Source organism: Nonomuraea sp. NPDC049655 (assembly GCF_044465465.1).
GTDB lineage: Bacteria > Actinomycetota > Actinomycetes > Streptosporangiales > Streptosporangiaceae > Nonomuraea.
Map to the genome: position 1 here is coordinate 20,048 of NZ_JBITLS010000016.1, position 111,872 is coordinate 131,919.

The window sequence follows — 111,872 nt, forward strand, 5'->3', positions numbered from 1 at the left end:
GGGCTCCGGGCTCCGGGCTCCGGGCTCCGGGCTCCGGGCTCCGGGCTCCGGGCTCCGGGCTCCGGGCTCCGGGCTCCGGGCTCCGGGCTCCGGGCTCCGGGCTTCGGGCTTCGGCAGGAGGGTACGGCTCTGCGGTAGGCCGTTTGTGATCTGACGTTCAGGTCCGTTCGTGCAGCCTTCGTCGCCACCAGGCATCCAGGTGCCGCTCTGTGGGTTCGAGGTCCGGATCGGGCAGGGTGCGACGGCGTAACTGTCGATCAAGCCTGCTCACGATGCGGCGCAGTTCGGTACGCGCGAGTGCCGGCAGACGGTCGATCTCCGACTGCAGGAGGTCGCGGGAGTAGACCAGATCACAACACGGACAGTCCGGCCGAGGAAGCAGCAACCTCCTACCCGGCTTGCGCAGGAACTCTTCATAACGCTCAAGCGCCCGGGCGATTGACGGAGACCATCGCTTCCGGGCGTCTCCGGTGCCGGACCGGATGGCGTCAAGGTGGCCGCTGGGCTTTGGGGCCTGAGCCCCTGATCGGTGCATGGCGCGTACGACGCCTGGCGGCCTACGCGGCATCGTCCCTTCGGATCGCGATCATGTCGCCATCGTGCCATGGGCCTTTCATCAGCGCGAAAGTGCTCCGGTATGGGCACCAACCGGCGATCGAGCTTGGGCGTCAGGGACAGGCGAAGGCTGGGGTGGCCGTTCGTCCAGGCCGGACTGGTCTCTGTGAGGGCCGGGCAAGGGGTTGCTGGGGTGGCGGATCGCCTTGAGACGCCGTGCCTGGACGCTTGGGCGTTGGTGAGCTTGCCCGCATCCGCGGCACACCCGTCGTATCGGTCGCAGGCCGAGCCTCGAAGGGGGTTGTCCGAGGTCGCAGTGGTGACGCTTGAGGGTTGCGCACGGCAAGGTCGTCCCCGGGCCGGCGGGGGAGGGGGTGACGTTCCTGATCACCGATCAGGAGGGGCGGCCCCAAGGACGTGTTAGGTGTGATGGTGCTGACTGCGAACCAGGGATGACTCTCGTGGATGCTGGTGAGGGCACGCCCCCAAAGCACATTCAGGGTGATGGAACCGAGCGCGGACCAGGGATGACGTTCCTGATCGCCGGTCAAGGGGGCAAGCCCAAGGGCGTGTCAGGAGTGATGGTGCTGACTGCCGACCAGGGGATGACGTTCCTGGACGCGGGTCAGAGGACGCCCTCAAAGGACACGTCCAGGGTGATGGTGCCCGGGGGTGGGTCAGGGGTGGCGTTCCTGGATGCGGATCAGGTTGCCGGAAGGGTCGCGGACGGCGCAGTCGCGGACGCCGTACGGCTGGTCCATCGGCTCCTGGACGATTTCGGCGCCGCTGGCCTTCAGGCGTTCGAAGGTGGCGTCGAGGTCGGTGGTGGCCAGGTTCACGCCGGCGTAGGTGCCCTTGGCCATCATCTCGGTGATGGTGCGGCGTTCGTCGTCGGTGATGCCGTAGCCGTTCGCGACCGGCGGTTGCAGGACGATGGAGGTGTCCGGCTGGCCGGCGGGGCCCACCGTGAGCCAGCGCATCCCCTTGTAGCCGACGTCGTTGCGTACCTCGAAGCCGAGGGCGTCACGGTAGAAGGCCAGGGAGGCTTCCGGGTCGGTGTGCGGGAGGAAGCTGGAGTGGATGGTGATGTCCATGGAAGTCACGCTAATTGGGGTCAGGTAAGCGCGGTCTCTCGGTTCCTGATGGGTCTGGTCACCTGTTTCGCCACGCACGACGGCATCCCCGCGGTCGCGCTCGCCGCGCGGCGACGGTAGACGCTGGGTGGCACGCCGACCAACTCGGTGAAGCGGGTGCTGAAGCTGCCGAGCGAGGAACAGCCGACCGCGAAGCAGACCTCGGTGACGCTCATGTCGCCGCGGCGCAGGAGCGCCATCGCGCGTTCGATGCGGCGGGTCATCAGGTAGCCGTACGGGGCCTCGCCGTACGCGCGGCGGAACTCGCGGCTGAGGTGGCCGGCTGACATGTTCACGCCGCGGGCCAGGGCTTCGACGTCGAGCGGCTGGGCGTAGTCGCGGTCGATGCGGTCGCGGACGCGGCGCAGCAGGGCGAGGTCACGCAGGTGCTGCGCTTCGGCGGGTCTGCTGGTCACATGCGCCATCGTACGTCGGCCCGAGGTCAGCCGGGACCGCCGGCCACCCAGCTCACAGCGCACTCTCCGCCCTACGAACGCCCCCGACACGAGTCCGACATGCCGGAAAGAACCAGGCATCGAAGACAAATAGCTGGAAGGCCGGGTTCCCAGCAGCGCAAGAAGATCACCCGAGGGCCGGATCGCGAATCACGGAAGGAGACAGACGGGCCAAGGCCCTCGACCGCAGGCAGCACCGTGCTCCCCGGCGACCGGACCACAGCTCATCCGACCGAACGCAGAGGGCCCGTCCCCCAGCACTCCCGACCGAGCGCAGACGTCCCGCAGCTCACCCGGCAGAACGCAGGCGTCCGGGCATGGAAAGAGCCGGGCGCTGGGTGCGCCCGGCTCTTCAGAGGCAGGTGGGGATCAGGAGATCCTGCGCCGGCGGCAGGACCTCCTTGATCACACCTGCTGGCTCAGCGCCTTCCGCAAGCGGTCGTTGGCCCGCTTGACCTCGCGTCGCGCCCGCTGTACGCGGCTTACGCGCAGGATGAGACGCTGCTCCTCCGCTTCGCGGTGGAGAGTTTGTATTCGGTCGTTGACCAAGTCATGAAACAGATACGGCACGGCCAGGCTCCTGGTGGAAGAAGTGCTCATCGGTGTTCTTGTTCTCTCTCGCTCGTTGGGCTGGTGGGTGGTCAGGCAGCGACCGGGTGCTTGCGGGGACGCCCGCGCGGACGCTTGCGGGGAACGACTGTTCCCCTGAGGATCAGTTCGCCGCCCCAGACGCCCCAGGGCTCCTCGCGCTCCAGCGCGCGGGCCAGGCAGGCCTGCTGGATCGGGCAGCCGCCGCAGAGAGCCTTGGCGAACTCGACGTCCTCGGGTGACTCTGCGAACCACAGGTCAGGGTCGGTACGACAGGGGATCTTGGCTTCGTCGATCAGGTCCATGATCGTCTTGGCCCCCATCTGCTTCTCCTTTTGATCGAGCTTTTTGATCTTGGTCGGGCACCTCGGAGGTGGTCGGGGATCGCGGAAAAACAAAGAGGCCGCGGATCCTGTGTGCGGATCCGCGGCCTGGGGGCTGCTATGTGCCGGTCAGGTTATGACCGGAGCATCCCTCCAGGGTTGCGGACCGCACAGTCCACCCTTGGTGAGCTGGTTGATCGGGGCAGCGATACCTGCGCCATAGACAGGAACGCCTTGCGGAGCGGCGACACCCGCGTGAGCCCTCGCACGAACGGCGGGGGCCTGGCTACGGGCAGACTTCTCCTGCCGCAGCTTGGCCGGCCCATCGGCGAGCCTCACCGAGTCACGGCACGCGGAAGCGAGCCACTGCGTGGCCGACATCTGGATGCTCATCACCGGGGCTCACCTCCACTCATCAGATCGTCGGAAACAGGAGTGTCCGACTCGCTTGTCCATGACCCTAAACCGGGAAGCCGGGAAGGGGCAACATATTTTCTACCTGCGATTTTGTGACACAACCACGGTGTCACAACGTGCTGCGAACCGACTACTTCGCCACGCGGATCATCGCCTCCTGGACGACGGAGACCACGAGCTCGCCCGACGCGGTGAACATCTCGCCGCGTGCGAGCCCCCGAGCCCCCGCCGACCAGGGGGCCTCCTGGGCGTACAGGAGCCAGTCGTCGGCGCGGAACGGGCGGTGGAACCACATCGCGTGGTCCAGGGACGCGCCGATCACGTTCGAGGCTCCCCAGGCCATGCCGTGGGCCAGCAGGATCGTGTCCACGAGCGTGAAGTCCGAGGCGTACGCGGCCAGCACGACGTGCAGCAGCGGGTCGTCGGGCAGGTCGGCGTCGTAGCGGAACCACACGTTGGTCTGGGCGCTGCGCAGCTCGGGGTTGAGGTGCGCCTCCCACGTCAGGGGCGAGACGTAGCGGGCGTCCACGGGGCGCGGGCGCGAGAGCCACTCCCGCAGCTCGGGGTGGTCGCCCAGCACCTCCGACATCCTGTCCTGGAACGTCGGCAGCGTCTCGGGGGCGGGCACGACGGGCGCCACCGACGCCTGGTGCTCCACGCCCTCCTCGAAGATGTGGAACGAGGCCGACATCGTGAAGATCGCCTTGCCGTGCTGCACGGCGACGATCCGGCGGGTGGTGAACGACCGGCCGTCGCGCAGGCGCTCGACGTTGTAGACGATGGGGATGGACGGGTCGCCCGGCCTGATGAAGTAGGCGTGCAGCGAGTGGACGTGCCGGTCCTTGGGGACGGTGCGGCCGGCCGCCACGAGGGCCTGCGCGGCCACCTGGCCGCCGAAGACGCGCTGGATGCGCTCCTCCGGGCTTCTGCCCCGGAAGATGTCAAGCTCGATCTGCTCAAGGTCGAGCAGGTCGAGCAGCTCCTTCAGCGCCTCGTTCACAGGGCCCCCTCACAGACGAACCTTCCATGGACAAGTCTGACGTGCCACGCCTGTTCCCCCAAACCCGCCCTGCCTTGCCGGAATGCTCCCGTCTCACCGTTTCGCCCGGTGGGGAAGGGGCTCACGCGCGAGGGGGCCGGCCGTACGTGAGGGATCTCACCCGCGGCACAGGCCGAGGACGGCCTCGCCGTAGCGGTCGACCTTGACCCGGCCGATGCCGGCGATCGACAGCAGTTCCTGCTCGGTGGCCGGCGCGCGTTCGGCGATGGCCTGGAGGGTGACGTCGGTGAAGACGACGTACGGCGGGATCTTGGCCTCCTTGGCGGTGGCCGTGCGCCAGACCTTGAGGCGTTCGAGCAGGGCCTCGTCGTAGTCGGCGGGACAGGTCGCGCAGCGGCCGAGCTTCTGCTCGGCCGCTGCCACCAGCGTCTTGGCGCACACCCGGCAGCTCACCGGCGCGGCGACCGTGCGGCGTTCGCTCGCCGGGGTGGTCATGCGGGGCGGTGTGGAGGCGCGACCGGTGAGCCCGTCGAGGAAGCGCGAGGGACGGCGGCTCTTGCGCCCGCCGGGCGCGCGGGCCAGCGCCCAGGAGAGCGACAGGTGCTTGCGGGCGCGGGTGACGCCGACGTAGAGCAGCCGCCGCTCCTCCTCGATCTGCTCGGGGGTCTCGGCGTAGATGATCGGCAGCATGCCGTCGGTGACGCCGACCAGGAAGACCGCGTCCCACTCCAGGCCCTTGGCGGCGTGCAGCGAGGCGAGCGTGACGCCCTCCACCGGCGGCGCGTGCTGCTCGGAGGCGCGGCGTTCCAGCTCGGCGACGTACGCGGGCAGGTCGGCGCCCTCGGCGGCCATGTCCTCGGCCAGGTCGGCCAGCGCCTTCAGCGACTCCCACTTCTCCCTGGCCTTGCCGCCGCCGGGCGGGGACGGGGTCAGTCCGACCCCGGCCAGGATGTGGTGCACCTCCGAGGCCAGCGGCTCGCCCGCGGCCGACCGCGCGGCGCCGCGCAGCAGCACGACCGCCTGCCGCACCTCGGGACGCTCGAAGAAGCGCTCGGCGCCGCGCAGCACGTACGGGATCTCGGCCTTGGACAGGGCCTCCTCGTAGGACTCCGACTGGGAGTTGACCCGGAACAGCACGGCGATCTCGCGCGAGGGCACCCCCTTGTCCAGCAGCTTCCTGATGGCCCGCGCGACGCCGGCGGCCTCGGCGGGCTCGTCGTCGTAGTCGGAGAAGACCGGTTTGGGGCCGTCGGGGCGCTGGGCGATGAGTTCGAGGCGGTTGGGGGTCTTGGACTTGGCGATGACCAGGTTGGCCAGGTTCACGACCTGCGGGGTGGAACGGTAGTCCCGGACCAGCCTGATGACGGCGGCCTTCGGGTGCTCGACGGCGAAGTTGGTCAGGTAGCGGGGGCTGGCGCCGGTGAACGAATAGATGGTCTGGTTGGGGTCGCCGACCACGCAGATGTCGTCCCGGCCGCCGAGCCAGGTGTCGAGCAGGAGTTTCTGGAGCGGGTTGACGTCCTGGAACTCGTCCACGACGAAGTAGCGGTACTGCTGGCGGATCTGGGCCGCGACCTCCTGGTGCTCGGTCATCACGGCCGCGGTCAGTTCGAGGATGGTCTCGAAGTCGACCAGGTGGCGTTCGCGGCGGATGCGCTCGTACGACTCGTAGAGCCGGGCCACCTCCTCCGGCGAGCCGGGCGGCGTGCGGTGGTGCTTGGCGGCGGCGGCCACGTAGTCTTCGGGGCCGATCTGGGAGACCTTGGCCCATTCGACCTCGGCCGCGATGTCCCGCAGTTCGGACCGGTCGGGATTTTTCCGGATCTGGCGGCAGGCTTCGACCAGCACCGGCAACTTCGACTCGATGACCGAAGGGGCCTCGCCGCCGATCACCCGCGGCCAGAAGTAGGTGAGCTGGCGCAGGGCGGCCGCGTGGAACGTACGGGCCTGGACGCCCGGCGCCCCCAGCGCCCGCAGCCGCTGCCGCAACTCCCCCGCCGCCCGGGTGGTGAACGTCACCGCGAGCACGCTGGGCGCGTCGACCACCCCGCTGCGCACGGCGTGGGCGATGCGATGAGTGATCGCCCTGGTCTTGCCCGTGCCGGCGCCGGCGAGCACGCACACCGGGCCGCGCACCGCCTCGGCGACCTCCCGCTGTTCCGGGTCGAGGCCGCTGAGGACGTCATCCACGCTGTTCACCCGATCTTCCTCCCCGCAAGTGGCGCCGAAGCACTTTATTCTGGCAACATGCGGCCCGACGTATGTTCATAGTCACCGAGATGCAAAGGAATGGTTGCTTCCCCCACAATGGGGCCGACCATGCCGCATGGGGGAAAGGAAGGCCGTGCGAACAGCGGTTTTCGCGGGCGCGCTGGTGCTCGCTGCCGTGGCGCTCACACCTGCCGTCGCGTTCGCGGCCGAGCCGCCGGTCCCCGTGGTGACCAATCCCACAGACCCCGACGGCCTGGGCGGGCTGGCCACGGAGACCCTTTCCTACGGCCGCCAGCGCAACCAGGACATGGACGTGTGGTGGACGCCCGACGGCCAGAAGCGTCCCGGCGTCTTCCTGATCCACGGCGGCTGGTGGTCCGGCGGCGACAAGAAGTACATGAAGGAGATCACCCGTAGCTACGCCGACCTCGGGTACACGGTCTTCAACCTGAACTACCGCCTCTCCGGCGAGGCCGCCTGGCCGGCGCAGCGCACCGACGCGCTGGCCGCCATCGCCCTGGCGCGCAAGCACGCCGACCGCTGGGCCTTCGATGCGAGCAAGTACGTCGTCGTCGGCTTCTCGGCGGGCGGGCACATCGCCGCCTCGGTCGGCACGTACGGCAACGGCATCGCCGGGCTGAAGGGCGTGGTCGGGCTGTCGCCGATCATCTCGCCGCTGCGCGCGTACGCCGACGGCGAGAAGACCGCCGACCACGACAAGCGCAAGCTGCGCGAGGCCGCGATCCGGCTGGCCGGCGGCTGCGAGCCCAAGGGCAAGTGCTCGCGCGTCTGGGCGAGCATGGAGGTGGCCTGGCACGCCAGCGCCAAGGACGCCCCGGTGCTCACGGTGCACTCCGAGGACGAGTTCGTGCCGCCGACGCAGAGCCAGCTGCTCAAGCAGATGCTCGGCCAGGTGGGCGTGCCGATGACGATCATGACGGCGCCGGGCACCAACCACAGCGCTCCCCTGTACCGGGAGCCGGGCGTGGCCGAGCGGGTGCAGGCCTGGATCGCCGAGCGCATCGGCTAGAGGGCCCCGGGTAGGGATTAAGCGGGCGCCTCCGCGTTGTTGCACCGAGCGCCTGATTTTCCTGACCTTGGAGGGACAACCCGACATGGCGCTCACGGTCTACAGCACTACCTGGTGCGGCCCCTGCAAGCGGCTGAAGTCTCAGCTCGCCCGCGAAGGCATCGCGTTCAAGGAGGTCGACATCGAGCGCGACCCGGCCGCCGCCGAATTCGTCATGAGCGTCAACAACGGCAACCAGACCGTTCCGACGGTCGTGGCGGTTTCCCGTTCAGGGGTGGAGCACGTCAGGACCAACCCCAGCGTCATCGAGGTCAAGCGCCTGCTCGACTCCTAGGCCAGGACGCGGAAGGGGGAGCCCTGCTTCGGACTCCCCGGCTCCGCTCGGCAGGTCACCAGTCGCCGACGAGCTCGCCGCCGTACCACGTCTCGATCAGGCGGCGGGCTATCGACACCGGGGGCGGCAGGCGCACCTCGCCCGACCGGAGCGACGCCACCAGCTCGTCGCGGGTGAACCAGCGCGCCTCGGCGATCTCGTCGGCGTCGGGGGTCAGCGCGGTCGTGGTGGCGTCGGCGAAGAAGCCGAGCATGAGGCTGCGCGGGAACGGCCAGGGCTGGCTGCCCAGGTAGCGTGGGTTGACGACGTGGATGCCGACCTCTTCGGCGACCTCGCGGACCACCGCGTACTCCAGGGACTCGCCCGGCTCCACGAAGCCCGCCAGGATCGACAGGCGCCCCTCGGGCCACTGGGGGCCGCGGGCCAGCAGGCAGCGGTCGTCCTCGTCCCTGATCAGCATGATGACCGCCGGGTCGACGCGCGGGAAGTGCTGGCTGGCGTCCTTCGGGCACACCCGGACGTGGCCGCCGGCCTGCACCGACGTACGGGCGCCGCAGCGCGGGCAGAACTGGTGGGTGGCGTGCCAGGCCTCCAGCGCCACCGCGTGGACCAGCAGGCCCGCGTCGCGGTCGCCGAGCAGCCCGCCCACCTGGCGCAGACCCGCCGGAACCGGATGGCCTTCAGGCGTGTCGTTCAGGCTCATCGGCATCGTCACCCGGCCGTTGAGGTCGCCGGCCGGCGTGCCGGGCAGCGGCGCGGCCACCGCGAAGTAGGCGGTGCCGCCCTCGACGCCGAGCAGGTAACGCTCGCCCTGCGGCGCCTGCGCGGAGGTGTAGAGCACCGCGTGCACCTCGTCGCCGGCCCGCCGCACGAGAGTGTGGCCGTTGTCGATCACCAGCACCCTGGTCTCGGGGTCGGCCCACGCCTTCTCCAGCCATCTGTCGTCGGCACGCAGCGCCGACGATCTGTCGATGGTCCCCCGTGCCAGGAGCAGTGGGCCGATGAGTTGTTCTTCCGCGGTCTTTTCCACTGGCCGCCCCTCCCCAAGTCGCTTGTCATCCTATGACCTCGCAGTTAGCCGCCGATTAGGGTGTGCGGGCCCCGGAGCGATCATTCTCAGGCTAAGATCATCGAGTTAGGTTAGCCTTACCTGATTCCTGCGGGGGTGCCTTCGCGTTGCGGCTCTACCTGACCGCGCTCAAGCCGACGGACTCGGTGACGTACGGCTTCCTGCCCGCGGCGCGGGCCCTCGGGTGCGAGGTGACCGTCCTAACCGACCGGCCGGAGCGGCACCCCGGCTCGGTGCGGTGCGACGTACGCGACCCGCGCGCCCTGATCGACGCGGTCGAGCACCTGGGCAGGCCCGACGCGATCTTCTCCAACTCCGACCACCTTCAGGCGGAGACCGCCCTCGCGGCGTCGTACTTCGGACTTCCGGGCAAGGACTGGCGGGCCTGTCTGGCCGCCAAGAACAAGCTCCTGATGCGACGCGGGCTCGCGGCGGCCGGCATCGAGACGGTGCGTTCGCTGCGGCTGACACCCGCCGATCCGGTGCCCGAGCGCCTGCCCCGGCCCGTGGTGCTGAAACCCCGCGAGGGGGTGGCCAGCGAGGACGTCGTGCTGGTCGAGGACGACCTCCCGCGCGCCGTGGCCGCGGCCAGGCGGCGGCGTCCGGGCGAGACGCTGGTCGTGGAGGAGTACCTCGAAGGACCGCTGCGGACCCTGGAGACCCTCGGGGACGGCTCCGCGACGCGGGTGCTGGGCGGCTTCGCGACCACGCTGGGCCCGCTGCCGCACTTCGTGGAGGAGCGGCTCGACTGGGCGCCCGCCGCCGACGCCCACGTCCTGGCCGCGCTGCGGGCCCTCGGGGTGGGCTTCGGCGCCTGCCACACCGAGTACGTCCTGACGGCCGCCGGGCCGCGGATCGTCGAGGTGAACTACCGGGCGATCGGCGACCACTGCGACTTCCTGCTGGCCGACGTGCTGGGCGTGCCGCTGTTCGAGTGGATCCTGCGCACCCACCTCGGGGAGCCGGCGCCCGAGCCGCCGCCCGCGTCCCGGCACGGCTGCGCGGTCAGCGTGGTCGCCGACCGGCCGGGCGTCGTCAAGGAGGGGCCGCCGGAGGAGGACGTCGAGGACGGCGGCGTACGGCTGTGGCACCGGCCGCTGCGGGCCGTCGGGGACGTCATAGAGCTGACCCACACGAACCGGGACTACCTGGGCGTCATCCGGGCCGTGGGACCGGACCGGGCCCGCGTGGACGCCGCCGTCGAGCGGTACCGGGCGGCCCGGCCGTGGGTGGTCGGGTGAGGTCGCGGGAGGCGTACCTGGCCGCCCGGGTGCTGGACGCGCTGGTCCGCGAGGACTATGGCGGGCTGGCCGCCCGGCTCGACCGGACCAGGTCCGGGGCCGGGCTGCTGCTGGCCGACGGGCGGTGGGTCCGGATGGTCCCCGGGTCGCCGTTCCAGGACTTCGTGGTGGCGCCGGACGAGCGGCTGGGGCTGGAGCAGGTGCTGGAGACGCTCGTGGAGGTGTCCGACGCGGCCGACGCCGAAGGGGTGGCGGCCTTCTTCGACGAGTGCCTGACCGCCCTGTCCGCGCTGGAGCTGCACGACGCGCACGCCGAGGAGGTGCTGCGGCGCGGGCCGTCGTACGAGTCGCTGGCGGCCTTCGCCGACCATCCCGTCTACCCGACCTCGCGGGCCAGGATCGGCGCCTCGGACCGCGACCTGCTGGCGTACGCGCCGGAGTTCGCCCCCTCGTTCGCGCTGCGGTGGGCGGTCGTCCCCCACGCGGCGATCGTCCCCCACAGGGTGACGGAGCTTCCCGCGGACGTGCCCCGGCCGGCGGGCCGCGGTGTGCTGTTCCCGGTGCACCCGATGGCCGTCGGCGAGGTGCGGAAGATCGACGGGGTCCGGGTGCTGGACGAGGAGGCGGTCACCGTACGGCCCACCCTGTCCATGCGGACCGTCGAGGTGGGGCCGCGTACGCACCTCAAGCTGCCGCTGCCGGTGAGCACGCTCGGCGTGCGCAACCGGCGCTCGATCAGGGCGGGCACCCTGGACGACGGCGCGCGGGCCGAGCTGCTGCTGCGCCGGCTCGCCGATCCCGGCGTGCTGCTGGCCGACGAGCAGACCTACGCGCACGCGGGCCACGAGTACCTGGCGTGGATGGTCCGGCGGCTGCCGGAGGGACGGATCGTCCCGGTCGCGGCGCTGGCGGTGCCCGGCGTGCTGGACGAACTCGGCCCGGACGTCCTGCCCCGCTACCTGCGCCTGCTGCTGCGCTGGAACGTGCGGCTGTTCGTCCGGTACGGCGTCGCCCTGGAGGCCCACCAGCAGAACCTGGCCCTCGTCCTGCGGGACGGCGACCTGCGGCTGCTGGTCAAGGACAACGACGGCCTGCTGGCCTCGCCGTCGAGGCTGGCGGCGGCCGGGATCGACGTGCCGGCCTTCTCCGACGGGCGCATGCTCACCGACGACCCGCACGCGCTCGCCGACGTGTTCGTCACGATCACGCTGCACCTGGCCGCCGCGGCGGTGGCGTTCGCGGTGCTGCCGCCGGCGCGGGCGGCGGCCCTGGTGCGCGGCACGCTCGCCGAGGCGCTCGACGAGCACGGCGACCACCCCATGGCCCGGCTGCTGCGCGCCAGGACGCTCGACGCGGCCAGGCTCACCGGCAAGTCGATGGTCACCGCCGGGACGCTCGTGGCCAAGGAACGGTCCGGGGCGCGGGACGTGAACAAGTTCTACGGCATCAGCGGGCCCAACTACCTGAGGAGAGCGTGAATGGACGTCCTGGCCATCGGGGCGCCGGCCGAGGAGGCGACGCTGGCGGCCCTGCTGCGGTGCTGCGTGCGCGAGGTGGCCGGGCCCAGGGGGCTGGTCTGGCCGGCGCCGCCGTACGTGCTGCTGCGGGTGGCGGGGACGCTGCTGCGGGCCCGTACGCACGGCGGCGCCGCGCTGCGCCTCGACGGACCTCCGGAACGCCTGGAGAGCGGCTCCTGGCAGCCGCTGACGGTCGCCGAGCTGGTCCGGCTGACCGAGACCGACCTGGCCGGCCTGCCCGACCTGCCCGACGTGGCCGGCCTGCCCGGCCTGTCCGACCTGTCCGGCCTGGCGGGCCGGCAGGACGAGCAGGCGCGCCGAGGCCGGGGAGCCGGTGCGGAGCGCCTCCTCGCCGAACCCAACGGCGAGTTCGCCGGTCAGGTGGCCGCCAGCAGGGACGCCATCGCGGCGATCCTGGCGGCCAGGGCGCGGGCCGAGCCGCCCGCCGATCCCTGGCTGGCCTCGGAGCAGGCGCTCGTGTACGGGCACCCGTTCCACCCCACCCCCAAGGCCCGCGACGGCGCGGACTGGCTGCGCTACGCCCCCGAGGCCCACGCCGCCTTCCCGCTGCGGCTGCTCGCGGTACGCGACGACGCGCTGGCCGAGGAGGGTGACCTGACGGCGCTGGACGCGCTCGGCCCGGCGCCCGCCGGACACCGGCTGCTGCCCGCCCATCCGTGGCAGCTCGCCCTGCTGCGTCCCGCTCTCGGCTCCGAGCTGGTCGATCTCGGGCCGGGGCCGCTCGCCGTGCCGACCTCGTCGGTGCGGACCGTGTACGTGCCGGACGCCGAGGTGTGCCTGAAGTTCTCCCTGGACGTGCGGATCACGAACTGCGTGCGCAAGAACGCCTGGTACGAGCTGGCCGGGGCCGTCGAGCTCACCTCCCGGCTGGCCCCGCTGATCGGCGAGGTCGCGGCGCGGCACCCGGCCGTCCGCTGGCTTCCCGAGCCCGGCTACCGCACGGCACTCGGGCAGCGCGAGGGCCTGGGCGTGATCGTCCGGGCGAGCCCGTGGACGGCCTGCGACCCCGGCGTCACCCCGGTCCTCGCCGCCGCCCTCGCCGTGGACGCCGCACCGGCCGACCCCCTGGCCTGGTGGACGGCGTACGTGTCGGCGGTCGCGCTGCCGGTCGTGGACCTGTACGTCAGCCACGGCGTCGTCCTGGAGGCCCACCTGCAGAACGTGCTCGTCGGCCTGGACGCCGCCGGCCGGCCCGTCCAGGCGATCTTCCGCGACCTGGAGGGCGTCAAGCTCGTCGCGGGCCGCCACGACCTGGACGGGCTGCATCCGGCCGTGGCCGCCGCGCTCACCCACGACCCGGCGCGGGGCTGGGCCCGCGTCGTCTACTGCCTGTTCGTCAACCACCTCACCGAGATCGCCGCCACCCTGGCGGGCCCCGACGACGAGCTGCTGCGCGCGTTGTGGCGGGCCGCCCGCGACCTGCTCGCCCGCCAGGCCGCCGAGCTCGGGCAGCCGCTCCCGCTGCGCGACCTGCTGGCCGGGGCGCCGCTGCCCGCCAAGGCGAACCTGCGCGTGCGGTGGGCCAGAGCGGCCGACCGCAGCGCCGGCTACGTCCCGATCGCGAACCCGCTCGCATGAGCGGCGTGCTGGAGGCCGCCGCCCGGCTGCCCGCGTTGCCCGCCTACCTCTACGACCTGCCCGCGCTCGACGAGCACGCCGCGTCGGTGCGCGCGGCGCTGTGCGAGGTCGAGCTGTACTACGCGGTCAAGGCCAACCCCGACGCCGAGCTGCTGCGGGTGCTGGCCCGGCACGTGGACGGGTTCGAGGTGTCGTCGGCGGGCGAGCACGCGCACGTCTCCGCGCTGCTCCCTGGCGCGCGGCTGGCGCTCGGCGGGCCCGGCAAGACCGACGCCGAGCTGCGGCTGCCGCACCACCGCCTGCACGTCGAGTCGCCGTACGAGCTGCGCCGCCTGCTCGCGACCGGGCTGGAGGCCGACGTGCTGCTGCGGGTCAACCCGGACCTGCCGGTCGAGGGGGCCGCGCTCACGATGGACGGCCCCTTCGGCATGGACGAGGCCGGGCTGGCCGAGTGCCTGCCGCTGTTCACCGGCCGCGTACGGCTGCGCGGCCTGCACGCCCACCTGGCCAGCGGCCTGAACGCCGCCCAGCTCCTCCGCCTGGCCGGGGCCCTGCTGGAGACCGGGCATCGGGAGGTCAACCTGGGCGGGGGCATGGCGGTGTCGTACACGTCGGGCGAACGCTTCGACTGGGCGGCCTACGGCGAGGGCCTGGCCGCGCTGCGGGCCGGGCGGCGGCTGCGGGTCGAGCCGGGCAGGTCGCTCACCGCCTACTGCGGCCACTACGTCACCGAGGTCGTGGAGGTGAAGCGGGGGCGCGGCCAGGCGTACGCGATCGTCCTGGGCGGGACGCACCACCTGCGCACGCCGGTGACCAAGGGCCACGACCAGCCGTTCACGGTCCTGCCCACAGGCGGCGGGCCCGGGGTCGCCGGGGAGCCCGTGACGTTCACGGGCCAGCTGTGCACCCCCAAGGACGTCCTCGCCCGGAACGTGGTGACCTCGGTGCGGGCAGGGGACCGGGTGGTGTTCGGCATGGCCGGGGCATACGCCTGGAACATCTCCCACCACGACTTCCTCATGCACCCCCGCCCCGCCTTCCATTACCTACGACTCTGACGCCGGGACCGCCTCGACGAGCGCGACCAGCCCGTCGGCGTCGAGCAGGTTGACCGGCCGCACGGTTCTGTTGGCCCGGACGTAGTGGAAGGCCGCGCTCACCTTCTCCAGCGGCACCCCGGCCAGGTGCGACCACGCCAGCCGGTACGCGGCCAGCTGCACCGAGGCCGTGCGGGCCGCCTTCCCCCTGGGCGGGACGCCGGTCTTCCAGTCGACCACCTCGTAGCCGCCGTCGGGCAGCTCGAAGACGGCGTCCATCCGCCCGCGCACCAGCCGGTCGGCGATCATGGTCTCGAACGGCACCTCCAGGTCGACCGGCCGCCGGTCGGCCCACTCGCTCTCCTCGAACCGCTCCTGCAGCTCGGCCAGCCGCACGTCGGCCTCCTCCAGCTCCTCCAGCGGGTCGAGGTCGAAGTCGTCGATCAGCCGCTGCTGGTCCCACCGGCTCTCCAGCCACTTGTGGAACGACGTGCCCCGGCGGGCCAGCGGCGCGGGCTTGCGCGGCACCGGACGGCGGATCCTGCGGGCCAGCTCGGCCGGGTCGGTGGCCAGCGTGACCAGCGACGACACGGTCAGCTTGGCCGGCAGCTCGACGACGGTCGCCGGCCTGCGCCGGTTGAGCTCGCGCTCGCGCAGCAGCAGGTCGGTGTCGCGCTCCCAGGCGCGCAGGCGTTCCTCCTCGAACGGGCGCAGCGGCTCGTCGTCCTCGTCGGCCAGGTTGCCGGCCAGGGCGTCCTCGACCAGCCGGGCGCCGTCGAGCACCGACTCGTAGCGCAGGCCCTCCGGGGTGACCGGCCAGACGGCCTCGGCCGGCTCGGCGAGCAGCGGGTTCGTCGCGCCCTCGGCGAGGTCGCCGGCCCAGTAGGACACCCGGTCGGCCGTGTCGCGGATCTCCAGCAGGAACTCCGACGGCTCCAGCGGCTTGGTGGCGCTGCCCCAGCGGTAGCCGGAGGCGATGAGGTGGTAGTGGGCCCGGGTGACGGCGACGTAGGCCAGCCGCCGCTCCTCCATCAGGTCGCGCTCCCGGCACTGCTCGTCGAACGCGGCCAGCTCCTCCTTGCTCAGCCCGCCCAGCCGGGGCAGGTCGGCGGCGTCGCCGCGCAGCGGGTAGGGCAGCTTGCGCGGGTTGTCGGTCCAGCGGCTGTTCATCACCGGCGTGGCCGGGAACACGCTGCCCGTCGCGATCGTGCCCTTCGAGCTGAGGAGCCGCGACAGGCCGGGCACGACCACGACCGGCCACTCCAGCCCCTTGGACGCGTGGACGGTCATCAGCTTGACGCTGTTGCTCTCGCCGACCCGGCCCGCCTCCAGCCCGAACTCCTCGCTCTCGGCCGCCTGGAGGTAGGCCAGGAACGCGCCCAGCGTCGGGTCCTCGGCGTCGCCGGCGAACCTGGCGGCCGCGTCGATGAAGGCGTCGAGGTCGGCCCGCGCGGCGAACGCCCCGGCCGTGCCGCTGCGGGCGGCCACCTCGATGTCCAGGCCGAGCCGGCGTTCGATCTCGGTGACCAGGTCGGGCAGCGGCTGGGCGGTGTGGCCGCGCAGGCTGCGCAGCTCCTGGGCGAGCGCGACCAGCCGGGTTCGGGCCAGCGGCGAGAGCGACTCCAGCCACTCGGGCCGGTCGGGCAGCTCGTCGAGCGCGTCGACCAGGCTGCCGCGCTCCTCGGCCAGGTCGGCGACCACCTGGTCGAGCGGGTCGTCGGCGCGGTGGCTCTCGCTCAGCTCGCGGGCCAGCTCCCTGGCGTGCTCCCCCAGCACCCGCAGGTCGGCCGGCCCGACCCGCCAGCGCGGCCCGGCCAGCAGCCTGGCCAGCGCGTCGCCGGCGGTGGCGTCGTAGAGCACGCGCAGGGTCGCCACGATGTCGCTGACCTCGGGCACGGTCAGCAGGCCGCCCAGCCCGACCACCTCGACCGGGATGTCGCGGTCCTCCAGCGCCTTGCGCAGCGCGGGGAACTGCGAACGCTTGCGGGCCAGGATCGCGACGTCCTGGGGCTGGAGGGCGAGGGTCTTCTTGCGTTCCTTCTCGCCCCAGGGCAGGCCGTCGGGGGCGGTCTCCTGGCCGAGGATCCGGGCCACGCCGTCGGCGATCCACTTCGCCTCGTCCTCGGCGGTCTCGTGGAAGGCGCAGGTGACGCGGCCCCGGTCGACCCGGTTGGGCCCCGGCACCAGCACGGGCACCTCGCGGGCCTCCATGCGCAGCGGGAGCTGGACGCGGGCGGCGACGTCGAGCACCCGGTCGCCGTTGCGGAAGCTGACGCTGAGCTGGCGGACCGGCGCCTCCTCCCCGGCGCCGGTGCGGAAGTCGCGGGGGAAGCGGCGCAGGTTGCCCGCCGAGGCGCCGCGCCAGCCGTAGATGGACTGGCAGGGGTCGCCGACGGCGGTGACCGGATGGCCGCCGCCGTAGAGCGAGCGCAGCAGGACGAGCTGGGCGTGGCTGGTGTCCTGGTATTCGTCGAGCAGGACCACGGAGTAGCGGGACCGTTCGATCTCGCCCACTTCCTTGTGGTTGGCGGCGATCCGGGCGGCCAGCGACATCTGGTCGCCGTAGTCGATGACCTCGCGGCGGCGCTTGAGCCGTTCGTACGCCTCCACCAGCGGCAGCAGCTGCTCCCTGGCCGCGTGCACGCCGACCGGCTTGCGCTGCGCCACGGTCGTGCGGCCGGGCAGCGCGGCCAGCCGGGCCTCCAGCCACTCCCCCACCCGCCGCACGTCGGCGGGCCCGCGCAGGTGCTCCGACAGCTCGCCGGCGAGTTCGAGCAGGGCGGCGGTGACCGAGGGCGGGCCCAGCTCGATCTTGTCCATCGGCCCGTCGTACAGGGCCACCACGCGCGAGGCGAGCTGCCACGACACCGCCGGGGTGACCAGGCGCATGGTGGGTTCGAGCGCCTCGCGCAGGGCGTGGTCGGTGACCAGGCGGGCGGCGTAGGCGTGGTAGGTGGAGACGGTCGGCTCGTTGTCGAGCGCGCCGGGCGCGACCAGGCCCGCCTCGGCGAGCCCGGTCAGGCGCTCCCTGACCCGGACGGCCAGCTCGGCCGCGGCTTTGCGGGTGAACGTCAGCCCCAGCACGTTCTCCGGTTTGACCAGGCCGTTGGCCACCAGCCAGACCACCCGCCCGGCCATCGTCTCGCTCTTGCCCGAGCCCGCGCCCGCCATGACGACCATCGGTTCGAGCGGCGCCTCGATGACCGCGGCCTGCTCGCTCGTCGGCGGCAGGATGCCGAGCTTGTCGGCCAGTTCGACCGGGTTCAGCACACCTGGCCCCCGTTGTCGTTGACCGGGCAGCTCGCCCGCGCCGCGCACGTGCGGCAGCCGTCGTTCACCTTGGCCTGGAAGAACGGGCCCGACATGCCCGTGGCGACGGTGTCGACCAGGTCGCCGGCCCAGCCGGGGTTCTTGTCGTCGGCCAGCGCGCCCTGCCGCTGCTCGGTGGCGGCGTTCTTGCCGGCCGCCTTGCCGAGCTGGACCAGCGCGGCGCCGCCGGGCTCGGTCATGCCGTGCCGGGCGAACGCGCCGAGCAGCGCGGCGAGCTGGTAGACGCCGAGCTGCGGATGCCGGTCGAGCTCGCCCGCCTTGGGCTTGGAGCCGCCGGTCTTCAGGTCGATGATCACCGCGCGGCCGTCGTCGTCGCGCTCGACCCGGTCGACCCGGCCCTTGATCTGCACGCCCTCGGAGACCGTGGCGACGAACGACTCCTCGATGGCGACCAGCTCACGCGGGTTGTCCTTCTGCCAGCGCAGGAACTTGCCGATCATCTGCTCGGCGACCTGGCGTTGCTTGCGGTTGTACCAGACGCCGCCGAAGTCGAGCTCGTTCCAGACCTGGTCGAGCCGCTCGCCCAGGGCGTCCTCGCCGGGCAGGTCGGTGGCGGCCAGCATGGCCAGCGCGTGGATGACGTTGCCGAGGCCCTGGGCGGTGCTGGTGCCCGCGGCGCCGACCGCCGTCTCCAGGAGCCAGCGCAGGCCGCACTTGGTGAAGCTCTCGACCGCGGACGGGGAGATGTTGACGATGCCGTCCGGCCAGCTCAGCGGGCGGTCGTCGGTGATGGGGGTGAGGGCGTACCAGTCGTTGGGGTGGGCGCCCTGGACCCCGGCGGCGGCCAGGCGGGCGAGCTGCCGCGCGGCGCGCTGCCGGACTTTGGCCGGTTTGGTGGGGTCGGTCACCGCGCTGCGGAGGTCGGCCACCAGCGCCGACATGGTCAGCCAGCGCGCCCGGTCGTCGACCGTGGCCGACTCGACCGCGCCCGGCATCAGCTCCGACAGGAAGCGGGAGGGCCGCTCGTCGGTGTCCTCGCCGCCGACCGCCGTGACCACCAGCCGCCGCCTGGCCCGCGTGGCCGCGACGTAGAACAGCCGCCGCTCCTCGGCCAGCAGCTTGGAGGCCAGCGACGCGGCGCTCGGCTCGGCGCCCTCGACCACCTCCACCAGGTCGTCGGCGCCCAGCAACGACCCGCGCAGCCGCAGGTCGGGCCAGACCCCCTCCTGGACGCCCGCCACGACCACGATGTCCCATTCCAGGCCCTTGGAGCGGTGGGCCGTCAGCACCCGCACGGCGTCGCCGTCGGGGGCGCGGTCGGCCAGCGTGTCGCCCGGGATCTCCTGGGCCGCCAGGTTGTCGAGGAACACCTCGGGGCCCGCCTTGGGCATGCGGTCGACGAACTTGGCGGCGTGGTCGAACAGCGCCACCACCGCGTCGAGGTCGCGGTCGGCCTGCGCGCCGCGGGAGCCGCCGGACAGGCTCTGCTCGGTCCAGCGCGGGCCCAGGCCGCTGGCGTGCCACACGGCCCACAGGAGGTCTTCGGCGGTGCCCTCCTGCGCGGCGGCCTCGCGGGCGGCGGCGAGCAGCTTGGCGACGCGTTCGGCGGGGAGGGCGACGTGCGGCTCGACGCGGGTGAGCTCGCGGGCGTCCTGGATCGCCGCCACCAGCAGCTCGCCTGACGACCGCGCCCCGGCCTTCCCGGCGACCGGCTCCTCCTCGGCGGCCGGCTCCTCCTCCGCGACCGGGTCCTCCTCAGGGGCCGGCTCCTCCTCCGCGACCGGGTCCTCCTCGGGGGCTGGTTTCTCCTCGGCCGGTCCCTCCGCGGTCGGCGGCTCCTCGGCGGCCAGGGCCTCGTTCTCGGCTATCTTGAGCGCCCGGCGCAGGCGGCGTACGCCGATCATGTCCGTGCCGCCGAGCGGGCCGGTCAGCAGCTCCTCGGCCACCCCCTCGTCGAGCTGCGCCGGGTCGAGCGCCACCCGCAGCATCGTGAGCAGCGGCCGGACCCCCGGCTCCTGGGCGATCGGCGCCTCGTCGCCGGCGATCATCGTCGGCACCCCGGCGTTGACCAGCGCCCGCCGCAGCAGCGGCACCTGGCGCTTGGCCGAGCGCACCAGCACCGCCATGCGGTGCCAGGGCACCCCCTCGATCAGGTGCGCCCGCCGCAGCGTGTCGGCGACGATCGCGGCCTCCTGGCTGGTGCTGTCGGCCAGCAGGACGCGCGCGTCGCCGGGCTCGACGCCGGCCGCCGGGACCAGGTCGCGGTGGCCGTGCCGCTGGTCGTGGTCGGGGGCCGGGGCGATCGGCAGGCGGGCGGCGACCCGGCGCGATGCCTCCAGCAGGTCGGCCCCGCTCCTGCGGCACACGCGCAGCGCCACCACCGGCGCCTCGCGCCCGTCGAGCGTCCTGAACCGCTCGGGGAACTTCATGATCCCCTGGACGTCGGCGCCCCGGAACCCGTAGATCGACTGGTCGGGGTCGCCCACCGCGACGAGGTCGCGCCCGTCGCCGGCGAGCTGGTCGAGCAGGTACTCCTGGGCCGGGTCGGTGTCCTGGTACTCGTCGACGAACACCATGTCGTGGGCGGCCCGCTCGCGCGCGCGCACCTCGGGCCTGGTCAGCAGCGCCGAGGCGGCCCCGATCAGCTCGGCGTAGTCGTAGGTGTCCTCGGGGTCGAGGTCGAACCGGTCCTGGTAGCGCTCGTAGAACCGGCCGGTGGCGATCCAGTCGCTCCGGCCGTGCAGCCGGCCGAGCGCGACCAGCCGCTCGCCGTCGAGGCCGCGCTCGGCGGCCCTGGACAGGAAGTCGCGCACCTCCTCGGCGAAGCCGCGGGTCTTGAGCGCCTCGCGCAGGGACGGCGGCCAGTCGAGCGCGCCGTTCTCCAGCTCGCCGTGGAGCAGCCGGCGGATCTCCAGAAGCTGTTCGGGGCCGGTCAGCAGGCGCGGCGGCGCCTTGCCCTCCAGCACGGACTCGCGGCGCAGGAGCGCGTAGGCGTAGGAGTGGAAGGTCAGCGCCAGAGGTGAGCGGGTGGTGCGCCGCAGCCGCCCGGTGACGCGCTGCCGCAGTTCCTCGGCGGCCTTGCGGCTGAAGGTGAGGATGAGCACCCGTTCGGGGTCGGCCCCGCGCCGTTCGATACGCTCGACCACGCTCTCGACGATCGTCGTCGTCTTGCCCGTGCCGGGCCCCGCGAGGACGAGCAGCGGGCCGCTCCGGTGCTCGACCACGGCACGCTGATGTTCATCCAGCGCAGGAGGCTCAACAGGGCCTCCGCTGCCACGCCGCACCAACCGCCAGGTCTGACCACTCACAGCACTAGATTCCACCAGACCACACGGACAGATCGTGCCGACTTACCCGGTCTCCCGCCGCGATCCGCCTACCGTATCGAGGCAAATATCCGAATATCGTGCGACACGCCGAGGCCGCCGTTTCGCCGTGGGCGTGGCGCTGCCTGGGGCGATGCGACGATCCGCACGATTGCCCCACACACGCAGCGTTGTCTCTTGTAACGTTGGGTTGATACCCGCGCCTCTGCTAGGGGGTTGGTCACATGCGCTGGCAGGTCCACTCCGAAACGTCGCTCTACGCCGACCAGTGGCTGGACATCCGGATCGCGGATGTGGAGCTGCCCGACGGGCGGCACCTCGATCACCGGCTGGTCCGCACCGCGCCGGCCGCGGGCGCGGTCGTCACCGACGACAAGGACCGGGTGTTGCTGATCTGGCGCCACCGCTTCATCACCGACAGCTGGGGCTGGGAGGTCCCGCTCGGCCAGGTCGACGAGGGCGAGATGCCGATGGCCGCGGCCGCCCGTGAGGTCGAGGAGGAGACCGGGTGGCGTCCGGGGCCGCTGCGTCCGCTGATGTCGGTCCAGCCCACCAACGGCTTCACCGACAGCCTCAACCACATCTACCGGGCCGACACGGCCACCCACATCGGCCCGCCCAGCGACCCCTGGGAGGCCGAGCGCATCGAGTGGGTGCACCTGTCGAGCGTCCGGCGGCTGGTCGAGGCCGGCGAGATCGTGTGCGCCACGACCCTGTCGGCGCTGCTCTACCTGCTCGTCGAGCGCCTTCCGGCCGCGCCGCGTCCCCTCGGGTACGAGCCCGGCAAGCCCTTCATGCTCTCGGACCTGCCGATCGACCTCTGAGGCCGCGCCCTCAGGAGAACAGGTGGTCGACCACGCGGGCCGTCGCCTTGCCGTCGTCCTTGGGCGCGTACGTGGCCCGGAAGGCCTCGTAGCGGTCGGCGTGCGCGGCGGCCACCTCGTCGATGGAGCGCAGCGCGTCGATCACCTCGGCCGACGTCGGCAGCACCGGACCGGGCGCCTGCTCGGCCAGGTCGAGGTAGAGCCCCCGCTTGGCGGAGTACTTCGCCAGGTCGTAGCCGTAGAAGACGATGGGCCGGCCGGTGGCGGCGAAGTCGAACATGACCGAGGAGTAGTCGGTCACGAGGACGTCGGTGACCAGCAGCAGATCCGCCATGTCCGGATAAGTCGTGACGTCGTGGGCGATGTCGGGGACGGCGGGCATGGCCTGCATCGGATGGGCGCGTACCAGGATCTCGTGGTCGGCGCCCAGGGCCTCGCGGGCCTTGGCCAGGTCGAGCTTGACCATGGCGTTCTTGCGGTCGTAGTCGCGCCAGGTCGGCGCGTAGAGCACCACCCGCTTGCCCTCGGCCAGCCCGAGCCGCTCGCGGACGGCGGCGGCCCTGACCTCGCGCTCGGGCGAGTTGAGCACGTCGTTCCTGGGCAGACCGCTCTCCAGGATCTCGCCCTTGTAGCCGAAGGCCCGGCGCAGCACCGTGGTGGCCCACGGCGACTGCGACAGCAGCAGGTCCCAGCCGCGCACCTCGGCCGCCTGCCGGTACCAGATCGGCGGACGGGGGTCGCGGGCCATGTGCGGCTGGTCGTTGCCGATGCGCTTGGCCGGGGTGCCGTGCCAGGTCTGGAGCACGACCTGGTCCTCGCGGGCGCGGAACCAGGCGGGCAGGAACGAGTTGGTGACGATGTGGCCGGCGCGGGCCAGCGCGGCGTGGTGCTCGCGGCTGCCCGCCCGCACCGCCCGCGCGCCGCCCGGCGGCACGAACGCGGCGTCCTTGACGATCCAGATGTGCTCGCGGTCGTCGCCCCTGCGCAGCCGCTCCTCGTAGATGGCGCGCACGCTGTCGGCGTAGAGACGGCCGTCGTTGACGACGTAGACGGTCGCGTCGTGCAGCGGCTCGGTGCGCTGGGCCGGGTAGAAGACGCGGCGCAGCACGTGGGTGCCGGCCACGCCCCGCTCGTCGTTGGGACGCCCCTCCTCGACCGTGATCACCGGCACGTCGAACCGGGTGGAGATCATCCGGTACGCACGGCTGTCGACCGTACGCGGCTCCTCGTCGAGCCCCGGCAGGGCGGCGTGGTCCATCCGGAACGGCACGATCTCGCCCGACGGGTGCCGGAAGGACATGTTCCAGGTGCCGGAGGCCAGCGGCACGGACTCGCCGAAGCGGTCCATGGACGAGGGCGTCACCCGGACGGAGAAGTCGTCGCCCGACCGCTCCATGGGCAGCGAGTACGACAGCCCCGACCGGTGGCGCAACGTCAGCACCCGGGGGCCGGGCGCGTCGGGGTAGTCGCCGCGCAGGACCAGCGTGGAGCCCTCCCAGACGGCGGAGGTGATCACCGGGCGGATGCGGTGGGCGGAGACCACGACGCGGTCGCGCCGGTCGCCGAGCACGGTGATCTCCCGGTCGCCCACCGGAGTGCGCGTCTCGACCAGGTCGCCGAGCATGACGGAGGCCGCCGGGTCGCCCTTGGGCTCGACCCACAGCCGCCGGCCGTCCTTCTCCTGGAGCAGCGCGGGCACGGCGAGCCCGATCAGCACCTCGGTGCCGCCGCCGGACGGCGTGAAGTCGGCGGCGATGCGGTGGCCGCCCAGCCTGGCGTGGCCCTTGGTCACGCTGCGGCCGGGCAGGAAGATCTTGAGTTCGAGGCGTTCGTCCTGGACGGACACGCCGGTCAGCTCGGCCCTGTTGGGCTGGAGCACGACCTGCAGCGCGCGGTCGGACGTCCAGACCGGACGCACCCACCAGCCGGGCTTCAGCTTGAGACCGGCCGGACGCTCGGGCCTGCCGATGGCCGAGCCGCGCAGCAGGCCGGTCGCCCGCGCGCCACGGCTCCAGAAGACGATCTCGGCCCGCCAGGTCGTCGCGTCGGGCACCCCCGGACGGTGGCGCAACCGCCGCCGCACGGCGTGCACCATGCCGCGCACGGCCCCGCGCCAGCGCAGCGGCCACGGGCTCAGCTCGGCGGTGAAGCCGGACCAGTCGTAGTTGCAGCCGGGCTCGCGCGCGCCGTGGGTGGCCTCGGGGGCGAGCACCCGCTTGGTGCGCATGCGGATCGGCGGCAGCCAGCGCGGCCCGCGCAGCACCACGGTCGCCCAGTTGAACCTGCGGCTGCGGACCGACAACCCGGCCAGGTACGCGAAACCGGTGACGCGCAGCCTGCCGTCGACCCACACGATGTCGTCGATGTGGGTCACCGGCACCATGTCGGCGCGGCGCAGCCGGTAGAGGTCGGGCGGCAGCTCGTCGCGGAAGGGCAGATCGGCGTACCAGCTCAGGCCCTTGCGGATGCGCTTGGACGGCTCGGCCGCCGCGGTGACGACCTTGACCAGCGTCTCGCCGTCGACCAGCTCGTCGTCGGGACGGTGCTCGATCAGGTGACAGATCACCCGGCGGGCGACGGGCAGGTCGCGCTTGACCTCCGCGGCCACGCCGGCCAGGTAGGGGCGGATCAGGGTGAGCAGCTCGCGGCGCCGGGCCGGGCCGCGCTTGACCGCGAGGTCGATGCGCGACCCCAGAGGCCCGCTGAGCACCTCGGTGTCGAACGCCGCGTCGCGGCCGCCGGGCCCGACGGCACGCATGACCGCCTCAAGAGGCTCGCCACGATCGCAGAGATCCTGGACAGCCTTGAGGCGGTCGGCGAGCGTGTCGCCGCTGTGGCGCTGGGCTGTGACGCCGGTGGCCATCGTGGAGGCACCGCCTTTCGGGCCTGTCAGTGTTCAGCCCATGGTAATGGGAGTCACATGTCACAGAATCGCCTCAACGGCGAAACCGCAGGTCAGGACCCTTACTGAAAATCGGCTGAACGCCCGTCCCAGCGCGCCTTCCTCATGTCCACCCGTTCGCCGCGCAGCGGGGTGCCCTCCTCGCGCCAGTGGGCCAGGCATCGTCGCAGGTGGTCGGGGGCGGCGCCGCTGCCGTCGGCGTGCACGACCCGCCACCACGGGACGCCGCCGCCCAAGGTGGACATCACCTTGCCCACCTGGCGGGGGCCGCCCTCGCCGAGGTATTCGGCGATGTCGCCGTAGGCCATGACCTTGCCGGGCGGGATGCGTTCGACCAGGTCGAGCACCCGCTCGGCGAAGGGGTTCAGGGGGTCCATGCGGCCGGGCCCGCGTCGATGATCTCGTCGAACTTGCCGATCTCCATCACCGTCCCGCCGGACAGGACCTCGATCACGCCGTCGCGCAGCGCGTAGATCTCGCCGTCCTCGCCCACCAGGCGGGCGCCGAGTGCGGCCGACAGCCGCAGGAGCTGGGCCACCTGCCAGTCGGAGCCGGGCTCGCCCACGACCTGGCCCTGCCAGCGCGCCACCGCGTGCCGGCCGCCGTCGTGGCCGGCCACGATCTCCTCAGATCCGCGCAGCTCGAAACCGGCCGGCGCGATGGCCTTCGCGAGCTCCGCGAAGGCGAGTGGCGACTCGCGCACCACCCGCAGCTCGTATCCCATGACGCGCGACCATAGCGGATCTTTACCGTCCACGCGGGCGAAGTACGACCGGTTCATCACTCCTTGCGCTGATTGAGCACGATGATCGCCCCGCAGAACGTCACCAGCGCGACCAGCACACCCCCTCCGTACAGCCACAACCGCCACGGATCAGCCCCCGGACGGGTCGGCACCGGGGAGTCCTCGCCCCGGCCGAAGTGGTCCTTTCCGGGCACGGTCACGCTGCGCCGCTGACCGGTCAGGCGCTCAGCGGCGTTGAGCGCGGCCCCGGCGTCCACCACGCCGAACCCGGTGTTGTCGTCGTAGCCCGCGGCTGGACGGCCCCGCGCGCTGGAGGCCAGCGCCTGGGCCACCTGCTCGGGCGGCAGACCGGGAAAGCGCGACTTGACCAGCGCGGCCACGCCGGCCACGAGCGCGGCGGCCGAGCTCGTGCCGTCGGACAGCTCGTACCCGCTGGGCCGCTTGACCACGGGCACCTGCACGCCGGGCGCGCCGACGAGGACCGACAGGTTGTCGCTGCTGAACGTGGCCTTCCTGCCCTGCTTGTCGGTCGCGCCGACGCCGATCACGCCCGAGTAGCCGGCCGGGAAACTCCAGAACGAGGTGCCCTTCTCCTTGGCGTAGGGCGTCTGGCCGTCGTTGCCGACGGCGGCCACCAGCACCACGCCCTTGCTCAGCGCGTACGACACCGCCTCCCGCTCGGACCTGATCGGCCCGTAGGAGCCGATCGACATGCTGACGACCTGGGCGCCGTGGTTGGCGGCGTAGCGCAGGGCGCGGGCCAGCGAGCTCTCGGGCGACTGGAGGTCCGTGGGCGGCAGCAGGTCGAACGCCGGCTCGTCGTCGGTGGCCAGGGGCAGCGACAGGATGCGCGCGCCGGGCGCGACGCCGATCAGCCCGTCGCCTGCGCCGGAACCGGCGATCAGCGCGGCCATGGCGGTGCCGTGCCTCCCTGGCTGCACCTCGCGGGCCACCGTGCCCGAGCTCATGTCGGGCCCGGTCGTGACGCGGCCCTTCAGCTCCTTGATCCCGGCGTCCACCGCGCTGTCCACGACGGCGACCGTGACGCCCTCGCCCTTGGTCACGTTCCACGCCTGCTCGACGTTGAGCGCGTCCAGCACCCATTGCTGCTGCTCCCTGATCGGGGCGGCCGTGGGCCCGAGGAGGACGAGCAGCGTGGCGGCGAGCGCCCGTACGGCGGTCAGCACACGTTCCCCTGGGTGCACGGCGGAACCTTGGGAGGATCCGCCAGGAAGTAGGCGATCTGGTTGCCGACCGACTTGGCCGCCGGCCAGAGCTCGCTGTGCAGGATCTCCTCCGGGGGGATGGCGGCCCTGGTGCGCCCGTCGGCGTACCCGGCGGTGGAGAAGACGATGTACGGCCCGGCGCCCACCCAGCCGGTGCGCTGGCGCTGCTCGGTGCCGAAACGTTCGGTCACGGTGCCGGGGAAGGCCACGGGCAGCACGCCCACCCGGTCGTCCTGGCCCAGTTGCTCGCCCGCCGACACCCTGGACTCCTCGTCCTTCAGCACGGCCACGCCGACGGTGATGACGAAGGTGGAGGTCTGGTCGACGTACGTGGCGCGCAGCAGCGTGACGCACCCGTGGCTGTCGAGGACCCCGGCGACGGAGGCGTCCACGCCCTTGCCGCAGTCGGTCTCGGGGGCGATGCCGACCCGCCTGGCGTACTGCTGGGCGCGGTCGAGGCCGAGGTACCTGACCTCCTCGGGGAAGACGCCCGTGGCCGGCCACGCCTGCCAGCGCCGGGCGATCTCCTCCTGCTTGTACTGGTTCTGCTCGGACGGGGTCAGCGGGCGCGAGCGCGTCTCGTTGAGCAGCCCGATCGTGCCCAGCAGCACCACGAGGGCCGACACGGCCACGACCGCGCCGACCAGCACGACGAAGATGCGCCGAAAGCGCACGCCCTGCTGGAGGGCCGCCAGCTCGGCGCGTTCCCTGGCCGCGGTGCGCGTACGGGAGTTGGCCGCCGGCCAGGCGCGCACGCGGGCCCGGCGGCCGGTCGACGCCCCGAGCGGGTTGCTGCGTCCCGATGTGGCCTCGCCGGCGCGCGGTAGCCCTGAGGTCGACCTACGTGCCTTCACCACCCTGGCCTCGTTCCCGCGGTTGGTCGGTGTCTATTTCGTCCCCGTTAGCAGGCGGATCATGCGTCGTGTGCGCCGTGGTCGCGTCGTACGCGTCTGACCAGGAAGAAGATGACCGCCAGCGACGCGAGCGCGCCGCCCGCGGCGCCCGCGGCGACGGCCGCGTAGATCGTCACGCGCCGGTGGTCCCTCGCGGTGACCAGGATGGGCCCGGCCGGGCCGCCTGCCAGGGGCCGGGCGGGGTCCTGGGCCTGCGGGCCGGTCGCGGTCTCGGTGTGCGTGGCCAGGCGGGCGGCCTCGGCCAGGGCCCTGCGGGCGTTGACGACGCCGAAGCCGGTGCCGGTGTCGTAGCCGCCGGGCGGCCGGTCGTCGGCGCTGTCGGCGAGCGCCTGGACGACCAGCGGCGGCGACATCTGCGGATATTTTGCCTTGATGAGCGCGGCGACCCCCGAGACGAGCGCGGTCGCCTGCGAGGTGCCCCGGCCGACCCAGTACTCGTCGCCGGGCCCCGCGCCCATGATGTCCACGCCCGGCGCGGCCACCAGCACCGAGGAGTTCCAGTTGGAGAACGTGGCCCGGCGCAGCCGCCGGTCGGTCGCCCCCACCGACACCACGCCGGGGAAGGACGCCGGGTAGGAGTAGGGCGCGAAGTCGCCGGCGGTCTTCCTGTCGCCGTCGTTGCCGGCCGCGGCCACCAGCACGACGCCCCTGGAGATGGCGTACCGGATGGCCGCCCGTTCCTCCCGGGTCGCGAGCTCCTTGGAGATCGACATGTTGACGACGTCCGCGCCCTGGTCGACCGCGTAGCGGATGCCCCTGGCCACGACGTCCTCGAAGCGCTCGGCCGAGTTGAACTCCCTGAACCCCGGCTCCTCGTCCTCCAGGATGACCCGTACCGACAGGACGCCCGCCTCGGGCGCGACGCCGATGACGCCCTTCCTTCCGCCCGGCCCGTGGCCGTGCCCGGCGATCAGGGAGGCCATGTACGTGCCGTGCAGCCGCGGCGGCGCGACGCCCGGCGGGTTCGCGCCCGCGGTGAAGTCCCGGCCCACGGTCACCGAGCCGGCCAGGTCGCGGTGGGCCGGATCGACCCCGGAGTCGAGCACGGCCACCGTGACCCCCGAGCCCTTGGTGACGCGCCAGGCCGCGGGCAGGTCGAGCGTCTCGATCACGGCCCGCTGGCCGCCGCGCACGTCGTCGTCGGCGTGGGCGCGGGCGGGCAGGGCGGCGGGAAGAACCGCGAGAAGGACCGCGGGAGCGGCGGACAGCGCCTTCGCGGCGCGCCGGCTCAGCACCGCCATCCCTCGGCCGCGCAGTCGGGCATGCGGGGCGTGCTGAGGTCGAGCAGCACGCGTTCGGACAGCTCGGCGGCGAAGGCGAAGATCGCCGGACGTGACTCGCCGGACGTGGTCGCGGGCCGCCCGTCCACCTGGCCCGCCGTGGTCAGGACGACGTACGGCCCCGCCTGGCGCACCGACCCGGCCTGCCGCATCGAGGGGGTGAACCGTTCGGCGACCGTGCCCGTGAAGCTGAGCGGCCGCAGCCCCGGCACGGGCTTGCCGTTGTCGGCGAACGCGCTCCTGGCCCGGACCGCGCGTGACTCGTCGGGCAGCGCCACCACGCCCACGGTGACGAGCACCCCGCGCAGCGCGTCGATGTAGGTGGCCCGCAGGACGCCCCGGCAGCCCGCCTCGCGCAACGTCCTGACCGCCTTCGCGTCGACGGACTCGGCGCCGCAGCCGGTGTGCGGCGAGATGCCGATGCGCTCGGCCCGCTCCTGCCCGCCCTGCTCGGCCGCGTACGGCAGAGCAGCGGGGAAGACGCGCCCGGCGGGCCAGGCACGCCAGCGTTCGGCGACCTCGCGCGTGGCGGCGGCACGCAGTTCGGACGCGCTCGGGCCGCGGGTCAGCTCGGTGCCCGCCGCGCTCCCGGCCACCCCGGCGGCCACCGCGCAGACCAGGGTCAGCGCGGAGGACACCACCAGGGTGGGCCAGGGGCGGGCGTGGTTCACGACACCGACCTTAAGCGCCTCGGCGGGAGGTTCCCCGGAAAACGCCTCAGTAGCTGGGCAGGCTGGGGTCGACCGTCTTGACCCAGCTCAGCACCCCGCCACCGACGTGCACCGCGTCGGCGAAGCCCGCGTTCTTGACGATCGCCAGGGCCTCGGCCGAGCGCGCGCCCGACTTGCAGTGGAGCACGATGCGCTTGTCCTGGGGCAGCTTCTCCAGGGCCGAGCCGTTGAGGAACTCGCCCTTGGGGATCAGCGTGGCGCCCGGGATGGAGACGATCTCGTACTCGTTGATCTCGCGGACGTCGACCACGTAGATGTTGTCGCCCTTGTCCATCATGGACTTGAGCTCCTGCGCGGTGATCGTGGAGCCGCTGGCGGCCTGCGCGGCCTCGTCGGAGATCGCGCCGCAGAACGCCTCGTAGTCCTCCAGCAGCTCGGTGACCGTCGGGTTCTTGCCGCACAGCACGCACTCGGGGTCCTTGCGGACCTTGACGTCCCGGTACTTCATCTCCAGGGCGTCGTAGATCATCAGCCGGCCGACGAGCGGGTCGCCGATGCCCGTCAGCAGCTTGATGGCCTCGTTGACCTGGATCGAGCCGATCGACGCGCACAGCACGCCGAGCACGCCGCCCTCGGCGCACGACGGCACCATGCCGGGAGGCGGGGGCTCGGGGTAGAGGCAGCGGTAGCAGGGCCCGTGCTCGGCCCAGAACACGCTGGCCTGGCCGTCGAAGCGGTAGATCGAGCCCCAGACGTACGGCTTGCCGAGCAGCACGGCGGCGTCGTTCACCATGTAGCGGGTGGCGAAGTTGTCCGTGCCGTCGACGATGAGGTCGTAGCCGGAGAAGATCTCCATGACGTTCTCGGTGGTCAGGGTCGCGTTGTGGACGACGACCTCGACCAGCGGGTTGATCTCGCGGACAGACGCCGCGGCGCTCTCCGCCTTCAGCCTGCCCACGTCGGACTGGCCGTGGATGATCTGGCGCTGCAGGTTGGACTCATCGACGACGTCGAAGTCGATGATGCCGAGGGTGCCGACGCCCGCCGCGGCCAGGTACATCAGGGCGGGCGAGCCCAGGCCGCCGGCGCCCACGCACAGCACCTTGGCGTTCTTCAGCCGCTTCTGCCCGGCCATCCCGACATCGGGGATGATCAGGTGGCGCGAGTAGCGGCGCACTTCGTCTACGGTCAGCTCTGTGGCCGGCTCGACCAGCGGTGGCAACGACACGTTCTACGCTCCCGTTTCAGGGGGTCACATCTCTAGCTGAAACCTACTCGGCGAGTGGGGCATTCCCCAATCTCGTCTCACCGATCAGACGGCGTGCCTCCGCCGCCACCACGCGGGGCATCTCCATCATCGCCACGTGCCCCGCCGTCGGCAGCAGCACGAGCCTGACCTGCCGGAACGTACGGGCCGCCTTCGCCGCCATGGCCGGGCGCACCAGGCGGTCGTGCCGGCCGTGGACGATGAGCGTCGGGGCCTTCACCTTGGCCGCCTGGCGCCACAGGTTGTCCTCACCCCGCCGGAAGTACTCGGCCACGATGCCCCGCGCCGAGCCGATCATGGCCTCCCCCGCGTACGGGACGTCGTCGCGCCGGCGCATCTCCTCCACGGCGTCGGCCAGGCGCACCGGGTGGACGGCGTTCACGTCCGCCCAAACCATGGCGAAGGAGGCGTTGATGCGCTGCTCGGCGGGGAGCAGGCGCAGCTTGCCGGCGAACCACTCGCCCACCCTTGGCACGGCGGCGGCGGCCACGCGGACCGGGCCGTACCTGGGGAGCAGGTCGGGCAGGGCGGGCGAGACGAGCGTGAGCGAGCGGACCAGGTCGGGCCTGGCCGCGGCGACCCGCACCGCGACCGCGCCGCCCAGCGAGTTGCCGAACAGGTGGGCCGGGCCCGTGTGCTCCATCAGCCCGATCACCGCCGCGGCGTGGCCGGCCACCGTGTAGTCGCCGTCCCGCGGCGCCGGGGAGAAGCCCGCGCCGGGCAGGTCGAGGGCGTGGCCGGTGACGGTGTCCTTGAGCTCGTCCATGAGGTCGGTCCAGTTGGTGGCCGAGCCCGCCAGCCCGTGGACGAACACGGCCTGCTCGGCCGGGCCGCCGTCGGGGGTGGATCGCACGTGCACCGGGCCGATCATGCGTCCCGGCCAGTGAGGGACCGGCTCCACCGCTGTCATACGTCCTCCTTGTCGCTCTTCCACGATAACCAGCGCGCTCAGGCGGGGTCTGCATTCCGTACAGACGCCGCTTTCGCTGACCTATCAGAGCAGCACTGGACATACGGGACGCGCAGGGGGTCGCGCCCGCGAGCGGACATGGGGCAGGCCCGAAATTTCCGCTCATAGATGTCTAATGGATCTCTTGGCGGCTTAAGTGTGCGGCAAAAGCTGTCTGTCCCCGTTTACCAGGTTCGAGACGGGTAAGCATCAGGAACGGATACAGTGCGCGACCTACCGGACACTCCTGGTTAGCGATCGGGAAGTCGTGGTCACCGGAAATCCATCGGGGAAGCGTAACGGCATTTCCCGAACGATCCCGACGACAGCATCGTCCAGCATTTCTCATGCCTGGCGCACAGGTGTGCCGGCGAGCATTTTTCTGCACGCCGTAAATACACGCGCGGCCGCCGCCTTCCGGCGTTTACGGCCGTGCCGTCATTTCACGAGAAAAGCGCGGCCGACGCTGTCGGAACCCGATGTGATGGGCACTCCGTCATATGCGCATAATCGGACATATCATGGCATTTCATTCGATAGAGCTGTAATGCAAGCAATAAGATTGCTAATGCATAGCAAAATAGGGCCACTCCTGTTTGCTGTAGCTCTGTCTCGGAAATGACATTTCACGGATGGCTCATCAGCTAGTCGTTCAAGACCTGGTTCCCGGCCTCTCGGGAACGTCGAGAACGGGGCAACCAATCCTTTAGGGGGAAAACGCAATGCCCAAGCTCAAAAGTGTTATCGCAGGTCTGGCCGTCAGCACCGCGCTGACCGGCGGCGTGGTCAGCCTGGGCGCGACGACCACCGCCAACGCCAGCACCGCCAACAACGTCACCAGCCCGACGACCCTCAGCTGGGGCGATGGGGACGGTCACGGCTGGTGGCACCGTCGCCACCACCGCTGCAACAGGAACCGCCACGGCTGGGGCGGCGGCTGGGGCGGCGGCGGCTGGGGCTGGGGCGGCGGCTGGGGTGGCGGCTGGCGCCGGCACCACCGCGGCGGCGGCGTCTGCGTCAAGATCTTCAACGAGAACACGAACGACAACACCGAGACGAGGACCAACAACGAGCTGCGCGAGGACCGTCGCGCGCGCGGCGACCGCGACGACTGATCGCGCGGGAATGGTGCCCGTAATCCATGGATGGTCGCTCTTCACGGCGAAGTGAATCCGACCGGCGAGTACTGGGCTCTCAGGAAGTGACCGCACCCGGACCTTGCTGTCCTGCCTGAGAATCCATTCTCCTCTGTCACCGCGGCAATTCCCGGTGAGGGCTCCACTGGCATTCTGCCGGTGGGGCCCTCACTTGCGTTCTCCCTTGAATGCGGGCCCGTCTCCCCTGATGCCGGACCCCGCGGCCCTGATAGTCCGAAATGTCCGATTATGCACCATGATGCTCCATAGTGTCGGACAAGAGAGGACAATGTCCGTTTGTGGGGCATTCGGTCGGATATATCCCTGGCATGGATGTTCGCTAGCGGGCATCCACGCCGCTCCACAGAAATCCGGAAGGCTCGGATTACGCGGAGCGGCGAGTACGGGGCAATCAATCCTTTTAGGGGGAAACACAATGCCCAAGCTCAAAAGTGTTATCGCAGGGCTCGCCATGGGCACCGCGCTGACCGGCGGTGTGGTCAGCGCGGGCGCGGCGACCACCGTCACCGGCGCGAGCGCTGCCAGCGTCACCGGCTCGGCCACCGCGGCCACCCTCGCCGGCTGCTTCCGGGAGGTCCGGTGCGGCTGGGGCGGCTGGGGCCGCAGCTGGGGCAACCGCTGGGGCGGCGGCTGCCACCGCCGCTGCGGCGGCGGCTGGGGCTGGGGCCGCGGGGGCGGCTGGGGCTGGGGTCGCGGCGGCGGCTGGGGCTGGCGGCGTAACAACGCCCCCCGGGTCCGCGTCGTCATCCACAACTCCAACCACAACAGCAACCACAACAACACCAACGTGCAGCGGCACGACGAGCGCGAGCACCACGACGACTAGGCGGCGGTCTCACCCGGGGACGGCCCGCCCAGCGAGAGCCCACCTGAGAACTGAGACCACGCCGACGTAGAGGAGTGCCCGCATCCGGCCGACCCGCTCTCTCGACGGAGAGCGAGGCTCGCCTCCCGGATGCGGGCACTCGACGTGTCCCGCGTCCTTCCCGAGCCGGCCCGCCCCTCGGCGCCGCACAGGGATCGTCATCCGGTGCCAAGACCGTACGGACAAGAAGGTGAAACGAGTGAGTGCCCGCATTCCCTGCCAGGAGCTCGTTCTCGACGAGAACGAAAGTCCGGTGGGATGCGGGCACTCGGTCGCGCGATCACGGTTCGCGCTCCGGGTTCAGAACCTGCGGTCAGCTCCAGTCACGATCGGCGTCGTCAGCGCGGACCCGCTGGCGGACGTCATGCGCGATCGCGTCGCGGTTCCGGTTCCGGTTGACGATGATGATTTTGATCCTGGGGAGCCGGTGGCGACGCCAGTTGTTGCGCCAGCCCCAGCCGCCGCCGCACCACGAGCGGCGGAAGCAGCCGGACAGAGTGGTGGTGGTCGCCCCGGTGGTGACGTTGGTGGCGGCTTCGGCGCTGGTGGTCGTGGTCGCCGCGCCGAGGGCGATCACTCCGCCGCTCAGGGCCGTGCTCATGGCGAGCCCTGCGACAATACTCTTGAGCTTGGGCATTGCGTTTCCTCCTAAAGGTTTGGATGCCCCGTTTCTCGACGCTTCCGGATTCCCAGGAAACGACGTGGACGGTATGGCTTGCCATGCCTGCCATCCATGACCTTGATATATCCCCATGAATAGCCAGCAAACCGCAATTGTCCTCTTTTGCCGGTAGGCACAGATTTGCATGGCGACTCGCGCACAAACGCAAGTGAGGGCTCCCCGGCCGATGCCGGTGAAGCCCTCACCAGAATTTCCGAAGGCGCGGAGAGAATGAACCCTCCGGCGCGCCGGGCCGTAATTCAGGCCATTGTCCGAGCCCGGTACCCGGTGGTCGAATTCAGCGCGGCGCCGCCTTCATGAGGATGACGGTTCCGTCCGCCGTCAGCGCCAGTCGCGGTCGCGGTCGTGGTCACGGTCGTGGTCGCGGACCATCGGGCGCGTGGTTTCGTTGTCCGTCACCCGGTTGCGGTTGAAGTTGCGGTTGTGGATGGTGACCTTCACCTTGCCCACGCGGTTGCCGTGACGGCGCCAGCCCCAGCCGCCGCCCCAGCCGCCCCAGTTGTTGCCCCATCCCCAGCCACCGCACCGGGACCTGCGGAAGCAGCCGGCCTGGAAGCTGGTGGACGTGACGACACCGGCGCTGGTGGCGGCGTCGGCGCTGGTCGCGGTGGTCGCCGCACCGAGCGCTACGACACCGCCGCCCATGGCCGTGCTGACGGCGAGGCCTGCGAGAATACTCTTGAGCTTGGGCATTGCGTTTCCCCCTAAAGGATTGGTTGCCCCGTTCTCAACGCTCCCCGGTTGCCAGGGAACTGCCCTTGGACGACCTGTGATGAGCCATCCGTGAAATGTCATTTCCTGGACGCGGGCATGGCAACACAGAACCGCCGCCTTTTTGCTATGCATTAACAGCCTTATTGCTTGCATTAAACATTTATTGACTGATATGCCATGATATGTCCGAATCTATCATGATCGCTGGGCGGGGCGTCCGACACGGATGGGCGGGCCCGGAAACCCCGAGCATCACCCCTCGGCCGGCATCAAGTGTCGGTGATCGACCGATTTACCCTGGGCAATTGGTGCGGCTTAGTGCGATTTGAAGATAATGTCCGCTTTATGGCTAATGGCCGTTATGTGAGCCGGAACGCGGACGGCCGCTCCGGCACACCGCGAGGGCCACATCTTCTGTGCCGCCCTCGGGCCGCACAGGCAGCGCCCCCCCCTGCCACGCGACGCTGAGCCCGTCCGGCGGCCCGCGCACGTAGGCGCCTACGTCCAGCCACCGAGGCACGTCGCCCCCAGGAAAGGGCATCCACCGCCATGAACACGACCTGCCCGGCCCCCGCCCGCCCGGACGCGGCCACCCGGCCACCACTCGCCCAACCCCTGCTCCGCCCGGTCGGACGCGCGGCCACCACTCGCCCAGTCCCCCCGCTCCGCCCGGTTGTCCTGCGCGGACCTGACGTTGGACGTCTCACCCGACCAACCGGCTCGCCAGCTCCCGCGCGGTGATCGCCGCACGCCAGTGCGCCTGGTTGGTCCGCCAGGTGTCGTATGCGGCCTGGTCGGTCTCCTGGATCGGGAAGCGGCCAAGCCTCGCAAAGGGATCATTCGGACCGGGATCGGTGGCTTGTCGCCCTTTCCGCCACCGCAACGGTCGCCCTCGCCGCCCCCCGTGCGCACCTCAGTGCCGCCCCCACCCCTTCCGGCCATGCTGTTCGTCACAGGAGCCGTGGTGGTGCGCTACTTCCCCATGGGGATCCATATCGCCTCAGAAAGCTCGCGAGCAGAAGGGCGTCCGCCCGGGGCCTGAGCGCGGGGATGATCGTCGGAGCCCCGCTGGACGGCCTCACCGGCCCGCACACGATTTTCTCCGACTCCTGGCGCCGCAAAAGCGGTCCGGCCCTCGCCGGCGGTTCGCGATCGCGCTACAGGGCGTACTGTCGCCGGACCAGCGGAGAGACAGGCACGCGGGTCGGCGGGCACCAGGTCTTCGGTGTCCGGTCCGCACGTCCTGGGGACGTCGTCGTACGGACCTCCGTGGCGGAAGGGGCTCAGGCGGACTTGCGGGCCTTGCGCTTCGGCGGGGCCTTCTCCTCCTTGGCCTCCTCTTCGGCCTCCTCCGCCCCCTTGGACGCCTTGGCGGACTTGCCGCCGCCCGCCGCCTTCTTCGGTTTGGCCGGTTCCCCGGTCCGCTCCCGTTTCGCGGCCTCGACGCTGGCGCGCAGGGCGGCCATGAGGTCCACCGCCGGCCCCGCCTCTTCCTCCTCCGGCGCCGCGACGACTTCCTTGCCCGCCACCTTCGCCTCGATCACCTGCTGCAACGCCTCGCGGTACGTGTCGTGGTACTCGCTCGGGTCGAAGTCCGACTCCATGGTGGTGATCAGCGACTCGGCCATCTTGAGCTCCTGGGCCCGGACCTCGATGTCCTCCTCCAGGAACTCGAAGTCGGGGACGCGGATCTCGTCCGGCCACAACATGGTCTCCAGGACGAACACCCCGTCCCGTACGCGCAGGGTGGCCAGCGACTCCCGCTGCCGCAGCGCCACCTTGACCACGGCCACCTGTCCCGAGCTCTCCAGGGCGTCACGCAACAGCACGTACGGCTTCGCGCCCTGCGCGTCGGGCTCCAGGTAGTACGACTTGGCGAAGTAGATGGGGTCGATCTGCGCGGCCGGGGTGAACTGCAGGACGTCGATCCTGCGCGACGTGCTCAGCGGCAGGTCCTCGAAGTCCTCGTCGGTGAGCACCACCATCTCGCCCGTGGCCAGTTCGTACCCTTTGGCGATGTCCGCGTACGGGACCTCCTCGCCGTCGACCGTGCACACGCGCTTGTAGCGGATCCTGCCGCCGTCGTCCCGGTGGACCTGGTGGAAGCTGACGTCTTTCTGCTCGGTCGCCGAGTAGAGCTTCACGGGGATGGTGACCAGCCCGAAGGAGATCGCACCTTTCCAGATGCTGCGCATGGGCACTCCTCAGCAGTAGCGGGCTCACCATATGGGCACATACCCGTCATGGGGCAACCAATGCCATACCCGATTGAACCAATGCTGGCCGTACCTGGGGAACTACCCTCCGATCGCGACCGGTACGGCCTGGAGGTCAAGTGGGACGGCATCCGCGCGCTCGTGCACCTCGACGGCGTCCTGAGGGTGACGGGACGGCACGGCGTGGAGTACACCCGGCGATACCCCGAAATCTCGGGGTTCGGGGTCAAGAACGCCGTGCTCGACGGCGAGGTCGTGGCACTGGACCGGCGCGGCAGGCCCAGTTTCGTCCGGCTCCAGCACCGCATGCACCTGACCGACCCGGAACCGGCCGTGCTGGAGCTCTACCCCGTCACGTACATGCCCTTCGACCTGCTCTGCCTGGACGGACGGCCGCTGTTCGACCTGGCCTACCGCGACCGCCGCGCGCTCCTCGACGAGCTGGACGTCGGCGCGCCCCCGTACTTCCCCGGGGACTCCGACCTGCTCGCCGCCACGCGGGAGCAGGGCCTGGAAGGCGTGGTGGCCAAGCGCCTCGACTCCCCCTACCGGCCGGGCGTGCGCTCGCCGTGGTGGATCAAGGTCAAGCACCTCAGCACGCGGGACGTCGTGATCGGCGGCTGGAAACCCGGCAAGGGCCGCAGAGCCGGCGGGATCGGCTCGCTCGTCATGGGCGTCTTCACCGGTGAAGGGCTGACGTACGTCGGCCACGTCGGAACCGGGTTCACCGACGCCATCCTGGACGACCTCCACCAGGCGCTCCGACCTCTGGAGATCCCGCGCAGCCCGTTCACGAACGCGGTCCCGTGGAGAAATCGGTGGGTTAGGCCCGATCTCGTCGGGGAGGTGGGCTACACCATGTGGACCGACGAGCTGCGGCTGAGACATCCGGTGTGGCGCGGACTGCGCGCCGACAAGCTCCCCGCGGAGGTGACGCTGTGAAGAAGGTGCCGGTCAGGGTCGACGGGCGCGAGCTGACGCTGAGCAACCTGGACAAGGTGCTCTACCCGGAGATCGGCTTCACCAAGGCCGAGGTCATCGACTACTACAGCCGCGTGGCCCCCGTCCTGCTGCCGCACCTCGCCGGCCGGCCCCTGACCGTCAAGCGGTACCCCAACGGCGTCACCGGCCAGTTCTTCTTCGAGAAGAACGCGCCCGAGCACACGCCCGACTGGGTCAGGAAGGTCAACCTGCCCGCCCCCGGCAGCACCAAGGGCCGGGAGAGCATCGACTTCGCCGTCATCGAGGACCTGCCGACGCTCGCCTATTACGCCAACCTGGCCGCGCTGGAGCTGCACGTGCCCCAGTGGCGGGTGGACGACGACGGCGCGGCGCTGCCGCCCGACACACTCGTGTTCGACCTGGACCCGGGCGCGCCGGCGACCATCGTGGAGTGCTGCCGGGTGGCGCTCACGCTGCGCGAGGTGCTGAAGGGCGAGGGGCTCGACGCCAGGCCCAAGACCAGCGGCAACAAGGGCATGCAGCTGTACGCCGACTGGGACTGTCGCGAGGAGCCCTCCGCGTACGCCAAGAGGCTGGCCCAGGCCCTGGAGAAGGAGCACCCGAAGGAGATCGTCAGCGTCATGGCCAAGAAGGCCAGGCCGGGCAAGGTGTTCATCGACTGGAGTCAGAACAATCCGGCCAAGACCACCGTGGCGCCGTACTCGCTGCGGGCCAGGGAGCGGCCGACGGTATCGACGCCGCTGCTGTGGAAGGAGGTCGAGGACTGTGAACACGCCGATGACCTGGTGTTCACCGCCCCTGACGTACTCGCCAGAGTGGAGAAGCACGGCGACCTTTTCGGCCGGGCGTAGTCTGGACCCGTCCGCACCAAGAGGGGGGCCGAAGATGTCGGAGATGGACACCCGCGGGGACGAGAACGTCTACGACGAGGAGGAGGAAGAGGAGTTGTCGCCGGAGACGCCCGAGGCCGACGCCGCCGAACAGCATCGCGAGATCCGCCAGGAGACCGCCCAGGAGCGCCGCGAGCTTCCGCTCGACGCCGACCCCGCCGACGCGGCCGACCAGGACCGCGTCGTCGACTACGACGACGACGACTACCGCTGAGCACGGGCCGCCCGCCAGATCGAGCGTGTATGACGATGACCGCCGAGGTGACGGCTACCCGCACGTAGGATGTCGGCACAGTTCGCTGAGAGACCAATGGAGACCCGCGTGACCGCAACCCCGGACGCGAAGCCCCGGGGCACCCGGCTGCCCCGACTGGCCCGACGCCGGCAACTGCTGAGCGCCGCGCAGGAAGTGTTCGTGGAGAACGGCTACCACGCGGCCGCCATGGACGAGATCGCCGATCGGGCCGGGGTCAGCAAGCCGGTGCTCTACCAGCACTTCCCCGGCAAGCTGGAGCTCTACCTCGCGCTGCTCGACCTGCACGTCGACGACATGGTCAACCGCTGCCGCGAGGCCCTGGCCTCCACCCACGAGAACAAGCTGCGGGTGCAGGCCACGTTCAGCGCGTTCTTCGACTTCGTCTCCACGCAGGGGGAGGCGTTCCGGCTGGTCTTCGAGTCCGACCTGCGCAACGTCGCGCCGGTGCGCCAGCGGGTGGAGCGGTCCCTGCAGGAGTGCGCCGAGATGGTCAGCGCGGTCATCCAGGAGGACACCGGCTGCACCAGCGACGAGGCCCACCTGCTCGGCGTCGGCCTGGTCGGCATGGCCGAGGTGAGCGCCCGCTACTGGGTCACCGCGCAGGGCTCGATCCCCAAGGACGCGGCCGAGCAGCTCATGGCGCGGCTCGCCTGGCGCGGGATCAGCGGTTTTCCGCGTACGGCATAACCCGTTCGCTGGGCGCGATCATTCACCGCCTGCGGGCCTCCGAGCGGCGACGATGGAACCGAGCGCTAACCCAGTCGACTAGGGAGCCACGATGGAAGTCAAGATCGGCGTACGCTCGGTACACCGCGAACTCGTTGTCGAGACCGACCTCTCCGCCGAGCAGGTCGAAGAGGAGATCAGGAACGCGCTGTCGGTAGATCGCGGCGTCTTCGCCATCACCGACGTCAAGGGCCGGCGCGTGGTCGTGCCGGTGGCCTCGCTCGGTTTCGTCGAGATCGGTGAGGACGAGGCCAGGCCGGTCGGCTTCGGCGGCACCCTCTAACCACCCCAAAGGCCCACAACGAGGGTACGGCCACACTCAGCCGTACCCTCACCGGCCGCGCACGCCGCCCGACGCCTCCACCACGTCACGCCGGGAACGCGCCAGAGGTCGCACCCGCCTCACGGGCCACAGCCCTCGCGTTCGCCCGGTTGTCCGAGGCGGCAGCCCCGGACGTGGCGACGGCGCCGCTCGGCGTGCTCCCGTCTCCGGTCGGCGTGGTGGCGGCTCTGGTCGGCGAGATCCGGTGTGTGATCGGCGTGATCCCGTGTGTGATCGGCGTGATCCCGTGTGTGGTCGGCGTGATCCCGTGGCTGGTCGTTCATCGGGCATCCCGCGCTTCCCCTCCGCAGCACGACGCGCGAAGTCCAGCGATTCGGCCCACATCTCGTCAAGGAACTGCCGTAGCGGCGCCAGGCCCTCATGTCTGGGACGGTACATCCGTTTCGTCCCCTCGCACCGCCCCACGACCAGACCGGTCTCCTTCGGCACCCGGCAAGACCGAGCTCCCGGGCCCAGCCACCCACGGCCGTCCGTCCACCGGCCGGGCTAGATGCCGAGGGTGGCCATTCGCTTGTTGTGCGCCTCTGTCAGCGTCGCGAAGAGGCGTGAGATGTCAGCAGTCTCGCCCCCCGCCGCCCTGGCCGACTCCACCAGCAGCAACGCCAGCTCCGGCCGCGCCGTCGCCACCTGCTGCCCCTGGCTGAGCGCCTCGCCGACGAGCCGCCGGGCCCACAGCGCCAGCCGCCCGCCCGCTGTCGGGTCGGCCTCGATCCCGGCCCTGACCCGCTCGACGGCGAACTGCGAGCGCGCCTCGTCCACCAGCACCTCGTCCACCAGCTCGACGATCGACGGCTCCAGGTGCCTGGCGGCCTCCCGGTAGAAGTCGAGCGCGATCCCGTCGCCCACGTACGTCTTGACCAGGGCCTGCAGCCAGTCGGCCGGCCGCGTCTGGGCGTGCCAGGCGTCGAGGGCCGCCACGAACGGCGCCATCGCCTCCTCCGGATCGGCCCTCAGCTCGGCCAGGCGGTCGCGCAGCAGGCGGAAGTGGGCGTACTCGGCCACGGCCAGCTCGCTGAGCGCGGCGCGGTCGGCGAGCGAGGGCGCCAGGGTGGCGGCGTCCTCGGTCATCCGGGCGTAGGCGCTGAGCTCGGCGTAAGCTAGAACCCCGAGCAGGTCGACGACTCCAGGAGACTCGTTCATGGAGGCAGCGTACTTCCCGAAATATGCGGGAACATAAGCGAGCTCGGCCAGCGTTGTGGTATCGAGTACACTGCTCTGTGAAAGTGCGACCGCACTGTGTTAGTTCGGGGGATTCCCCCGATAACCCCCGATTCCCCGGGTGCGCGGTCGCTGATGACGCGAGAGGGCTGGCTCTACCGCGAGGACCCACGTAACGGGGGCTGTTTTCCGCCCGTCGGTCCCGGCAGGCCCGCCTTCATTTGAGACTGAGGCAGGCCACGCTGACGACTTTCCGAGACCTCGGAGTCACACCAGAGATCGCCGATGCCCTCGAGACCGAGGGTATCGTCACACCGTTCCCCATCCAGGAGATGGCGCTCCCGCTCGCCCTGAGCGGCCAGGACCTCATCGGCCAGGCGCGCACGGGCACGGGCAAGACCTACGCGTTCGGCATCGCGATGCTCCAGAGCATCGGCAAGCCGCGCAAGAACCGCAAGAAGCCCCGCGGGCTGGTCGTCGTGCCGACCCGCGAGCTGGCCGTCCAGGTCAGTGAAGACCTGGTCACCGCGGCCGGCAAGCTCGGCTCCCGAGTCCTGACCGTCTACGGCGGCCGGGCCTACGAGCCGCAGATCGAGGCGCTCAAGGCCGGGGTCGACGTCATCGTCGGCACCCCGGGCCGTCTGCTCGACCTGGTCAAGCAGAAGCACCTCGACCTGAGCCAGGTCACCTCCCTCGTGCTCGACGAGGCCGACCGGATGATGGACCTGGGCTTCCTGCCCGACATCGAGCGGATCTTCAAGCTGATCCCCGCGGAGCGGCAGACGATGTTGTTCTCGGCCACCATGCCGGGCGAGATCGTCTCGCTGTCCCGCAAATACCTCAACCGTCCCACCCACGTACGCGCGGAGATGGAGAGCGGCGAGGGCGAGACCACCCCGCAGGTGCGTCAGATCGTCTGGCGCGCCCACCGGATGGACAAGATCGAGATCGTCGCCCGGCTGCTCCAGGCCGAGGGCCGCGGGCTAACCATGGTCTTCTGCGAGACCAAGCGGGCCTGCGACATGGTCGCCGAACAGCTCGACACGCGTGGTTTCGCGGTCGCGGCCGTCCACGGCGACCTCGGTCAGGGCCAGCGCGAGCAGGCTCTGCGGGCCTTCCGGGCGGGCAAGATCGACGTGCTGGTCGCCACCGACGTGGCGGCCCGCGGCATCGACATCGACGACGTCACCCACGTGGTCAACTACGACTGCCCCTCGGACGACAAGACGTACGTGCACCGCATCGGCCGTACCGGCCGGGCCGGGCGCACGGGCATCTCGGTCACCTTCGTGGAGTGGGAGGAGCTGACCCGCTGGAAGATGATCAACCAGATGCTCGGGCTCGACTTCGCCGAGCCGGAGGAGACCTACTCCACCTCGCCGCACGTCTACACCGAGCTGAACATCCCCGCCGGCACCAAGGGCGTCCTGCCGCACGCGAGCCGTTCGCGCGCCGGGCTGGCCGCGGAGCGCATCGAGGACCTCGGTGAGACCGGCCGGAGCCGCACCCGCGGCGGCGGCAAGGGCCGGCGCGAGGAGCGCGAAGAGCGGGAGCGCCCGGCCCGCGCCCAGCGCCAGCGTCGCCGCACCCGCGGCGGCAGGGAACTGGCCGAAACCGCACCCGCCGAGACGCCGGAGGTCGAGATCGTGGCCGCCAAGACGGAGGAGACTCCCGCCATCTTCACGCCCGACGAGGTCCAGACGGCGGCCGCCGAGCCGAAGCGCACGCGCGTCCGCAGCAGGGGGGCCGCGTCGTCGGCCATCGAGCAGGCGCTGGCCGAGACACCGGAGAAGACCCCGGTGAAGCGGACCCGCTCCCGCAAGGCCGACCAGCCCCAGGCCGCCGACCCGCGGCCGCGCGAGGAGGCCGCCGAGGCGCCCGCGAGGAACCGTGCTGCCGAGACCGCTCCGGTGGAGCCGGTCCGGAGCCGGGCGGCCGAGGCCGCTCCTGTGGAGCCGGTCCGGAGCCGGGCGGCCGAGGCCGCGCCCGAGCCGGTCGTGGAGTCCGTGCCGCAGCCGAGCTTCCTGGCCACGCCTCCGCCGCCGGTCCACAAGGAGCCGGAGCGGATCATCCCGCCGAGCCCGTTCGCGGTGATCTTCCAGTCACCCGACCTGGCCACGGACGACGATGACATCGCACCGTCGGCGGCGACCGAGCGCAAGCAGCAGCGCCGCCAGGCCCGTGGCGGTGGCGGTGGCGGCAACCGCCGCCGCGCAGGCTAGCGACGACGAGAAGGAGGCGCGCATCCCGTTCGCGGGGTGCGCGCCTTTTTCGTCCGTACGGCACCGGTGCCCGGGAGGGAGCCCTACGCGCCCCTCACGGCCTCGCGGACGCGCCGCCCGACATATGCGCCCTCCAGGCATCGCAGGACCCCAGAGGCCGCCTCAGAGCCCGCCACGCCCCACTGGGGACGAGGACGTCGCTCACCCGCCTCCGGAGCGTGAAAGCCGCAAAGCTCACAACTCACCACAACTCGCATCAGCGTCGAAGCTTTGCCGGTGTCGAGGCGCTGACCTCTGGGTATTGTTGCCCCACGTGAGTACGCCGCGATTCCTCGACCTGCCACCCGGTGTGACGCCGCAGAAGCTCGAAACGCCCCATGGCGCGTTCGCGGCTCTGGAGGCGCTTCCGGTCAGCGGGGTGGTCGAGCGCTGGCCCGCCCTCCTGGTCCCCGGCCTGACCGGCAGCAAGGAGGACTTCATCGCGGTCCTGATGACCCTGGCCCAGTCCGGTCGCCGGGTGGTGGCCGTCGACCTGCGCGGCCAGTACGAGACCCCGGGCCCCGACGACCCCGCCGCCTACACCTGCGCCGCCCTCGGGGCCGACGTCGACCTGATGGCCCAGGCCATCGGCGGCGGCGACCCCGTCCACCTGGTGGGCCACTCCTTCGGCGGCCTGGTCGGCCGGGAGGCCGTGATCGACGGGCGCACCCGGTTCGCCTCGTTCACGCTGATGAGCTCGGGCCCGGCGGCCATCGAGGGCAGGCGGGCGCGCAACGGCCGGGAGATCATGGAGGAGATCCCGGCCCTGGGGCTCGAACACCTCTGGCACCACCGGATGGAGCCCGAGGCGCTGGCCGCCGACGTCTCCGACGAGATCCTGGCGTTCCTGCGCAGGCGGCTGCTGACCAACTCCCCCACCGGCCTGGCCCGCATGGCCGAGCAAGTCCTGCACGCCCACGACCGCACCGACGAGCTGCGCGAGATCGAGATCCCCACCCTGGTCCTCTACGGCGAGCACGACGACGGCTGGTCGCCCGAGACCCAGTCGGAGACGGCCGCCCGGCTCGGCGCCGACTGCGTGGTCGTGCCCGGCGCGGTCCACTCCCCCGCCGTCGAGGCGCCGGAGACGACGGCCGCCGCGCTGGTCAGGTTCTGGAACGCGGCCGAGAAGCACTATTTGGACACAAGGTCCAACGCCATGTGATCATTCACTTACCATGACGGACGAACTCGTCGTCCAGGCGCCGCGGAGCGCGACCTGGCAGGTGCATCTCGACCGTTCGATGTGGGTGGGCGGCGTACGCGGCCTCATGTTGCAGGCGCTGCACCCGCTGGCCATGCTCGGCGTCTGGCAGAACTCCACCTTCCAGGACGACCCCTTCGGCCGCCTGCGCCGCACCGCCGACTTCGTGGGCCGGGTGACGTTCGGCAGCCCGGCCGAGGCCGACGAGATCGGCAGGCGGGTGCGCGGCATCCACAAGGCGCTGCGCATCACCGATCCGCGCACCGGCCGCACGCACCGGGTGGACGACCCGGAGCTGCTGCTGTGGGTCCACTGCGCGGAGGTGTCGTCCTACCTGGAGGTGGCCAGGCGCGGCGGGCTCGGGCTGAACGAGCGGCAGGCCGACCGCTACCTGCGCGAGCAGCGCAGGAGCGCCTCCTACGTCGGGCTGCACCCCGAGGACGTGCCGGGCTCGTGCGCCGAGATGGACGCCTACTTCAAGCAGGCCCGGCCCGCCCTGCGGGTGACCGAGGAGGCGGCGGCGACCGTGCGGTTCCTGCTGTGGCCCCGGCTGCCGCGCGAGCTGCGCATGTTGTCGCCGGGCAAACCGGCCTACTTCCCCTTCGGCGCGCTCTGCTACTACACGCTCCCGGAGTGGGCCCGCCGCATGTACGGCGTGCTGCCCGAGGTGCCCCCGGCGACGGTCACCGCGGCGCTGAGGGCGTTCCGGCTGGGCATGAACGCGCTGCCGGAGCCTGTGCACGACCGGGCGTTCATGCCCTCGACGCGGACGATGCTGGCGGGCGCGCGGGCCCGGCTCGGCGCGGCCGGCTACGACCTCAGCAAGGGGCTGAAGGGCCTGACCGACCCCCGTCGCTGGCCGGCGGCGCGGGCCGCCTGACCGCTTCGCCGGGGATCAGTCGGCCAGGCCGTCCCAGGGGTTGCGGTCGGAGCCGGCGGCCTGGCCCTCCGGGCAGTGGCGGCGGAAGTCGCACCACGAGCAGAGCGGGCCGGGGCTGGCGGCGAACACCGTGTCGAGCTCGGCGGGAACCTGGGCCGGGCCGACGACGGGACGCTCGCCCGCCCCACGGCCCGCCGCCTGGGCCGGGCGCTTGGTCGAGGTCGGGGCGCCCATCACGGCGCGGTAGCGGTCGTCGGCGGCGGCGGCCTCGACGGCGATCTCCTCGGCGCGGCGCAGGTGCCGGCCCAGCGACTCGTCGGTGTGGCGCCACTCGACGATCTCGCCGGTGGGCAGGTGGTGCAGCTCGACCGCGCGGCACGGCGTGCGCATCATCGTGGAGGCCGCGATGGCGTACGTGGCCAGCGCGAGGGACGAGCGGGCGTCGTCCTGGGTCAGCGGGCGGCGGCCGGTCTTGTAGTCGACCACGACCAGCTCGTCGCCGCGCCGGTCGAGCCGGTCGATGCGCCCGGACAACGCGACCACCTTGGTACGCGTGGCGACCGTGCGCTCGACGCCGACCGGATCGTCCGCGGGATCTAAGGTCGTGACATATCCGGACACGAGGTCGCGGGCCCGGCCCAGCCACTCGGCCGACTGCTCGGCGTCCCTGAACCCCTCGGTGATCCACCCGTTCGTGAGCAGGACGGCGGCCGTCAGCGGCGTGCGCCGTTCGTACGGCTCACGCCACCACGCCGCCAGCGCGTTGTGCACGCTGGCCCCGACGCTGTTGTGCGCCCAGGCGGGCCCCTTGGAGGGCTGCGGCCGGTCCAGGTAGGTGAACCGGTAGCGGCGGCGGCAGTCGAGCCAGGTGTTCAACCGCGACGGCGTGCACGCGTAGAGCCGCCGCGGCATCCCGTCCAGCGGAAGCTGGTCGTACACCTACTCGTCGCCGGGGCCGAGCTTGATGCCGGAGACCCTGGTGCCGTCGGTCAGCGGGCCCTCGTCGTCGCGGGCGGCGGCCGGGTCGCGGGTCAGCGAGCCCGACACCCAGTCGTCGAAGTGCGGCTCCAGGTCGCCGACGGTGACCTCGTCACCGTGGTTGGCCAGCACCCGCGTGTCGGCCGGCAGGGTGAACAGCCGGCCGCCGATCGAGGTGAGCTGGTCGGCCAGCGCCGGGTACTCGCCGCCGAGCTTGCCCGGCCCGTCGGCCTGCAGGGCCTTGCCGGTGAAGACGGCGCCCAGCGCCTCGCAGTAGAGCGAGATCCCGCCGGGCGTGACGCCGGGCGTCTCCATGACGTCGAGCTGGACGTCGGCGACGCCGAAGACGCCGTCGTCCTCCATGTCGATGTCGGGCCAGGTCTCCCGCCAGGTCTCCCGCCACAGCGGCTTGTCCTTGGGGTGCAGGGCGACGACCGCCTCGTCTCTGCTGGCCACCTCGATGGCCGCGCCGACGTGGTCGGGCAGGCCCGCGGTGCAGATGACGGCCAGCACCTCACGCTCGCCGACCTGCTCAAGGATCTTCTCGGCGTCACGCGCCGCGTCGATGACGATGACTTCGTCGTCGTCACCGATGATCCAGGTGTTGTTCTCGACCTTGTGCTCGGTGCCGTCGATGTCGACGACGCCCTCGGTCACCACTCGCTCGATACGCGCTGTCACGCTTCCGAACTTTAGCCCGTCTGCATGAGAGCGCGAATCGCGTTGATGATGAGTTGCACGGCGAGCGCCGAGAGCAGCAGGCCGGCGATCCTGGTGACCAGCTCCACGCCGTTCTCCTTGATGACGCGGATGATGCTGACCGAGAAGCGCATGAACAGCCACAGCAGGATGTGCACGGCCGCGATGGCCAGCATCAGCGCGGCCAGCCCGTCGGCGCGTCCCTCGGCCTGCTGGGCGAAGACGATGGTCGCCACGATCGCGCCGGGCCCGGCCAGCAGCGGCGTGCCGAGCGGCACCAGGGCGACGTTGACGTTCGAGCGCACGGTGTCGGTGCGCGGCTCGGCCGTGCCGCGCAGCAGCTCCAGGGCCACCAGCAGGAGCAGCAGGCCGCCCGCGATCTGCATGGCGGGCACCTCGACGTGCAGGTACGACAGGATGGCCCGCCCGAACACCGCGAACACCACCACCAGGCAGAACGCCGTCACCGCGGCCTGCCAGGCGATGCGCCTGCGCTCGGCCGGGGTGCGGCCGAAGGTGTAGGCGAGGAAGAGCGGGATGACGCCCGGCGGATCCATGATCACGAACATCGTCACGAACGCCTCGACGAAGAACCTGACCCCGGACACCGCTCCCCCAACCGGCCGCTCGGGGGAGGCGATCCTGTGCTCAGCTCCGCGCCCGGCCCTCCAGGCGCTCGATCTCCGGCTCTCAGTCTTCCAGCAGCGGCGAGAACCCGCCGAACGGCACCTCGAACTCGCGGTCGCGGGCGTCCTGGAGGGACAGCTCGGCCAGCGCGATCATGCAGCCGGCCTCGGCGGGCCAGGCGATGGTCCACAACCAGTTGCCCAGCGCCTCACCGGCGTAGACGGCGCGGTCGTCGATGCCGGCCAGGCACCACATCGCCGTGGGATGACCCAGCACCTCGATCTTCGCGTTGGGCGGCCCGGAGTCGAACCCCTCGCCGGGATCGGGACCGTCGAGCCCCGCGAACGTCGCGCCGAGCCCGACGCCCGGTTCCTCGGCGATCACCAGCAGGTCGGCCGGCCCTTCGATCGGCGAGGGCCCGCTCAGCGCGACCACGCTGGCCCGCGAGCCGGTACGGTCGTCGCCGACCTCGCCGAACCCGGTCACCGTCCAGCCGGGCGGCAATGGCCAGGGCAGCCACACGGGCACCACCGAGCGTTTCCGCATGGCCTCCAGCGATTCGCCCGTGGGCGGTCGCGGAGGCTGGTACGGCAGGACGTCGCCGTGCGTGTCGCAATGAAACGCACCGGACAGGGCGCTCGACCCGTGAAGCGGGCCGAAGCACCTTGGGCAGGTAGGAGCCGCTCTCACAGCTACCCACGGTGCTTCCTCCGGCACGGTCGCGTCAAGACCGGGACCCGTTATCCCGTCGTAATCTTGGTCATGTGCGCGTAAATTGTGTCGGCGCGATCATTTTCGACGCCTCTGACCAGCTTCTTCTCATCCGGCGCGGCCGCCCGCCGGGCAAGGGCCTGTGGTCGCTCCCGGGCGGCCGGCTGGAGCCCGGCGAGAGCGACGCGGCCGGCGTGCGCCGCGAGGTCATGGAGGAGACCGGGCTGCGCGTCGAGGTCGGCCGCCTGGCCGGCACGGTGGAGCGTCCCGGGCCGGACGGCGTCACGTACGTGATCCGCGACTACCTGGCGACCTGCGCCGGCGGCGTGCCCGTGGCCGGTGACGACGCCGCCGACGTGCGCTGGTGCGGCCCCGGTGAGCTGGCGCTCCTGCCGCTCACCGAGGGGTTGCTCGAATGCCTGACCGAGTGGGGCGTGCTCACCGGCTGGCGGTGAGGCTGGAGGTCCACAGGATCAGGTGGTCGGTGTCGTACGTCGTGGACCTGCCGAGCGCCACCACCTCCGTGCCGCTGATCGCCACGGCCGTCAGGGCCTGCATGCCGAGGCCGGAGAGCCGGTCCCTGGTCAGGGCCATGCGGTTCCATGACAGGCCGTCCTGCGAGACCCAGGCCGCGCTGTCGCCCTCGCCCGGGACGCCGTGCCAGCCGACCGCCACCAGGCCCTGGTCGCCCGCGGCCAGGTCGTGCACGGCCGCCGCCTGGTCCGCGGGCAGCCAGGCCGTCGTCCAGCTCTCGCCGTCGTCGTCGGAGACGGCGGAGAAGGCGCGGCGTGAGCCGTCCGTCACGGCCGTGCCGATCGCGACGAGCTTGTCGTGGTACGTGGTGACCTGCCGCAGCCCGGCCGACGTGGCGTCCGGCGGGGTGACCCGTTTGCGGGCGCTCCAGTTCACGCCGTCGTCGGAGAACCAGACCACGCTGTTCTCCCGGTCGGCGGTCCCCGACCCGCCGACCGCGACGTAGCCGCCCTGGGTCGCGATCACGTCGTGGACGCGTACGCCCGAGCCGCCCTGGGGCAGCTTCCTGGACCGGGTGTACTTGCGCAGGTCGGGCGTGAACCACATGGCGGCGGCCACCGAGCCCGCCTGGTCGTGGGACTCGCCGGCCAGCACGTACCCCTTCTTGCCCGCCGCGACGGCGTGGGTGTCCAGGTAGGGCCGGTCGCGGTCGCGGGCCAGGTCGCCGGAGACCGGCACGCGCCGCCAGTTCTCGCCGTCGTCGGAGGTGACGAGCAGGGGGTCGGTGACGGCCAGGTTCGTCTGGGTGCTGCCGGCCGCCAGCCAGCCGCGTCCGCCGTGGGCGACGTCCTCCAGGATCTGCCTGCCGGGGCCGCCGAGGCTCATCGACTTCCAGCGCTGCCAGTTGCTGATCGTCCACAGGCCGGCGTCGCCCGAGGCGGCGCCGACCGCCACGTACCGGCCGCCGGCGGCCGCCAGGCGGGTGGTCTCGCGCGAGACCCTGGTCAGGCCCTCGACCTGGCCGAGCTGGACGCGGGAGGCGGCGCCGCGCGGCGGCGCGGTCATCAGCACGAGCTGGTTGTCGACGTCGGAGGCGGCCTGGTCGCCGCCGGCGAACAGGGTGCCGCCGTCGGAGATCGTGAACCCGCGCAACGTGGCGCCCGCCAGGTCGCCGAGGTCGGCCCGCTTGGCCCAGCCGCGCCCGTCGGCGCTGGTCAGGACCGAGTACTTGCCCAAGGTGGCCTGGCTGATCGCGGCCACGCCGGACCGGTAGGAGACCAGCGACTCCACCCCGGGGCTCTCGCCGCTCAGGCCGCCGATGGAACCGCACTGCGACCACTGGGCGCCGGTGGGCGAGCAGTAGACGCGCACGCCGCCGTCGACCGTACGCTGCCTGGTCGGCACCAGGACGAACCGTTTGGGGAGCACGGCCACCGTGCCCGTGCGCGGCTCGGCCTCGGGGAGCTGGAAGCCGGTCGCCTGCCAGCCGCGTCCGCCGTCGGAGGAGCGCAGCACCCGCGAGCCGCTTCCGTCGGACGGGCGGCCGACGGCCACGACCGTGTCGCCCTGGGCGACGACCGCCCTGATCTCCTGGACGTCCAGCCCCCTGGTCTCCACGCGCTCCCAGGCCCGGCCGTCGGACGAGCGCCAGGCCGCCGGGCCGGGGCCGCCGTCCCCCGGCGTGGCGCCGACGGCGACGAAGCCGGAGGCCGTCCTGGCGATGTCGTAGATCTGGTCGCCGGGGCGGAAGGCGGCCATGCCGGTCGCGTTGACCGTCGTCCAGCTGAAGCCGTCGACGCTGGTCCACAGGCCGCGCTCGCCGGACGGGCCGTCGCCGCCGCTGGCCAGCCAGCGGCCGTCGCCGCCGACCACGCGCTGGACGATGGGCGTGGAGGCGCCGCTGACCTGGCCGAGCTGCCAGTGCTTGCCGGCGTCGGGCGAGAACAGGAAGAGCGGGCGCGGGGTCGGGCTGGTGGTGTCGCTGCCCACCGCGACCACCGCGCGGCCGACGGAGACGATGTCGTTGAGCTTCTGGTTGGTGCCGACGCCGGCGGCCGGGACGGTGAAGAGGTCGTCCCCCGAACGGCCGGTGCCGGCCTCCAGGCGCAGCCCGGTGGCGTCGGTGTCGCTCCAGCGCCATGCGAGCACCCCTGCGGCCACCAGGAGCGCCAGGGCCATGGTGAGGGCTATGGGGGCGGCCCTGCTGCCCCGGTGCACGGGGCTGGACCTGCGTACGGCGGCCGGGGCCGGGCCTCTGTGGTGCCTGCCGCCGGCCCCGGCGGGGCGCGGCGGGCCGGTGGCGACCAGCAGATCCGGTCGCGTGGGACGCCCGCCGGGCGGCCGGCCCACCCGCCTGACCTCGGCGTCCTCCTCACCGGCCGCCGCGAGCTCGGCTTCCCGGCCCCCGGGATCGCGGGACTCCGGGGCGCGGGACTCCGGATCGCCGGACTCAGGGTCGCCGGACTCAGGGTCGCCGGACTCGGGGTCGCCGGACTCGGGGTCGCCGGACTCGGGGTCATGCCATCCGGGGGCCTGGGGGCCGGGGTCGTGCGGTCGTGGCGTCTGGGGGCCGGGGGGCTCCGGCTGCGAGGGCGCGGGCTGTGTGGCGGGGGCCTCGTCGGCGGGGAGCGGCAGGTGGTAGGGCGGCTCCCGGTAGGGGCCCGCGGGGGCCGTGCCCTCCTGGGGGCCGTCGGCGGGCGGGGCCGGGGGCCCGGACGGGGGCCCGGACGGGGGCGCAGGAGGTGGGGGCGCGGCGGGGGGTTCCTGGCGGGGCGGGCCGCCGGCGACGAGCTTGTCCGGGCGGTTGACGATGCGCCGGGGGCGGCGGCGCGGCTCGACCTCGGGCTCGGCCGTCGGCGAGCTGTACGGTCTGCGCCCCTTGGGCGGCTCCTGCGGCGATTCCTCCGGGATCGGGGACGCGAACGGCGGCATGCCCCAAGGGGAGGTCAAGGGTAAGCCCCGGGCCCGGTCGTCGGTGGGCCCGGGCGGGGAGTGGCGGATCCTGGGCTCCCCGGAAGAGGCCCCAGCCTGCTCGGAGGAGGGCTTGGGCTGCCCGGGAGAGGTTCCGGGCTCCTCGGGAGAGGGGGGTTCCGCGGCGTCCTCAGGACGCGGGTCGTCGTCGTCCGGCGGTCGCCGTGGCGGATCGCTGGGGCCGGAGGCCACGCGCCGCACCTCCTAGTCGAACTCGTCGTACAGGTGGAACCCGTCGAATCGGACCTGGTCAACCGGGTTGCGCGGGGAAACGGTGAGCGAACGGACCGATTCTTTACGGACCGTTCCACAAATCCCGTCCCACCTTATGCGCCTATTTTCTACCCCGTCCCACCAAAACGATCACCTCCGTGACGCCCTCGCCTGTCCCACAGGAACCAGACCAGCATGCCTGAGCCGGATTGGCGAGACCTCTCTAGCGAGATTTCCGGAACCTCTCGCCTGATTTATCCAGAAATAGCACTAATTGCCCGCTTTTTGGATATATAGAACACACCAATCGCATACACCGCGAGCTGCACCACCGTTCCCGACAACGCCTGCCACGGGATGGGCGTCTTGCCCTGGTCCAGTGCGTCCTCCAGGCTGCCCGAGGCCGCGCTGAGCCCGAAGGCCAGCATGTTGTTCATCACGTGCAACGCGATCGGCGCCTCCAGCCCCCCGGTCCGTACGGCCAGCCAGCCCATCACCGCGCCGAAGGCGAACACGTCGAGCAGCCCCACCCACGAGTAGCCGTGCAGCGACGCGAACAGCAGGGACCCGATGAGAATCGCCCACACCGGATTGCGCACATGCACACCGACCGCTTGGACGAACCAGCCGCGGAAGATGTACTCCTCGGTCGCCGCCTGGAACGGCACCAGCAGCACGATCACCACGAGGGCGGGCAGGAACCGCCCCCAGCCGACCCAGCCGAACAGGTCGGAGTACCCCTCCCCCGACAACGACAGGGCCATGACCTGCGCGATCTGGCCCAGCACCAGCGCCAGCACGGCCAGGCCGAGGCAGCGCAGCAACCAGGACCAGCGCAGCCGTCCGGCGACCGACGACAGCGTGCCGGGCCTGCGGCGCTGGACGAGCGCGGCCGTGCCGAAGACGAGCGGCAGCACGGCCGCGATCGACAGCAGCACCATCACCAGCCCGAACACCGGATCGCCGAAGATCTGCCCAGGGTCGGTCGGGGCGGGCAGGCCGAGGATCCACTCGGCGGCCTTGCCCACGAGCAGCACGCCGGTGCCGACGACGAAGAACCCGACGCCCACGAGGATCGTGCCGACGACGGCCCGCCACGGCTCGTTCGCCGGAGTGCGGGCGAGATGGTCGTAACGCGCCCCCTGCGGCGTCGGCAGGAACCAGGACCGCGGCTGCGGCACGGGCGGCGGCCCATAAGGATAGACGGGCGGCCCAGGCGGCTGACTGCCATATGGCGGATTCGGTCCAGGGTTCTCCTGCATCCATACATTCTGTCTGCCGGGTGAGCATTAGTTCACAGACGACCCACCCCTTTGGGCGGATGCTCGGAGTCGTACGGCATTTCGCCCTTCCGACTTTGGGAGCAGTCCATGTCAAGGCTGGGACCTTTCATCACCCTGGCGGCGGGCGCGGTCCTGGCCGCGGGGCTGGGCGTCGCCAGCGTCACCGCGGCACCGGCGGCCGACACCGCGCCCACCACCGACACGGCCGCGGCGGGATCCCCCACCGAGGCCGCCGCCACGCCGTCGCCGTCCGGGTCGCCGTCCGGGTCGCCGTCCGGGTCGCCGTCCGTGTCATCGTCCGCGTCGCCCGCGCCCACCGAGGCCGCGAAGATCCCCAAGGCCGACTACGGCGGGTACGTCAAGGGCAACGGCGGCCTGATAGCGATCTCCGTCCGCGACGGCAAGGCCGTCGGCTACTTCTGCGACGGCAGGTCGGAAGCCTGGTTCAAGGGCGGCGAGGCCGGCGGGAAGGCCGTGCTGAAGGGCCCGGGCACGGCCCGGCTGACCGCCACGCTCGGCGGCGGACGCGCCAGGGGCAGCCTGTCCGTCGGCGGCGGGAGGTGGACGTTCACCGCGCCCGCCGTGGTCCGGCCGTCCGGGCTGTACCGGGCGACCGCGCAGGTCAGAGGCGCGAAGCTGCGAGCGGGCTGGATCCGCGTCCCGCGCCCCGGCGGCGGCTACGACCAGGTCGGCGCCGCGTTCCTGGGCCAGGACCAGGTGGAGATCCCCCGGCTGGACGCCGGGCGGCCCACCACCCCCGTGACCGTCGCCGGCGCCACCGTCCTGCCGAAGGACGTGGACGGCTTCATCGAGGAGATGCAATGACCGCCATTCACCGGCCCTCGCACCGGCCGTCGCACCGCACGGCCGCCGTGCTCCTGCTCCCGCTGCTGGCCGGCGGCCTGGTGGCGCTGGGCCTCGGCGTGTACGGCCGGGCGCACACGCCCACGGGGTTCGCGATCGGCCCGGCCGGGTTCTCCGGCGCGCTGCCGATGAAGGCGTGGCTGACGACCGGGGCGTTCGCGCTGGCGATCGTCCAGGTGGTCTCGGCGCTGTCGATGTGGGGAAGGCTGGGGATCGAGCTGCCGGACGGCGTCCACCGCTGGTCGGGGCGGCTGGCCTTCCTCCTCACGATCCCCGTCGCCTTCCACTGCCTGTACGCCCTGGGCCTGCAGTTCGACGTGCCGCGCGTGCTGGCCCACTCGCTGCTCGGCTGCTTCTTCTACGGCGTGTTCACGGCGAAGATGCTGGCGCTGCCCAAGCGCGACGCGCCGGGCTGGACGTTGCCGCTGCTCGGCGGGCTGGCGTTCACGGCGCTGGTCGGGCTCTGGCTGACCTCGTCGTTGTGGTTCTTCACCGCGGTGGGCGTCAAGGTGTGAACGACTTCGTCCTCGCCAGACCGGCCGCCCTGCCCTTGGCGGCCACGACGAGCGCCATCTTGCGGGACGCCTCGTCGATCATCTCGTCGCCCAGCATGACCGCGCCGCGCCGCTCCACGGTGGTGTAGTGCTCGTACGCCTCCAGGATCAGCTCGGCGTGGTCGTAGTCGTCCTGGCTCGGCGAGAACACCTCGTTGGCCGCCTCCACCTGCAGGGGGTGCAGCACCCACTTGCCGTCGAACCCGAGCGCGGCGGCCCGGCGGGCGATCCGGCGGTAGCCCTCGACGTCCTTGATCTGGAGGTAGGGGCCGTCGATCACCTGGAGGTCGTGCATCCTGGCGGCCATCAGCAGGCGCATGAGGATGTAGTGGTAGGCGTCGCCCTCCTCGTAGCCGGGCGGCTGCTCGCCGACCACGAGGGTGCGCATGTTGATCGAGGCCATGAAGTCGGCCGGCCCGAACACCAGGGCCTCCAGCCTCCTGGACGACCCGGCGATGGCGTCGACGTTGACCAGCCCGCGGGCGTTCTCGATCTGGGCCTCGATGCCGATGCGGCCCACCTCGTAGCCCATCGACCGCTCGATCTGGGTCAGCAGGGTGTCGAGCCAGACGACCTCGGTCGGGTCCTGGACCTTGGGCAGGATCAGGCAGTCGAGGAACTCCCCGGCGCCCTCCACGACCTCGATCACGTCCCGGTACGTCCACATCGTGGTCAGGTCGTTGACCCTGACCGCGCGGGTCCTGCCGGTCCAGTCGCCCTCGCGCAGCGCGGTCACCACGTTCTTGCGGGCCTCGTCCTTGGCCAGCGGCGCGACGGAGTCCTCAAGGTCGAGGAAGACCTCGTCGGCGGGCAGGGTCTGGGCCTTCTCCAGGAAGCGGGGGTTGCTGCCCGGCACGGAGAGCACGGAACGACGTGAGCGCATGCGCCAACGCTAACGGCTGCGGGGCGGCCCGCGGCAGGCGTCCCCCGTCTATGGGCACGATCAGCTGTTCCAGTAGCGCTGCTCGCGCCACGGGTCGCCGTAGTTGTGGTACCCGGCCCGTTCCCAGAAGCCGGGCCGGTCACGGTCGAGCAGGCGCAGGCCCTTGACCCATTTGGCGGACTTCCAGAGGTACAGGTGCGGGACCAGCAGCCGGGCCGGGCCGCCGTGCTCGGCGGGCAGCGGGTCGCCGTCGAAGGTGTGGACGATCCACGCCCTGCCGCCGCGCAGGTCGGCGAGCGGCAGGTTGGTCGTGTAGCCGCCGTGGCAGTACGCCTCCGCGAACTCCGCCCGCGTGTCCACGTCGTCGAGCAGGACGTCGATCGACACGCCCTGCCAGTCGGTGTCGAACTTCGACCAGCCGGTGACGCAGTGGAGGTCGGTGTGCGGGGCGCTCTGGGGCAGGTCGAGCAGCTCGTCCCAGGTCCAGACGCGTTCCCGGCCGGCCTCGGTGACCAGGGTGAACGTCCAGCCGGCGGTGTCCACCCGGGGCGTCGGGCCCGCGGACAGGACGGGGAAGCCGGGCGTGAGGTACTGGCCGGGCGGCAGGCGGTCGTCGTGCCCGCCGCGTCCCTTGAAGCCCTTCGAGACGACGGCCACGGTCAGCCACCTCCCTGCACGGGCGTCTCCAGCAGGCCGAGGCCCGGCATCGCGGCCATCATCCGGCCCGGCGCCTCCACGAGGGTCATGAGCACGTTGTCGCAGTTCGGGCAGCGCAGCACGGTGCCGGGGGCGGGGCCGTACACGGTGGCCTCCCCCAGTGGGCCGTTCATGCCGCACTGCGCGCAGACGCCCTGGGCCGCCGTCATGTCCCGGCCGAAGAACTGGGCCAGCGGGCCTGCCGCGGCGTTGCCGTCCACGGGTTGTTGCATGGTGTCTCTCCTAGCCGTACCGCTCGGTGCGGATGTCGGTGGGCGGGTAGCCCAGGGCGGTGAGGATCGCGGCGACGTGCTCGACGAACGCGGTCGGGCCGCAGACGTAGGCCAGCGGCTCGTGGGCGGGCGGCCAGGCCAGCCGGACCAGTTGCGAGCGGTCCACCCGGCCCACGGGCTCGGGCCAGTCGGTGGGGGCCGAGCGGGTGTAGACGAAGGTCACCTCGGCGCCGGCGGCCTCCAGCTCGTCGCGGTAGATCACCTGGCCGGGGTCGCGCACGGAGTAGACCAGTCGTACCGGGGTGCCGTCGCCCAGCCGGGCGCGGTGGCGCAGCATCGAGCGCAGCGGCACCACGCCGGACCCGCCCGCGACCAGCAGCAGCGGCCGCCGCTCCGGCATGGGCTCCCACACGAAGTAGCCGCCGATCGGGCCGCGCACCTCCACCTGGTCGCCGGCCTCGGCCACCTCCACCAGGTACGGCGACACCTCGCCCCCCGCCACCCCGACCACGGTGATGGAGGGCCGCTCGCCGGGCGCGCCGGCCAGCGAGTACGCCCGGGTCGCCTGGTAGCCGTCGTCGGCCGTCAGCCGCACGTCCACGTGCTGACCGGCGCGGTGTCCCGGCCAGCCGGGCACGTCGAGCAGCAACGTACGCGTCTGGTCGGTCTCCGGGACGACCTCGGCGATCGTGGCCGGCTGCCAGGTCAGTCGTCGTAGTACCGCTGTTCCCGCCATGGGTCCCCGAAGTTGTGATAGCCGGACCGCTCCCAGAAGCCTGGGCGGTCCTCGTCCATGAGCCACAGCTCGTGGATCCACTTGGCGCTCTTCCACAGGTAGTGGGCGGGCACCAGCATCCGCACCGGGCCGCCGTGCTCGGGCGGGATCGGCGCGCCCTCGTAGGCGTAGACCAGCCACGCCTTGCCGTCCACGATCTCCTCGACCGGCAGGTTGGTGGCGTAGCCGCCGTAGCTGACGGCCAGGGCGTACCCGGCCGCCCGGTCGGCGCCGGTCAGCAGCCGGTCGAGGGACACGCCCGTCCAGGTGGTGTCGAGCTTGCTCCAGTGGGTGACGCAGTGGATGTCCACGGTGATCTGCTCGGCGGGCAGCGACAGCAGGTCCGTCCACGTCCAGGTGGGCTCGCCCGCGCCGCCTCTGACGGTGAACGACCAGCGCTCGGTCCGGATGTGCTGCGTCGCCCCCGCGGTGAGCACCGGGAAGCCCTCGGCCAGGTACTGCCCCGGCGGCACCCGCCCGGCCAGCTCCGGCCGCGGCCGCCGGAAGTGTTTTCCGGCGAAGCCGCGAGAGACGATCCCCATGAATGCGGTTCTCCCCGACAGAGCACCCGGCGGACACCAGAAAAGGGCAAAGTGTTCAGCCGGTGACTCCGTGGGCGCGCAGGCGGGCGATCAGGCCGTCGATGCCGCACGGCTGGTTCCAGCCGGTCGAGGAGAAGATCTCGTCCCTGCCGCCGACGGCCCGGCCGCCGGGGTCGTCGGTCACCTCGTGCAGGATCACGCCCTGCGGGGGCGTCGACCAGGCGACCGCACGTCCCTCGACGACCTTGCCGGTCGGTCTGGCGCGGTTCATGAACAGCAGCACCCGGGTGCCCGGGGGCGCCGCGCGGGCGAAGTCGGCCACGCTGTGGACCGGCGTGCCCGCGTCGTCCACCGCCGCCCCTTGGTAGAAGGCGACGTCCGCGACGTCCGCTGCGGCGCCCTTGAGCCGCTCGCCGACCTGGGTGCGCATGAGAACGTAATGCGTGCGGTCCCCCGGGATGCCCTCCTCGACCACGGGCCCGGCGACCCAGCCCGTCACCTGGCCGGTGACGACGGTCTCCACCTTCCCGGCGAGCGCCTCGGGCGTCGGGGACGCCGGGTAGTCGTACACGACCTGCCGCAGGACGCGCGTGTCCAGCGGGCCCGTACGGGCGGAGGCCCCGCACCCGGACGGCGGTTCCGGACCGGCGGCGCCGCAGCCCGCGACGAGGAGGAGCACGAGGATGAACGGCCGCATACCGATGAAACGCGCGCGGGCCCCGAGCGGTTCGGGGGTTACAGTCTGATCGTGAGCGACGACATCGCGGCCATCGAGGAGGGCGCCAAGAAGTCCGGCATCCTCTGGCTCGCCCTCGACCGCCCGCGCCTGGCCTGGCACGCCTGGCACGACGGCGCCATCTACCTCGTGACCGGCGGCGGCGAGCAGGACCTGCCGGGGCTCGGCGCGCTCGACCGGGTGCGCGTGACGCTGCGCAGCAAGGACAACGGCGCGCGGCTGGTGGAGTTCGACGCGGCGGTCTCGGTCGTCGACCAGGCCGGGGCGGCCGACGCCGTGGCGGTGCTGGCCAAGGAGCGGCTCAACGCCCCCGACAGCGAGCACCTGACCGAGCGCTGGGCCCGCGACTCGACCGTCCTGCGCCTCACACCGGAACGCTGACCCTCGGCCGTCCTGCGCCTCACACCGGAACGCTGACCCTCGGCCGCGCCCGGCCCGCGGCGGCCGGGCTCACACCTGGGCGGTGATCTCGGCCGGCCGGTCCGGGGCGGGGGCCGGTCCGCCGCCCGAGGTGGCGGTCTGGGCGAGCAGCGCGCCGCCGAGCACGATCAGCCCGCCGACGATCTGGAACACCCCCAGCGTCTCGCCGACCAGCGCCCACGCGACCACCGCGCCGCCGATGACCTCCAGCGAGGCGACCGTCGCCCCCACCGCCGCCGACAGCCGCCGCACCATGTTCATGCTGAGGATGTACGCCAGCGCGGTCGCCACCAGCACCAGCCACAGGTAGGCCCCCAGCACCGGCAGCGTCGTGCCGCCCTGCGGGGCGACGGAGACCGTGAAGGCCTCCCAGGGGATGTCCCAGGGCTGCGCGAAGGGGATGAGCACGACGGCCGAGCCGACCATGCCCCAGGCGACCAGGCCGAGCAGGTCGATGTCGGGGCCCAGGCTGTCGCCCATCAGGAAGTAGCCGGCGCAGCACGCCCCGGCCAGCAGGCCGAGGAGCAGGCCGAACGCGTCCAGGCGCATGCCCTGCCACGCCTCGACGACGATCGCCAGGCCGACGAACGCGATCACCGCGCCGACGTACGCGGCCCCGGCCAGGCGTACCTTGCGGACGAGCCTGACCCAGGCCACCACCATCACCGGCGCCATGAACTCCAGCAGCAGCGCGATCCCCACCGGCAGCCGGGTGATGGCGACGAAGTAGAGCGACTGCACGCCCGCCACGGCCATCACGGTGTAGAGCCCGAGGAACGGCAGCCGGGCCCGCGGGATGCGCAGGGCCCGCGGCTTGACCACCGCCAGCACCGCGACCAGCAGCAGCCCGGCGCCCGCCATCCGGGTCCAGACGGCCTCGACCGGCGCCAGCCCGGCGGTGATGAGGTACTTGGCCATCGGCCCGGAGAACGCGAAACAACACGACGACACGAATGCCAGTGCGAGCCCCGCCAGCCTCATGGTGTACCCCTAGTGCCCAGTAATCAGCGTTAAATGCGTTTGATACTGACATGCCAGGCAACCGGGGCGCAACGGCGTCTCACTGTTAGCCTGGCCCACGTGAAGATCTTCGTGGCCCGGCTGGCGGGGACCCCCGTCTTCGACCCCACGGGCGATCAGATCGGCCGGGTCCGCGACGTGGTCGTGGGCCTGCGCATCACCGGCAACCCCCAGGTGCACGGCATGGTCGTCGAGGTGCAGCCACGCCGCCGGGTGTTCCTTCCGATCACCCGCGTGCGCCGCATCGAGGCGGGCTCGGTCGTCTTCACCGGGCGGCTGAACATGCGCAGGTTCGAGCAGCGCGCCTCGGAGACCCTGGTCATCGGCGAGGTGCTCGACCTGTCCGTGCGCGTCGGCGACGAGCCCATGACCGTCTACGACGTGGCCATGGAGGAGACCCTGCCGTCCCGGTGGGAGATCACCAAGGTCGCGCTCTTCAAGGGCCGCCGGCGCGAGCCCAGGACGGTCGACTGGAGCGAGGTGTCCGGCTTCGACACCCTGCAGAAGGACCAGGGCGCGGCCGGGCTGATCGCCGCGTTCGAGTCGCTGCGCGCCGCCGACATGGCCAGCGCCCTGCACGAGCTGCCCAGCAAGCGGCGCATCGAGATCGCCCGCGAGCTCGCCGACGACCGCCTGGCCGACGTCCTGGAGGAGCTGCCGCCCGACGACCAGATCGGCATCCTCGGCACCCTCGAACCCGAACGGGCCGCCGACGTCCTGGAGGAGATGAGCCCCGACGACGCCGCCGACCTGCTGCACGACCTGCCCGAGGACCAGGCGGCCAGGCTGCTGGCGCTCATGGAGCCCGGCGAGGCGGCCCCGGTGCGGCGGCTGCTGACCTACGCCGACGACACCGCGGGCGGCGTGATGACCAGCGAGCCGGTCGTCCTGCCGCCCAACGCGACGGTGGCCGAGGCGCTGGCCCACATCCGCCAGCAGGACCTGCCGCCCGCCGTCGCCGCCCAGGTCTACGTGACCAGGCCGCCCACCGAGACGCCGACCGGCACGTACCTGGGGGTCTCGCACTTCCAGCGGCTGCTGCGCGAGCCGCCCTCGACGCTGCTCGGCCGCGTGCTCGACCCCTCGCTCGACCCGATCAGGCCCGACTTCACCCTGCGCCAGGTCCACGCGTTCCTGGCCAACTACAACCTGGTCGCCGCCCCGGTCGTGGACGAGCTGGGCAGGCTGGTCGGCGCGGTGACCGTCGACGACGTGCTCGACCACCTGCTTCCCGACGACTGGCGCGAGGGGGACCACCGTGACCACTGACCGGCTCGACCAGCCGCGGGCGCTGCGCCGATCGCTGCGCCCGCACTACGACCCCGAGGCGTTCGGCCGCCTCTCGGAGCGCATCGCCCGCTTCCTCGGCACGGCCCGCTTCATCGTCTACATGACGGTGTTCGTGGCGATCTGGGTGATCTGGAACATCGCCGCTCCCCCGGCGCTCAAGTGGGACCCGTACCCGTTCATCTTCCTCACGCTGATGTTGTCGCTCCAGGCCAGCTACGCCGCGCCCCTCATCCTGCTCGCCCAGAACCGCCAGGACGACCGCGACCGCATCCAGTACGAGCAGGACCGCGAGGCCGCCGACCGCAACCAGGCCGAGATCGAGTACCTCACCCGCGAGATCGCCGGCCTGCGCCTGGCACTCAACGAGGTCGCCACCCGCGACTACCTGCGCGCCGAGCTCGGCCGCCTGCTGGAGGAGCTCAACAAACGTCAGTGACGTCGAGCCTGGCCAGCAGCGCCCGCACCTCGCCGAGGTCGCCCGCGCCCAGCAGGTCGAGGAACTGGTTCTTGACCCCGCGCAGATAGGTCGGCGTGGCCTCGGCCAGCCGCGCGGCGCCCAGCTCGGTCAGCACCGCGAACAGCCCGCGGGCGTCGTCGGAGCACGCCTCGCGCCCGACCAGCCCGTGGCGCTGCAACCGGTCGATCAGCCTGGTCAGCCCGCTGCGCGAGAGCAGCACGCGGTCGGCCAGGTCGTTCATGCGCAGCCGCCGCCCCGGCGCCTCGGCGAGCTGCGCCAGCACCTCGTACGAGGCCAGCGGCAGATCGTGGGCCACCAGCAGCTCGGCCTCCAGGCGGCGGGCGATGCGCACCTGGGCCCGCTGCAACATCCGCCAGACCGCCAGTTCCTCGGCGGTGAGCCCCTCGTCGCGCAGCAGAGTCACGCAGTAACCTTAGACGTTGTTGCACAGACACCTAACAGCGCGGATTAACTGAGCGGCGCCCCTGGTTCATACCATGGAGGGGCATTTCTCACTGGCTTTCAGCGCCTGTCACACATAGACCGACTAAGGAGGGACGGCACTCCCTCGTGCCGAGACTTCGATGGCACCAACCCAGGAACAGGTGACGGCCGCCCTCGCCACCGTCATCGACCCCGAGATCCGTCGCCCGATCACGGACCTCGACATGGTCAAGAACATCGAGATCGCCCCCGACGGCGCGGTCCGGGTGGGCGTCTACCTCACCGTGTCAGGCTGTCCGATGAAGGACACCATCACCCGCGACGTGAAGACGGCGGTCGGCAAGGTCGGCGGCGTGACGGACGTCCAGATCGAGCTCGACGTCATGAGCGCCGAGCAGCGCAAGACCCTGCAGACCAAGCTGCGGGGCGACCGGGGCCCGGAGAAGGAGATCCCCTTCAACCAGCCCGGCTCGCTCACCCGCGTCTTCGCCGTCGCGAGCGGCAAGGGCGGCGTGGGCAAGTCGTCGGTCACCGTCAACCTGGCCGCCGCGATGGCGTCCAACGGCCTCAAGGTCGGCATCGTCGACGCCGACATCTACGGTCACAGCATTCCTCGCATGCTGGGCGCCGCCGAGCGTCCCACCAAGGTCGAGGACATGATCATGCCGCCGTCGGCGCACGACATCAAGGTGATCTCCGTCGGCATGTTCAAGCCCGAGGGCAACTCGCCGGTGGTGTGGCGCGGCCCGATGCTCGACCGGGCGCTCCACCAGTTCCTGGCCGACGTCTACTGGGGCGACCTCGACGTCCTGCTGCTCGACCTGCCGCCGGGCACCGGCGACATCGCCATCTCGGTGGCGCAGCGGCTCCCGTCGGCCGAGATCCTGGTCGTGACCACGCCCCAGCAGGCCGCCGCCGAGGTGGCCGAGCGGGCCGGCTCGATCGCCGCCCAGACCCACCAGCAGATCGCCGGCGTCATCGAGAACATGTCCTGGCTGCCCTGCCCCCACTGCGACGAGCGCGTGGCCGTGTTCGGCGAGGGCGGCGGCCAGACCGTCGCCGACGCCCTGACCCGCACGCTGGGCGCCCGCGTCCCGCTGCTCGGCCAGGTGCCGATCGACCTGCGCCTGCGCGAGGGCGGCGACGAGGGCAAGCCGCTGGTGCTGACCGACCCCGACTCGCCCGCGGCCGCGGAGCTGCGGAAGATCGCCGCCGGTCTGAGCAAGCGCTCCTCCAGCATCAAGGGCATGCAGCTCGGCCTCGCGCCCAACCGTTCCTGACCGCTCACGCGAAGACGGGCCCGCCCAGCGGAAGCTGGGCGGGCCCGTCGCGCGTCTGCAGGGTGTGTCAGGTGGCCTCGGAGTCGTAGGGGGGCAGCTCGCCATAGGCGAGCTCCGACGGCGGCTCAGCGGCGTCGTAGGACGCGACGGCGGCCGGCTCCAGATCTTTGGGGCGGCCGTTCCAGTCGTCCTCCAGCTCGTCGAGGAGGTGCTTGCGGACGAAGTTCTTCGGGTTGAGGTCGGCGGGGTCGAAGTTCTGGAACTCCGGCCCGAGGCCCGCCCGCAGGTCGTCGCGCGCGTTGTTGGCCATGCGCCGCAGGTTGCGCAGCATCTTGCCCGCCTGCGAGGCGGCCTGCGGCAACTTGTCAGGACCGAAGACCAGGAGCGCGATGACGATCAGCGCTCCGACCTCCATCCACCCGAGTCCGAACACCGTACGCTCCTACCCGCAGTCCACAATCCTCTCCACAGACTAAAGGCTCCAGCCCGTGGGTGAACCGTCCCCCATGGGTCATATCACTCAGGACGGGGTGGGAGCCGGCTGATCGTCGGCGACGACGGTGAGGGTGGCGGTGCGTTCCGCTCCGGCGCGCTGGTACTTGATGGTGATCTTGGCGCCCGGCGCCTTGCTGCGGATCAGGGCGATCAGCTCGTTGCCGTCCTGCAGCGCCAGCCCGTCGACCTCCAGGATGACGTCGCCCGCCTTCAGCCCGGCCTTGTCGGCGGGGCCGTTGGCGTCGACCGGCTGGCGGCCCTCGGCGGGCTCGGAGGCGATGCGCACGCCCTGGCCCTTGTAGTCCTTGTCCAGCACGATCCCGATCTTGGGACGCTTGGCCTTGCCCGTGGTGATCAGCTCCTCGGCCACCCGCCGCGTCTGGTTCACCGGGATCGCGAAGCCCAGGCCGATGCTGCCGCTCTGGCTGTTCACCGAGCGGCTGAGGGTGGCGATGGCCGAGTTCACCCCGACCACCTCGCCCCGGCCGTTGACCAGCGGGCCGCCGGAGTTGCCGGGGTTGATGGCGGCGTCGGTCTGGATGGCGCTGATGTAGGCGGGCTCCTCGGTGGCGGCGCCCGTCTCGTCGCCGGCGATGACCGGACGGTTGAGCGAGCTGACGATGCCCGTGGTGACCGTGCCGCTGAGGCCGAGCGGCGAGCCGATGGCGATCACCGGATCGCCCACCACGACCTGGTCGGAGTTGCCGAGGGTGATCTCCGGCGTGCCGAAGGTCTCCTCGGGCTTGACCACGGCCAGGTCGGAGCCCGGGTCGCGGCCGACGATGCGGCCCGCGGTGGTCTTGCGGTTGTTGAACATGATCTTGATCTCGCCGCCCTTGGCGGCCATGGCGACCACGTGGTTGTTGGTCACCACGTAGCCGTTCTTGATCAGGAATCCGGAGCCGGACGCGCCCTCGGTGTTGGTGCCGTTGCCGACCTCCAGCGAGACCACGCTGGGCAGGACCCGCGCGGCCACGCCGGCCACCGAGTCGGGCGCCCTGTTGGTCGCGCCCGTCGGGGCCGGGCCGAGGCTGTAGGACGGGTCGGTGCCGCTGCTGCCCGACCTGGTCAGCAGGTACGTGCCGAGGCTGCCGAGCACGGAGGCCACCAGCGCGATGGCCACGGCGATCGCGATCAGCGCGCCGGCGTTGAGTCCGCGCCTGGGCAGCGCGCCCGCGCCGGGCCCGCCCTGGGGCGGCGGCGCCCACCCCGGGCCCATGCCCAGGGCCTGCCGCGGCGGCGGCGGGTGGTTGCCGCCGTACGCGCCCATGAAGGGCGGCGGCTGCATCGGCCGCGGCCCGGTCTCCGCCGGCCCGAAGGACGGGGTCTCGTAGGCCCGCGTGCCGCCAGGGCTCTCGAACGGGCTCTCGAACCCTCGCGGCCCGGCGGGGCTCTCGAACGACGGGCCCTCGTACGCCCGCGTGCCCCCGTCCTGCGGCGGCACATCATCGGAACGGCCCGGCGGCTGGTACGGCGACGCCGGACTGTCGGAACGGCCCGGCGGCTCGTACGGTGACACGCCCGGGGTGTCGGGGCGGCCCGACGGGTCGCCCCAGGACGCGCCGAACGAGGCGGGCGGGTCGGACCGGCGGTCCGCCTGCTCGCCCGGCTCGTCGGCGGGCAGGAACTCCGGCCGCCCCTGTGGCTCGGGGAAGTCCGACGTCGTGCGTCCTTCGCCCGGGCGCGTCTCGTCGGTCATCTACGTCTCACCACTCCTTGCTCGGCCACCGCAATCTTTGCTCTGGCGGCATACGAGGGTCATAAAAGGCTTTGTTTGCGACAAATCCCGAACCCAGATCGTATGCCCCTGGCATCGTCGACTACGCCACCCGAGTATCCCAGGCGAGCCCCCGGTTCAAGGCGTGGCGGTGGGCGGCGCGCTGGTGGCCGGTGAGTGCTGGACCCGCCAGAGCTCGACCGGCGGCGGCGAGGTCTGGGGCCCTGTGCCCGAGACCGCGAAGAAGGTGCCGAGTGCGACGGCGGCGGACACCACGCCCACCGCGACGTAGGCCCCGCGTCGCCTACCGCCCCGCCCAGGGCCCGAGGCCCCAGCGGTGGCGTCCCGGCGCGGGCGGTTGTCCAGGGGCGCGATGCTGTGGGGCCCAGGGATGGGCACCCCCCCGAACGTACGGGTAGGAAAAGGGCGCTCCCTCGGCGGCAGCGGCCCGCCCGGCTCCGCCATGCGCAGCAGCGACATGGTCAGATCGGCCGGCATCGCCGGGCCGTCGAGCGAGCGCAGGCGCGACTTCAGCGCCCGCATCGACTCGACCTCCCGCCGGCAGTCAGCACAGAAGGTCAGGTGGGCGAGCGCGCGATCGCGCTCGGTGTGGTTCAGCTCTCCGTCGACGAGCGCCGAAACGCGTTCTCCTAGATGAGCCATATCAGACTTCCTCCCCACTGATCACGGTCGGGGGGAGTTGGGTAGTACGGGGGGCCCGATGGTCGAGCGCCTCCCGCAACTGCGCCCGGCCACGGTGAATACGGCTTCGGACCGTACCCAGCTTGACGCCGAGCGTGGCCGCGATCTCCTCGTAGGACAGGCCCTCGATGTCACACAGCACGATCGCGGCCCGGAACTCGGGGGCGAGCGCGTCGAGGGCGGCTTGGATATCGGGCTCCAGGTGGGCGTCGTCGAACGCCTGCGCCGGCGACGGCTCACGGCCGCGCAGCCGCTCGGCGGCGTCGTCGGCCAGCCCCTCGAACCGGATGCGCTGCTTGCGCCGCGCCATGTCGAGGAACAGGTTCGTCGTGATCCGGTGCAGCCAGCCCTCGAACGTGCCGGGGGTGTAGCTCGACAGCGACCTGAAGACCCTGACGAAGACCTCCTGCGTGAGGTCTTCGGCATCGTGGACATTGCCGGTAAGCCGGTACGCCAGCCGGTACACGCGTGCGGAGTGAGTCCGCACCACTTCCTCCCATGTGGGAGGCGTCCAATCAGACGACACGGGAGTATCCGCCTGGTGGTCGCTTTCGTCCACCAGCACTCCTCTCTCTGGGACCACCGCTACCGTCATAGTGCCTGGTTTCGTCCCTTCGTGCGCACTGCCTGCCTTCCGGACCGGCAAAGCCCGTTTAAACCTGCAACGCCTTCGGACCGTCCTGAGTTCCCGTCCAGGCGTGACTCCCCTAGGCTGCGATCGGTGACCAATCGCACGAAAGTGGGGGGAGGAGGCCGATGACCAGTCCGGTGGAGGCCACTCTGGCCTATGCGGAGCAGTTCCATCACGAGGATGAGATCCTGCACGCGGCGCGTCAGCGCGGGCTGGAGATGGGTGCGGTGCCCATCCTTCCCGGGGGCGGGGCGGCGCTCTGCTTCCTCGCCACCGTCGTCAACGCCAAGTCGGTCGTCGAGATCGGCACCGGCTGCGGCGTCTCGGGGTTGTGGCTGTTGCGCGGCATGCGCGGCGACGGCACGCTGACCAGCGTCGACGTCGAGCCCGAGCACCAGCGGCTGGCCCGGCAGGCGTTCGCGGAGGCGGGCTTCTCCGGCGGACGGGTGCGGCTGATCTCGGGCCGGGCGCTCGACGTGCTGCCCCGGCTCTCCGACGGCGGCTACGACATGGTCTTCGCCGACGGCGCCAAGCAGGAGTACGTCGACTACCTGGCCGAGGCGGTGCGCCTGCTGCGCGTCGGCGGCGTGGTGGCCTTCGACAACGCCCTGTGGCACGACCGGGTGGCCGACCCCACGCAGCGCGACCCCGACACGGTCTCGCTGCGCGAGCTGGGCAAGCTGGTGCAGGGGGACGACCGGCTGCGGTCGGTGCTCATGCCCCTGGGCGACGGCCTGCTGGCCGCCGTGAAGATCGCCGACTAGCCCGAGCCGCCCGGGTCAGCCCCGGGTCAGCCACTCCAGCAGCACGCGCACGCCGAACCCGGTCGCGCCCTTGGTCAGGGTGCCCTCGTCGACCGTGCTGCGGCCGACCCCGGCGATGTCGAGGTGCGCCCACGGGCGCTTGCCCGCGAACTCCCGCAGGAACAGCGCCGCCGTGATGGACCCGGCGCCGTAGCGCGAGCCGCTCTCGACGTTGGCCAGGTCGGCGATCGACGACTCCAGGGCCGGGGCGTAGTCGTCGATCAGCGGCATGCGCCAGAGCCGGTCGTCGCTGGCCTGACCGGCGGCCAGCAGCTGGGCGGCCAGGTCTTCGTCGGAGGCGTAGACGGCGCCGACGTTGCGGCCGAGCGCCACGGAGATGGCCCCGGTGAGGGTGGCGATGTCCACGACCGCGTCGGGGTCGAGCTCGGCGTCGGCGTAGGCCAGCGCGTCGGCCAGCACGAGCCGGCCCTCGGCGTCGGTGTTCAGCACCTCGACCGTGCGGCCGCCGTAGTGCCTGATGACGTCGCTGGGACGCTGGGCGGTGCCGGACGGCATGTTCTCGGCGGCGGCGATCAGGCCGGTCACGCGTACGGGGGCGCCCAGCCGGGCCAGCGCGGCCAGCACGGCGATCACCACCGCGCCGCCCGCCATGTCGGTCTTCTGGGTCTTCATGTTCTCGGTCGGCTTGAGCGACAGGCCGCCCGAGTCGAACGTGATGCCCTTGCCCACCAGCACGACGTGCCGCTCGGCCGGCTGCTCGGGGACGTAGGAGAGCTGGATCAGCCGGGGCGGCCGGACCGAGCCGCGCCCGACGGCCAGGATGCCGCCGAACCCCTCGGCCTGGAGCTGCTCCTCGTCCCACACCCGCACCGGCAGGCCCTGCTCGGCGGCGCGCTCGGCGAGCCAGGCGGGATGCTTGACCGAGGACGGCATGTTGGCCAGGTCGCGGGCCAGCGCGACGGCCTCCGCCACGACCTCGGCCCGGCGCAGCGGCTCCGCGTCGGCGCCGGCGAACTCGATCGCCCGCACGCCCTTCCGGCCCTCTTTGCCGATCTTGAAGGTGTATCCGGCCAGCAGAGCGGCCTCCGCCATCGCCGCGACGTCGCCCTCGGGCGGCACCACGGTCAGCGTGTCGCGGCCCTTGACCTTGCGCGCCAGCGCCGCGCCGGCCCTGCGCAACGCCCGCGGCGAGCCGTCGCCCACTCCGTACAGGAGCACGCGCCCGATTCCGCCCGCCCGCGCCACCGGGACCTCGACGATCTCGCCCGCCTCGCCCTTGGCCTCGTAGTGGGCCAGCAGGTCGGCTACCGGAAGGTGCAGCTCGACGTACGGCTCGACAGCGGGACGCAGGTCGGAGGCGTAGGGCACGGCCAGCAGCTCGGCGCCCTCAGGAACCTCGGCGACCGCGGAGACGGTGGTCTCGATGGGCACGGAACCCTCCAAACGTCAGCGACCCTGGCGCCGGACTTACGCCAGGGTCGGAGGATCAGGTTGTCTCGGGAGCGCTCAGCCGACGACGTTCTTCAACGCCTCGCCGAGCGCCTTTGCCTCGTCGGCGGAGATCTCCACGACGAGCCGGCCGCCACCTTCGAGAGGGACCCGCATGACTATGCCGCGCCCTTCCTTGGTGACCTCGAGCGGACCATCGCCGGTCCGCGGCTTCATCGCCGCCATGCGTGCATCCCTTCCTGCCTTGGGCTCCCGCGGCCCGCGATTTCCGACCGCCCGAGGGGGTGGTCGGCGCATTCACGTCTTCTGTGATGTCCTATTCTCCCGCATCGAGAGCCCTCATGGGTAACGATCTCCTCCCAGAATGCGTTGTCGAGCCAGGCGATGGCGTCCAAACTGGACTTCGTGCACGCTCGCGCCGCTCTCTTCGACCTGTACGGAGACCACCTGCGTTCACGCGGTGGGCAGGCGACCGTGGCCGCGCTCGTACGGCTCATGAACCCCCTGGAAATCGCCGCTCCGGCCGTCCGCACGGCGGTCTCGCGGATGGTCCGGCAGGGCTGGTTGCGCCCGCTGCGGCTGCCCCAGGGAGCCGGCTACGGGCTCACGCCGAAATGTGTCAGGCGCCTGGATGAGGCAGCGCTGAGAATTTACCGATCAGGGACACTCGCCTGGCACGGCCGCTGGCACGTGATCGTCATCGAGCCGGTCAGGGAGCGCCAGCGCCGGGAGCGGATCAGGGCCGACCTGACCTTCCTCGGCTACGCCTGCCTGTCGGAGACGACGTGGATCGGGCCGCGCTCCTCCATCGAGCTGGACAACCTGCTGGACGGCGAGGGCGTGCGGGCCGACCGGTTCGACGCGGCGCTGGAGGGCGACCCGCGCGAGCTGGTGGCGCGGGCCTGGGACCTGGCGGCCATCGGCGAGGCGTACGAGCACTGGCACGCCGAAGCTGTCACGCTGATCAGCACCCTGCCCGAGGACGCCCCGCCCGACCGGGTGTTCGCCACCAGGAGCAGACTGGTGCACGGTTGGCGCAACTTCCTGTTCCGCGACCCCGGGCTGCCGGCCGAGCTGCTGCCCGCGGGCTGGCCGGGCGAGAAGGCCCGCACGTTCTTCGAGCAGGAGGCCACCAGGCTGCTGCCCGCAGCCGCCGCGTTCGTCGACAGGGAGCTCATGTGATCCGTTACGACATGGCCGACGCCGTCGCCACCGTCACCCTCGACCGGCCGGAGTCGATGAACTCGCTCACGGCCGAGGTCAAGGCCGCGCTGCTGGCGGCGGTCGGCAGGGCGGCGGCCGACCCCGAGGTCAGGGCGGTGCTGCTCACCGGCTCGGGCCGGGCCTTCTGCGCGGGCCAGGACCTGCGCGAGCACGCCGCCAACCTGGCCGCGGGCCGCGGGCTGGCCGACACCGTGCGCGAGCACTACAACCCGATCGTCGAGCTGATCGCGACCATGCCCAAGCCGGTCGTGGCGGCGGTCAACGGCGTCGCGGCGGGCGCGGGCGCGGCCCTGGCCTTCGCCTGCGACCTGCGCGTCGCCTCCGACAAGGCCAAGTTCGCGCTGGCGTTCGCGGGCATCGGGCTGGCGCCCGACTCCGGCGCGTCCTGGACGTTGCAGCGCCTGGTCGGCCGGGGCCGCGCGACCGAGCTGCTGCTGCTCGGCGAGCCGCTCGACGCCTCCGCCGCGCTCGACCTGGGGCTGGTCACGCGCGTGGTGCCCGCCGACGACCTGCCGAAGACCGCTCACGAGCTGGCCGTACGCCTGGCCGCCGGGCCGACCACGGCCTATGCCGCCACCAAGCGCGCGCTGGCCCACTCCGCCACGCACTCGCTGGCCGACTCGCTCGCGCTGGAGGCCGACCTGCAGGACGCGTGCGTGGCCACCGACGACCACCAGGACGCCACCCGCGCCTTCCTGGCCAAGGAGCGGCCGGTGTTCAGAGGCCGCTGATCGGCCGGTGCTCAGGGGCGCTCAGCGGGCCAGACAGCCCTCGATGTGGTCGTTGACCAGCCCGATCGCCTGCATCAGCGCGTACGCGGTGGTCGGGCCGACGAACCTGAAGCCGTGCTTGCGCAGCTCCTTGGCCAGGGCCTTGGAGCCGGGGGTGATGGCGGGCACGTCGGCCATCGTCCGGGGCACCGGCGCGTCGGGGTCGGCGAACCGCCACACCAGCTCCGACAGGCCCTCGGGCAGGTCGAGCGCGGCCCTGGCGTTGCCGATCACGGCCTCGATCTTGGCCCGGTTGCGGACGATCCCGGCGTCGCCGAGCAGCCGTTCGACGTCGCGCTCGGTGTAGGCGGCCACCTTGACGGTCGAGAAGCCGTCGAAGGCGGCGCGGAAGTTCTCCCGTTTGCGCAGGATCGTCAGCCACGACAGGCCCGACTGGAACGCCTCCAGCGCCACGCGTTCGAAGACCTCGTCGTCGCCCTTGACCGGGCGGCCCCACTCCTCGTCGTGGTAGGTGATGTACAGCGGGTCGCCCATGCCCGGCCAGGTGCACCGGATGAGTTCGGTCACGGGCGCTCGTCCTTGTCCTTGTCCTCTTTGCCCGGGGTCGTGCGCACGGAGTCGTCGTCGTCCTTCTCGGGCTCGTCGTTCTCAGGCTCGTCGTTCTCGGGGTCGTCCTTCTCGGGCTCGTCCTTCTCGGGGTCGGCCTGCTCCGGGAGGCGCCAGTCCGGCTCCTCCGACGGGTCGCGCAGCTCCGGCTCGCCCGCCCACTCCACCGTCGCGCCGCTCGACGTGACCGGGTCGCCGGACTCCGGCAGCTCCCTGGGCGCGGCGGGCGCCTCGGGCTCGTGGTCGGTGCGCAGCCCGGCCCCGGGCGTGGCGTAGATCTCCTGGCGCGCGTGCAGCCGGCTGGACAGCAGCTCCGACACCCGCTGCTCCAGGACGGCGATCCTGGTGTCGCGGGCGCTGATGGCCTGGGCGGCCCGGCGCAGGGTCTCGTCGACGCTCTGCGTGTGGTAGCCGACCAGGTTGACCGGCAGTTGCAGCGCCATGAAGTCGACCGCCGTGAGCTGTCCGGCCTCGGGCAGGTCGAGCGGCGGGACGTCCGGCGGGAACTCGGTCAGCTCCCCGCCTCTGCCGAGGGAGACCAGGACCACGCAGGCCAGGATGGCGATCGCGGCGATGGCGAGTATGACCAGCACATTGGCATCGTACTCATATGGACGAGCACGTTCAGCGATCTACCACAAGAGCGGGCAATCGGGGCAGGCTGCTCAGCCGGTGGCCTCACCCAGCTCGGCGACGCTCGGACGGACCGGCTGCGGACGCGCTTCGAGATGGGCGAACGCCTCCTCGACCGTGGTCGTCCAGGAGATCGCGTCGAAGACGTCGGCCCGGGTGAAGCCCTCGGCGTGCATGCCGGAGACGAGCTGCCGCAGCGGCTCGTACAGGCCCCAGGGGTCGAGGATCACCAGCGGGCGGTCGTGGATGCCGAGCACCCGCGCCGTCCAGATCTCGAACAGCTCCTCCAGGGTGCCGATGCCGCCGGGCAGCACGAGGAAGGCGTCGGAGCGGGCGTCCATGACGGCCTTGCGCTCGCGCATGCCGTCGGTGACGATCAGCTCGTCGGAGTCGGTGTCGGCCACCTCGATGTCCACCAGCACCTGCGGGATCACGCCGACCGTGAACCCGCCGGCGGCGCGGGCGGCGGAGGTGACCGCGCCCATGCACGAGACCGTGGCGCCGCCGCTCACCAGCGTGTGACCACGCCTGGCGAGCTCGGCGCCCACCTCTTCGGCCAGGTCGACGTACTTCCTGTCGATGCGCAGGCTGGAGGCGCAGAAGACGCAGATGTTCACGGGCCGACAGCTTATTGGGGCTCCGCGGTCTGGGCGGCGGCGGCCTCCAGCTCCTCCTCCCGCTGGTGGGAGCGGGCCCGGTCGGAGTCGGCGATGATCCGCACGGCCTCGTCGGGGTCGTCGGTGACGGAGATCAGGTCGAGGTCCTGGGCGGCGATCTTGCCGGTGCCGAGCAGGGTGCTCTTGATCCAGTCGAGCAGGCCGCCCCAGAACTCCGAGCCCATCAGCACGACCGGGAACGAGGTGACCTTGTGGGTCTGGACCAGCGTCAGCGCCTCGAAGAGCTCGTCGAGCGTGCCGAAGCCGCCGGGAAGGGCGATGAAGCCGCGCGAGTACTTGACGAACATCGTCTTGCGCACGAAGAAGTAGCGGAACTCGATGCCGAGGTCGACGTAGTCGTTCATGCGCTGCTCGAACGGCAGCTCGATGCCGAGCCCGACCGAGACCGCGCCCTCGACCTCGGAGGCGCCCCGGTTGGCCGCCTCCATGACGCCGGGGCCGCCGCCCGTGATCACCGCGTAGCCGGACTCGGCCAGCGCCCGGCCGAGCCGCCGGCCCATCTGGTATTCGGGGGTGTCCTCGGGGGTGCGGGCCGAGCCGAAGACCGTGATCGCCGCGGGCAGCTCGGCGAGCTGGCCGAACCCCTCCACGAACTCGGCCTGGATGCGCAGCACCCGCCACGGGTCCATGTGCACCCAGTCGGACGGACCCTGCCGGTCGAGCAGCCGCTGGTCGTGGGTGGAGCTGGGGACGAGACTCCCGCGCACGACCGCCTGCCCCTGACGGCGTTCGGCTCGTTGCTTCTGTTCCATGGTGGTCACGCTAGTCCTCTCCGTACCGGCCCGCGGCGCCGTTCCCGACCCCGGCCGCGCCCGCCGAAGCGGACACTTTGAGGATGAACGCCCAGGTCGAAGGCCAGATGAAGGCGCCGAAAAAATCTTGGGAAAAGCAGGGAACCGAATTTCGACCCCCCTGCGTCTAACTGCCGAGGGTGCTGCTCGGGACTGAAAGTGGCTTTCCCCGCCAAATGGCCGGCGAGGAAAGCCACTTTCATTTTGTCAGCCAGTCGAGCAGGGCCCGCTCGCTCTCCGTGATCTTCGGCAGCGACACGTACTCGCCCTGCTGGTGCGCCAGGTTCGGGTCGCCGGGGCCGTAGTTCACCGCCGGGACGCCGAGCGCGGAGAAGCGGGAGACGTCCGTCCAGCCCAGCTTGGCGCGCGGGGTGCCGCCGACCGCGGCGGCGAAGGCGGCGGCCACGGGATGCGTCAGGCCGGGCCTCGCCCCGGGCGCCGCGTCGAGGAAGCTCACCTCGTAGCCCTCGAACACCTCGCGCACGTGCTGCTCGGCCTGCTCGACCGTCAGGTCGGGGGCGAAACGGTAGTTGACGGTGACCACGCACTCGTCGGGGATGACGTTGCCGGCCACGCCGCCGCGCACCGCGACCGCGTTGAGCCCCTCGTGGTACTCCAGCCCGTCGACCACCGGCAGCCGCGCCTCGTAGGCGTTGAGCCTGGCCAGCACCGGCTCGATGCCGTGGACGGCGTTGACCCCGAACCACGACCTCGCGCTGTGGGCCCGCTTGCCGGTCACGGTGACGTCGGCGCGCAGGGTGCCCTGGCAGCCGCCCTCGATCACGCCGTCGGTCGGCTCCATCAGCACCGCGAAGTCGGCCGCCAGCCACTCGGGGTGGTCCCTGGCGACCCTGGTCAGGCCGTTGCGCTCGGCCTCGATCTCCTCGCAGTCGTAGAAGACGTACGTCACGTCGCGGTTGGGGGCCGGGACGGTGGCCGCCAGCTTCAGCGCGACCGCCACGCCCGCCTTCATGTCGGAGGTGCCGCAGCCGTAGAGCAGGTCGCCCTCCACCCGGCTGGGCAGGTTGGCCGCGACCGGGACCGTGTCGAGGTGGCCCGCGATCAGCACCCGCTCGGCCCGGCCGAGGTCGGTGCGGGCCACGATCGTCTCGCCGGAGCGGTCGACCTTCAGGTGCGGCAGCGCGGACAGCGCCCCCTCGACCGCGTCGGCCAGGGCCTTCTCGTCGCCGCTCACCGACTCGATGTCCACGATCGCGGCGGTCAGCGCGCGTACGTCCTGTGTCAGGTCCAGCATCAGGTGTTCACTCCATGTTCGCGCAGCACCTCGTTGAGTGCCGCCTTGTCGTGCCGCTGTTCCGGCTCCAGACGCTTGATCACCAGCACGCACGGCAGCCCGAACGTGCCGCCGGGGAACTCCTTCTGCCGCGTGCCGCCGACCGCCACGCACCAGTCGGGCACCCTGCCCCTGGCCAGCTCCTCGCCCGTCTGGACGTCGATCACGGGGATCGTGCCGGACAGGATCGTGCCCGCCCCGATCACCGCGCCCCGGCCCACCCGCGCGCCCTCGACGATCATCGAGCGGCTGCCGATGAACGCGTCGTCCTCCACGACGACCGGCACCGCGCCCGGCGGCTCCAGGACGCCGCCGATGCCCACTCCGCCGGACAGGTGCACGTTCTTTCCGATCTGGGCGCATGAGCCCACCGTGGCCCACGTGTCGACCATGGTGCCCGAGTCCACGTACGCGCCGATGTTCGTGAACGACGGCATCAGCACCACCCCCGGCGCCAGGTACGAGCCCCAGCGCGCGATGGCGCCCGGCACCACCCGCACCCCCTCGAAAGAGGTCTTGAGCGGCACCCTGTCGTGGTGCTGGAAGTCGCCCACCTGGGAACGTGCCATGCCCAGCAGCCGGAAGGCGAGCAGGATCGCGCGCTTGGCCCGCTCGTCCACCACGACCTCGCCGCCGACCAGGCGGGCGACCCTCGCCTCACCCTTGTCCAGCAGGTCGACGGCGCCGACCACCTGGATGCGGGCCTCCACGTCGGCCGGGGACAGCTCCGCGCGTCGTTCCCACAGCTCGTCCACCACCGGGGACATCACGTGACTCATGGCCACGGAGCTTATCCGGCCGGGTAGGTTCTTCAGGGTGCGCCTGCGCTTCTCCCGTGGAGTCATCACCATCGCGATCATCGTCGTGGTGCTCGCCGTCGGCGTCTCCGTAGGGCTCTACCTCCTGCTCAAGCGGGCGACGCCGCTGGTCCTCCCGGAGGCCTACTGCATGGTGCGCACCCCCGAGGGCGTCCTGACCCTCGATCCGGAGCAGGCTCAGGTCTCCGCGACCATCGCCGCGGTCGCGGCCCGCCGCCGCCTGCCCGAGCGGGCCGTCGTCATCGCGTACGGCACCGCGTTGCAGGAGTCGAAGCTGCGCAACCTCTCCTGGGGCGACCGCGACTCGGTGGGCGTGTTCCAGCAGCGCGAGTCGCAGGGCTGGGGGCGCAAGAAGCAGCTGATGGACCCGGTCTACGCCAGCAACAAGTTCTTCGCCGCCCTGGTGAAGGTCAAGAACTACCGCAAGCTGCCGCTGGCCGAGGCCGCGCAGGAGGTGCAGCGGTCGGCGGGCGGCTACGCGTACGCGCAGCACGAGCAGGACGCCAAGATCCTGGCCGCCGCCTTCACCGGCCGGGTGCCCAGGTCCGTCCACTGCTGGTATCCGCCGCCCAAGCAGACGCCCGCGCCGCAGGCCAGGACCGCCGAGGCGCGCAAGCAGCTGGCCAGGGCGCTCGGCGACCCGGCGATCACGACGAAGAAGCGGGGCTGGCTGGTGGCGTCCTGGTCGGTGGCGTACGCGGAGAAGTACCAGCTGCGGCGCGTCGGCTACAGCGGCGCGACCTGGGTCAACGACGTCGAGGCGGACGGCTGGAAGAAGGGCGGCCAGGCCGGCGACGGCGAGGTCGAGCTGTCCTGACCGCCCGCGTCTCCGGTGGCCGTCAGGTGGCGCGGGTGACGATGGTGATCGAGCCCGGCGGCAGCGGCTGGGCGTAGCTGGCGCTCCAGGCGTGGCCCTGGATGCGGTCGAAGGAGAGCAGACGGCCGTCGGAGGCGTGGTAGTCGGCGAAGTCGAGCAGGCCGCGTTCGGGGTTGCCGGTCTCGCCCTCGCTCCTGAAGGCCGCCGTGCCGCGCTGGATCGGGAAGAACTCCACGCCCTCCATGATCAGCATGCTCTTGGCCGGGACCATGCCCTGCGTCGGCACCTCGGTCCACAGCAGCACCTCAAGATGGGACGCCTCGCCCGCGGCCTTGCCCTCGCGCACCTCGACCGAGAGCCACAGGCGGCGGCGGGCGACGTCGCGCAGCAGGTATTCGATCCACTGCCGGCCCTGCCAGGAGACGTGCATCGCGCCGAGCACCCGGTAGGGGGAGCCGTGCACCTCGATCCGGTCGGCGACCTGGATCGTGCGAGGGTCGGCGTAGTCGGTGCCGGCATGCCCGGGGGCCTCGACCGGCGCCGGCAGCGGGGCCTCGACCGGAGCGACCTCGGCCGGTGGCGGCGGCGCGCTCGACCGGCCCCTCCTGTCCTGCCGCATGGTGGCCAGGAACGCCCCCAGCAACAACAGGACGGTGGCGATGCTCAGCCCGAGTACGACCATGGAGGTCATGCTCATCCGTCAGCTCGCTCCACTCGCGGTCTGTCTCGGCAGACGCCTTTTTTTCAATTTGTCCGTGCGCTACGACGGGCGATCCTACTGGAGGCGGCGCACGGCCGCACTGATGCGTTCGTCGGTGGCGGTCATCGCGACGCGGATGTGCCGTCCACCAGCCGATCCGTAGAAGTCTCCCGGCGCGACCAAAATCCCGATTTCGGAAAGCTTACTCACTTGATCCCACGCGTTCTGCCCATTCGACGCCCATAGGTACAGACCGGCGGTCGAATGGTCGATCGTCCACCCCGCCCGCTCCAGCGCGGGACGCAGCACGGCGCGCCGCGCGGAGTACAGCTCGCGCTGGCGTTCGGCGTGCGCGTCGTCGCCGAGCGCGACCGTCATCGCGTCCTGGACCGGCTTCGGCATGAGCATGCCGGCGTGCTTGCGCGTCTCCAGCAGCCGCTTGACCAGGACGGGATCGCCCGTCACGAACCCGGCCCGGTAGCCGGCCAGGTTGGAGCGCTTGGAGAGCGAGTGGACGGCGAGCAGCCCCTCGTGGGAGCCCCCGCAGACGTCGGGATGGAGGATGGAGACCGGCTGCTCTTCCCAGCCGAGCTCGATGTAGCACTCGTCGGAGGCCACGACCGTGCCGCGCTCGCGCGCCCAGGAGACCACCTTGCGCAGGTGCTCGGCGGGCAGCACGCGCCCGGTCGGGTTGCCCGGGGAGTTGATCCAGAGCAGGTCGACGTGCTCGGGGCCGACCGACAGCGTGCTGTCGGAGGCGGTGGCGGTCGCGCCGGCGAGCCGGGCGCCCACGTCGTAGGTGGGGTAGGCCAGCTCGGGGAAGACCACTCGCCGGGCGCCGAGGTAGGTGGGCAGCCAGGCGACGAACTCCTTGGAGCCGATCAGCGGCAGGACGTCCTGCTGGTCGACGGTGACGCCGTGGCGGCGCCGCAGCCAGCCGGCGGCGGCCTCGCGCAGCGCCTTCGTGCCGTGGGTCAGCGGATAGCCGGGGCTGTCCGCCGAATCGCGCAGCGCCTGCTGGACGGCCTCGGGCACCGGGTCGACGGGGGTGCCGACCGAGAGGTCGACGATGCCGTCGGGGTGCGCCAGGGCGCGTTCCTTGTACGGTTCGAGCCGGTCCCAGGGGAAGTCGGGCAGCTTGTTCACGGTTCTCCAGGGTCGTTCGGGGCCGTACACGCCTGCGGCGGACGCGGGCGCGCGGGGCCGCCCGACGTGGACGGCCCCGGCGCACGCGACTCGCTAGTGGTCCTCGCCCTGCGGCGGCAGCGCGGCCACCACCGGGTGGTCCTTCTCGATCTTGCCGACCTTCGAGGCGCCTCCGGGCGAGCCGAGGTCCTCGAAGAAGTCCACGTTCGCCTTGTAGAAGTCCTTCCACTGCTCGGGAAGGTCGTCCTCGTAGAAGATGGCCTCGACGGGGCACACAGGCTCGCACGCGCCGCAGTCCACGCACTCGTCGGGGTGGATGTAAAGCATGCGCTCGCCCTCGTAGATGCAATCGACGGGGCACTCCTCGATGCACGCCTTGTCCAGGACGTCCACGCAAGGCTGCGCGATGACGTAGGTCACCTCGAGCTCCTTTTTCTCCGCACCATGGCATGACTCTGACCGCGGTTTGCTACGCCCTAGTATTGCCGTGCTTGCCAGCTGGCCGAAACGGAGGGTGGCAAACTCATGGCCGCACGCCTCGTCGTCGCGATCACAACTCAGGACATAGGCGCACGGATCACCACTCGAAGGCGCGTCCCAGAAGGCTTCCGGGACGCCGTCGGCGTGCTCGAATCCTGGACGGACGGCGTGTTGCGCGTTCGCAAGCGGGACGGCACTTTGGTGGAGATCGACGAGGAATCGCTGGTCGCGGCCAAGGTCGTTCCGGTCGCGCCTCCTCGACCTCGGGCGAAGTAACGGTAAGTATTCATTGTGTGACCGTACGTATCTGCGCCGCCGTAGCAGCCGTTCTCGCCAGCGCCGGATGCGGCGCGTCCACATCGCCGTCCACGTCCGAGGGGTCGAAGGACCTTCCGGTGCTCAACGTCCGGGCCGCCTCGCTGAAGCAGGGCTTCGGCACGATGGAGCGCCTGGCCGAGGCCGCCAAGCGCGAGGGCCAGCTCACCGTGATCGGCCTGCCGCACGACTGGGTGAACTACGGCGAGATCATCGACACCTTCGCCGACAAGTACGACATCAAGGTCAACGAGCTGGAGCCGGGCGCCAGCAGCAAGCGTGAGCTCGACGCCGCCGACCAGCTCAAGCCGGACGTGTTCGATCTCACCCTGGACATGGCCGTCTACGGGGCCGACAAGTTCGCGCCGTACAAGGTGACGGGCTGGCAGGACCTGCCCGACTTCGTCAAGGACCCCAAGGGTGCCTGGTACGGCGCGTACGGCGGCTACATGTCGATCGGCTACGACCCGCGCGAGGTCAAGGCCCCGGCCTCCTTCGCCGACCTGCTCAAGCCCGGCTACCGCGTCGCGCTCGACGGCGACCCGCTGCGCTCGGCGGCGGCGTTCGGCGGTGTGATGGCCGCGTCCATGAAGGCCGGCGCCAAACCGGACGCCAGGCAGGGGGTGGACCTGTTCGCCAAGCTCAAGCAGGCCGGGCAGCTCGTCGAGCCGGCCAAGGCAAACGTGATCATCGACTGGGACCACCTCAACGCGGCCCGCAGCGCCGACCACGCCGACTCCTGGGAGGTGACGATCCCGCGCGACGCGCCGTTCGGCGGGTACCACGTCCAGGCGATCAGCAAGACCGCCCCGCACCCGGCCGCCGCCCGGCTGTGGCAGGAGTTCCTGTTCTCCGACGAGGGCCAGAACCTGCTGCAGAAGGGCTACGCCCGTCCGGCGCGCGGCGAGGCCATGCTCATGAAGGGCAAGCTCGACACCGAGCAGGCCGCCCGGCTGCCCAAGGCCGCCGGCCCGCCCGTGCTCATGACGATCCCGCAGACGGACGCGGCGAAGGCGTACCTCAAGCGGGAATGGAGCAAGAGCGTGGGATGAGTCCGTTGTGACTTGATATGTCGTAGAGACGATCAGGCTCTAAAGTGAACGGACAGCACGGCCACGGGGGCCCGATGTCTGACGAATGTGAGCTGATCGTCTTGCGATACGACGCACCGAGCTTGGAGCGGTGGAACAGTCGCGCCTACGACAGCAGTTTCGGGTACGTCTCCACCCAGGGCGCGCCGCTGGTCGACCTCCTCGACCCGCAGCCCGGGGAGCGCGTGCTCGACCTCGGGTGCGGCACCGGGGTGCTGACCGCGCAGATCGCCTTCAGGGGCGCGGACGTCCTGGGCATCGACGGTTCCGCCGCGATGATCGAGAAGGCGCTGGCCCAGTACCCGGGGATCGACTTCATCATCGGCGACGGCCACGACTTCACCGTGGTGGACCCGTACGACGCCGTCTTCTCCAACGCGGCACTCCACTGGATGAGCCGCGACCCCGCCACCGTGATCGCCAACGTCCGCGAGGCGCTGAAGCCGGGCGGCCGGTTCGTCGCGGAGATGGGCGGCGCGGGCAACTGCGCGGAGCTGACCGCCGCGATGCTGACCGCCTGGCGCGAGTACGGCCTGCGCGAGCCCGATCTGCCGTGGTACTTCCCCACTCCCGCCGAGTACGCGCGCCGGCTGGAGCAGGAGGGCTTCGTGGTCCGGCTGCTGGAGTACTTCGACCGGCCGACGCCGCTCGACGAGTGCCCCGGCGGGGCCGCCGACTGGGTGCGCATGTTCGCCTCGTCCGTGCTCGAAGGACTGCCGCCGGAGATCGTGGACCCCCTGCTCGGACGGGTCAACGAGCTGGCCGCGCCCGCCCTCCGGAGGGAGACGGGCTGGATGGCCGACTACGTGCGTCTACGCTTTGCCGCTGTTCGGCGCTGATGCGTAGTGCATGATGCGTAGGGCTGTTTTGCCGGACTATGGTCTGTTCCGTGGGCGGCGAGATGTTGGCTGCGCCGCTCCGGCGGCGTGAGGGGCTGGTGAACGGAACGGGATGAACTTCTGCCTGAGCGACCTCGTTCCACCGTTGAGGTGGAGCGACGCGTCGACGATCACGCTACTGACCGGGCAGCCGGATCTGCCGGACGCGTGGTGGCGAAGCCTGCCCATGCCGCTGGTGCTCGCAGCCATCGGCCCGGAGTCACTGGGCGAGCTGCTGACCGAGATCGCGCTGGAGCACTGGCCGGCCGCCGCCATCGGCGACGTCCTGCCGGCTCTGCACGTCCTGGACCCGGACGAGGCCGACGAACCCGCCGTCGCCATCGCGCTCGACCGCGCCGGGTCGTGGACGGGGCTGCTCTCGCTGACCGGGCGCGAGCTGGTGGACCAGCCGTTCATCCAGGCCCGGCCGGTGCTCAACACGTTGTTCGGGGCGGTGCTCGTCCGGCTGGCGCATCCGTACGCGGGTGGGCGGCAGGCCGAGGCGCACGTACCGGCGGCTCTCGCGACCCCGGCGGACGCCGTCGTGGCGGCGGAGCTCGCCCACGAGCCCGCGTTCCCTGAGGGCGGGGCCGCTGCGGAGGCCGTCGGGGAGGCGGCCGACCGTGACGTCGAGCGGGTGCTCGACGCCGACTCCGAGCCGGTCGTCGAGGAGGTGCCGCGGCCCGAGGCCGAGCCCGTGCTCGACTCCGCCGAGGAGCCCGCGCCCGAGCCCGCCGCCGCGGAGGCGTCCGCGCTGGAGGCGGAGGGGGTCGGCGGCGAGCCGGAGCCCTTCTCCACGGACGACCACGACGAAGAGGCTGAACGGCGCGAACCCGCCGACCTCGACAGCCCCGCCGACGTCCCTGAGGTCCTTGAGGGGCGGGTGGAGGAGCGGGCCGAGGCCGCACAGTCCGAGGCCGCACAGTCCGAGGCATCCACCGATGACGCCGAGCCCGAGGCGCACACCGCGCACCCCGAGCCCGACACGGAAACCGAGCCCGAGCCCGAGCCCGAGGCCGACTTCGAGCACCCCGAGGCCGACGCCGAGCACCCCGAGCCCGAGGCTGACGCCGGCCACGCCGAGCTTGAGGCCGACGCCAGGCACGCCGAGCTTGAGGCCGACGCCGAGCACGCCGAACCCGCCGGGGCGGACGCCGAGCATGCCGAGTCCGCCGGGGCGGGCGGCGAGGAGTTGTCCGAGCTGATCGAGGCCGCGTTCGCCGGGCTCGACGACAAGAGCTGGGCCGTGGCGCAGAACCGCGTCTTCACCGACGAGCCCTCGGCGGTCGACCAGCTGGCCAAGCTGTTCGCCGTCCCCCCGGCCGACATCTCCGCCACCGAGCGGGAGCTGCGCGTCCGTCTCGACCAGTGGCTGGCCAGCGAGGAGGCCGCGCCGTACCGCGCCCACCTGGACGAGCTGCGCAGGACGCTGGGCCCGGCCGCGCCCAAGGAGCAGCTGATCGGCGCGGCCGACTGGCACGCCAGGGAGATCCGCGCGCTGGAGGTGCCGGCCTGGCAGTTCGTGCTGGCCACGCTGCCCGCGCAGCCGAACCAGCCGGTGGAGTTCCAGCAGCCGGTGGAGTTCCAGCAGCCGGTGGAGTTCCAGCAGCCGCACTCGGCGTTCGCCGCGATGCAGCCGCCGCCTCCCCTGCCGCCACCGCCCATGCCACCGCCGCCGCCCCCGGCCAGTCCGCCCGGTCCGCCCGGTCCGCCGCAGTTCCAGGCGTTCACGCCGGTCCCGCCGCCGCCCGCGGAGGGCAACGGCGGGGCGGAGCAGAACAAGCCGTACCAGCCGCTCAAGGACGTCTCCCAGACCAGGCGCTGCTTCCGCCAGCCGGACGGCCGCTGGTGGCTGCGGATCGACGTGACCGCCGAGCAGCTGGCCGGCGGCGAGTGCGCCCTCCCGACGGGCTTCGCGGCCTACCTGGGCCTGTCCCCCGGTGAGAGCCGGGCGGTCAGGAGCGCGGCGGGCGAGCTGACCATGACCTGGCACGGCAGGCCGGTGCTGGAGTCCATCGAGCGCCTGCTCGTGGACGTCGGCGCCAAGGAGGGCGGCCACCTGTTCCTCACGCTGTCGGACGAGGGCGTCCTGCGCGCCCGTCACCTGCCGGTCGCCGCCCAGAACGCCGAGAGCATCACCAAGGCGCTGCGCCTGGTCGGCTACACGGCGCCGGGCGGCACCCGGGACCAGGCGGCCAGGGTGATCGCGACGAGGATCGGGCTCACCGGCCCCGTCGGGCTGCCCGACCTGCTCACCAGGCTCCGCGAACGCGGCGACCGCGACCTGCTCGCCCTCTTGGACTGACCGCCCGTGCCGCGGCTCGCGATCGGCCCTGACTTTCCAGGGGAGCTCGGCGCACTGGCTCAGCCGGTGCGCAGGGACGCCGTGGTCGCGCTGCGCCGGTTCCTGCTGAACGTGTCCGGAGCCCCGCACCCCGAGCGGGTGCGTGGCTGCCGGGACGCCAAGGTCGCCACGCTGCGCCTGGCCGACGGGCATCGCGGCGTGGTGGTCCGGCAGCGCGACGTCTACTGGCTGCTCGCCGTGCGGCCCGATCCGGAGGCGTGGTCGTACGCCCAGCGTCACCGGTACGGCGTCAACCCCGTGATCGGCGTCGTCGAGGAGTGGGACGCCGAGACCCTGGAACGGGTGGAGCCCGCCTTACGCAGGTCGGCCCGCCCCTCGCGGCTGTTCGAGCAGATCTGTGACGGCGACCTGCTCGCGCTCGGCATCGACGTGCACGCGCTGCCCCTGGTCCGGCTGATCTCCACCGAGGCCGACGTGGCCGCGCTCGAACCGCTGCTGCCGCCCACCCAGTACGCGCCGCTGGCCGTCCTGGCCAGGGGCGGCACGCTGTCGGAGGCGTGGCGGGAGCTGGACAACTGGCGCGCCCGCGACGAGGAGACGGGCGCGATCGACCCCGACGACCTGCACGCGGCGCTGCTGCGCAGCCCGGACCGCGCGGTGTTCGCCGCCGACAAGGTGGAGCTCGACCGGGTGCTCGGGGCCCCGGACTGGTGCACGTTCCTGCACCCGACGCAGCACCGGCTGGCCAGGGCCGGACGGTACGAGCAGCCGGTGCTGGTCGTGGGCGGCGCGGGCACCGGCAAGACGATCATCGCCCTGCACCGGGCGGCCCACCTGGCGGCGCGGGGCAGCGGCCCGGTGCTGCTGGTGACGTTCTCACAGAGCCTGGCCGAGGAGCTGGCCGGCCGGCTGGACGTGCTGATCGACGACCAGACCGTGCGCAAGCGCGTCGAGGTGGACAACGCCGAGCGCCTGGCCGTGCGGATCGTCGCCGACGCGGAGGGACGCCGTCCCGCCCTGGTCGGCCCGGGGGCCCGGTCGCTGGCCCAGCTCACCGACGAGGCGATCAGGCTGCTGTCGATCACGACCGGCGACCTGCTGGACGACGTGGAGCCGGGGCGCAAGCCGTACCGGCACATCGTGGTGGACGAGGCGCAGGACATCAGCCCGGCGCAGTGGCGGCTGCTGCGGGCGGCGGCGCCGCACGCGCACGACGACCTGTTCGTGGTGGGCGACCCGCACCAGCGGGTGACCGACACGCGGGTGGCGCTCGGCGCGGTGGGCATCCCGGCGGCCCAGCACGACCTGCGGATCTCCTACCGGCTGCCGCAGGAGATCCTGTCCTACGTGGTCCGGCTGCGCGGTGGCGGCCCGGCGAACGGCCTGGTCAAGGGCGTGGCCGAGCTGTACGGCTACCGCGCCACGCACAACGGCCGGCGGCCGGTGGTCCGGGCGTACGACACACCCGAGTCCGAACTGGCCGGGCTGCGGGCCACGGTCGGCGGCTGGCTGGCGGACGGCGTGCCGGAGGGCGAGATCGCCGTCGGGGCGCGCACCCCCACGCTGGTCCGGGCCGCCCGGGAGGCGCTGGACGGGCTGGACGTGCGCGTGGCGACCTTCCAGCACCTGAAGGGCCTGGAGTTCGAACGGGTGGCGCTCGTCGGCGTGGCGGAGGGCGTGGTGCCCGGACCGCTGCCCGCGGAGCCGGCCGCGCGGGCTCGGGCGCTGCAACGCGAGCGGAGCATACTGTTCGTCGCCTGCACACGGGCCCGAACGATGCTCTATATCTCGCATTCCGGAAGGGGGAGCCCATTTCTGTCCCCCTGATCACATAGTCTGAACTGCGGATATCTTCCCTTTGCCGGTTGGACCTCAATGAACCTCAGCCTGAGCGACCTCGCGCCACCCCTGCGCTGGACCTCCCCTGGTCAGATCGCGCCGATCGTGGAGGAGCCCCAGCTGCCCGAGGCCTGGTGGCAGGCGATCCCCCTCGACCGCGCGTGCGCGATCGTCGGGACGCAGACCGTGGCGGGTCACCTGGCCGATCTGGCCGTGGCCTGCTGGGGGCACCTGCTGCTCGGCGACATCCTGCCGCTGCTGCGTTTCTCCGACCCCGCCGAGGCCGAGCGCACGCCGGAGTCTCTGGGCAAGGACGTGGTGCAGAAGCTGTTCACCGGTGTGTTCGAGCGGCTGCTCGAACCCGCGCCCGCCGCCCTGCCCGTCCCGGCCCGGCCCGACAAACCCCTTCCCGAGCTGATCGACGCGGTGTTCGCCGCGCTCGACGACCGGCAGCGCGCCATCGCCCGCGACCGGCTCTACGCGGCGCAGCGCGCCACGCTCGACGAGCTGGCGCAGCGTTTCTCGGTCACCCGCGAGCGGATCAGGCAGATCGAGCGGGACCTGCGCGACCACGTCGAGGCCTGGCTGGGCTCGCCGGAGGCGGCGGGGCTGGTGGCGCACGTGACGTGGCTGAGGGGCAGGCTGGGGTCGGCGGTCCCGGCCGACGACCTCGCGGCCGCCGTGCCGTGGCACCGCGGCGACCTGCGCACGCTGGGCATCCCCGCGTGGCGGTTCGTCCGCACGCTGCTGACCGGCTACGAGCAGGCCGACGGGTGGCTGGTCTCCGGCGGGGCCGACGAGCTGCGGGAGAAGACGCGGCAGTTGTTCACCGACGGGCCGCGGCCGCTCGGCGAGGCGGTGTCCATGGTGACCCAGCTCGGCGTCCGCGAGGACGTCGCCGAGCGGTGGATCCTCGCCGTGCCGCAGCTTCGGGTGCTCGGCCGGCACGTGGTGCCCTGGCCGCGCAGCATCAACGAGAAGGCCGAGGCGGTGCTGGCGGTGGCGGGCACGCCGCTGTCGCCCGAGGAGATCCAGGAACGCATCGGCGAGGACTACAGCCTGGTCGGCATCCGCAACCAGCTCACCGCCGACGAGCGCTTCCGCCGGGTGGACCGGAACAAGTACGGGCTGACCAGGTGGGGCGGCGACGAGTACCTGGGCATCAGGGAGATGATCTCCAGGGAGATCGAGCGGGCCGGCGGCGAGGCCTCGGTGAGCACGATCGTGACGAACCTGACCTCCCGCTACGACGTGAGCGAGAGCTCGGTGCGCGCCTACTCGGGCGGCCCCGGGTTCGAGCGCACGCAGCGGGGCTGGATCAGGGTGGCCGGAACGTCGCCGACCGGGGAGTCGGAGCCGTACCAGCCGCGCAAGGACGTCTCGGAGACGCGGCGCAGCTTCCGCTCCCGCGACGGCCGGTGGTGGCACCGCGTGGACGTCAACGCCGAGCACCTGCGCGGGTCGGGCTCGCCCCTGCCGACCGGGTTCGCCGCCTACCTGGGCATGGCTCCCGGCGGGTCGCTGACCGCCTCGACGCCATCGGGCGACGTGGTGATCAGCTGGCACAACCAGCCGACCATGGGGTCGATCCGCAACGTGCTGGCCGACTTCAAGGCGAGCGAGGGCGACCACGTGTTCCTGACCGTCTCCGACGGCGGCGAGCTGCTGACCCGCTACCTGCCCGCGGCCGCCGTGGCGATGCCGCCGCTGAACCGGGCGCTCTACCTCATCGGCTACACCGCACCGGTGCACTCCGAGATGGAGGGGCTGCGGCTGATCGGGGCCCGCATCGGGCTGCCCGACACGGCCACCCGCGAGGAGGTGCTGGCCCGGCTGCGCGAGCGCGGGGACAGGGACATCCTCGGCTTCCTCGGCGGGTGAGGGCTAGGCTCGGGTGATGTTGCGGATCCACGACACCCGGGCCAGGCAGGTCGAGGAGATCTCGGGCGGGCGGGCGGTGCGCGTGTACACGTGCGGGCCGGCGCTGCACCGCCGCGTCCATCTGGGCGACCTGCGCACGTACGTGCTGTCCGACCTGGTCAGGAGGGTCCTGGAGGGGCGGCGTACCCGGGTCGTGGCCTGCCGGCACGTCGCCGACCTCGGGCGTCCCGACGGGGCGGCCGGGGCGCCGGTCCGCGCCCACGAGGACGCGTTCGTCGACGACGCGGCCGCGCTCAACCTGCGGCCGCCGGAGCACGCGCCGCGCGCCGGGGAGACGGTCGACCTGATGATCGAGCTGATCTCCGGGCTCGTCGAGCGCGGTCACGCCTATCCGGCGCCGGACGGCTCGGTGTACTTCGACGTACGGACGTTCCCGGCGTACGGCGAGATCTCCGGCACCGGCCTGGACGACCTCAAGCCCGCCGACCCGGTCGCCGCCGATCCGCACCGACGTTTCCACGCCGACTGGGCCCTGTGGCGGCCCGCCGACGGCGACCAGGGCCGGGACGCGCCCTGGGGCCGGGGCCTGCCCGGCCCGCACGTGGCGTGCTCGGCGCTGTCGCTGCGTTTCCTCGGCGAACGGATCGACCTGCACGTCGGCGACGCCGCCCGGTGCTTCCCGCACCACGAGGCCGAGCGCGCCCAGTCGGACGCGGCGACCGGCCACGAGGTGGTGCGCCACTGGGTGCACGGCGAGCGCCCGCTGTTCGACGGACGCGCGATGGCGGAGTCCGCGGGCGACGCGGTGCTGCTGTCCGACGTGGTGGCGGCCGGGCTCGACCCGCTGGCGGTGCGCCTGGCCTTCCTCGGGCACCGCTACCGGGAGCGGCTCGACCTCTCCTGGGACGTCCTGCGGGCCGCCGACCGCACGGTGCGGCGGTGGCGGGCGCGGGTGGCCGAGTGGTCGGAGTCGCCCAGCGCGCCCATGGCCGCGTCGTACGCCGAGCGCGTCGGGGCGGCCCTCGACGACGACCTGGACACCCCGGCGGCGCTGGCCGTCCTGCGGGAGCTGGAGCTGGACGAGTCGGTGGCGCCCGGGTCGAAGTTCGAGACGTTCCTGCATCTGGACCAGGTGCTGGCGCTCGACCTGTCCACGGAGATCGGCAAGCCGCGGGTGCCGCCCGCCGGGGCCGGCGAGCTGCTGGCGCAGCGGGAGCGCGCGGTGGCGGCCAACGACTGGGCGGCGGCCGACCGGCTGCGGGATGAGCTGGCCGACCTGGGGGTTCGCGTCACCGACACCCCGGAGGGACAAAGCTGGGCCCTCTGATCGGAAGCCCTCCGCGCGAGGCCGCTCCGGCCGTCTGAAACGGCCGGAGCAGTGAGCCGGTACTGCCAGACTTGTTCCAGTTCGGCAAGATGGAGGTATCGGTGAAACCTTTTGCGTGGATGCCGTGGCCTTTGCGGTGGTTCGCCCGGGTGTTGACCGTGCTTCTCGCGCTGGCGCTCGTGCTGGCCGGGGTCCTGGTGTACACGGTGCGGAAGTCGTTCCCGCAGGTGGACGGGACGCTGCGACTGCCCGGTCTAGCCGGGAAGGTCGAGATTTATCGCGATAAATCGGGGATTCCGCATATCTATGCCGACACTGCGGCCGACCTGTTCATGGCGCAGGGCTTCGTCCACGCCCAGGACCGGTTCTTCGAGATGGACTTCCGCCGCCACACCACCGCCGGACGGCTCTCCGAGCTGTTCGGCAAGGCCACGCTCGGCAACGACAAGGCGCTGCGGACCATGGGCTGGCGCCGGGTGGCCGAGCAGGAGCTGCCCGCCCTCGACCGGCAGACCCAGGACTTCCTGGCCGCGTACGCCAAGGGCGTGAACGCCTGGCTGGACGCCAATCCCAACGCCTCCGACCGCAGCCTCGAATACTCGGTGCTCAAGCTGCAGAACGGCGAGTACCGGCCGGAGCGGTGGACCGCGGTCGACTCCGTCGCCTGGCTGAAGGCCATGGCGTGGGACCTGCGCTCCAACATGGAGGACGAGATCGACCGCGCCCTGGCGCTGACCAAGCTGCCCAAGGAGCGCGTCGAGCAGCTCTACCCCGGCTACCCGTACGACCGCCACTCCCCGATCGTCGGCGAGGGCGCGCTCGCCCAGGGCCGCTACGACCAGCAGGCCGAGCCGCGGACCGGCGGCGTGCGGGCGCTCTCCCAGGCCGCCGCGACGCTCGACGCCGTGCCGAGCACGATGAGCAGCGAGGAGCGCGAGGGCATCGGCTCCAACTCGTGGGTGGTCTCCGGCGCGCACACCACCAGCGGCAAGCCGCTGCTGGCCAACGACCCGCACCTGTCCCCGCAGATGCCGTCCGTCTGGTACCAGGCCGGGCTGCACTGCAGGAAGCTGTCCGAGCAGTGCCCTTACGACGTCACGGGGTTCACCTTCTCCGGCGTGCCCGGCGTGATCATCGGGCACAACGACAAGATCGCGTGGGGGTTCACGAACCTCGGGCCGGACGTGGCCGACCTCTTCCTGGAGAAGGTGGACGGCGACACGTACCTGTACAAGGGCGAGCAGGTCAAGCTGGAGACGCGGCAGGAGCAGATCAAGGTCGCCGGCGGCGACCCCGTCACGATCACCGTGAAGAGCACCCGGCACGGTCCGCTGATCAACGAGGTGATGGCGGACGCCCGGCCGAGCGGCGAGGCGAACGCCGTGGCCCTGCAATGGACCGCCCTCACCCCCGGCAGGACCGTGGACGCCATCTTCGCGCTCAACAAGGCGGGCGACTGGCCCGAGTTCCGCTCGGCGGCGGCGCTGTTCGAGGTGCCGTCCCAGAACCTGATCTACGCCGACACCAGCGGCAAGATCGGCTACCAGGCGCCCGGGCGCATCCCCGTACGGGAGAAGGGCGACGGCGCCTGGCCGGTGCCCGGCTGGACCGGCGAGTACGACTGGAAGGCCGCGCCCATCCCCTACGACCAGCTGCCCACGGTGGAGGACCCGGCCGAGGGGTTCGTCGTCACGGCCAACAACGCCGTCATCGACCCCCGCCGCTACCAGCCGCTGCTGACCAAGGACTGGTCCTACGGCTACCGCTCCCAGCGCATCCGCGAGCTCATCGAGTCCGCGATCGCCAAGGGCAAGATCGACGCCGGGACGATGTCGGACATCCAGCAGGACACCTCCAACGAGTTCGCCGAAACGCTGGTGCCCGCGCTGCTGCGGGTGGACCTGGCCGGGCCCGCCCGCCAGGCCCGCGAGCTGCTGCGCACGTGGGACCACTCCCAGGGGCTCGACTCCGCCCCCGCCGCCTACTACAACGCGGTGTGGCGGCACCTGCTCATGCTCACGTTCGACGACGACCTGCCCGAGCAGGTGTGGCCCGGCGGCGGCGACCGCTGGTACGACGTGGTCGCCAACCTGCTCAACGCCCCCGACGGCCCCTTCTGGGACGACGTGACCACCAAGAACCTCACCGAGACCCGCGACGACATGCTGCGGCAGGCGATGGCCTCGGCCTACCACGAGCTGTCGGAGCTGTTCGGCACCGACGTCAGGTCCTGGAAGTGGGGCGACCTGCACCAGCTCGAACTGGTCAACGGCACGCTCGGCACGTCGGGCCTCGCGCCCGTGGAGGCGCTGTTCAACCGCGGCCCGTTCGCCGTGCCCGGCAACAAGGACGCGGTGAACGCGACCGGGTGGAACGTGCAGAAGGGGTACGGGGTCACGGCGGTGCCGTCGATGCGCATGGTCGTCGACCTGGCGGACCTGGACAAGTCCCGCTGGATCAACCTGACGGGCGCGTCGGGGCACGCCTTCCACGACAACTACTGGGACCAGGCCGAGGCGTGGGCGCGGGGTGATCTGCTCCCGATGCACTCCAAGCCCGAGTCGGTGAAGAACGCCGCCATCCACACCCTCACCCTCACCCCCTGACCCGTCGCGTCCGTCCCCGCACCGCGCCCGGCCGGAACCCTGTCCGGAAGCGGTCACGGGCGGAGGGTGATTTCCCATGCGTAATCGTCTGTTATGAGAACGAGGCGGCGCATCGTCCCCTCCCGCTCCCGTTCGAGAGGACACCCATGGACATTCCGGCCCGAGCCACCCTGATCAACAAGAAGTCCGGGCTCGCCCTTGACATCAAGGAATGCGACATGTCCGACGGCGGCTGGGTGATCCAGTGGACCCCCCACGGCCGGACCAACCAGATCTTCCGCCTGGAACCCGCCGACGGCGGCTACAAGTTCATCGCCGAACACTCCGGCAAGGCCCTCGATGTCAGCTGGGCGAACCAGAACGCCGACTTCGCGATGCAGTGGGGCATCAACGGCAGCCCGAGCCAGATCTGGTACCTCAAGGAGCACGAGGCGGGCGTCTACCGGCTCTTCGCCAAGCACTCGGGCAAGGTGCTGGCGGTCGCGAACGCCTCCACCGAGCCGGGCGCGCGCGTGGTGCAGTTCGAAACCGGTCATGAGGAGAACGAACTCTGGCTGCTCAAGGCCGTTCCCTAGAGGCGCGTCCTCCCTGGTGGGCGGCTGGCGGGGGCCGGGTGGCGCGCCCGGCGTACGACCGTGGTTGTAGTCGAAGGCCAGACCGTGGTCCGACGCGCCGGGCCCCCGGCCGCTGTCAGCATGGCCGCATGACTCGCCTCCGGTACTCCGATCGCCTCTGGTACTCCGTCGGGATCTTCCTCCTGCTCGTGGGCCTGGCGCACCTGGGCGTGCTCGTCGTGGCCGGCGGCCCGTGGGAGGGGGCCGTGTCGTGGCGCAAGCCGTTCACGTTCGGGGTGTCGTTCGGGTTGAGCGTGCTGACGCTGACCTGGGTGTCCCAGTGGTTACGGCTGCGTGCCCGCACGTTCGTCCTCGGGGCGTTCGCGGCGGCCTCCACGGTCGAGGTGGCGCTGATCACCCTTCAGGCGTGGCGCGGGGTGCCGTCCCACTTCAACATGGAGACCCCCCTCGACACGGCCATCGCCCGCACGCTGGCCGCGTTCGGCATCACGCTCATCGTCATCGCGATCACCATGACGATCGCCGCCTTCCGCCCGGCGCCGGAGGTCGCCCCGAGCACCCGTCTGGCCGTACGGGCCGGCTTCGCCACGCTGCTGGCGTCCATGGTCTTCGGCGGCGTGATGATCGCCCGTGGCGTCGTGGCGGTGATGACGGGCAACCAGCAGCTCGCCTACACGGTGGCCACCGCGCTCAAACCGGCCCACGCCGTGCTCATGCACGGGGTGCTCCTCCTGCCGGCCCTGTCCTGGCTGCTGTCCCGCACGCTCCCGTCCGAGGGCGCGCGGCTGCGGGCCGTACGCCTGGCCACCTGGGCGTACGTCGCGGTGGCCGCGCTGGTGTCCGGCCTGGCCGTGGCGGGGGTGGCGGTCGTGGGGCCGTCCACGGCGTCGGTGTTGTCAGCCGGGGCGATCTCGGCCCTGGCCATCGCGGCGGTCGCGCTGGGCCGGTTCAGCCCCCGCCTCGGCCAGGCGAAACATTGAGGCCGGGGTAATGGGTCAGCCGTTATGCCGTCGCCGCCGCCACCACACGGGCGCGCGCGGGTAACCACCGTCGTCCAGGTCGGCCAGCCGCTCGAACACGTTGTACGACGCCTGATGCCCGCACACGACCACCGACACGAGCATGGCCAGCAGGTAGAGCGGGAGCATCGGCAGTCCGGCGCAGCAGGCCCACTGGGTGGCGTGCCGTGCTTCGTGCCGGATGAGCCGGTCGTCCAGCTCGTCCTGCCTGGTCAGGACGACGTTCCCCACCGTGAACGCGCCCGCGACGGGAAAGCGGTAGCGGTAGCCGAAGGCGAGGATGAGCCCGTCGGGGCCGGGCCGGCGGGCCGCGCCGCCGACGATCGAGATGAGGAGGCCGAGCGGGGTGGCGAGGTTCACATAGTTCACCGCCCGCCGGAACCGATAGCGCCTGTTCATGCGTCTCAGTCTTGACCAATCTTGACAAGTCGGAATAATGATCTGCGTCCTGAAATCTCCCACAAGAGCAGGATTATGAGATTCTCCATCCTGGGCGCGCTGCTCGGCGCTGTTGCACTGGCCGGAGCCGGCGGAGTCGCGATCACCCAGACATCAGCCACCGATCCCCTACGTTCCACCGATTCTCCTTCCGGCGCGCAGGTGGCGTTACCCGTCGCCGCGACCCCGACGGCGACGCCCACGGCGACGCCCTCGGTCGGGGATTACACCGCCACGACGAAGGTGGTCAAGAAGAAGGGCGTCTCGTACTTGAATGTGTCCGTCAAGTACGACGGAGCGGCCCGCTTCACCGTGAAGCAGAAGGTGTGCAGGAGCCAGTCCTGCAGGAGCGCCACCGCCCAGTTCCCCGTCACCACCGGGGCCGGGCAGACCACGAAGAAGCTGGGCAAGGGCACGTACAAGGCGAGGGGCAAGCCGGCCGTCAAGGTCAAGCCGCTCCCCTGGCCGACCCGCACCGTGACGGTCTCCCCGACCGCCACGGCCGCGCCGAGCGCGACGGCGACCGTGACGTCCACGGTGACCGAGCAGGCCACGGTGACCGCCACGGTGACCCAGCCCGGCCCGACCGTGACCGTGCCCGGCCCGACGGTGACCGTGCCGGGGCCGACGGAGACGGTGACGTACACCTGTCAGCCCGCCCCGCCGACGACCCCGCTTCCGCCGTCCGAACCGCCGACCGCCACGCCGTCGACCTCGGTCTCGGAATCCCCGGACGTCCCGGACGCCCCGGCCCAGGCCCCCGCCCCACCGGCGAGCGACACCCCGACCCCGACCCCGACCCCGACGCCGACGGACGTCCCGACCGACACCCCCACCGGCGCCCCGACCGACGTCCCCACGGACGTCCCGACGGACATCCCGACGTGCGCGCCGCCCACGGATCTCCCCTCCGAGACCCCGACCCCGACCCCGACCGCGACCTCCACGGACACCGGCACCCCCACCGACACCCCCACCCCGCCGGAGCCCCCCACCCAGTAGCCCCCGACCGACACAGCGCATGATTCAGGCCAGGCCCCAGCGCCTGGCCTGAATCATGTCCCCCCGCCCCACAACCCACCGCGACCGCCCTCTCACATCCGGGACGCCGCACCACCGCTGAACCAGGCCGCCAACCCCGGAGGGACGCCGCGCCACCGCTCCCATCCCTCCGGCTCGTGACCGGGTATGCCCCGGGTGGGTCAGTGTGGGGCGTTTGTGGGGTGGGGTGGTGGGGTGGTGGTCAGCAGGCGGGTGAGGGTTTCGGTCAGCCAGCGTTCGTAGGCGTCGGCGTTCCAGCTCAGCATCTCCCGCCCCAGCAGGTATGTCTCCGTGTGCACCAGGACGGCGGTGGTGCCGGTCAGCCAGTCGAGATCGTGCCCGCCCGCCAGAAGCCCGTCGGCGGCCATCCTGTCCCAGAAGGCCCGCATGTTCGCGCGGGTGGCCTCGCGCCCGGCCCGGGTGGCGGCGGCCAGGTCCGGCTCGGTGGGAGCGGCCTGCAGGGCGACGGCCAGCAGGTCGCCGGCGCGTTCGGCCATCTGGCGGCTGCCCCCGGCCAGGGCGGCGATGCGCTCCTCGGCGGTGGAGGCGGTGCCGGCGCGGACGTACCAGTCGCGGCCGGTGATGTCGACGGCGGCCCCGTCACCGGCGAAGGCGACGTCGACGCAGCGTTTGAGCAGCGCGGCCTTGGTGCCGAAGCGCAGGTAGACGGTACGGTCCCCGACCTGGGCGGACTGGGCGACGGCGGTCAGGGTGGTGGCCGCGTAGCCGTTGCGGAGGAACAGCTCGGTGGCGGCGGTCAGGATCTTCTCCTCGGTGGCGGCGATGCGGGCGGCGCGCAAATCACGCTTGACGGGCTCCGACATAGAATGCAGTATAACTGCATCGATGCAGTGCAACTGCAAGAAGGGAATTGCCGTGTCGCACCTCCCGCGCCTGGACGGCGTGCACCACCTCAAGCTCCCGGTCACCGACCTGGACCGTTCCCTGGCCTGGTACCGCTCCCGGTTCGGGTACGAGATCGACATCGAGTTCGTCGAGCAGGGCGTGCCGATGGGCTACGCGCTCGCCCATCCGGCCGGCGGTCCCGTGCTGGCGCTGCGGCTGGACCCGGACCGGGCCAGGGCCGCCGCGGGCTTCGACTACTTCGCCATCGGCGTCCCGGACAAGCAGGCCATCGAGGAGCTGGCCGCCCACCTGACCACGCTGGGCGACAGCCACGCCGGCGTGCACGAGGCGACCATCGGCTGGATCCTGCCCGGCCTGCACGACCCGGACGGCCACGAGATCCGCTTCTACACCACGCAGCCGCTTCCCCCGCGCGAGCGGGCCGTCCCCACCGCGGCCGACGCGGACGAGGAGCGTCGCAGCAGCGGCACCCGTCCGGCCGAGACCTCCTGAGGAGCGCGCCATGACCGTACTCCGCAACCACGACGGCAGGCTGGAGACGATCGTGATCGCCTCGAACGGCCGCAGCCCCGTGCACTGCTGGCAGCACGAGCCCAACGGCGACTGGGCCAAGCGGCAGAGCCTGGAAGGCTGGTCGGTACGCGCCCTGGGCCCGGGCTTCCGCGAGTTCTGACCCCGGCCGGTCACCTCACAGAGCGGGACCGAGCGGCGCTCCGGACGGGACGCCGCCCGCCCCTTCCTTGAGCTCGACGAAGATCGCGTGCGACTCGGTGTCGCCGATGTTCCGCCCCGCGTGCTCCTGCGCGCCGACCCACCGCGCCTGCCCCGCCTCCAGGTCCAGCTCGACCTCTCGCGCGCCCGAGGTGAGGCGGCGGCTGAAGGCCGACAGCGTGACCATCACGCTGTCGGGATGGCCGTGCGGGCTGGTCGAGTCGCCGGGCCGGTCGCGGTAGCGCAGCACCCTGACCCGTTCGTTCTCGAAGATCACCGTGTACAGGCCGGGGTTCGTGACCACTGGATCGGCGCTCATGGACCACCTCACAAGGCGAGTCAGCTACATGGGACGACGGTACCATGATGGGCATGTCGGTACCATATGAGCAGACCGGCCGTCACCGGCAGAAGGCCCGCACCCGCGCCGCCCTGGTCGAGGCCGCCCGCCGCCTGCTGGCCGACGGCACGGACCCCACGGTCGAGGACGCCGCCGCCGCGGCCGGCATCTCGCGCACCACCGCCTACCGCTACTTCCCCAACCAGAACGCCCTGCTGACCGCCGCGCACCCGCAGATCGAGCGGACCTCCCTGCTCCCCCCGGACCCGCCCACCGACCCCATGGCGCGCCTGGACCTGGTGATGACCGCCTTCACCCGGCTCACCCTCGACTGGGAACCACAGCTGCGCACCTCGCTGCGCCTGTCCCTGCGACCGGGCGCCGAACAGCCGCACCTGCGCGGCGGCCGGGCCATCGGCTGGATCGAGGACGCCCTCGCCCCGCTCCGCGACACCCACCCCGGCCTGGACCTCCACCACCTGGCGGTGGCCATCCGCGCTGCGACCGGCATCGAGTCGCTGGTCTGGCTCACCGACATCGCCGGATACACCCGGCAGCAGGCGGTCGAGACCATGTGCTCGTCGGCGCGGGCGCTCCTGGTCGCCGCCCTCGACCGGCACGACCGCCGCACCGGGCGGGCGTAGCCGCGGCGTCAGAGGTTCTTGTAGCGGCCGTCGTGGTAGAGCAGCGGCGAGCCGTCCGCAGGGGTGCCGAGGGCCGTCACCTGGCCGAGCACGATGGAGTGGTCGCCGCCGTCGTACACCGCGGTCGTGGCGACCTCGACCGTGGCCAGGGCGCCGGTGAACAGGGCCACCCCCGACTCCCCGCGATGGTGCTCCCACCGGGCCAGTTGCCCGCTCAGCGGACGGCCGCGGTGGGCGAAGAAGCGGGAGGCGTCCTCCATCGAGGCGTGCAGCACCGACACGCCCCACACCCCGGCCTCGATCACGGCGTCGTGGAAACGGGCCACCTTCTCGGCGCAGAAGAGCACGAGCAGGGGGTCGAGCGACACCGACGTGAAGGAGTTGACGGTCATCGCGTGGTCCACACCGCCGAGCCGGGTCGTGACGATCGCGACTCCCGTGGCGAAGCGGCCGACGACCTTACGGTAGTTTCCCGGGTCCACATGCCGCTCTATGGAATGCACGACGTTACTTTATGCCTCTACGTCGGATTCTTTGGAGGTGGGTATCCCCGCAACAACCACGAACCCCCACCGGATGAGGGCGAGCACAGGAACGCCACCACAAGAGCCAGCAATCCGCCATACAAGTAGACGTACCCTGCCGCACCCTGAGAGATCACCAGATCTCCGGCACTGAGTTCGAGCGTGAACGGCATCGTCACCAGCAGCCAGCCGAGCCCGACCGCGAACGCGGCGAGCTTCGTCCGCATGAGCCTGGCCGCCCCCAGCGGGAGGAGGAACAGCGCGAGCACCCACCCGATCGCCACCCACGGAACGGCGCCCAGCTGGTCGAGCGCGTGCGTGAACCCGCCGACGACGCCGAGCACGACACCCAGCACGAACAGCATGCCGTACGCCGCCCCGCCCAGCGCCGACTCCGCCTGGCTGCGATGTTCCATGGGGAACGAGGTTAGTGGATGCCCGCGAAGAGATCGTTCTCGCGGTTGTGCGGCTCGCCGAGCCCACCGGCGTCGACCGGCGGCCCGGGCACCGGCCGGCCGGGCACGCCGATGGCCAGGACGAAGTGCTCCACGCCGAGCACCTCCTGCCCGATGTTGTTGGACAGCGCGTACCAGGGGCCGTCGACGGTGATCTGGGTGGCGTGGGCGCGCATGGCCTCCCGCTTGTTGCCGACCCAGGGGCGGGCGTCGATCTCGGTGGTGATGTCCTCGTCGGGGCTGCCGAAGGGGATGTCCTCGACGTCCTCGACGAGGAAGCCGGTGCCGGAGCCGGGCAGCGCCTCGGCCGTGCGCCGCATGACGGACCTGGGCACGGCCGTGTGGTAGAACTTCGCGATCTGCCACGGCTCGTCCTGGCGCGGGGCGGGCCGGTCGCCCGGGACGTAGTCGGGCTTGGCGGCCAGCTCGAAGGCGCGGCGGGCCACCCGGTGGGCCTGGATGTGGTCGGGATGGCCGTAGAAGCCGTTGGCGTCGTAGGTCACCAGCACCTGCGGGCGCACCTCGCGGATGACCTTCACCAGCTCGCCGGCCGCCTCGTCGAGGTCGGCCTGCCAGAAGGCGTTGGGACGGTCGTTGGTCGCGACGCCCATCATGCCGGAGTCGCGCCAGCGTCCGGGCGAGCCGAGGAAGCGGTGGTCCTCGACGCCGAGCGCCTGGCAGGCCGCCGCCAGCTCCCCGATCCGGTACGGCCCGAGCAGGTCGTCGCGGTCGGCCGCCAGGTGGGCGAGGTCGGCGGGGATGACCTCCCCCTCCTCCCCCAGCGTGCAGGTCACCAGCGTGACGTGGGCGCCTTCCGCGACGTATTTGGCCATGGTCGCGCCGGTGCCGATCGACTCGTCGTCCGGATGGGCGTGCACGAGCAGGAGGCGGCGATCAGTCATAGTCATGAGCGTAACAATGGCTGGATACTGGCAGGATTGAGCCCATGAGTGAGAGCTTCCCGCGACTGTCGGCACGGACCCGCCGGTTCACCCTGGGAGTGCCCAGGGGGTTCACGATCTCCCCCGACGGCGGACGAGTGGTCTTCCTGCGGACGAGGTCGGGCACCGACCCGGTCACCTGCCTGTGGGAGCTCGACACCGAAACCCACGTCGAACGCCTGGTGGTCGATCCCCGCACCCTCCACGCCGACGACGAGAACCTGCCGCCGGAGGAGCGCGCGCGGCGCGAGCGCAGCCGTGAGGCGGCCGGCGGCGTGGTGGCCTACGGCGCCGACGCCGCGCTGACCAGGGCGGCCTTCGCCCTGTCCGGCGCGCTTTACGTCGTCGAGCTGGCGAGCGGCGAGACCCGCAGGCTGGAGACGCCGGGCGCGGTCATCGACCCCCGGCTGTCCCCCGACGGGCGGCAGGTCGCCTACGTCACCGGCGGCGCCCTGCACGTCCAGGACCTCGACTCGGGGCGCGGCGAGGTGCTCGCCACGCCGGAGTCGCCGACCGTCACCTACGGCCTGGCCGAGTTCATCGCCGCCGAGGAGATGGACCGGATGCGCGGCTACTGGTGGTCGCCGTCGGGCGACGCGCTGCTGGTCGAGCGGGCCGACGAGGAGCCGGTCGACACCTGGTACATCGCCGACCCGGCCAACCCGTCCCGCCCGGCCGTCGCCCAGCGTTACCCGGCGGCCGGCACGCCCAACGCCCGCACCGAGCTGTTCGTGCTCGGGCTCGACGGCTCGCGGGTGGCGGTGCCGTTCGAGGAGGAGTACCTCACCACGGCCGCCTGGGACGACCACGCGCTGTCGATCGTGACGATGACGCGCGACCAGAAGACGCTGCGGCTGTTCTCCGTCGATCCGGCGACCGGCGTGTCCACGCTGGTCCGCGAGGACACCGACCCGGCCTGGGTGGACATCGTGACCGGCGTGCCGGCGCACCTCGACGACGGCTCGCTGGTGTGGGTGGCCACGTCGGAGGGCGGCCACCGGCTGTTCGTCGGCGACCGCGCGGTCACGCCGCCCACCCTCCAGGTCCGGTCGGTGCTCGACGTCGACCACGACAGCGTGTTGTTCAGCGCCAGCGGCGGCGACCCGACCGACATCCACCTGTGGACCTGGGACGGCCACTCGCTGCTGCCGGTCTCGACCCGGTCCGGGGTGTTCTCGGGGCGGATGTCCGGCGGCGTCGGCGTGTTGTCGGAGCAGAGCCTCGACGCCGAGGGCGTCTCGACCACGGTGGTGCGGCGCGACGGCATGGCGGTCCCGATCCCGTCGTACGCCGAGCGTCCGGGGCTCGACCTGCGGGTGTCGCTGGGGCGTTCGGGCCGCCGGGAGCTGGCCACGGCCGTGGTGCTGCCGTCCTGGTACGAGCAGGGCTCGGGCCGGCTGCCGGTCCTGATGGACCCGTACGGCGGCCCGCACGCGCAGCGGGTGCTCAACCGGCGCGGCGCGTTCCTGGAGAGCCAGTGGTTCGCCGAGCAGGGCTTCGCCGTGATCGTGGCCGACGGGCGCGGCACGCCGGGCCGCGGTCCGGCGTTCGAGCGGGCGGTGCTGGGCGACCTGGCGACCCCGGCGCTGGAGGACCAGATCGACGCCCTGCAGGGCGTGGCCGAGCAGTACCCCGACGACCTCGACCTGTCGAGGGTGGCCATCCGCGGCTGGTCGTTCGGCGGCTTCCTGGCCGCGCTCGCCGTGCTGCGGCGTCCCGACGTCTTCCACGCGGCGGTGGCCGGCGCGCCGGTGACCGACTGGCGGCTGTACGACACCTGCTACACCGAGCGCTACCTGGGCCACCCCGACGAGCAGCCCGAGGTCTACGACAACTCCTCGCTGTTCGCCGACGCGCCCAAGCTCGAACGCCCGCTGCTCCTCGTCCACGGCCTGGCCGACGACAACGTGGTGGCCGCCCACACGCTGCGCCTGTCCTCGGCGCTGCTCGCGGCCGGCCGCCAGCACAGCGTGCTGCCGCTGTCGGGCGTGACGCACATGACGCCCCAGGAGGTCGTGGCCGAGAACCTGCTCCTGCTCCAGGTCGACTTCCTGAAGAAGGCGCTGGGCTAGGCGGTCCGCAGGGCGTCGAGCAGCCTCGACGCCCCCAGGCCGATCAGCACGACCAGCCCCATGACCAGCAGGAACACCCACAGGGGGGCGCCGAGGTAGGCGAGCAGGCCCTGCGCCACGGCCAGGATCAGCACGCCGAGCACGGTGCCCGCCACGCCGGCGCGCTCGCCGTACGGGCTGGTGCCGCCCAGGAGGACGGCGGCGAGCGCGAACACGGTGCTGTAGAGCCCCTGGTCGCCCGGGGGCGCCGCGCCGAGGCGCAGGAGCAGCGCGATGCCGCCCGCGGCGGCGAGCATGCTCGACCCGGCGAGGCCGAGCACCGCGCCGGGCCATCCGGCGCCGAGCTCCTTGCGCACCTCCTGCCGGTTCCACAGCAGGCCGCCGGCGATCGAGACGACCGCGAACACGGCGAACCCGAGCGGGCCGGGATAGAGCGCGGCGGTCTCCAGCGGGATCGTCCCGTCGCCGAGCAGCGCGACGGCCACGGCCTCGCACACGACGGCGGCCCCGAGCGTGACGGCCCAGGCCGGGGCCGTCAGCAGCATCGTGAACGCGCTCATGGCGGCCCCCAGGAGCCCGGCGAGCACGAGCGCGAGCAGCATCGCCAGCGGCAGCGGCACCCCGGCGCCCGCCGTGGACGCCACGAAGGCGGCGCTCGCGGCGGCCACCGCGCCCACGGCGAGATTGGGCGTGCCGGTGCGCAGCGACAGGCCGAACCCCATGACGATCAGGCCGAGCTGCCCGGCGTGGGCGAGGATGTCGAGCAGGCGGTCACTGACCGTAGTGATCAGGACGAGTGCCAGGCCCAGCAGGGCGAGGAGTCCGAGCACGCCTTCCCAGGCGCGCTGCCAGGTGCTCACTCCGACGATGCTGACAGCGCCGGACGATCATCGCAACCCCGGCAGGCGCTACCGCGGCGCCGCCCGCTCCAGCAGCTCCTGGAGCACGGACTGCTCGCCGGGCGTGAGCGCGGCCAGCGGCGAGCCCTCGGTCAGCAGGCCCAGCAGGCGCTCCCGCAGGCCGGCGCCCTCCTGGGTGAGCACCAGCAGCTTGGCCCGGCGGTCGCTGGGATGGGGGCGGCGCTCCACCACCCCCTGCTGCTCCAGCCGGTCGATGACGAACGTGGCGTTGGAGGGCTCGCACCCCATGCGCCCCGCCAGGTCGCTCATGGTCATCGGGCCGGTCAGCTCGCGCAGCGCCACCGCCTGGGCGGCGGTGAGGTCGAGCGCGGCCGCGCGTTCCCTGACGTGCCCCTCGATCTGCCTGGCGAGCGCACCCACCAGGCCGCAGAGGTTGCGCTCGGCCGCGGCCCGCGCTTCGGCTTCGGACGTTGTCATACTCCAAAACTACCTCAAGCTTGGATGTTTGCAACTTGAAAGGTTCTCGCTATAAGTTTCCGCCATGAGCACTTCTGAGAGCCTTCGTCTGCGCCGCCCGTCCACCCTCCGGTCGTTGCGGGTCGGCGATCTCAAGGTCACGTTCGTGCCCGACGGGAGCGTGCGGCTCAAGCCGTACGGCTGGCTTCCGGGCACGACCGAGCGCGACTGGGCCGAGAACGCCGACCACCTGGACGAGACCGGCAACCTCGTGGCCGGCATCGGCGGCCTGCTGGTGGAGGCGGGCGAGCGGGCCCTGCTGATCGACGCGGGCGTGGGCCCGGTGCACCAGCCGGACGACCCGGCCGACCCGCTGATCGGCGAGCTGCGCGGCGGCGACCTGCCGGCCAACCTCGCCCGGGTGGGCCGCCGTCCCGAGGACGTCGAGGCGGTGGCCTTCACCCACCTGCACATCGACCACATCGGCTGGGCCTGGCACCCGGCCGCCGGCGGGCCCGCGTTCCCGTCCGCCGAGTACCTGTTCGCCGAGCCCGAATGGACCGAGCGCCACCGGACGCTCGACTTCGGCACGCCGGCGGAGGCCCTGACGACCATGGCCCCCCGAGTCAGGACGTTCGGCGACGGCGAGGAGATCTTCCCCGGCGTGCGGGCCACGTTCGCACCGGGTCACACCGCCGGGCACACCGCCTACACGATCACCTCGGGCGGACAGCGGCTGCTGGCCTTCGGCGACGCCCTGCACTCCCCCGTGCAGGTGCGCCGTCCCGAGTGGCCGGCCGGTTCCGACCTGGACCGCGTGGAGTCGACCGTGCACCGGCGGCGGCTGGTCGAGGAGCTGCTGCGGCCGGACACGATCGGCTTCGGCATCCACTTCGCCGACGTGGTCTTCGGCCGCGCGCGGGACACGGCCGAAGGTCCGGTCTGGGAGCCCGTGGCCTAGGGAGTGGCGGCGGGGGTGCCGTGCCAGCTCGCCCACAGGGCCGCGTACGAGCCGCCCTCGGCGACCAGCTCCTCGTGCGGGCCCAGCTCGGTGATCCGGCCGTCCTCCACGACGGCCACCCGGTCGGCGTCGTGCGCGGTGTAGAGCCGGTGGGCGATGGCGATCACCGTACGGCCCTCCAGGACGGCGGCCAGCGAACGTTCCAGGTGGCGTGCGGCCCGCGGGTCGATCAGCGAGGTGGCCTCGTCGAGCACCAGCGTGTGCGGGTCGGCCAGGACCAGCCGCGCCAGCGCGAGCTGCTGGGCCTGCGCGGGCGGCACGGCGGCGCCGCCGGACCCGACCTCGGTCTCCAGCCCCTCGGGCAGCGTCCGCACCCAGTCGAGCGCGTCGACGGCGGCCAGCGCCGCGCGCACCGCCGCGTCGTCCGCGCCGGGGCGGGCGATCAGCAGGTTGTCGCGGACGGTGCCCTTGAAGACGTGGTGCTCCTGGGTGACCAGCGCGACGTGCCCGCGCAGGTCGTCGAGCGGCAGTTCGACCAGCGGCACGCCGCCCACGCTGACCTCGCCGGTGCGCGGCCCGTGGATGCCGGCCAGCAGCCGCCCGAGCGTGGACTTGCCGGCCCCCGACGGGCCGACCATGGCCAGCCGCTCGCCCGGCTCGACGGTCAGCGACACGCCGTGCAGCACGTCGCGGCCCTCGCGGTAGGCGTACCTGACGTCGTCGGCCCGCAGCAGCTCGCCGGCCGGGCGGGCCGCGGAGGGCTCGCGGTCGTCGGGCACGTTGGCCACGCCGAGCAGCCGGGCCATGGCCGCGCCGCCCACCTGGAGCTCGTCGATCCACATGAGGAACCGGTCGAGCGGGTCGATGAGCTGCTGGGCGTAGACCAGGGCGGCGGTGACCTGCTGGACCGTCACCCAGTCGTTGGTGTAGAACAGGCCGCCGACCAGGAGCGTGGAGACCACCGGGATCACGTAGCCGAGCTCGACCGCGGGGAACCAGAGCGTCCGCAGGCCCAGGGTGTAGCGCTCGGCGGCGTAGGAGCGGCTGATGTCGCCGTCGGTGCGCTCGCGCCGGCGTTCCTGCAGGCCGAGCGCCTCCACGGCCCGCGCGCCCTCGACCGTCTCGGCCAGGCCCTCGGTCATGTCGGCGTACGCGGCGTTCTCGCGCAGGTAGCCGTCGCGCGCCCGCTTGAGGTACCAGCGGGTGGCGAACCAGATCAGCGGGCCGGCGACCAGCATCGGCAGCATGAGCTGCGGGCTGACCAGCACCAGCGCGCCCATGGTGATCACGAACGTGACCAGCGCGATCAGCGTCTCGGGCACGGCGTGCCGGACGGTCCTGGACAGCGAGTCGACGTCGCGGGAGGTACGGGTGATCAGGTCGCCGGCGCCCGCCCGCTCGACCGTGGACAGCGGCAGGCCGAGCACCCGGTCGACGAACTCCTCCCGCAGCTCGGCCAGCACCTTCTCGCCCAGCCTGGCCGAGGCCAGCACGGCGAAGCGGACCAGCAGCCCCTGGAGGAACAGGAACGCGCCGATGACGACGGCCACGAGCAGCCCGTCGACCTCGCCGCCGTCCTGGACGGTCTGGACCAGGCTGCCGAGCTGCCACGGCACGACGAGCCCGGCGACGGCGGCCAGGCCGTGCAGGGCCAGGGCGACGGTGAGCTGCCGCGGGTACTTCAGCGTCAGCCTGCGCGCGTAGGCGCGCACCTGTTTCCGGTCGGCGACCGGCAGGATCTCGCGGGCCACGGTCAGCCCTCCCCTCGGGTCACGGTCGCGGCGTACTCGGGGGACGCGTCCAGCAGGTGCCGGTGTGTCCCCTCGGCCAGCACCCGGCCGCCGGCCACGTAGACCACGTGGTCGGCCCGGTCGAGCACCAGCGGGCTGGTCGTGCAGATCATGGTGGTGCGGCCGGCGCGCGCCTTGGCCAGCCGCTCGGCGATGCGGGCCTCGCTGTGGGCGTCGACGGCGCTGGTGGGCTCGACCAGGATGAGCACCTCGGGGTCGGCGACCAGGGCCCGCGCCAGGCGCAGCCGCTGCTGCTGGCCGCCGGAGAACTCGCGCCCGGCCTCGGACACCTGGGCGTCGAGGCCGTCGGGCAGCGCCTCGACGATGTCCTCGGCGCAGGCGGCGTGCAGGGCGGCGCGCACGTCTTCGTCGGTGGCCGCGTCGCGGACGTCGAGCTCGTTCCTGAGCCTGCCGGTGAACAGGCGGGCGTCGTTGCCGGCGACCAGGATGCGCGCGCGGATCTCGGCCATGGGCAGCGAGGCCAGCTCGACGGCGCCGAAGGTGACGTCGCCGGGCGCGTACCGGCCGAGGCGGTCGGCGATGGCGGCGGCCTCCTCGGGCGCGTCGGCCGCGACGGCGGTGAGCATGCCGGGCTGGAGGGTGACGCCGCTGTAGCAGTCGCGCAGCACGCCGCCGCCGCTGGTCTCGGTGCCGCCGGCGACCTCGGGCTCGATGGCCAGGATGCGGATGACGCGGCGGGCCGCGACGTGGCCCTTGGTGAGCTTGTCAGCGGCCTCGGTCAAGGTGCGCAGCGGGCCGATGAGGAAGGCGGCGTAGCCGTAGAGCGCGACGAGGTCGCCGGTGCTGATCTCGCCGCCGACCGCGAACGTGGCGCCGATGCCGGTGACGACCGCGATGAGCAGGCCGGGCAGCAGGATCTGGGCGCCTTCGAGCAGCGACTCGACCCGGGCCACGCCCACCCCGGCGTGCCGCACGCGCTGGGACTCCTCGCCGTAGCGGCCGGCGAACACCTGCTCGCCGCCGATGCCGCGGAGCACCCGCAGGCCGGCCACGATGTCGGCGGCCCTGGTGGACAGGTCGCCGGTCAGCTCGCGCTGCCGCTTCTGCCGCCGGTGCAGCGGCTTGAGCAGCGGCGAGACGGCGAGCGCCATGAGCGGCACGCCGAACAGCACGAGCAGCCCGAGCGGGACCGAGGTCGTCAGCAGGATCACGGTGACCGCGACGATGGCCACCACGGACCCGGTGCCGCGCAGCAGGATGTCCATGGAGCTGCCGATGTGGGCGATGTCGGAGTTGCCGACGCTGACGACCTCGCCGGTCGAGACCTTCTTGGGCAGCGTCGCCCCGAGCCTGGCGGCCTGCCGCGCGGTCAGCTGGACGGTGCGGTAGGCGGCCGACAACCAGTTGAACACCGCCATCCGGTGCCGCATGATCCCGGTGAACGCCTGCAGCAGCCCCAGCCCGAGCAGGATCGACGCCCAGGTCAGCAGCGCCCGGGTGTCCTTGGCGGTGACCGCGTCGATGCCCTTGCCGAGCACCGCGGGCACGAGCGCCTGCACCAGCCACCACAGCGTGGCGAAGCCGATGCCGGCGAGCAGGGCACGCGCCTGACGCCGCGCGTTCCACCACAGGTAGCGGAGCGGGCTGCGGATGTCGGGCAGGCCGGGATCGGCCTCAGGAAGGGAGCGCATGGTCTGACAAGGTTGACAAGCCGGCGCCCGGCCCGGCAAACGGTTTTTCGCCTGGCTAACGATCGGGCACGCGCCCGCGCCGGGCTAACGATCGGGCACGTGCCTGAACGTGCGCACGGTGTAGAGCAACGTGACCAGGGCGGTCAGCGCGAGCAACAGGTAGCCCACGGTGTACGACCCGGACGCGCCGTAGACGGCCCCCATCACCAGCGGCGGGAAGTACCCGCCGAGCCCGCCGGCCGCGCCCACGAGCCCCGTCACCGTCCCCACCTTCGACGCCTCGACGAGCTCGGCGACCAGGGCGAAGACGCCGCCCGTGCCGAGCCCGAGGAAGAAGGCGATGAGCACGAAGCAGGCCCCGGCGGGCACCTCGGCGGGCGGCCGGAACGACAGCGCGACCGCCATCACGACCGTCCCGGCCAGCGAGATGAGCAGCACCCTGACCGGCCCGATCCGGTCGGACAACGTGCCGCCGATCGGCCGGGCGGCGACGGCGGCGATCGAGAACCCGGCCGCCCGCAGCCCGGCGCCCGTCTGGGCGAAGTGGTAGACGTTCTGGAGCAGGGTAGGCAGGTATGTCGAGAACGCCACGAAGCCGCCGAAGGTGACGGCGTACAGGAAGGCGCACTGCCAGGTGGCCCTGAGCTTCGTGGCCTCGCGCATCCTGGGCAGGGCCGGGGCGGTGGCGGGCGACCAGGCGGGCGAGTCGCGGCTGCCGCCGATCATGATCACGCCCATCAGGGCGAGCACCGCGGCCATGAGCAGGTGGGTCGCGAACCGGCCGAACTCCTCCACCAGGCGGGGGGTGAAGAACGCCGACAGCGCGGTCCCGCCCATGCCGGCGCCGAACACGCCGGTGGCGAACCCTCGGCGGGCGGGCTCGTACCAGGCGTTGACGAACGGGATGCCGATGGCGAACGACGTGCCGGGGACGCCCAGCAGGAAGCCCCAGAACAGCAGCCACCCGTACGACTCGGACCAGCCCACGAACAGGACGGGCACGATCGACACGAAACAGATGACCGCGAACATGCGCCGCCCGCCGAGCCGGTCGGCCAGCACGCCCACCGGGATGCGGCCGAGCGAGCCGACCAGCACCGGGATCGCGACCAGCAGCGAGGTCTGTGTCGCGGACAGGTGCAGCTGCCTGCTGTAACTGCCCGACAGAGGGCCGATGAGGTTCCAGGCCCAGAACGTCACGGCGAAGGCCGCCGTGGCCAGCGCCAGGTTCCGCACCTGACCTTTACGAAGCGCAGACATACACCCTGTGTAACAGAGGGTCACCTTCTGTGATGAAGTGGGGGTATGAGCGCCGAGGATCTCCTGCTGAAGACCGGTCGGTTTCTCCGCAGATCGGCCACCAGTGGTGACCTGCGGACTCTCTACCTGAAAGGCGGCACGGAAGGCGACGCGTTCTACCGCGACCGGTGGAGTCACGACAAGGTGGTGCGCTCGACGCACGGCGTGAACTGCACGGGTTCGTGCTCGTGGAAGGTGTTCGTCAAGGACGGCATCATCACCTGGGAGACGCAGGAGACCGACTATCCGGGCGTGGGCCCCGACCGGCCGGAGTACGAGCCGCGCGGCTGCCCGCGCGGGGCGGCCTTCTCCTGGTACACCTACTCGCCGACCCGGATCCGCTACCCGTACGCGCGGGGGGTGCTGGTCCAGCTCTACCTGGAGGCGCGGGAGCGGCTGGGCGACCCGGTGGCCGCCTGGGCCGAGGTCACCAGCGATCCGGAGAAGCGGGCGAGCTACCAGGGCGCGCGCGGCCGGGGCGGGCTCGTCCGGGTGACCTGGGACCTGGCCGTCGAGATGATCGCCGCGGCGCACGTGCACACCATCCAGGCGTACGGGCCGGACCGGGTCGCGGGGTTCTCGCCCATCCCGGCGATGTCGATGGTCTCGCACGCCGTCGGCTCCCGGTTCGTGTCGCTGATCGGCGGCACGATGCTCTCCTTCTACGACTGGTACGCCGACCTGCCGGTGGCCTCGCCCCAGGTGTTCGGCGACCAGACCGACGTCCCGGAGTCGGCCGACTGGTGGGACGCCGCGTACCTGGTGATGTGGGGCTCCAACGTCCCGGTCACCCGCACGCCGGACGCCCACTGGATGGCCGAGGCGCGCTACCGGGGCCAGAAGGTCGTGGTGGTCTCGCCCGACTACAGCGACGCGGCCAAGTTCGCCGACGAGTTCCTGAGCGTGCGTCCCGGCACGGACGGCGCCCTGGCCATGGCCATGGGCCACGTGCTGCTGAAGGAGTTCTTCGTCGACCGGGAGGTGCCCTACTTCACCGACTACGTCAAGCGCTGCACCGACCTGCCCTTCCTGGTCACGCTGCGCGAGCACGAGGACGCGTACGTGCCGGACAAGTTCCTCACGGCCAAGGACCTGGGCTCGGCGGAGGAGGCGGCCGAGTGGAAGACCGTGCTCATGGCCGGGTCCGGCGAGCCGGTGGTCCCGAACGGCTCGGTCGGCTTCCGCTGGACCGACTCGGGCGAGGGCCGCTGGAACCTCGACCTGGACGTCGACCCGAAGCTCACCCTGCACGGCGGCGAGTCGGCCCAGCTCCTGCTGCCGCGCTTCGACGGCGAGGGCTCCCTGCGCCGCGGCGTGCCGGTCGCCCGCGTCGCCGGACGGCTGGTGACCACGGTGTTCGACCTGCTGCTCGCCCAGTACGGCGTCCCCAGGCCCGGCCTGCCGGGCGTCTGGCCCGGCGGGTACGACGACGCGGCCGAGCCGTACACGCCGGGCTGGCAGGAGCCGGTCACCGGCGTCCCGGCCGAGCGGGTGGTCAAGATCACCCGTGAGTTCGCCAGGACGGCCGAGACCACCCGCGGCCGCTGCATGATCATCATGGGCGCGGGCGCCACCCAGTGGTTCCACGGCGACACCATCTACCGGGCCTTTCTGTCGCTGCTGCTGCTGACCGGCTGCCAGGGGCGCAACGGCGGCGGCTGGGCCCATTACGTCGGCCAGGAGAAGTGCCGTCCGCAGAGCGGCTGGGCGGTGCTGGCCGGCGCGCTCGACTGGTCGCGCCCGCCGCGGCAGGCGCCCGGCACGCCGTACTGGTACCTGCACACCGACCAGTGGCGTTACGACCGGTTCGACGCGGGCGCGCTGACCTCGCCGCTCGGGCCCGGCGCGTTCCGCGGCAGGCACACGGCCGACCTGGTGGCCGAGGCCGTGCGCAACGGCTGGATGCCCATGTCGCCCGCCTTCGACCGCAACCCGCTGGAGCTGGGCGAGCACGAGGACCCCGTGGCGTACACGCTGGAGGAGCTGCGGCGGGGCAGGCTCCGGCACGCCGCCGAGGACCCCGACGCCCCGGCCAACTGGCCGCGGGTGCTGACCCTGTGGCGGTCGAACCTGCTCGGCTCGTCGGCCAAGGGCAACGAGTACTTCCTGCACCACCTGCTCGGCGCCACGTCCAACCTGGAGCACCCCGACCCCGAGGCGCCGAGGGGCAAGCTGGACCTGCTGCTCACGCTCGACTTCCGGATGACGTCCTCGACGGTCTACTCCGACATCGTGCTGCCCGCCGCCACCTGGTACGAGAAGTACGACCTGTCCTCGACGGACATGCACCCGTTCGTGCACGCGTTCAACCCGGCCATCTCGCCGCCCTGGGAGACCAGGACGGACTTCGCCGCCTTCCACGCCATCGCCAGGGCCTTCAGCGCGCTGGCCAAGGAGCGGCTGGGGGTGCGCAAGGACGTCGTGGTGGTCCCGTACCAGCACGACACTCCGGGCGAGACCGGGCAGCCCGGCGGGCGCGCGCCCGGCGCGCCGGAGCCGACGCTGAAGGTGGTCGAGCGCGACTACGGCGCGGTCGCGGAGCAGCTGGCCGCGCTCGGTCCGCTCACCGAGCGGCTCGGCCTCCAGGTCAAGGGCGTGACCTTCATGCCGGACGAGGAGGTCGCCTGGCTCGGCCAGCGCTGCGGCCTGGTGCCGCGCGGCGTGGCCAAGGGCCGCCCCGAGCTGGACACCGACGCCAAGGCGTGCGAGACGATCCTCGCGCTGTCCGGGGTTAGCAACGGCAGGCTGGCCGCCCAGGGCTTCCGCCAGCTCGCCCGGCGCACCGGCCGCAGCTTCGACGACCTGATGGACGAGGGCCACCGCATCGTCTTCGCCGACACCCAGGCGCGGCCCACGCACGTCGCGGCCAGCCCGGAGTGGTCGGGCAAGGAGGCGCACGACCGCCGCTACTCGCCGTTCACGATCAACGTCGAGAACGGCAAGCCCTGGCACACGCTCACCGG

The 111,872-nt window shown here is 71.9% G+C and carries 107 protein-coding genes (1 of these 107 cut by a window edge); 46 read left to right on the plus strand and 61 right to left on the minus strand.

Going from position 1 to position 111,872, the window contains the following annotated elements; translation table 11 throughout:
* Positions 1 to 1,232 precede the first annotated feature (1,232 nt).
* The 6 genes from ACIBQ6_RS40890 to ACIBQ6_RS40915 all read right to left on the minus strand — a co-directional run bounded on the left by ACIBQ6_RS40890 (position 1,233) and on the right by ACIBQ6_RS40915 (position 6,661).
* A complete protein-coding gene (locus ACIBQ6_RS40890; RefSeq protein WP_352352819.1) occupies positions 1,233 to 1,649 on the minus strand; it encodes a VOC family protein in 417 nt (138 codons plus the stop codon).
* Between the two features lie 20 nt (positions 1,650 to 1,669).
* Positions 1,670 to 2,113 (minus strand): helix-turn-helix transcriptional regulator, encoded by a 444-nt coding sequence (locus ACIBQ6_RS40895; protein ID WP_357987330.1) that lies wholly within the window; start codon positions 2,111 to 2,113, stop codon positions 1,670 to 1,672.
* A gap of 435 nt (positions 2,114 to 2,548) precedes the next feature.
* Positions 2,549 to 2,743 carry a hypothetical protein gene (locus tag ACIBQ6_RS40900; RefSeq protein WP_357987333.1) on the minus strand — a complete coding sequence of 65 codons (195 nt, stop codon included), beginning with the start codon at positions 2,741 to 2,743 and terminating at the stop codon, positions 2,549 to 2,551.
* 41 nt (positions 2,744 to 2,784) lie between these two features.
* A complete protein-coding gene (locus tag ACIBQ6_RS40905) occupies positions 2,785 to 3,054 on the minus strand; it encodes a WhiB family transcriptional regulator (protein WP_125636897.1) in 270 nt (89 codons plus the stop codon).
* A 547-nt stretch (positions 3,055 to 3,601) separates the two neighbouring features.
* The gene (locus ACIBQ6_RS40910) at positions 3,602 to 4,471 is read right to left on the minus strand and encodes an acyl-CoA thioesterase II (protein ID WP_352352821.1); all 870 of its coding nucleotides are present in this window, start codon (positions 4,469 to 4,471) and stop codon (positions 3,602 to 3,604) included.
* 156 nt (positions 4,472 to 4,627) lie between these two features.
* The gene (locus ACIBQ6_RS40915; protein ID WP_397218603.1) at positions 4,628 to 6,661 is read right to left on the minus strand and encodes an ATP-dependent DNA helicase UvrD2; all 2,034 of its coding nucleotides are present in this window, start codon (positions 6,659 to 6,661) and stop codon (positions 4,628 to 4,630) included.
* A gap of 154 nt (positions 6,662 to 6,815) precedes the next feature.
* Here ACIBQ6_RS40915 and ACIBQ6_RS40920 point away from each other — a divergent pair, with 154 nt between their 5' ends.
* On the plus strand, positions 6,816 to 7,712 hold the full coding sequence (locus ACIBQ6_RS40920) for an alpha/beta hydrolase (RefSeq protein ID WP_358294329.1): 897 nt from the start codon (positions 6,816 to 6,818) through the stop codon (positions 7,710 to 7,712).
* An 85-nt stretch (positions 7,713 to 7,797) separates the two neighbouring features.
* On the plus strand, positions 7,798 to 8,046 hold the full coding sequence (locus ACIBQ6_RS40925) for a glutaredoxin domain-containing protein (protein WP_358294331.1): 249 nt from the start codon (positions 7,798 to 7,800) through the stop codon (positions 8,044 to 8,046).
* A 55-nt stretch (positions 8,047 to 8,101) separates the two neighbouring features.
* On the opposite strand, the gene nudC is transcribed toward ACIBQ6_RS40925, so the two are convergent.
* Positions 8,102 to 9,076 carry an NAD(+) diphosphatase gene (nudC, locus tag ACIBQ6_RS40930; protein WP_358294333.1) on the minus strand — a complete coding sequence of 325 codons (975 nt, stop codon included), beginning with the start codon at positions 9,074 to 9,076 and terminating at the stop codon, positions 8,102 to 8,104.
* 146 nt (positions 9,077 to 9,222) lie between these two features.
* Here nudC and ACIBQ6_RS40935 point away from each other — a divergent pair, with 146 nt between their 5' ends.
* From ACIBQ6_RS40935 to ACIBQ6_RS40950, 4 genes are read left to right on the plus strand one after another with little or no spacing between them, the layout of a single operon-like run.
* Entirely contained in the window at positions 9,223 to 10,356 is a 1,134-nt protein-coding gene (locus tag ACIBQ6_RS40935) for a siderophore biosynthesis protein (RefSeq protein ID WP_358294335.1), read from the plus strand.
* Positions 10,353 to 11,834, plus strand: a complete 1,482-nt coding sequence (locus ACIBQ6_RS40940; RefSeq protein ID WP_397218470.1) for an IucA/IucC family protein — start codon at positions 10,353 to 10,355, stop codon at positions 11,832 to 11,834. Before ACIBQ6_RS40935 ends, ACIBQ6_RS40940 begins: the two co-directional genes overlap by 4 nt.
* Entirely contained in the window at positions 11,835 to 13,472 is a 1,638-nt protein-coding gene (locus ACIBQ6_RS40945) for an IucA/IucC family protein (protein ID WP_397218471.1), read from the plus strand.
* Entirely contained in the window at positions 13,469 to 14,530 is a 1,062-nt protein-coding gene (locus tag ACIBQ6_RS40950) for a type III PLP-dependent enzyme (protein ID WP_397218472.1), read from the plus strand. The genes ACIBQ6_RS40945 and ACIBQ6_RS40950 overlap by 4 nt, the downstream gene beginning before the upstream one ends.
* Here ACIBQ6_RS40950 and ACIBQ6_RS40955 read toward each other — a convergent pair.
* Positions 14,519 to 17,779: an ATP-dependent helicase gene (locus ACIBQ6_RS40955; RefSeq protein WP_397218473.1), complete on the minus strand. Its 3,261-nt coding sequence runs from the start codon at positions 17,777 to 17,779 to the stop codon at positions 14,519 to 14,521. The genes ACIBQ6_RS40950 and ACIBQ6_RS40955 overlap by 12 nt on opposite strands.
* Positions 17,773 to 21,063, minus strand: coding sequence for an ATP-dependent helicase (locus ACIBQ6_RS40960; protein ID WP_397218604.1), 3,291 nt, complete (start codon positions 21,061 to 21,063; stop codon positions 17,773 to 17,775). The genes ACIBQ6_RS40955 and ACIBQ6_RS40960 overlap by 7 nt, the downstream gene beginning before the upstream one ends.
* Positions 21,064 to 21,329: 266 nt before the next feature.
* Here ACIBQ6_RS40960 and ACIBQ6_RS40965 point away from each other — a divergent pair, with 266 nt between their 5' ends.
* The gene (locus ACIBQ6_RS40965; protein ID WP_358294344.1) at positions 21,330 to 21,929 is read left to right on the plus strand and encodes an NUDIX hydrolase; all 600 of its coding nucleotides are present in this window, start codon (positions 21,330 to 21,332) and stop codon (positions 21,927 to 21,929) included.
* 10 nt (positions 21,930 to 21,939) lie between these two features.
* On the opposite strand, the gene ACIBQ6_RS40970 is transcribed toward ACIBQ6_RS40965, so the two are convergent.
* From ACIBQ6_RS40970 to ACIBQ6_RS41010, 9 genes are all read right to left on the minus strand, one after another.
* Positions 21,940 to 24,792: a CDP-glycerol glycerophosphotransferase family protein gene (locus ACIBQ6_RS40970; RefSeq protein ID WP_397218474.1), complete on the minus strand. Its 2,853-nt coding sequence runs from the start codon at positions 24,790 to 24,792 to the stop codon at positions 21,940 to 21,942.
* 101 nt (positions 24,793 to 24,893) lie between these two features.
* Entirely contained in the window at positions 24,894 to 25,208 is a 315-nt protein-coding gene (locus tag ACIBQ6_RS40975; RefSeq protein ID WP_352352833.1) for an MGMT family protein, read from the minus strand.
* Positions 25,196 to 25,555, minus strand: a complete 360-nt coding sequence (locus ACIBQ6_RS40980; RefSeq protein WP_358294348.1) for a hypothetical protein — start codon at positions 25,553 to 25,555, stop codon at positions 25,196 to 25,198. The genes ACIBQ6_RS40975 and ACIBQ6_RS40980 overlap by 13 nt, the downstream gene beginning before the upstream one ends.
* Positions 25,556 to 25,611: 56 nt before the next feature.
* Positions 25,612 to 26,781 (minus strand): S8 family serine peptidase, encoded by a 1,170-nt coding sequence (locus tag ACIBQ6_RS40985; RefSeq protein ID WP_358294350.1) that lies wholly within the window; start codon positions 26,779 to 26,781, stop codon positions 25,612 to 25,614.
* A complete protein-coding gene (locus ACIBQ6_RS40990) occupies positions 26,757 to 27,656 on the minus strand; it encodes a hypothetical protein (RefSeq protein ID WP_358294352.1) in 900 nt (299 codons plus the stop codon). Before ACIBQ6_RS40990 ends, ACIBQ6_RS40985 begins: the two co-directional genes overlap by 25 nt.
* A gap of 59 nt (positions 27,657 to 27,715) precedes the next feature.
* The gene (locus tag ACIBQ6_RS40995; RefSeq protein ID WP_397218475.1) at positions 27,716 to 28,951 is read right to left on the minus strand and encodes a S8 family serine peptidase; all 1,236 of its coding nucleotides are present in this window, start codon (positions 28,949 to 28,951) and stop codon (positions 27,716 to 27,718) included.
* A complete protein-coding gene (locus tag ACIBQ6_RS41000) occupies positions 28,945 to 29,667 on the minus strand; it encodes a hypothetical protein (protein ID WP_358294354.1) in 723 nt (240 codons plus the stop codon). Before ACIBQ6_RS41000 ends, ACIBQ6_RS40995 begins: the two co-directional genes overlap by 7 nt.
* A gap of 46 nt (positions 29,668 to 29,713) precedes the next feature.
* On the minus strand, positions 29,714 to 30,895 hold the full coding sequence (gene moeZ / locus ACIBQ6_RS41005) for an adenylyltransferase/sulfurtransferase MoeZ (protein WP_357987388.1): 1,182 nt from the start codon (positions 30,893 to 30,895) through the stop codon (positions 29,714 to 29,716).
* A 43-nt stretch (positions 30,896 to 30,938) separates the two neighbouring features.
* Positions 30,939 to 31,844: an alpha/beta hydrolase gene (locus ACIBQ6_RS41010; protein ID WP_358294356.1), complete on the minus strand. Its 906-nt coding sequence runs from the start codon at positions 31,842 to 31,844 to the stop codon at positions 30,939 to 30,941.
* 761 nt (positions 31,845 to 32,605) lie between these two features.
* Here ACIBQ6_RS41010 and ACIBQ6_RS41015 point away from each other — a divergent pair.
* Complete coding sequence (locus ACIBQ6_RS41015) at positions 32,606 to 32,998, plus strand: hypothetical protein (protein ID WP_358294357.1); 393 nt, start codon at positions 32,606 to 32,608, stop codon at positions 32,996 to 32,998.
* A gap of 457 nt (positions 32,999 to 33,455) precedes the next feature.
* On the plus strand, positions 33,456 to 33,866 hold the full coding sequence (locus ACIBQ6_RS41020; protein ID WP_358294358.1) for a hypothetical protein: 411 nt from the start codon (positions 33,456 to 33,458) through the stop codon (positions 33,864 to 33,866).
* A gap of 352 nt (positions 33,867 to 34,218) precedes the next feature.
* Here the strand turns inward: ACIBQ6_RS41020 and ACIBQ6_RS41025 are convergent, their stop codons facing one another.
* From ACIBQ6_RS41025 to ACIBQ6_RS41035, 3 genes are all read right to left on the minus strand, one after another.
* On the minus strand, positions 34,219 to 34,542 hold the full coding sequence (locus tag ACIBQ6_RS41025) for a hypothetical protein (protein ID WP_358294359.1): 324 nt from the start codon (positions 34,540 to 34,542) through the stop codon (positions 34,219 to 34,221).
* Between the two features lie 366 nt (positions 34,543 to 34,908).
* The gene (locus tag ACIBQ6_RS41030; RefSeq protein WP_397218476.1) at positions 34,909 to 35,280 is read right to left on the minus strand and encodes a hypothetical protein; all 372 of its coding nucleotides are present in this window, start codon (positions 35,278 to 35,280) and stop codon (positions 34,909 to 34,911) included.
* A gap of 1,304 nt (positions 35,281 to 36,584) precedes the next feature.
* Positions 36,585 to 37,496, minus strand: a complete 912-nt coding sequence (locus ACIBQ6_RS41035) for a Ku protein (RefSeq protein WP_397218477.1) — start codon at positions 37,494 to 37,496, stop codon at positions 36,585 to 36,587.
* An 81-nt stretch (positions 37,497 to 37,577) separates the two neighbouring features.
* On the opposite strand from ACIBQ6_RS41035, the gene ligD (ACIBQ6_RS41040) reads away from it, so the two are divergent.
* The 5 genes from ligD (ACIBQ6_RS41040) to ACIBQ6_RS41060 all read left to right on the plus strand — a co-directional run bounded on the left by ligD (ACIBQ6_RS41040) (position 37,578) and on the right by ACIBQ6_RS41060 (position 40,635).
* Positions 37,578 to 38,459, plus strand: coding sequence for a non-homologous end-joining DNA ligase (gene ligD / locus ACIBQ6_RS41040; RefSeq protein WP_387677356.1), 882 nt, complete (start codon positions 37,578 to 37,580; stop codon positions 38,457 to 38,459).
* Positions 38,456 to 39,331 (plus strand): non-homologous end-joining DNA ligase, encoded by an 876-nt coding sequence (gene ligD, locus ACIBQ6_RS41045; protein WP_397218478.1) that lies wholly within the window; start codon positions 38,456 to 38,458, stop codon positions 39,329 to 39,331. Before ligD (ACIBQ6_RS41040) ends, ligD (ACIBQ6_RS41045) begins: the two co-directional genes overlap by 4 nt.
* Before the next feature lie 43 nt (positions 39,332 to 39,374).
* Positions 39,375 to 39,584 (plus strand): hypothetical protein, encoded by a 210-nt coding sequence (locus tag ACIBQ6_RS41050; protein ID WP_397218479.1) that lies wholly within the window; start codon positions 39,375 to 39,377, stop codon positions 39,582 to 39,584.
* Positions 39,585 to 39,692: 108 nt separating this feature from the next.
* Positions 39,693 to 40,313, plus strand: coding sequence for a TetR/AcrR family transcriptional regulator (locus ACIBQ6_RS41055; protein ID WP_352319259.1), 621 nt, complete (start codon positions 39,693 to 39,695; stop codon positions 40,311 to 40,313).
* Positions 40,314 to 40,404: 91 nt separating this feature from the next.
* Positions 40,405 to 40,635 (plus strand): DUF3107 domain-containing protein, encoded by a 231-nt coding sequence (locus ACIBQ6_RS41060; protein ID WP_352319257.1) that lies wholly within the window; start codon positions 40,405 to 40,407, stop codon positions 40,633 to 40,635.
* A gap of 546 nt (positions 40,636 to 41,181) precedes the next feature.
* On the opposite strand, the gene ACIBQ6_RS41065 is transcribed toward ACIBQ6_RS41060, so the two are convergent.
* Complete coding sequence (locus ACIBQ6_RS41065) at positions 41,182 to 41,835, minus strand: ferritin-like fold-containing protein (RefSeq protein WP_397218480.1); 654 nt, start codon at positions 41,833 to 41,835, stop codon at positions 41,182 to 41,184.
* Positions 41,836 to 42,185: 350 nt separating this feature from the next.
* Here ACIBQ6_RS41065 and ACIBQ6_RS41070 point away from each other — a divergent pair, with 350 nt between their 5' ends.
* From ACIBQ6_RS41070 to ACIBQ6_RS41080, 3 genes are all read left to right on the plus strand, one after another.
* The gene (locus ACIBQ6_RS41070) at positions 42,186 to 44,075 is read left to right on the plus strand and encodes a DEAD/DEAH box helicase (protein ID WP_397218481.1); all 1,890 of its coding nucleotides are present in this window, start codon (positions 42,186 to 42,188) and stop codon (positions 44,073 to 44,075) included.
* Between the two features lie 313 nt (positions 44,076 to 44,388).
* Entirely contained in the window at positions 44,389 to 45,279 is an 891-nt protein-coding gene (locus ACIBQ6_RS41075) for an alpha/beta hydrolase (protein ID WP_358294368.1), read from the plus strand.
* A 13-nt stretch (positions 45,280 to 45,292) separates the two neighbouring features.
* Positions 45,293 to 46,198 carry an oxygenase MpaB family protein gene (locus ACIBQ6_RS41080; RefSeq protein WP_397218482.1) on the plus strand — a complete coding sequence of 302 codons (906 nt, stop codon included), beginning with the start codon at positions 45,293 to 45,295 and terminating at the stop codon, positions 46,196 to 46,198.
* Between the two features lie 15 nt (positions 46,199 to 46,213).
* On the opposite strand, the gene ACIBQ6_RS41085 is transcribed toward ACIBQ6_RS41080, so the two are convergent.
* The 4 genes from ACIBQ6_RS41085 to ACIBQ6_RS41100 form a co-directional block, all read right to left on the minus strand.
* Complete coding sequence (locus ACIBQ6_RS41085) at positions 46,214 to 47,137, minus strand: RecB family exonuclease (protein WP_387677338.1); 924 nt, start codon at positions 47,135 to 47,137, stop codon at positions 46,214 to 46,216.
* Positions 47,138 to 47,857: an MBL fold metallo-hydrolase gene (locus ACIBQ6_RS41090; RefSeq protein ID WP_352352854.1), complete on the minus strand. Its 720-nt coding sequence runs from the start codon at positions 47,855 to 47,857 to the stop codon at positions 47,138 to 47,140.
* Positions 47,858 to 47,868: 11 nt separating this feature from the next.
* Positions 47,869 to 48,483: a MarC family protein gene (locus ACIBQ6_RS41095; RefSeq protein WP_352319244.1), complete on the minus strand. Its 615-nt coding sequence runs from the start codon at positions 48,481 to 48,483 to the stop codon at positions 47,869 to 47,871.
* Between the two features lie 82 nt (positions 48,484 to 48,565).
* A complete protein-coding gene (locus ACIBQ6_RS41100; protein WP_358294371.1) occupies positions 48,566 to 49,219 on the minus strand; it encodes a DUF6758 family protein in 654 nt (217 codons plus the stop codon).
* 47 nt (positions 49,220 to 49,266) lie between these two features.
* Between ACIBQ6_RS41100 and ACIBQ6_RS41105 the strand changes: the two genes are divergently transcribed.
* The gene (locus tag ACIBQ6_RS41105; protein ID WP_397218483.1) at positions 49,267 to 49,668 is read left to right on the plus strand and encodes an NUDIX hydrolase; all 402 of its coding nucleotides are present in this window, start codon (positions 49,267 to 49,269) and stop codon (positions 49,666 to 49,668) included.
* Here ACIBQ6_RS41105 and ACIBQ6_RS41110 read toward each other — a convergent pair.
* Both ACIBQ6_RS41110 and ACIBQ6_RS41115 read right to left on the minus strand, forming a co-directional pair.
* Positions 49,652 to 52,618: a hypothetical protein gene (locus ACIBQ6_RS41110; RefSeq protein ID WP_397218484.1), complete on the minus strand. Its 2,967-nt coding sequence runs from the start codon at positions 52,616 to 52,618 to the stop codon at positions 49,652 to 49,654. The two genes, ACIBQ6_RS41105 and ACIBQ6_RS41110, sit on opposite strands and share 17 nt — an antisense overlap.
* A gap of 506 nt (positions 52,619 to 53,124) precedes the next feature.
* Positions 53,125 to 54,051: a lysostaphin resistance A-like protein gene (locus ACIBQ6_RS41115; protein ID WP_397218485.1), complete on the minus strand. Its 927-nt coding sequence runs from the start codon at positions 54,049 to 54,051 to the stop codon at positions 53,125 to 53,127.
* Between the two features lie 189 nt (positions 54,052 to 54,240).
* Between ACIBQ6_RS41115 and ACIBQ6_RS41120 the strand changes: the two genes are divergently transcribed.
* Both ACIBQ6_RS41120 and ACIBQ6_RS41125 read left to right on the plus strand, forming a co-directional pair.
* Positions 54,241 to 54,978 carry a hypothetical protein gene (locus ACIBQ6_RS41120; RefSeq protein ID WP_397218486.1) on the plus strand — a complete coding sequence of 246 codons (738 nt, stop codon included), beginning with the start codon at positions 54,241 to 54,243 and terminating at the stop codon, positions 54,976 to 54,978.
* A complete protein-coding gene (locus tag ACIBQ6_RS41125) occupies positions 54,975 to 55,532 on the plus strand; it encodes a DUF6529 family protein (protein WP_397218487.1) in 558 nt (185 codons plus the stop codon). Before ACIBQ6_RS41120 ends, ACIBQ6_RS41125 begins: the two co-directional genes overlap by 4 nt.
* On the opposite strand, the gene ACIBQ6_RS41130 is transcribed toward ACIBQ6_RS41125, so the two are convergent.
* Genes ACIBQ6_RS41130 through ACIBQ6_RS41155 form a run of 6 tightly spaced genes read right to left on the minus strand, consistent with a single transcriptional unit; the run spans position 55,522 to position 59,397 of the window.
* A complete protein-coding gene (locus ACIBQ6_RS41130) occupies positions 55,522 to 56,454 on the minus strand; it encodes a CoA ester lyase (RefSeq protein WP_352352861.1) in 933 nt (310 codons plus the stop codon). The two genes, ACIBQ6_RS41125 and ACIBQ6_RS41130, sit on opposite strands and share 11 nt — an antisense overlap.
* 60 nt (positions 56,455 to 56,514) lie before the next feature.
* Complete coding sequence (locus ACIBQ6_RS41135) at positions 56,515 to 57,111, minus strand: sulfite oxidase-like oxidoreductase (RefSeq protein ID WP_358294377.1); 597 nt, start codon at positions 57,109 to 57,111, stop codon at positions 56,515 to 56,517.
* 2 nt (positions 57,112 to 57,113) lie between these two features.
* Positions 57,114 to 57,383, minus strand: coding sequence for a DUF6510 family protein (locus ACIBQ6_RS41140; RefSeq protein WP_352319227.1), 270 nt, complete (start codon positions 57,381 to 57,383; stop codon positions 57,114 to 57,116).
* 10 nt (positions 57,384 to 57,393) lie between these two features.
* Complete coding sequence (locus ACIBQ6_RS41145) at positions 57,394 to 58,119, minus strand: ferredoxin reductase (protein ID WP_358294378.1); 726 nt, start codon at positions 58,117 to 58,119, stop codon at positions 57,394 to 57,396.
* A complete protein-coding gene (locus ACIBQ6_RS41150; protein ID WP_352319223.1) occupies positions 58,089 to 58,700 on the minus strand; it encodes a molybdopterin-dependent oxidoreductase in 612 nt (203 codons plus the stop codon). Before ACIBQ6_RS41150 ends, ACIBQ6_RS41145 begins: the two co-directional genes overlap by 31 nt.
* Before the next feature lie 55 nt (positions 58,701 to 58,755).
* Positions 58,756 to 59,397 (minus strand): hypothetical protein, encoded by a 642-nt coding sequence (locus ACIBQ6_RS41155; RefSeq protein ID WP_397218488.1) that lies wholly within the window; start codon positions 59,395 to 59,397, stop codon positions 58,756 to 58,758.
* Positions 59,398 to 59,448: 51 nt separating this feature from the next.
* On the opposite strand from ACIBQ6_RS41155, the gene ACIBQ6_RS41160 reads away from it, so the two are divergent.
* Positions 59,449 to 59,817 carry a hypothetical protein gene (locus ACIBQ6_RS41160; RefSeq protein WP_397218489.1) on the plus strand — a complete coding sequence of 123 codons (369 nt, stop codon included), beginning with the start codon at positions 59,449 to 59,451 and terminating at the stop codon, positions 59,815 to 59,817.
* Between the two features lie 69 nt (positions 59,818 to 59,886).
* On the opposite strand, the gene ACIBQ6_RS41165 is transcribed toward ACIBQ6_RS41160, so the two are convergent.
* Positions 59,887 to 60,837 carry an EamA family transporter gene (locus ACIBQ6_RS41165; protein ID WP_397218490.1) on the minus strand — a complete coding sequence of 317 codons (951 nt, stop codon included), beginning with the start codon at positions 60,835 to 60,837 and terminating at the stop codon, positions 59,887 to 59,889.
* A gap of 99 nt (positions 60,838 to 60,936) precedes the next feature.
* Here ACIBQ6_RS41165 and ACIBQ6_RS41170 point away from each other — a divergent pair, with 99 nt between their 5' ends.
* Both ACIBQ6_RS41170 and ACIBQ6_RS41175 read left to right on the plus strand, forming a co-directional pair.
* Positions 60,937 to 62,145, plus strand: coding sequence for a magnesium transporter MgtE N-terminal domain-containing protein (locus ACIBQ6_RS41170; protein WP_397218491.1), 1,209 nt, complete (start codon positions 60,937 to 60,939; stop codon positions 62,143 to 62,145).
* Entirely contained in the window at positions 62,135 to 62,602 is a 468-nt protein-coding gene (locus ACIBQ6_RS41175) for a DUF1003 domain-containing protein (protein ID WP_387677298.1), read from the plus strand. Before ACIBQ6_RS41170 ends, ACIBQ6_RS41175 begins: the two co-directional genes overlap by 11 nt.
* Here the strand turns inward: ACIBQ6_RS41175 and ACIBQ6_RS41180 are convergent.
* Positions 62,586 to 63,047, minus strand: a complete 462-nt coding sequence (locus ACIBQ6_RS41180) for a MarR family winged helix-turn-helix transcriptional regulator (RefSeq protein WP_397218492.1) — start codon at positions 63,045 to 63,047, stop codon at positions 62,586 to 62,588. The genes ACIBQ6_RS41175 and ACIBQ6_RS41180 overlap by 17 nt on opposite strands.
* Positions 63,048 to 63,207: 160 nt before the next feature.
* On the opposite strand from ACIBQ6_RS41180, the gene ACIBQ6_RS41185 reads away from it, so the two are divergent.
* A complete protein-coding gene (locus ACIBQ6_RS41185) occupies positions 63,208 to 64,347 on the plus strand; it encodes an Mrp/NBP35 family ATP-binding protein (protein WP_397161184.1) in 1,140 nt (379 codons plus the stop codon).
* A 67-nt stretch (positions 64,348 to 64,414) separates the two neighbouring features.
* On the opposite strand, the gene ACIBQ6_RS41190 is transcribed toward ACIBQ6_RS41185, so the two are convergent.
* The 4 genes from ACIBQ6_RS41190 to sigE all read right to left on the minus strand — a co-directional run bounded on the left by ACIBQ6_RS41190 (position 64,415) and on the right by sigE (position 67,856).
* The gene (locus ACIBQ6_RS41190; protein WP_397218493.1) at positions 64,415 to 64,780 is read right to left on the minus strand and encodes a sec-independent translocase; all 366 of its coding nucleotides are present in this window, start codon (positions 64,778 to 64,780) and stop codon (positions 64,415 to 64,417) included.
* An 87-nt stretch (positions 64,781 to 64,867) separates the two neighbouring features.
* On the minus strand, positions 64,868 to 66,541 hold the full coding sequence (locus tag ACIBQ6_RS41195; protein ID WP_397218494.1) for a trypsin-like peptidase domain-containing protein: 1,674 nt from the start codon (positions 66,539 to 66,541) through the stop codon (positions 64,868 to 64,870).
* Positions 66,542 to 66,697: 156 nt separating this feature from the next.
* A complete protein-coding gene (locus ACIBQ6_RS41200; protein WP_352325383.1) occupies positions 66,698 to 67,222 on the minus strand; it encodes an anti-sigma factor in 525 nt (174 codons plus the stop codon).
* Position 67,223: 1 nt separating this feature from the next.
* Entirely contained in the window at positions 67,224 to 67,856 is a 633-nt protein-coding gene (sigE, locus tag ACIBQ6_RS41205; protein ID WP_352325382.1) for an RNA polymerase sigma factor SigE, read from the minus strand.
* Between the two features lie 161 nt (positions 67,857 to 68,017).
* Between sigE and ACIBQ6_RS41210 the strand changes: the two genes are divergently transcribed.
* Positions 68,018 to 68,656 (plus strand): O-methyltransferase, encoded by a 639-nt coding sequence (locus ACIBQ6_RS41210; protein ID WP_352325381.1) that lies wholly within the window; start codon positions 68,018 to 68,020, stop codon positions 68,654 to 68,656.
* A gap of 15 nt (positions 68,657 to 68,671) precedes the next feature.
* On the opposite strand, the gene ACIBQ6_RS41215 is transcribed toward ACIBQ6_RS41210, so the two are convergent.
* Together ACIBQ6_RS41215 and ACIBQ6_RS41220 are read right to left on the minus strand one after the other, a co-directional pair.
* On the minus strand, positions 68,672 to 70,087 hold the full coding sequence (locus ACIBQ6_RS41215; RefSeq protein ID WP_397218495.1) for a leucyl aminopeptidase: 1,416 nt from the start codon (positions 70,085 to 70,087) through the stop codon (positions 68,672 to 68,674).
* Between the two features lie 75 nt (positions 70,088 to 70,162).
* Positions 70,163 to 70,330 carry a DUF3117 domain-containing protein gene (locus ACIBQ6_RS41220; RefSeq protein WP_020545024.1) on the minus strand — a complete coding sequence of 56 codons (168 nt, stop codon included), beginning with the start codon at positions 70,328 to 70,330 and terminating at the stop codon, positions 70,163 to 70,165.
* Positions 70,331 to 70,489: 159 nt separating this feature from the next.
* Between ACIBQ6_RS41220 and ACIBQ6_RS41225 the strand changes: the two genes are divergently transcribed.
* Entirely contained in the window at positions 70,490 to 71,287 is a 798-nt protein-coding gene (locus tag ACIBQ6_RS41225; protein ID WP_387677288.1) for a PaaX family transcriptional regulator C-terminal domain-containing protein, read from the plus strand.
* Positions 71,288 to 71,298: 11 nt separating this feature from the next.
* Entirely contained in the window at positions 71,299 to 72,060 is a 762-nt protein-coding gene (locus ACIBQ6_RS41230) for an enoyl-CoA hydratase-related protein (RefSeq protein ID WP_358294613.1), read from the plus strand.
* Between the two features lie 21 nt (positions 72,061 to 72,081).
* On the opposite strand, the gene ACIBQ6_RS41235 is transcribed toward ACIBQ6_RS41230, so the two are convergent.
* Positions 72,082 to 72,627, minus strand: a complete 546-nt coding sequence (locus ACIBQ6_RS41235; RefSeq protein ID WP_357974337.1) for a DNA-3-methyladenine glycosylase I — start codon at positions 72,625 to 72,627, stop codon at positions 72,082 to 72,084.
* Between the two features lie 39 nt (positions 72,628 to 72,666).
* Here ACIBQ6_RS41235 and ACIBQ6_RS41240 point away from each other — a divergent pair, with 39 nt between their 5' ends.
* A complete protein-coding gene (locus tag ACIBQ6_RS41240) occupies positions 72,667 to 72,942 on the plus strand; it encodes a pentapeptide repeat-containing protein (protein ID WP_397218605.1) in 276 nt (91 codons plus the stop codon).
* 389 nt (positions 72,943 to 73,331) lie between these two features.
* Here ACIBQ6_RS41240 and ACIBQ6_RS41245 read toward each other — a convergent pair whose 3' ends face one another.
* From ACIBQ6_RS41245 to ACIBQ6_RS41260, 4 genes are all read right to left on the minus strand, one after another.
* Positions 73,332 to 73,916 carry a TIGR00730 family Rossman fold protein gene (locus tag ACIBQ6_RS41245; protein ID WP_358294389.1) on the minus strand — a complete coding sequence of 195 codons (585 nt, stop codon included), beginning with the start codon at positions 73,914 to 73,916 and terminating at the stop codon, positions 73,332 to 73,334.
* An 11-nt stretch (positions 73,917 to 73,927) separates the two neighbouring features.
* Positions 73,928 to 74,728 carry a TIGR00730 family Rossman fold protein gene (locus ACIBQ6_RS41250; RefSeq protein WP_397218496.1) on the minus strand — a complete coding sequence of 267 codons (801 nt, stop codon included), beginning with the start codon at positions 74,726 to 74,728 and terminating at the stop codon, positions 73,928 to 73,930.
* 238 nt (positions 74,729 to 74,966) lie between these two features.
* Positions 74,967 to 76,022, minus strand: a complete 1,056-nt coding sequence (gene dapE, locus ACIBQ6_RS41255) for a succinyl-diaminopimelate desuccinylase (RefSeq protein WP_358294391.1) — start codon at positions 76,020 to 76,022, stop codon at positions 74,967 to 74,969.
* Positions 76,022 to 76,840, minus strand: coding sequence for a 2,3,4,5-tetrahydropyridine-2,6-dicarboxylate N-succinyltransferase (locus ACIBQ6_RS41260; protein ID WP_352325370.1), 819 nt, complete (start codon positions 76,838 to 76,840; stop codon positions 76,022 to 76,024). Before ACIBQ6_RS41260 ends, dapE begins: the two co-directional genes overlap by 1 nt.
* Here ACIBQ6_RS41260 and ACIBQ6_RS41265 point away from each other — a divergent pair.
* Positions 76,839 to 77,696 (plus strand): hypothetical protein, encoded by an 858-nt coding sequence (locus ACIBQ6_RS41265; protein WP_358294392.1) that lies wholly within the window; start codon positions 76,839 to 76,841, stop codon positions 77,694 to 77,696. The two genes, ACIBQ6_RS41260 and ACIBQ6_RS41265, sit on opposite strands and share 2 nt — an antisense overlap.
* A 22-nt stretch (positions 77,697 to 77,718) precedes the next feature.
* Here the strand turns inward: ACIBQ6_RS41265 and ACIBQ6_RS41270 are convergent, their stop codons facing one another.
* From ACIBQ6_RS41270 to fdxA, 3 genes are all read right to left on the minus strand, one after another.
* Positions 77,719 to 78,393, minus strand: a complete 675-nt coding sequence (locus ACIBQ6_RS41270; RefSeq protein WP_352352881.1) for a DUF4178 domain-containing protein — start codon at positions 78,391 to 78,393, stop codon at positions 77,719 to 77,721.
* Positions 78,394 to 78,471: 78 nt separating this feature from the next.
* On the minus strand, positions 78,472 to 79,542 hold the full coding sequence (dapC, locus tag ACIBQ6_RS41275) for a succinyldiaminopimelate transaminase (protein WP_397161201.1): 1,071 nt from the start codon (positions 79,540 to 79,542) through the stop codon (positions 78,472 to 78,474).
* 93 nt (positions 79,543 to 79,635) lie between these two features.
* Positions 79,636 to 79,962, minus strand: coding sequence for a ferredoxin (gene fdxA, locus ACIBQ6_RS41280; RefSeq protein ID WP_106240826.1), 327 nt, complete (start codon positions 79,960 to 79,962; stop codon positions 79,636 to 79,638).
* 105 nt (positions 79,963 to 80,067) lie between these two features.
* On the opposite strand from fdxA, the gene ACIBQ6_RS41285 reads away from it, so the two are divergent.
* From ACIBQ6_RS41285 to ACIBQ6_RS41330, 10 genes are all read left to right on the plus strand, one after another.
* Positions 80,068 to 80,298 (plus strand): hypothetical protein, encoded by a 231-nt coding sequence (locus ACIBQ6_RS41285; RefSeq protein ID WP_352325366.1) that lies wholly within the window; start codon positions 80,068 to 80,070, stop codon positions 80,296 to 80,298.
* Positions 80,299 to 80,417: 119 nt separating this feature from the next.
* Positions 80,418 to 81,389 (plus strand): ABC transporter substrate-binding protein, encoded by a 972-nt coding sequence (locus ACIBQ6_RS41290; protein ID WP_358294394.1) that lies wholly within the window; start codon positions 80,418 to 80,420, stop codon positions 81,387 to 81,389.
* Positions 81,390 to 81,463: 74 nt separating this feature from the next.
* Positions 81,464 to 82,267 carry a class I SAM-dependent methyltransferase gene (locus tag ACIBQ6_RS41295; protein WP_397218497.1) on the plus strand — a complete coding sequence of 268 codons (804 nt, stop codon included), beginning with the start codon at positions 81,464 to 81,466 and terminating at the stop codon, positions 82,265 to 82,267.
* A 226-nt stretch (positions 82,268 to 82,493) separates the two neighbouring features.
* The gene (locus tag ACIBQ6_RS41300; RefSeq protein ID WP_397218498.1) at positions 82,494 to 84,611 is read left to right on the plus strand and encodes a hypothetical protein; all 2,118 of its coding nucleotides are present in this window, start codon (positions 82,494 to 82,496) and stop codon (positions 84,609 to 84,611) included.
* A 6-nt stretch (positions 84,612 to 84,617) separates the two neighbouring features.
* Entirely contained in the window at positions 84,618 to 86,438 is a 1,821-nt protein-coding gene (locus ACIBQ6_RS41305; protein ID WP_397218499.1) for a UvrD-helicase domain-containing protein, read from the plus strand.
* Between the two features lie 48 nt (positions 86,439 to 86,486).
* On the plus strand, positions 86,487 to 88,331 hold the full coding sequence (locus ACIBQ6_RS41310; RefSeq protein WP_397218500.1) for a sigma factor-like helix-turn-helix DNA-binding protein: 1,845 nt from the start codon (positions 86,487 to 86,489) through the stop codon (positions 88,329 to 88,331).
* Positions 88,332 to 88,347: 16 nt separating this feature from the next.
* A complete protein-coding gene (locus ACIBQ6_RS41315) occupies positions 88,348 to 89,658 on the plus strand; it encodes a cysteine--tRNA ligase (protein ID WP_397218501.1) in 1,311 nt (436 codons plus the stop codon).
* A gap of 119 nt (positions 89,659 to 89,777) precedes the next feature.
* Positions 89,778 to 92,264 carry a penicillin acylase family protein gene (locus ACIBQ6_RS41320; RefSeq protein ID WP_397218606.1) on the plus strand — a complete coding sequence of 829 codons (2,487 nt, stop codon included), beginning with the start codon at positions 89,778 to 89,780 and terminating at the stop codon, positions 92,262 to 92,264.
* Between the two features lie 146 nt (positions 92,265 to 92,410).
* Positions 92,411 to 92,839, plus strand: a complete 429-nt coding sequence (locus ACIBQ6_RS41325) for an RICIN domain-containing protein (RefSeq protein WP_358294400.1) — start codon at positions 92,411 to 92,413, stop codon at positions 92,837 to 92,839.
* 128 nt (positions 92,840 to 92,967) lie between these two features.
* Positions 92,968 to 93,819: a hypothetical protein gene (locus tag ACIBQ6_RS41330; protein WP_397218502.1), complete on the plus strand. Its 852-nt coding sequence runs from the start codon at positions 92,968 to 92,970 to the stop codon at positions 93,817 to 93,819.
* Between the two features lie 15 nt (positions 93,820 to 93,834).
* Here ACIBQ6_RS41330 and ACIBQ6_RS41335 read toward each other — a convergent pair whose 3' ends face one another.
* Entirely contained in the window at positions 93,835 to 94,257 is a 423-nt protein-coding gene (locus tag ACIBQ6_RS41335; protein ID WP_358294402.1) for a hypothetical protein, read from the minus strand.
* A gap of 75 nt (positions 94,258 to 94,332) precedes the next feature.
* On the opposite strand from ACIBQ6_RS41335, the gene ACIBQ6_RS41340 reads away from it, so the two are divergent.
* A complete protein-coding gene (locus tag ACIBQ6_RS41340; RefSeq protein WP_397218503.1) occupies positions 94,333 to 95,298 on the plus strand; it encodes a hypothetical protein in 966 nt (321 codons plus the stop codon).
* Between the two features lie 200 nt (positions 95,299 to 95,498).
* Here the strand turns inward: ACIBQ6_RS41340 and ACIBQ6_RS41345 are convergent, their stop codons facing one another.
* A complete protein-coding gene (locus tag ACIBQ6_RS41345) occupies positions 95,499 to 96,161 on the minus strand; it encodes a TetR/AcrR family transcriptional regulator (RefSeq protein WP_397218504.1) in 663 nt (220 codons plus the stop codon).
* Positions 96,162 to 96,213: 52 nt separating this feature from the next.
* On the opposite strand from ACIBQ6_RS41345, the gene ACIBQ6_RS41350 reads away from it, so the two are divergent.
* Both ACIBQ6_RS41350 and ACIBQ6_RS41355 read left to right on the plus strand, forming a co-directional pair.
* Positions 96,214 to 96,696 carry a VOC family protein gene (locus ACIBQ6_RS41350; protein ID WP_358294405.1) on the plus strand — a complete coding sequence of 161 codons (483 nt, stop codon included), beginning with the start codon at positions 96,214 to 96,216 and terminating at the stop codon, positions 96,694 to 96,696.
* 10 nt (positions 96,697 to 96,706) lie between these two features.
* Positions 96,707 to 96,877 (plus strand): hypothetical protein, encoded by a 171-nt coding sequence (locus ACIBQ6_RS41355; RefSeq protein WP_397218505.1) that lies wholly within the window; start codon positions 96,707 to 96,709, stop codon positions 96,875 to 96,877.
* A gap of 15 nt (positions 96,878 to 96,892) precedes the next feature.
* Here the strand turns inward: ACIBQ6_RS41355 and ACIBQ6_RS41360 are convergent, their stop codons facing one another.
* Positions 96,893 to 97,234, minus strand: coding sequence for a cupin domain-containing protein (locus ACIBQ6_RS41360; protein ID WP_397218506.1), 342 nt, complete (start codon positions 97,232 to 97,234; stop codon positions 96,893 to 96,895).
* A 53-nt stretch (positions 97,235 to 97,287) separates the two neighbouring features.
* Between ACIBQ6_RS41360 and ACIBQ6_RS41365 the strand changes: the two genes are divergently transcribed.
* Positions 97,288 to 97,899 (plus strand): TetR/AcrR family transcriptional regulator, encoded by a 612-nt coding sequence (locus tag ACIBQ6_RS41365; protein WP_397218507.1) that lies wholly within the window; start codon positions 97,288 to 97,290, stop codon positions 97,897 to 97,899.
* Between the two features lie 8 nt (positions 97,900 to 97,907).
* Here ACIBQ6_RS41365 and ACIBQ6_RS41370 read toward each other — a convergent pair whose 3' ends face one another.
* From ACIBQ6_RS41370 to mshB, 3 genes are read right to left on the minus strand one after another with little or no spacing between them, the layout of a single operon-like run.
* Positions 97,908 to 98,402: a flavin reductase family protein gene (locus ACIBQ6_RS41370; protein WP_358294409.1), complete on the minus strand. Its 495-nt coding sequence runs from the start codon at positions 98,400 to 98,402 to the stop codon at positions 97,908 to 97,910.
* Positions 98,403 to 98,419: 17 nt separating this feature from the next.
* Positions 98,420 to 98,839: a DUF6113 family protein gene (locus ACIBQ6_RS41375; RefSeq protein ID WP_358294410.1), complete on the minus strand. Its 420-nt coding sequence runs from the start codon at positions 98,837 to 98,839 to the stop codon at positions 98,420 to 98,422.
* Between the two features lie 11 nt (positions 98,840 to 98,850).
* Positions 98,851 to 99,780, minus strand: a complete 930-nt coding sequence (mshB, locus tag ACIBQ6_RS41380) for an N-acetyl-1-D-myo-inositol-2-amino-2-deoxy-alpha-D-glucopyranoside deacetylase (RefSeq protein ID WP_397218508.1) — start codon at positions 99,778 to 99,780, stop codon at positions 98,851 to 98,853.
* Between the two features lie 44 nt (positions 99,781 to 99,824).
* Here mshB and ACIBQ6_RS41385 point away from each other — a divergent pair, with 44 nt between their 5' ends.
* Positions 99,825 to 101,891 (plus strand): prolyl oligopeptidase family serine peptidase, encoded by a 2,067-nt coding sequence (locus ACIBQ6_RS41385; protein ID WP_397218509.1) that lies wholly within the window; start codon positions 99,825 to 99,827, stop codon positions 101,889 to 101,891.
* On the opposite strand, the gene ACIBQ6_RS41390 is transcribed toward ACIBQ6_RS41385, so the two are convergent.
* A complete protein-coding gene (locus ACIBQ6_RS41390) occupies positions 101,888 to 102,751 on the minus strand; it encodes a hypothetical protein (RefSeq protein ID WP_397218510.1) in 864 nt (287 codons plus the stop codon). The genes ACIBQ6_RS41385 and ACIBQ6_RS41390 overlap by 4 nt on opposite strands.
* A 48-nt stretch (positions 102,752 to 102,799) precedes the next feature.
* Positions 102,800 to 103,228, minus strand: coding sequence for a MarR family transcriptional regulator (locus tag ACIBQ6_RS41395; RefSeq protein WP_358294414.1), 429 nt, complete (start codon positions 103,226 to 103,228; stop codon positions 102,800 to 102,802).
* 64 nt (positions 103,229 to 103,292) lie between these two features.
* Here ACIBQ6_RS41395 and ACIBQ6_RS41400 point away from each other — a divergent pair, with 64 nt between their 5' ends.
* Positions 103,293 to 104,168 (plus strand): MBL fold metallo-hydrolase, encoded by an 876-nt coding sequence (locus ACIBQ6_RS41400; RefSeq protein WP_397218511.1) that lies wholly within the window; start codon positions 103,293 to 103,295, stop codon positions 104,166 to 104,168.
* On the opposite strand, the gene ACIBQ6_RS41405 is transcribed toward ACIBQ6_RS41400, so the two are convergent.
* The 3 genes from ACIBQ6_RS41405 to ACIBQ6_RS41415 form a co-directional block, all read right to left on the minus strand.
* Positions 104,165 to 105,919 (minus strand): ABC transporter ATP-binding protein, encoded by a 1,755-nt coding sequence (locus tag ACIBQ6_RS41405; RefSeq protein WP_397218512.1) that lies wholly within the window; start codon positions 105,917 to 105,919, stop codon positions 104,165 to 104,167. The two genes, ACIBQ6_RS41400 and ACIBQ6_RS41405, sit on opposite strands and share 4 nt — an antisense overlap.
* A gap of 2 nt (positions 105,920 to 105,921) precedes the next feature.
* Complete coding sequence (locus ACIBQ6_RS41410) at positions 105,922 to 107,610, minus strand: ABC transporter ATP-binding protein (RefSeq protein ID WP_358294417.1); 1,689 nt, start codon at positions 107,608 to 107,610, stop codon at positions 105,922 to 105,924.
* 84 nt (positions 107,611 to 107,694) lie between these two features.
* Positions 107,695 to 108,870: a nitrate/nitrite transporter gene (locus ACIBQ6_RS41415; RefSeq protein ID WP_397218513.1), complete on the minus strand. Its 1,176-nt coding sequence runs from the start codon at positions 108,868 to 108,870 to the stop codon at positions 107,695 to 107,697.
* A 45-nt stretch (positions 108,871 to 108,915) separates the two neighbouring features.
* On the opposite strand from ACIBQ6_RS41415, the gene ACIBQ6_RS41420 reads away from it, so the two are divergent.
* Positions 108,916 to 111,872: the 5' portion of a nitrate reductase subunit alpha gene (locus ACIBQ6_RS41420; RefSeq protein ID WP_397218514.1), read on the plus strand. 556 nt of this gene lie beyond the right edge of the window; the window shows 2,957 of its 3,513 coding nt (coding positions 1-2,957); it begins with the start codon at positions 108,916 to 108,918; the stop codon falls past the right edge of the window.

Excerpts from the sequence above, each read along its gene's own strand:
- ACIBQ6_RS41250 (WP_397218496.1), bottom strand. The coding sequence starts at position 74,728 with ATGGAACAGAAGCAACGAGCCGAACGCCGTCAGGGGCAGGCGGTCGTG.
- ACIBQ6_RS41195 (WP_397218494.1), bottom strand. The coding sequence starts at position 66,541 with ATGACCGACGAGACGCGCCCGGGCGAAGGACGCACGACGTCGGACTTC.
- ACIBQ6_RS41050 (WP_397218479.1), top strand. The coding sequence starts at position 39,375 with ATGGACACCCGCGGGGACGAGAACGTCTACGACGAGGAGGAGGAAGAG.
- ACIBQ6_RS41395 (WP_358294414.1), bottom strand. The coding sequence starts at position 103,228 with ATGACAACGTCCGAAGCCGAAGCGCGGGCCGCGGCCGAGCGCAACCTC.
- ACIBQ6_RS40970 (WP_397218474.1), bottom strand. The coding sequence starts at position 24,792 with ATGGCCACCGGCGTCACAGCCCAGCGCCACAGCGGCGACACGCTCGCC.
- ACIBQ6_RS41140 (WP_352319227.1), bottom strand. The coding sequence starts at position 57,383 with ATGCAACAACCCGTGGACGGCAACGCCGCGGCAGGCCCGCTGGCCCAG.
- ACIBQ6_RS41365 (WP_397218507.1), top strand. The coding sequence starts at position 97,288 with ATGTCGGTACCATATGAGCAGACCGGCCGTCACCGGCAGAAGGCCCGC.
- ACIBQ6_RS40965 (WP_358294344.1), top strand. The coding sequence starts at position 21,330 with ATGCGCTGGCAGGTCCACTCCGAAACGTCGCTCTACGCCGACCAGTGG.
- ACIBQ6_RS41325 (WP_358294400.1), top strand. The coding sequence starts at position 92,411 with ATGGACATTCCGGCCCGAGCCACCCTGATCAACAAGAAGTCCGGGCTC.
- ACIBQ6_RS41165 (WP_397218490.1), bottom strand. The coding sequence starts at position 60,837 with ATGAGGCTGGCGGGGCTCGCACTGGCATTCGTGTCGTCGTGTTGTTTC.
- ACIBQ6_RS41360 (WP_397218506.1), bottom strand. The coding sequence starts at position 97,234 with ATGAGCGCCGATCCAGTGGTCACGAACCCCGGCCTGTACACGGTGATC.
- ACIBQ6_RS40905 (WP_125636897.1), bottom strand. The coding sequence starts at position 3,054 with ATGGGGGCCAAGACGATCATGGACCTGATCGACGAAGCCAAGATCCCC.
- ACIBQ6_RS41285 (WP_352325366.1), top strand. The coding sequence starts at position 80,068 with ATGGCCGCACGCCTCGTCGTCGCGATCACAACTCAGGACATAGGCGCA.
- ACIBQ6_RS41320 (WP_397218606.1), top strand. The coding sequence starts at position 89,778 with ATGCCGTGGCCTTTGCGGTGGTTCGCCCGGGTGTTGACCGTGCTTCTC.
- ACIBQ6_RS41340 (WP_397218503.1), top strand. The coding sequence starts at position 94,333 with ATGAGATTCTCCATCCTGGGCGCGCTGCTCGGCGCTGTTGCACTGGCC.
- ACIBQ6_RS41400 (WP_397218511.1), top strand. The coding sequence starts at position 103,293 with ATGAGCACTTCTGAGAGCCTTCGTCTGCGCCGCCCGTCCACCCTCCGG.
- ACIBQ6_RS41145 (WP_358294378.1), bottom strand. The coding sequence starts at position 58,119 with ATGGCGGGAACAGCGGTACTACGACGACTGACCTGGCAGCCGGCCACG.
- ACIBQ6_RS41210 (WP_352325381.1), top strand. The coding sequence starts at position 68,018 with ATGACCAGTCCGGTGGAGGCCACTCTGGCCTATGCGGAGCAGTTCCAT.
- ACIBQ6_RS41155 (WP_397218488.1), bottom strand. The coding sequence starts at position 59,397 with ATGCGGCCGTTCATCCTCGTGCTCCTCCTCGTCGCGGGCTGCGGCGCC.
- ACIBQ6_RS41410 (WP_358294417.1), bottom strand. The coding sequence starts at position 107,610 with ATGCGCTCCCTTCCTGAGGCCGATCCCGGCCTGCCCGACATCCGCAGC.
- ACIBQ6_RS41355 (WP_397218505.1), top strand. The coding sequence starts at position 96,707 with ATGACCGTACTCCGCAACCACGACGGCAGGCTGGAGACGATCGTGATC.
- ACIBQ6_RS41415 (WP_397218513.1), bottom strand. The coding sequence starts at position 108,870 with ATGTCTGCGCTTCGTAAAGGTCAGGTGCGGAACCTGGCGCTGGCCACG.
- ACIBQ6_RS41270 (WP_352352881.1), bottom strand. The coding sequence starts at position 78,393 with ATGAGCATGACCTCCATGGTCGTACTCGGGCTGAGCATCGCCACCGTC.
- ACIBQ6_RS41295 (WP_397218497.1), top strand. The coding sequence starts at position 81,464 with ATGTCTGACGAATGTGAGCTGATCGTCTTGCGATACGACGCACCGAGC.
- ACIBQ6_RS41150 (WP_352319223.1), bottom strand. The coding sequence starts at position 58,700 with ATGGGGATCGTCTCTCGCGGCTTCGCCGGAAAACACTTCCGGCGGCCG.
- ACIBQ6_RS41010 (WP_358294356.1), bottom strand. The coding sequence starts at position 31,844 with ATGACAGCGGTGGAGCCGGTCCCTCACTGGCCGGGACGCATGATCGGC.
- ACIBQ6_RS41230 (WP_358294613.1), top strand. The coding sequence starts at position 71,299 with ATGGCCGACGCCGTCGCCACCGTCACCCTCGACCGGCCGGAGTCGATG.
- ACIBQ6_RS41200 (WP_352325383.1), bottom strand. The coding sequence starts at position 67,222 with ATGGCTCATCTAGGAGAACGCGTTTCGGCGCTCGTCGACGGAGAGCTG.
- ACIBQ6_RS41225 (WP_387677288.1), top strand. The coding sequence starts at position 70,490 with ATGGCGTCCAAACTGGACTTCGTGCACGCTCGCGCCGCTCTCTTCGAC.
- ACIBQ6_RS40975 (WP_352352833.1), bottom strand. The coding sequence starts at position 25,208 with ATGGACCCCCTGAACCCCTTCGCCGAGCGGGTGCTCGACCTGGTCGAA.
- ACIBQ6_RS40945 (WP_397218471.1), top strand. The coding sequence starts at position 11,835 with ATGGACGTCCTGGCCATCGGGGCGCCGGCCGAGGAGGCGACGCTGGCG.
- ACIBQ6_RS41310 (WP_397218500.1), top strand. The coding sequence starts at position 86,487 with ATGAACCTCAGCCTGAGCGACCTCGCGCCACCCCTGCGCTGGACCTCC.
- ACIBQ6_RS40950 (WP_397218472.1), top strand. The coding sequence starts at position 13,469 with ATGAGCGGCGTGCTGGAGGCCGCCGCCCGGCTGCCCGCGTTGCCCGCC.
- ACIBQ6_RS40895 (WP_357987330.1), bottom strand. The coding sequence starts at position 2,113 with ATGGCGCATGTGACCAGCAGACCCGCCGAAGCGCAGCACCTGCGTGAC.
- ACIBQ6_RS41120 (WP_397218486.1), top strand. The coding sequence starts at position 54,241 with ATGTCAAGGCTGGGACCTTTCATCACCCTGGCGGCGGGCGCGGTCCTG.
- ACIBQ6_RS40980 (WP_358294348.1), bottom strand. The coding sequence starts at position 25,555 with ATGGGATACGAGCTGCGGGTGGTGCGCGAGTCGCCACTCGCCTTCGCG.
- mshB (WP_397218508.1), bottom strand. The coding sequence starts at position 99,780 with ATGACTGATCGCCGCCTCCTGCTCGTGCACGCCCATCCGGACGACGAG.
- ACIBQ6_RS41345 (WP_397218504.1), bottom strand. The coding sequence starts at position 96,161 with ATGTCGGAGCCCGTCAAGCGTGATTTGCGCGCCGCCCGCATCGCCGCC.
- ACIBQ6_RS41125 (WP_397218487.1), top strand. The coding sequence starts at position 54,975 with ATGACCGCCATTCACCGGCCCTCGCACCGGCCGTCGCACCGCACGGCC.
- ACIBQ6_RS41300 (WP_397218498.1), top strand. The coding sequence starts at position 82,494 with ATGCCGCTGGTGCTCGCAGCCATCGGCCCGGAGTCACTGGGCGAGCTG.
- ACIBQ6_RS41315 (WP_397218501.1), top strand. The coding sequence starts at position 88,348 with ATGTTGCGGATCCACGACACCCGGGCCAGGCAGGTCGAGGAGATCTCG.
- ACIBQ6_RS41220 (WP_020545024.1), bottom strand. The coding sequence starts at position 70,330 with ATGGCGGCGATGAAGCCGCGGACCGGCGATGGTCCGCTCGAGGTCACC.
- ligD (WP_387677356.1), top strand. The coding sequence starts at position 37,578 with ATGCTGGCCGTACCTGGGGAACTACCCTCCGATCGCGACCGGTACGGC.
- ACIBQ6_RS41020 (WP_358294358.1), top strand. The coding sequence starts at position 33,456 with ATGCCCAAGCTCAAAAGTGTTATCGCAGGGCTCGCCATGGGCACCGCG.
- ACIBQ6_RS41070 (WP_397218481.1), top strand. The coding sequence starts at position 42,186 with ATGGCGCTCCCGCTCGCCCTGAGCGGCCAGGACCTCATCGGCCAGGCG.
- ACIBQ6_RS41130 (WP_352352861.1), bottom strand. The coding sequence starts at position 56,454 with ATGCGCTCACGTCGTTCCGTGCTCTCCGTGCCGGGCAGCAACCCCCGC.
- ACIBQ6_RS41035 (WP_397218477.1), bottom strand. The coding sequence starts at position 37,496 with ATGCGCAGCATCTGGAAAGGTGCGATCTCCTTCGGGCTGGTCACCATC.
- ACIBQ6_RS41330 (WP_397218502.1), top strand. The coding sequence starts at position 92,968 with ATGACTCGCCTCCGGTACTCCGATCGCCTCTGGTACTCCGTCGGGATC.
- ACIBQ6_RS41080 (WP_397218482.1), top strand. The coding sequence starts at position 45,293 with ATGACGGACGAACTCGTCGTCCAGGCGCCGCGGAGCGCGACCTGGCAG.
- ACIBQ6_RS41030 (WP_397218476.1), bottom strand. The coding sequence starts at position 35,280 with ATGCCCAAGCTCAAGAGTATTCTCGCAGGCCTCGCCGTCAGCACGGCC.
- ACIBQ6_RS40925 (WP_358294331.1), top strand. The coding sequence starts at position 7,798 with ATGGCGCTCACGGTCTACAGCACTACCTGGTGCGGCCCCTGCAAGCGG.
- ACIBQ6_RS41265 (WP_358294392.1), top strand. The coding sequence starts at position 76,839 with ATGGCCACGGAGCTTATCCGGCCGGGTAGGTTCTTCAGGGTGCGCCTG.
- ACIBQ6_RS41335 (WP_358294402.1), bottom strand. The coding sequence starts at position 94,257 with ATGAACAGGCGCTATCGGTTCCGGCGGGCGGTGAACTATGTGAACCTC.
- ACIBQ6_RS41260 (WP_352325370.1), bottom strand. The coding sequence starts at position 76,840 with ATGAGTCACGTGATGTCCCCGGTGGTGGACGAGCTGTGGGAACGACGC.
- ACIBQ6_RS41060 (WP_352319257.1), top strand. The coding sequence starts at position 40,405 with ATGGAAGTCAAGATCGGCGTACGCTCGGTACACCGCGAACTCGTTGTC.
- ACIBQ6_RS41015 (WP_358294357.1), top strand. The coding sequence starts at position 32,606 with ATGCCCAAGCTCAAAAGTGTTATCGCAGGTCTGGCCGTCAGCACCGCG.
- ACIBQ6_RS40900 (WP_357987333.1), bottom strand. The coding sequence starts at position 2,743 with ATGAGCACTTCTTCCACCAGGAGCCTGGCCGTGCCGTATCTGTTTCAT.
- ACIBQ6_RS41110 (WP_397218484.1), bottom strand. The coding sequence starts at position 52,618 with ATGCCGCCGTTCGCGTCCCCGATCCCGGAGGAATCGCCGCAGGAGCCG.
- ACIBQ6_RS41065 (WP_397218480.1), bottom strand. The coding sequence starts at position 41,835 with ATGAACGAGTCTCCTGGAGTCGTCGACCTGCTCGGGGTTCTAGCTTAC.
- ACIBQ6_RS41185 (WP_397161184.1), top strand. The coding sequence starts at position 63,208 with ATGGCACCAACCCAGGAACAGGTGACGGCCGCCCTCGCCACCGTCATC.
- ACIBQ6_RS41375 (WP_358294410.1), bottom strand. The coding sequence starts at position 98,839 with ATGGAACATCGCAGCCAGGCGGAGTCGGCGCTGGGCGGGGCGGCGTAC.
- ACIBQ6_RS41025 (WP_358294359.1), bottom strand. The coding sequence starts at position 34,542 with ATGCCCAAGCTCAAGAGTATTGTCGCAGGGCTCGCCATGAGCACGGCC.
- ACIBQ6_RS41385 (WP_397218509.1), top strand. The coding sequence starts at position 99,825 with ATGAGTGAGAGCTTCCCGCGACTGTCGGCACGGACCCGCCGGTTCACC.
- sigE (WP_352325382.1), bottom strand. The coding sequence starts at position 67,856 with ATGACGGTAGCGGTGGTCCCAGAGAGAGGAGTGCTGGTGGACGAAAGC.
- dapE (WP_358294391.1), bottom strand. The coding sequence starts at position 76,022 with ATGCTGGACCTGACACAGGACGTACGCGCGCTGACCGCCGCGATCGTG.
- ACIBQ6_RS40890 (WP_352352819.1), bottom strand. The coding sequence starts at position 1,649 with ATGGACATCACCATCCACTCCAGCTTCCTCCCGCACACCGACCCGGAA.